Origin of the sequence: Streptomyces daqingensis (assembly GCF_014645895.1) — a bacterium.
Classification (GTDB): Bacteria; Actinomycetota; Actinomycetes; order Streptomycetales; family Streptomycetaceae; genus Streptomyces; species Streptomyces daqingensis.
This window is the reverse complement of sequence record NZ_BMMP01000012.1, coordinates 57,672-173,014: the sequence shown is the minus strand read 5'-3', so window position 1 is coordinate 173,014 and position 115,343 is coordinate 57,672. Positions and strand designations below refer to the sequence as shown.

Sequence of the window (115,343 nt, the reverse complement as noted above, 5' to 3'; positions counted from 1 at the left end):
AAAGGACGGGCCGGCGGCTGACGGGCTGTGCCCGTGCCGCCGGCCCGCCACTGTTCCGTCTCTCGCCGTGAGCAAGGCGAGATCGTCAGACAGGCTTAGGAGCCCACCTTCCGCTTGTTCCACACGTCGAAGCCGACCGCGGCGAGCAGCACCAGCCCCTTGATGACCTGCTGGTAGTCGGTGCCGATGCCTACCAGCGACATGCCGTTGTTCAGCACGCCCAGCACGAGACCGCCGATCACCGCGCCCAGCACGGTCCCGACGCCGCCGCTCATCGACGCACCCCCGATGAACGCCGCGGCGATCGCTTCCAGCTCGAAGTTGATGCCCGCCTGCGGGGTGCCCGCGTTGAGCCGGGCCGCGTACACGCACCCCGCGAGCGCCGCCAGCACGCCCATGTTGACGAAGACCAGGAACGTGACGCGCTTGTCCTTCACACCGGAGAGCTTCGCCGCCGCCTTGTTGCCGCCCAGCGCGTACACGTGGCGTCCGACGACGGCGTTGCGCATCACGAAGCCCAGTCCGATGAGCAGGACGCACATGATGAGCAGCACCACCGGCACACCGTGGTAGCTGGCCAGGGTCAGGGTGAAGGCCACCACCGCGGCGACGATCGCAACGCACTTGAGCAGCCAGAGGTTGAAGGGCAGCACCTCCAGCTCGTACGCGAGCTGGCGCCTGCGGTCGCGCCACTCCTGGAAGAGCACGAAGGCGATGACCACGAGACCGATGAGCAGCGTCGGGTTGTGGTACTGCGTGTACGGGCCCATCTCCGGGATGAAGCCCTGCGCGATCTCCTGGAACCCCCGGGGGAACGGTGCGATGGACTGCCCCTCAAGGAGGATCTGCGTCCCGCCCCGGAAGAGCAGCATCCCGGCGAGCGTCACGATGAAGGACGGAATCCCCACGTACGCGATCCAGAACCCCTGCCAGGCGCCGGCGGCGGCTCCGATCAGCAGCGACAGGACGAGCGCCAGCACCCACGGCATGTCGTGCCTGACCATCATGACCGCCGCCGCGGCACCGACGAACGCGGCCAGCGAACCCACGGACAGATCGATGTGGCCGGCGATGATCACCATCATCATGCCCATGGCCAGGATCAGGATGTAACTGTTCTGCTGGACGATGTTGGAGACGTTGTTGGGCAGCAGCAGCGACCCGTCGGTCCATATCTGGAACAGCACGACGATGAGCGCCAGTGCGACGAGCATCCCGTACTGGCGCATGTTGTTGCGGACGGTCTCCAGCAGCAGGGCGCCGGCCCGGGACCTGCCGGGCTCCTGCTGTTCGTTCGGCCGTCCGGGCCCGTCGCCGGAGCGGTCACGGGTCTGCGTTGGTGTCGTCATGGCTCGGCCCCTCAGCTCTTGTCACTCGTGCCGCTGGTGCTGCTGTCAAAAGTGCTCGTGCTGCCCGGCGAGGTGCCGGCGCGGTCCTCGCTGCTTGTGTCGCTCGAACTGGTGCTGGACGCGCCGGTGTCACCGCTCGTCGTACCGGGACTCGTATCGGTGCCGGTGGCAGTGCCGGTACCGGCCCCCGTGTCCAGCGTCTCGGTCATGTGCCGCATCAGGACTTCCTGCGTGGCGTCCTCGCGGGAGACCTCGCCGGTGAGCCGGCCGGCGGCCATGGTGTAGATGCGGTCGCACATCCCCAGCAGCTCCGGCAGTTCGGAGGAGATGAAGACGACCGCCTTGCCCTGCGCGGCGAGCTTGTCGATGACCGTGTAGATCTCGTACTTCGCGCCGACGTCGATGCCCCGCGTCGGCTCGTCCAGGATGAGCACCTCGGGATCCGCGTGGATCCACTTGCTGAGGACGACTTTCTGCTGGTTGCCGCCGCTCAGCCGCTGCACCTGCTCGTGGACGTTGGGCGCCTTGATGTTCATCGAGCGCAGGTATCCCTCGGCGACCCGGCGTTCGGCATGCTCGTCGACCACGCCGCGCCGTGCGAGCCCTGACAGAGAGGCCAGGGAGATGTTGCGGTTGATGTCCTCGATCAGGTTGAGCCCGTACGTCTTGCGGTCCTCGGTGACGTACGCGATTCCGTGGCCGATGGCTTCCGGGACGGTCCGGGTCTGCACTGCCCGGCCGTCGACGCGCACAGTGCCTCGCTCGTACAGCCCGTACGAGCGCCCGAAGAGGTTCATCGCCAGCTCGGTGCGTCCGGCTCCCATCAGCCCGGCGATGCCGACGATCTCACCGCGCCGCACCTGCAGTGAGACGCCGTCCACGACCTTGCGCTGATGGTCGATGGGGTGGCGCACTGTCCAGTCGCTCACGGACAGTGCGACGGTGCCGGCGTCCTCCCCCTCGTAACCGGTGCGGGGAGGGAAGCGCTGATCCAGATCGCGGCCCACCATGCCGCGGATGATGCGGTCCTCGGAGATCTCCGGTTCGTCGCCGGGGCGTTCGCGGACGCTGAGCGTCTCGATCGTCCGGCCGTCGCGCAGGATCGTCACGGAGTCCGCGATCTGGCGGATCTCGTTCAGCTTGTGCGAGATGACGATGCAGGCGATGCCCTGTGCGCGCAGCTCCCCGATCAGTTCGAGGAGTTTGCGGCTGTCCTCGTCGTTGAGCGCGGCGGTCGGCTCGTCGAGGATCAGCAGCTCGACCTCCTTCGAGAGCGCCTTGGCGATCTCCACGAGCTGCTGCTTGCCGACGCCGATGTCCGCGATGCGCGTCTGCGGCTTGTCCGGCAGGCCGACGCGTTTGAGGAGCGTGTCGGCACGGCGCAGCGTCTCGCTCCAGCTGATGATGCCCCGCTTGGAGTGCTCGTTGCCGAGGAAGATGTTCTCCGCGAGGGAGAGGTAGGGGATCAGGGCGAGCTCCTGGTGGATGATGACGATGCCGCGCTGCTCGCTCGCGCGGATGTCCTTGAACGCGCAGGGCTCGCCCCCGAAGAGGATCTCGCCCTCGTAACTCCCGTGCGGGTGCACGCCGCTGAGCACCTTCACCAGCGTGGACTTGCCCGCGCCGTTCTCACCGCAGATCGCATGGATCTCGCCCGCGTGCACAGTGAGATTGACGTCGGAGAGCGCTCTCACGCCGGGGAAGGACTTGCTGATCCCCCGCATCTCCAGGACCGGGCGCCCGGCCGTCCCCGCCCCGTCCGCCCCGGGCCCCTTCTCGAACTGCTCCGCAGGGGCCGTCACTTGAGCTGTCCCGCCGTGTAGTAGCCGTCGTCGACCAGCCGCTGCGTGTTGGACTTGTCGATGCTCACGGGCTTCAGCAGGTACGCGGGAACGACCTTCTTGCCGTTGTCGTAGGTTTTGGTGTCGTTGACCTCCGGCTTCTTGCCGGTGAGCACCGCGTCGCCCATCTGCACCGCCTGCCGGGCGAGTTTGCGGGTGTCCTTGTAGACGGTCTGCGTCTGCTGGCCGCGCAGGATCGACTTCACCGACGCCAGCTCCGCGTCCTGCCCGGTGACGATCGGATAGGGCTTGTCGCCGGTGCCGTAGCCGGCGCTCTTGAGCGCCGAGAGGATGCCGATCGAGATGCCGTCGTAGGGGGAGAGCACCGCGTCGACCTCTTCGGAGCCGTAGTTCTTGCTCAGCAGGTCGTCCATGCGCTTCTGCGCCGTGCCGCCGTCCCACCGCAGCGTGGTCGTCTGGTTCAGCTTTGTCTGCTTGCTGCGGACGACGATCCGGCCCTTCTCGATGTACGGACGGAGCACCTTCATGGCGCCGTCCCAGAAGAACTTGGTGTTGTTGTCGTCCGGAGAGCCCGCGAAGAGCTCTACGTTGAACTTCTCGTCCTTCTTCTCGTCCAGCTTCAGCTTGTCGACGATGTAGCCGCCCTGCAGTTCGCCGACGCGCTCGTTGTCGAAGGACGCGTAGTAGTCGACGTTCTCGGTGCCGAGCAGCAGCCTGTCGTAGGAGATGACGGGGACGTCCGCCTCCTTGGCCCGCCGCAGCACGTCGGTCAGTGCGGAACCGTCGATCGCCGCGACGACGAGCAGCCTGTGCCCCTTGGCGATCATGTTCTCGATCTGGGCGACCTGGTTCTCCACCTTGTCGTCGCCGTACTGCAGGTCCGCCTTGTACCCGGCGGCCTTGAACTGCCGCGCCATGTTCTTGCCGTCGGCTATCCAGCGTTCGGACGACTTGGTCGGCATGGCCAGTCCAATGGTGCCGCCCTTGCCCTTCTCGGCCTTGTAGCGGCTGCCGCCTTTGGCCTCCTGGCCGCAAGCGGCGAGCGATCCGGCGAGCAGCGCGACGGCGGCCGCGGCCGCGAGCGGCGCCGTCCGCCGGCGTGGTCCGCGCCCGGACCGCGCTCGTCGCCGTACCGCGGATATGTGGACGGGAGTGCGGGTGCCCATAGTCAGTTCCTCTCCGGAAGGGGGAATCGCTGGAGTTCGCCGGGGTGCCGGGAGCCCGCCGGCGACATTCCGCCGTCGGCGCCGAGTCGCGCGAGCATGTCGAGTGCCAGCCGTCCCCGCCGGACCCGTTCGCGTGCCGAGTCGAGGGTCAGGCCGCGCAGATGTGCTCCGTAGGGATAGATGCCCGGAGCCTTGCTGAGGCCGAACTTGAGGTAGATGGGCGCGCCTCGCCGTATCAGCTCGGCCGCCTCGTACATCCGCACGTAGCCGCCGAGGTCGTCGGGCGCCTCCAGGTAGAAGTCCATCGGCGCGGCGCTCACCCGGCGTATCTCGGTGAGCTGCTGCAGCGTCAGGTCGGAGGGGACGTTGACCGAGTCGGCCCCGAGGCGCTCGAACACGCTGTACGACGCGGGGTTCACCGGCCCGATCAGCGCGGAGACCTTGAGGGTGGTGTCGGCGGGCAGCCTACCCTCCGCCCTCAGCCGGTGCAGCACCCACAGGACTCCCTCGTCGGCCACCAGCAGGCAGCGCACGCCGAGTTCGGCCGCACGCAGGGCGTCCTCGACGCAGCCGGCGACGGCGTCGTGCCCCCGGGCCCGCAGGCCGCCGCCCCCGGAGTCGGTGCGCGTGGACGCTCCGACGTCCCAGGTGCCGCGCGGCCCCGTGAACAGGCACAGTTCGATGTCGTGCTGCGCGCACGCGTCCACCATCTCCGTGATCTCCGCGTCGGTCAGCATCCATACGCCGCTGCCCTGGCTGATGCGGTGCACGGGCACGTCCAGCGCCGCGGACTCCCGCAGCACCGCGGCCAGCGCCTCGGGGCCTTCGCAGGAGGGGATCTCGGTCCGCCACGTGCCTCCGTCGGGGAAGGCGTGCGGCGACGCGTCGGCGGGTTCGGGTGCCGGGGCGCCCATGCCGAGGGTGCTCATGGCGTCGGCGCCGGGGCGTCGTGGGCTGAAGGATGCGGTGGGCACAGTGCTCCCGTGGTTCGCGGTCGTTCGGTTCGTCTCCGGTACGGACAGGGGGTCGGCTACTCGGACGGCCTACCGGGCGGTGGTCTCGTTCTTCGCAGTGGTCTGTCCGGCGGTCGGCATGGCCGGCCGGACGTCTAGGCTCTGTCTGACAAATCCCGCCTGGTTGGCGGTGTCCGGCACGCGTCCTCACTGCGTTGTCGATCGTCGGCGCAGCCCGCTGCGCTCTCCTCCCTCCGCCTTGCGATCACACGCACCGGACACCGCCAACCACGTCCTGACGGACGTACGACGCTATTTGTCAGACAGAACCTAGGGCAGCAGCAGCACCTTCCCGACAGATGGATCGCCGCTGCCGACAAGCCCGACGGCTTCGCCGAACGACGTCAGCGGCAGTTCGTGCGTGATCAACGGCGCGGGGTCGAGCAGTCCTTCTGCGAACGTCCGCACCGCGAAGGACCACGCGGCAGAGGACGCTCCGAAGACCGAGCGGATCGTCAGCTGACTCACGGACAGATGCACCGGGTCGATCCCCTGCGCGCCGGCCTCGAACATGCCGGTGAGCACGACGCGCCCGCCGCGCCGCGCGAGCAGGCACGCGTCGTGCGCGGTGCTCGGTGCGCCCGCCGTCTCGACGACCAGGTCGTAGCCGCCCTCCGGTGGCGGGAACCGGCTGTCCCCGCCGTCGGGCGTACGGGCGTCCGTCGCACCCATCGACAGGGCCTGCCCGGCCCGCTGCTCACGGGGATCCACGGCGGTCAGCCGGGCGGGCGTGTACGCGGCGAGCAGCTGCACCGCGAGCAGTCCCAGCGTCCCGGCACCGACGACGGCGATCCGCTCGCCCGGGCGGGGGCCGGCGGCGAGGACGGCCGCTGCCACCACCGCCGCGGGCTCCAGCAGGGCCGCTGCCCTCAAGTCGGCATCGTCCGGAAGGAGATGCAGGAGTCTCGCGGGCAGTACGACGGAGTCGGCGAACGCCCCGGGCCTGGTGAAACCCGTCTCGTCGTAGCCGTCGGTGCACAGGCTCGTCGCTCCTTCGCGGCAGCGCGCGCACCGCATGCAGGTACGGAAGCCCTCCGCCACAGTCCTGCGGCCCGTCAGCTGCGGGTCGACGCCCTCTCCGACGGCCTCGACCGTTCCGGACCATTCGTGACCGGGGGTGACCGGGTAGCGCACGTACCCCTCGGCGCGGGTCCCGTCGTACACCTCGCGGTCGCTCGCGCAGATTCCTGCCGCGTGGACGGCGACGCGCACCTCGCCGGGGCCGGGAGACGGCCGGGGGAGGGTGACCAGGCGGTGCGCGCCGGGCTCGTCGACGACCACTGCCCTCATCTCCTGCGCAGCGGGCGTCATGCCTCCGCGCTCCGGTCACTCCGCGGGGCGCGCTTCTCCCAGCCTTCGGCCCACAGGTCGAACCGGGCCTGCTGCTGCGGGAACTCAGCTGCCGCGTCGGTATCCAGTTCGACGCCGAGGCCCGGTGCGTCGGGAAGGCTGAAGTAGCCGTCGACGACTTCCGGCGCACCCTTCACCACCTTCTTGATCTCGGCGTCCGCGAAGTCGTTGAAGTGCTCGAGGATCTTGAAGTTCGGTGTGCACCCCGCCACTTGGAGAGACGCCGAGGTGAGCACCGGGCCTCCGACGTTGTGCGGCGCGACGAGCGTGTAGTGCGTCTCCGCGGTGGCGGCGAGCTTGCGCGTCTCGAGGATGCCGCCGATATGCCCGACGTCCGGCTGGATGATGTCGGCGGCCTGCGACTCGAACAGTTCACGGAACTCGATGCGGTCGTGGATGCGCTCACCCGTCGCGACCGGCAACTCGACCTTCCCCGCCACCTTCGCCAGCGCCTTGAGGTTCTCCGGCGGCACCGGCTCCTCCAGCCACGCGGGGCGGAACGGCGCCATCTCGCGGGCGAGCCGCACGGCGGTGGCAGGGCTGAAGCGTCCGTGCATCTCCAGCATCAGCTCGGTCCCCGGCCCGATCGCGTCCCGCACGGCCTCGATCAGCGACACCGCGTACCGCGTGCCCTCGTCGTCCAGTTCGAGATGCCCCGTCCCGAACGGGTCGATCTTCAGGGCCCGGTAGCCCCGCTCGACGACCGCCTGCGCTGCCTTGTGGTACGCCTCCGGGGTGCGTTCCGTGGTGTACCAGCCGTTCGCGTAGGCCTTGACGCGGTCCGTGACCCTCCCGCCGAGCAGCTGCCAGACCGGGACGCCCAGCGCCTTGCCCTTGATGTCCCAGCAGGCCGTCTCCACGCAGGCGATGCCGGACATGACGATCTCGCCTGCCCGGCCGTAGTCGCCGTACTTCATCCGCCGGACGAGGTCCTCGACGGCGAACGGATCGGAGCCGCGGACGTGGTTGGCCTCCGCCTCGCGCAGGTATCCCACCAGTGCGTCGGTGCGGCCGAGCATCCGCGTCTCGCCGACCCCGGTGAGGCCCTCGTCGGTGTGGACCTGGACGTACGTGAGATTGCGCCAGGGCGTTCCGACGACGTGGGTGGTGATTCCGGTGATGCGCACGGCAGACGGCCCTTCACTTACGGTGTTCGAAATTTCGGACTACGTTCGAAATGCCGATGCGAATGTATTGACGCATGTGACCGGCGTCAATGGGTGCCGTCAGGACCGTTCCGTGTGACCCGTGAACGGACGGTGAAGGTCCGCAGCCTCTCCGGGCCGGGAAGCCGCGGTCAGCGCGACGTCCGATCAGCCTGCGGAGGGCGGCGTGCCGTGATGCCGCGGTAGGCGAGATCCGCGAGCTTGCGCTGTCCGGCCTTGCTGGGGTGGAACCAGTCCCAGCGGCTGAGTTCCGTCCTGGTGAACCGGTAGTCGAAGACAGCGCCGCCGTCGTAGCGGCAGCGCGCCATCTTCGCGCACTCGGCGCTCAGGGCCGCGTTGTACGCGATGACCCGCTCGTGGACCTCCTGTCGCCGCTGCTCGGCCGCCGCGGTCGTCGACCTCGGGTCGCGCAGCATGGACTGGCAGATGCCCAGCTTCCAGACCTGCTCGCCCCAGGCGTCCCCGCGCCCCTGGGACCACAGCCGCTTGAGGTTCGGCACGCTCGCCACGTAGACGTACGCCTTGGGGCGCGCCCGGCGCAGCGTGGCCAGCGCCTCGCGGAACCCGGCGCGGAAATCGGCGGTGGGCGTCATCTGCGCGGGGGTGGGACGGCAGGCGTCGTTCGCGCCCGCGAGCACGGTCACCAGATCGGGGTCCCGCCGCGCGGCTCGTTCCATCTGCGCGGGCAGGTCCGCCATCACCGAGCCGCTGACCGCGAAGTTCCAGGAGCGGCGCGAGGGTGCGTCGTCGATGAGCCGCTGGGCGACACTCTCCACTGCCGGATCGGTGCCGGTGACCCAGGACGCCTTCGCGCAGTCCGCCAGCAGGTTGCAGGCGTCGAACCCCTGGGTGATGGAGTCCCCGACGGCGGCGATCGACGAGGGGCTCCGGTCCCAGGGCGGAGGGGGCGGCGGAGAGGGGCGCGCGGAGCCGGGGGAGCGCTGCCCCGTATCGCTCCCGCTACCACTGCCGAACGAGACCGCCGCGACGAGCCCGCCGACGAGTACGAGGAGGGCTGCGGCGACCGCCGCGAGTCGCCCACGACGGGTTATCCGGGCGCCGGCCGCTCCCGCCGGGCCTTCCCCCGGGCGTCTGATCTGCATCTGCCCCTCGATTTCGGGCTGTTGGGCCCGTTCGTACGGCACCGGATGTCCCCGGTGCGCGGTAGCTTTACTCCCGTGCTCCACTGCCGGGTTCTCAGTGTGACGGAGGCCGGAGCGCGCGTTCAGCGACAGCCGAACATTACACCGCGTCACCTCCTGTCCCTTTCAGGGAGAATTGGCGCCTATGGTGTTTACTATTCGTAACCGCGGTGTGCTGGATCGACGAAGTGACCGTGGTGCAGGAAGTCAGGCGCTGACCCCGGCGCATGACCGGTAGGCAGTCGAGGCACTCGGCGACGACGCCCGCCCCTCGAACCGCACTGGAGGTCCCGGTGACGACACGTGGAGTTCTGTACGTGCACTCCGCTCCCCGCGCGCTGTGCCCGCACGTCGAATGGGCCGTGGCAGGCGTCCTCGGCACCCGCGTCAACCTCGACTGGATCAGACAGCCGGCCTCTCCCGGTACCTGGCGCGCGGAGTTCTCCTGGCAGGGGGACCCGGGCACGGCGTCGAAGCTCGCGTCCGCGCTGCGCGGCTGGCACCTGCTGAGGTTCGAGGTCACCGCCGAGCCCTGCGCGGCGGCGGAGGGCGAGCGCTACAGCTCCACGCCCGAGCTCGGCATCTTCCACGCCGTCACCGGCATGCACGGAGACATCCTCGTTCCGGAGGACCGGCTGCGGGCGGCCATGAGCCGTGCCTCCCGCGGTGAGAGCGAACTCGAGGCGGAGGTCGCGAAGTTGCTGGGCAAGCCCTGGGACGACGAGCTGGAGCCCTTCCGCTACGCCGGTGAGGGTGCCCCCGTGCGCTGGCTCCACCAGGTCGTCTGACGCTCCGGAACGGCACCCTCCAGTTAGCGTGCCTCCATGGCCGACCTCCCTGACCTTCCTGATCTTCCCGACATCTCCGACCGGACGTCCGTGGCCGTGCTCGGCACCGGCATCATGGGCGCCGCGATGGCCCGCAACCTCTGCCGTGCCGGCCTGGCCGTGCGCGTGTGGAACCGCACCAGCGCGAAAGCGGAACCGCTCGCCGCGGAGGGCGCCCGCGTCGCCGCCGACCCCCGCGAGGCGGTCGAGAACGCCGACGTCGTGCTGACGATGCTCCACGACGGGCCCGTCACCGCAGAGATCGTCCGCGCCGCCGCCCCGGGACTCCGGGCCGGCCAGGTGTGGCTCCAGAGTACGACCGCGGGGGTGGACGGCCTGCCGGCCCTCGCCGAGCTCGCGCGGGAGTACCAGCTCACCTTCGTCGACGCGCCGGTCCTCGGTACGCGGCAGCCCGCGGAGGCGGGGGAGCTGGTGGTGCTGGCGGCCGGCCCCCGCGAGGCGAGGTCCGGCCTCGCGCCAGTGCTCGAGGCCGTGGGCGCACGTACCGTCTGGGTGGGGGAGGAGCCCGGCGCCGCGACCCGTCTGAAGCTCGTCTGCAACAGCTGGGTGCTGACCGTCACTCACGGCGTCGCCGAGGCGCTCGCGCTGGCGGACGGTCTGGGGGTGGATCCGCAGGGCTTCCTCGACGCGGTCGCGGGCGGCCCGCTGGACATGGGGTATCTGCGGCTGAAGGCCCAGGCGGTGCGGTCCGGCGACTTCGCACCCAGCTTCGCCGTCGACACCGCGGCGAAGGACGCCCGGCTCGTCGTCAGCGCCGGCGAACGGGCAGGGGTGCGGATGGACGTGGCGGTGGCGGGGGCGGAGAGGTTTCGCCGCGCCGCCGAACAGGGCCACGGTGGCGAGGACATGGCGGCCTCGTACTTCGCCAGCTTCGACGGCGAGCGGACCGGACGCTGACGCAGGTACGGACGTGAGCACGCGGTAAGGGGCAGCCCTCATGGGAGCTGCCCCTTACCGCGTGCCGGCTGGACGGAACGTCCGCCCTGCCCGTGTCAGACCGTGCGGAACGCCAGGACGACGTTGTGGCCGCCGAACCCGAAGGAGTTGTTCAGCGCGGCGATCGTGCCCTCGGGGAGGGAACGCGGCTCGCCGCCGACGATGTCGGCGTCGGCCTCCGGGTCGGGGTTGTTCAGGTTGATGGTCGGCGGAGCCGTCCGGTTCTTCAGCGCGAGGATCGAGGCCACGGTCTCGATACCGCCCGCACCGCCCAGCAGGTGACCCGTCATCGACTTGGTGGCGGAGATGGCCATGTGGTCCACGTCGTCGCCGAAGACCTTGCGCAGCGCCTTGAGTTCGGCGATGTCGCCCAGCGGGGTCGACGTCGCGTGCGCGTTGATGTGCATGATCTCGGCGGGCTTGAGGTCCGTCTGGTCCATCAGGTTCTGCAGGGCCAGCGCGATGCCGTTGCCGCTGGGCTCCGGCTGGGTGATGTGGTGGCTGTCGGCAGAGATGCCCTGGCCGATGGCCTCGGCGTAGATCCTGGCGCCGCGCTTCTTCGCGTGCTCGGCGGACTCCAGCACGACGACGCCCGCGCCCTCGCCCATCACGAAGCCGTTGCGGTCGGCGTCGTACGGGCGCGAGGCGCCCTCGGGGTTCTCGTTGTCCTTCGACATCGCCATCATGTTGCCGAAGGCGACGATCGGCAGGGGGTGTATGGCCGCCTCGGTGCCGCCGGCGACGACGACGTCGGCCCGGCCCGTGCGGATCATCTCCATGGCGTACCCGATCGCCTCGGAGCCGGAGGCACAGGCGCTGACCGGCGTGTGGACGCCCGCGCGTGCGTTGACCTCCAGACCGACGTTGGCGCTGGGGCTGTTCGGCATCAGCATCGGGACGGTGTGCGGCGAGACGCGGCGTACGCCCTTCTCCCGCAGCACGTCGTACTGGCCGAGCAGGGTGGTGACACCGCCGATGCCGGAGGCGACGACCGCTCCCAGCCGTTCCGGAGGGAGCTCCGCGTCCTCCCCGGCCCTGCCGGTGTAACCGGCGTCCGCCCAGGCCTCGCGGGCCGCGATCAGCGCGAACTGCGCCGAACGGTCCAGCTTGCGGGCCTGCGGACGCGGAATGGTCTCGGTGGGCTCCACCGCGATCTCGGCGGCGATACGGACGGGCAGGTCCGCCGCCCACTCATGGGTGAGAGGGCCGACCCCGGAACGTCCGGCGAGCAGACCTTCCCAGGTCGATGCGCTGTCGCCACCCAGCGGTGTGGTTGCGCCGATACCGGTGACGACCACGGAGTGATGGGTCGTATTCACTGGATTCTGTCTCCACTGGTAGAGGTGAGCCGTGCGGGCCACCCCACCCGCGCCCCGGAAAGGATCTGCCGGGGCGCGCGGCGGGCGGCGACAAACGCGTGAGCGGTTGTCTCAGCTCTGGTGCTTGAGGATGTAGTCGGTCGCGTCGCCGACGGTCTTGAGGTCCTTCACGTCGTCGTCCGGGATCTTGACGCCGAAACGCTCTTCAGCGGCGACGACCACCTCGACCATGGACAGCGAGTCGACGTCCAGGTCGTCGGTGAAGGACTTGTCCCGCTGGACGTCCTCGGTGGGGATGCCGGCGATCTCGTTCACGATCTCGGCGAGGCCCTCGACGATCTCTTCCTGCGTGGCGGCCATGTCGGCGCTCCTTCGGGTGCTTTCGACTTTCGGTCTTCTGCGTTTCCTCGCGGATGTCCCGCAAGGTGTGTCGTGCGCGGTCTCACACGGTGCGTACGGCGCTGTACGGATGTGTGGATCTTTGCCTAGGGGAGGGTAACGACCGTTGCTGCGTAGACGAGACCTGCCCCGAAGCCGATGACGAGCGCTGTGTCACCGCTCTTCGCTTGCCCGGTCGCCAGCAGCCGCTCCATAGCGAGCGGGATCGAGGCGGCCGAGGTGTTGCCTGTCGTCTCCACGTCACGTGCGACCGTGACGTGCTCCGGCAGTTTGAGGGTCTTCACCATCGAGTCGATGATCCGCATGTTGGCCTGGTGCGGGATGAAGACGTCCAGGTCCGCCGGTGCGATTCCGGCGGCGTCGAGGGCCTGCTGGGCGACCTTCGCCATCTCGTAGACGGCCCAGCGGAAGACGGCCTGACCCTCCTGGCGGATGGCGGGGAACTTCTCCACCCCGCCCTCGCGGTAGGCCTCCCAGGACACCGTCTGGCTGATGACGTCGGACTTGTCGCCCTCCGAACCCCAGATGCTCGGGCCGATGCCGGGTTCCGTGGCGGGGCCGACGACTACGGCTCCCGCGCCGTCCCCGAAGAGGAACGCCGTGGAGCGGTCCGTCAGGTCCGTCAGGTCCGAGAGGCGCTCGGCGCCGATCACGACGACGTAGCCGGCGCTGCCGTCGGCGATCAGGCCCTTCGCGAGGGTGAGGCCGTAACCGAAGCCGGCGCAGCCCGCGTTGATGTCGAACGCGGCCGCCTTGCCGGCGCCCATGCGGTCGGTGACCTCCGTCGCGATCGACGGGGTCTGCTTGAAGTGCGAGACGGTCGAGATGATCACGGCCCCGACCTGCTGAGGGTCTATCCCCGCGTCGGCCACGGCCTTGCCCGCGGCGTGGAGCGACATCTCGGCGACGGTCTCGTCCGGGCCGGCCCAGTGGCGGCTCGCGATGCCGGAGCGCGAGCGGATCCACTCGTCGGAGGAGTCGATGTGCTTGAGGATCTCATCGTTCGGCACCGTGCGGACGGGGCGGTAGCCGCCCACGCCGAGGATGCGTGAGTAGGGGGACCCCTTGGCGGGCTTGATCTTCGCGGTCATGCTCTCGAGCTCCTTGTGGCTCAGGCGGTCTGCGTGTGCTCGGCGATCAGCTCGCGCGCCGCGTCGAGATCATCGGGTGTCTTGAGTGCCAGGGTGCGGACGCCGGGGAGGCTGCGCTTGGCCAGTCCCGTGAGGGTGCCGCCCGGGCAGAGTTCGACGAGAGCGGTCACACCGAGCTGCTGGAAGGTCTCCGTGCACAGGTCCCACCGCACGGACGCGGAGATCTGGCCGACCAGCCGCTGCACGATCTTCCGGCCGTCCGTGACCGCGTTGCCGTCCAGGTTCGACACGTAGGGCAGTGCCGGGTCGTGGACCTCGGCGTCCTCGACGGCGCGGGCCAGCACGTCCACCGCCGGTGCCATGTGCTCAGTGTGGAAGGCGCCCGCGACCTTCAGCGGGATGACCCGCGCCTTCTCCGGCTTGTCCGCCGCGAGCTCCGCCAGCTGTTCCGCTGTTCCCGCCGCGACGATCTGACCTGCACCGTTCATGTTGGCGGGGGTCAGGCCGAGCTTCTCCAAGTGCGCCACGACCGCGTCCGGTTCGCCGCCGAGCACCGCGGACATGCCGGTGTCGGTGACCGCGGCGGCCTCCGCCATGGCGGTGCCCCGCGCCCGTACGAGCGTCATGGTGTCGGTCGGCGAGAGCACACCCGCGACGGAGGCCGCCGCGAGCTCTCCCACGCTGTGACCGGCGACGGCGCCGAACAGCCGGGCCGGATCGCGGCCCTCCAGCAGTTCGCCCGCCGAGATCAGACTGGCGGCGACGAGCAGCGGCTGGGCCACCGCGGTGTCGCGGATCTCCTCCGCGCCTGCCTCTGTTCCGTAGTGGACGAGGTCCATGCCGATGGCGGCCGACCACTCCGCGATCTTGTCGGTTACGCCGGGGAGTTCGAGCCAGGGAGCCAATAGGCCAGGCTTCTGGGCGCCTTGGCCGGGAGCGACGAGTACGAGCACCCTTTCACTCTCTCTTGTCGGACATGGTCCGCGCCGGTACGGAGCGGTACGAAGAACACGGAGGCAAATTGTCGAGCCCCCACAAAATCCGGCGCTGGGTGCTACGGCTGGCTCTCGAAGTCGGTGAGACGCCCGAGGATCAGGGCGATACGGAGCGTGAAGGCCGAGCGCACGTCGGAGGGTGACCAGCCGGTGACGTCCGTCACACGTCGTAGCCGGTAGCGGACGGTGTTGGGGTGCACGAAGAGCATTCTGGCGGCCCCCTCGAGGCTGCTCGCCTGCTCCAGATAGACGCTCAGAGTCTCCAGGAGCGCCGAGCCCGCCTCCTCGAGCGGTCTGTAGATCTCCTCCACCAAGAGCTCACGCGCGTTGGGGTCTCCGGCCATCGCGCGCTCCGGCAGCAGATCGTCCGCGAGGACGGGGCGGGGGGCGTCCTGCCAGGCCGCGCACGCCCGCAGGCCGGCCGCCGCCGCCTGGGCGGAGCGCGTCGCGGACAGCAGGTCGGCGACGACAGGGCCGGCCACCACCGGGCCCGGCGCGAAAGGCCCGATAAGGGACTTCGCCGCGCGCAGCGGGTCGTCCGAACCGCCTGCCACGACGACCAGACGGTTGCCCAGCACACCGGTGAGGACCTGCAACTTGGCGTGGCGCGCCGCCCGTCGTATGGCCTCGACCGTCAACTCGCTGTCCCCGTCGGGTGCCGTACCGAGGACGACCGCGACGTGCTCCGGGGCGTTCCAGCCCAGGGCGGCCGCACGGGAGACCGCGCCTTCGTCGACCTCGCCGGACAGCACGGCGTTGACCACGAGCGATTCGAGCCTGGCGTCCCAGGCGCCGCGTGCCTCGGCGGCCTGCGCGTAGACCTGCGCTGTCGCGAAGGCGATCTCGCGTGCGTAGACGAGAAGGGCCTCGCGCAGCACCGACTCGTCGCCCGGGGCCGCCACCTCGTCGATGGCCGCCTCGACGACCTCGATCGTCGTGCGGACCATCTCGACGGTCTGGCGGAGCGTGATGGCCCGGGTCAGCTCGCGCGGTGCCGTGCCGAACACGTCGGTGCTGATGGCCTGCGGGGTCTCCGGGTGCCGGAACCACTCGGTGAAGGCGGCGATGCCCGCCTGGGCGACGAGCCCGATCCAGGAGCGGTTCTCCGGCGGCATCGCGCGGTACCACGGCAGCTGCTCGTCCATGCGTGTGATCGCGTTGGCGGCGAGCTTGCCGGAGGACTGTTCGAGGCGCCGCAGCGTCGCGCTGTGCGGGTGCTCGGACGGTTCCGGACGGTCGTCGTTCGGCGGGTTCGCGGAGGGATCTGTCGATTCGGGCACGAAGCCAAGCCTGCCTCATCGGCCGGGGGGCGTGGGGCCGGGGGCGCTGGTGCGCAGCACGGAGGCGTCTACCGTGGGTCCATGCTTCACGTGTGGCGGGCGGAGGACCGGTATCGGGGCGGCGACGCGGAAGCGGGGATCGACACCCGGCACGCGTTCTCCTTCTCGGGCTTCTACGACCCGGACAACGTCGGCTTCGGGCAGCTGGTCGCCTGCAACGAGGAACGGCTCGCACCGGGGGCGGGGTTCGGCGAACACCCGCACAGGGACGTCGAGATCGTCACGTGGGTCGTCGAAGGGGAGCTGGAGCACCGGGACTCCACGGGCAGGACCTCGCTCGTGCGGGCCGGGGACGTCCAGCGGCTGGGCGCGGGCAGCGGCGTCCGGCACACCGAGCGCAACGCGGGGGAGGGGCCGCTGCGCTTCGTGCAGATGTGGCTCGTGCCCGGGACCGCCGGTCACGGCGGTGACTCCGAGGAGGACGGCGGCCGCGGGGTGTCCGGACGTGGGGAGTACGAGCCGGAGTACGAAGTGGTGCACGGCATCGCGGACGGGACTCCCTTCGCGGTGCCGCGTACGGAGGCGGTGCTGCATGTACGGCGGCTGGCGGAAGGCGAGCGCACGGCCGTCCCCGAGGCGGCCTGGGTGTACCTCCACGTCGTACGCGGGACAGCGGAGGTGACGGGCGCGGGTGCGGGGCCGTACAGGCTCGGCGAGAGTGACGCCGCGCGTATCACCGACGCCCGTGATCTGGAAGCGCGGGGCGCGGGCGGCCCCGTCGAACTGCTGATGTGGGAGATGCACGCGGAACCCGGCTACGGGTGACCGCGGAACGCACCCGCCTCGCGCAGTGCGACGTTCGCCTGACCTGACCTGACCTGACCTGACCTGACGCGCCGTGCCTCTGTCGTGGCCCTGCCGTGTCTCTGCCGTGCGCTCGCCTTCGAACGTGCCGGTCGTCAGCCGTCGCGCTGTTCGCGCAGTTCGGCGAGCACTGCGTCGGTGAACTGCGGCCAGGCGTCCACGGCCCACTGTCCGAAGTCCCGGTCGGTGAGTGCGACGCACGCCGCGTCCGCCTCAGGGTCGGCCCACAGGAACGTGCCCGACTGCCCGAAGTGGCCGAAAGTACGGGGCGAGGACGAAGACCCCGTCCAGTGGGGGGACTTGCCGTCCCTGATCTCGAACCCCAGCCCCCAGTCGTTGGGCGACTGGTTCCCGTAGCCCGGCAGTACGCCCTTGAGCCCGGGGAAGGCCACCGTGGTCGCGTCCTGGAGGGTCTGCGGCGAGAGCAGCCGGGGCGAGAGCAGTTCGGAGGCGAAGCGAGCGAGGTCGCCGACCGTGGAGACGGCGTCCTTGGCGGGGGAGCCGGGCAGCTCCGTCGAGGTCATGCCCAGCGGTTCCAGGACGGCCTCGTGCAGGTACTGCGGGAAGGGGATCTCGGTGACCTTGGCGAGGTGGTCGCCCAGCGCTTCGAAGCCCGCGTTGGAGTAGAGGCGGCGGGTGCCCGGTTCGGCCATCGGGCGGTCCTCGTCGAAGGCGAGGCCGGACGTGTGCGCGAGCAGGTGCCGGACGGTCGAACCGGTTGGGCCCGCCGAATCGTCGAGTTCCACCGCGCCTTCCTCGACGGCGATCAGAGCGGCGTAGGCGGCGAGCGGCTTGGTGACGGAAGCGAGCGCGAACCGGTGGTCCACCGGCCCGTGGCTGCCGGTGATCACCGGCTGAGCCGTGCCGCCGGCCGTTTCTCCGGCGCCTCCGGAGCCCGCCGCCCGGGCGACGACAGCGGCCGCAGCGGTCGGTACGGGCCAGTTCTCGATCATCCGCAGGCTGTTCATGGCTCCCGAGCGTAACGCGAGCGGGCTCGGCGGAAATTACCGCTTGCCTGGAGTGCGCTCGAAGTCCGTAGCGTTCAATGCATGACTGTGACGGAGACGGATGCAGCGGACGTAGCAGCCGAACCGGACGTGTGCGCTTCCGTGGAAGCGCCCCGCATCCGGCCCGGGGGACAGACGCACTACACCATCAGCGAGGTCGCGGCGGCCTGCGGCCTGAGCGCCCACACCCTGCGGTGGTACGAGCGGATCGGACTGATGCCGCACGTCGACCGGTCGCACACGGGGCAGCGCCGGTTCACCGACAGGGACCTCGAATGGCTCGGTCTGGTGGCCAAGCTGCGCCTCACGGGGATGCCCGTCGCGGACATGGTCAGGTACGCGGAGCTCGTCCGTGAGGGCGAGCACACCTTCCCGGACCGGCACGCGCTGCTCGTCGCCACACGTGAGGACGTGAGGCGCCGGATCGCGGAGCTCCGGGAGACCCTCGCGGTGCTGGACTACAAGATCGACATGTATGCGGCACTGCGCCCGCCGGAGAACACTGAGAGGACCGCATGACCACGGACTCGCAAGACAACGGCAGGATCGGCACGGTACGGCTCGGAGCCCAGGGCCCGGAGACCGGCGTCCAGGGCCTGGGATGCATGGGCATGAGCTTCGCGTACGGGCCCACGGACGCCGGCGAGGCACGGGCCACGCTGGAGCGCGCCCTGGAGCTGGGCGTCACCCTGTACGACACGGCGGACCTCTACGGAGCCGGTGAGAACGAGAAGTTCATCTCGCCGTTCGTACGCGCGCACCGCGACGAGATCACGCTGGCCACCAAGTTCGCCATCAGCCTGGACCCGTCCGACCCGGCGAAGCGTTCCATCCGCAACGACCGCCCGTACATCCGGCAGTGCGTGGAGGCGAGCCTGCGCCGGCTCGGTGTCGAGGAGATCGACCTCTACTACATGCACCGCCGCGACGTCGAGGTTCCCCTCGAGGAGAGCGTCGGCGCGATGGCCGAACTGGTGGCGGAGGGCAAGGTCCGGCACCTCGGGCTGAGCGAGGTGACCGCCGGCGAACTGCGGGAGGCCCAGACAGTCCACCCCATCGCGGCCGTCCAGTCGGAGTGGTCGTTGTTCAGCCGGGACGTCGAGAACGGTGTCGTCGACGCCGCGCGTGAACTGGGCGTCGCGTTCGTGCCGTACTCGCCTCTGGGCCGCGGATTCCTTACCGGCGCCTTCGCCGACGCCGAGAAGGATCTGACCGGCGACGACTTCAGGCGGCAGCAGCCCCGTTTCACCGGTGAGAACGCGACAGCCAACGCGGCGCTGCTCGATCCGGTGCGCCAGGTCGCCGACGCGCATGGTGCGACGCTCGGACAGATCGCCCTGGCGTGGGTGCACCAGCAGGCACGGTTGCGGGAGGGTCTGACGGTCGTACCGATCCCGGGGACCCGCAAGCGGCACCGGGTGGAGGAGAACGCTGCCGCCACGCGCATCGAACTGTCCGCGGACGATATGGCGCTGCTGGAGCCCATCGCGGGACAGGTGGCGGGCGACCGTTACGCAGACATGTCGTTCACCTCAGCCGGGCGGCAGTGACGGCTTTCGCACACTCCCGCGATCCGTCCGCACAGTGCACGCGGTCGTACGAACCGAGCGTGATCGCGGCGAAGTTGGCGCCCGAGTCGGTGCCGGGCTCCAGGTAGCCCGCGTGGCCCTCCGCCCGGTCGGAGGAGACCACGCGGGCGCCGAAGCCGTCGCCGGCCGGGTCGGTGCCGTGGCCGAGGCCGAACAGCCGGACGTTCGGGATCCGGGCGATCCAGTCGGCAGCGTCGCGGGCCGACCAGACAGGTACGCGGGTGCCGAGTCCCGCGGCCGACGCCGCGTGCATGCCGGGGGAGCCGAACGCGACCAGGTTCGAGGCGTCCTTCCTGGTCAGATGTGCCGCAGCCTTGCCGCACACGACGGATCCGTAACTGTGGCAGAACAGCGAGGGCGCGGGCGCGCCCGTGCGGGAGAGGCCGTGCAGGAAGCGTTCCAGACGGGGTGCGCCCGCCTCGGCCAGGCGCCCTGTAGCCGCATCCGGCCCCAGCCCGACAGGAGTCGTGTAGCCGACCCAGGCGATGACGGCCGTACGCGTGCCGGGGGCCGCTTCGTGCATCTGTGACCGCAGGGAGGCCGCCATGCCGGCGGGGGTGCCGTAGCGGTTGGCGCCCCTGCTGTCGAAGGTCCGCAGGTCGATGTCGGAGCCCGGCACGATCACGGCAGTGCGTTCGGCTGTCGCGAGGTCCCCGTAGACCTCGGCGACCTGACCCCGTCCCCGCGGATCGAAGGCGAGGATCTGCCTGTCGGAGGCGAGGAGCCGCGTGTAGCGCGCGGCCTTATGCCGGGCGTGCGCGTGAGCCTGCGGCGTGAGCGCCGGGTCGGTCGAACGGGCATGCTGGCGTACTGCTTCCTTCCGCAGCGCGCGGCGGTTGGCCGCGTAGCGCAGTGCGACCGGTGCGCCGTCGAGATTCCCCACGACGAGCGGGTGCCGCCGGGCGAGAGCCCGTCGCTCTACAGGGTCGATACCGGAGAAGAACGACGCGATCTGTCCGGGCCCCGCGCCGGCGGGGTCGGGCAGCGGACGGCCGAGCGTACCGACGTCCGCCCGCCAGCCGGCCGTCCCCGGCGGCGGCCCGGTGACAGCGCTCTGCTGCGACCCCGCTGCCCATCCGGCCGTGGCCGCCACGACGGTGCTCACGAGTGCGGCGGCGGTCAGGGCCCTCTTCAGGCGGCGCTTCATCGCGGTTCTCCCTCCGGCGGCGGCCGGAGGACCCGGCGGCTCGGTGGGAGCAGACTCGGGCGGCGGGCTGCGGCTCTGCGTCACACCCGGGAGCCAACTCGCGGGCAGTACCGGGGTATCGGGCAGCAGCACGAGCCCTCCCGGAGGAGGAGGGCGAACCCTTATGCCCCTGGACCCCGCAGAACGGTATGAAGATCAGCTCTCACCCGGGGAGACGAGCCCGGACTCGTAGGCGAAGATCACCGCCTGGGCGCGGTCCCGCAGACGCAGCTTGGTGAAGATGCGGCTCACGTGCGTCTTCACGGTCTGTTCGGCGAGGACGAGCGTGCCTGCGATCTCACTGTTGGAACGGCCCCGTGCGACCAGCTCCAGGACCTCCCTCTCCCGGTCGGTCAGTCCGTTCAACTGCAGGGACCGGGACGCGGCCTGGGGAGCCGGCCGCTGACGTGCGAAGTCGGCGATCAGCCTCCGGGTCACGGACGGCGCCAGCAGCGCCTCTCCGTCCGCCACGACCCGTACGGCGGCGATGAGATCGGCCGGCGGGGCGTCCTTGAGGAGGAACCCGCTGGCACCGGTGCGCAGTGCCTCGTAGACGTAGTCGTCGACGTCGAACGTGGTCAGCATCAGCACCTTCGGGCGGTGGTCCGTGCCGGCCTCCGTACCGGGGTTCAGCAGCCTCCTGGCCGCCTCGAGCCCGTCCATCTCCGGCATGCGGACGTCCATGAGCACCACGTCGGGGTGCGTACGGCCGCACAGTTCGACGCCCTGCGCACCGTCCGCGGCCTCGCCCACCACGTCGATGTCGGACTGCGCGGAGAGCAGGGCGGCGAAGCCCGCCCGCACCATGGCCTGGTCGTCGACGATGATCACGCGGGTGGTCATGAGGCTGGGGAGTCCTTCCCGGTCAGTGGCGTCGGCGGCACGGGGAGCCCGGCGGCCACGCGGAAGCCGCCGTCGGGGAGCGGACCGACGTCGAGGGTGCCGCCGACGAGCCGTACGCGCTCGCGCATGCCGACGAGCCCGTGGCCTGTGCCGGCCGCCTCCAGGGGCGGACCGGCGGGCCGGCGCGGCCGGCCGTTGACGACGAGCACGGTCAGCGTGGCCACAGGTCCGACGGCTTCGTCCCAGCCGCCCTCCCGGTCCCCGTCTCCGTGGAGGACCTCTCCCGCGTCCCCGCCCCGGTCGCTCTCCCCGCCCCCCGTCCCGTCCGCCGCGGCACCCCGTACGAAGACGTGCGCTGTCGCACCCGGCGCGTGGCGGACGACGTTGGCGAGCGCCTCCTGCACGATGCGGTACGCGGACAGTTGCACGGCCTGCGGCAGACCGGACAACCCCGGTGCCACCGACAGTTCGGTCGGCACACCCGCCCGTACTGTCGCCTCGACCAGCTGACCGAGGCGGTCGAGCCCCGGCTGGGGCGCGCGCTCGCCGTTGCTCTCCTCGCTGCGCAGCACGCCCAGCAGACGGCGCATCTCCGACAGCGATTCGCGTGCAGTGGCCGCTATCGAGTCGAACTCCTCCCGCGCTTCGGGTGGCAGACCGCTCAGCCTGTAGGGCGCGCTGTCCGCCTGCACGGTGATGACGGACATGTGGTGGGCGACGACGTCGTGCAGCTCGCGGGCGATGCGCGCCCGCTCCTCCAGCAGCGTGCGGCGGCCCCGTTCCGCTTCGCTGATCGTCTCCTGCTCGGCGAGGCGCCGCTGCGCGTCGGCCCGCTCACGAAAGGCGGCGCCCAGCAGCAGGATGACGCCGCTGAGGACGGTGAGCAGGACGTCGGTGCCGTCACCGCGGTCCGGCGCGAGGGATCCGAGAGTGAACGACAGCACGAGCGTGACTGCCCAGACGGCGATCAGGGTGTTGCGGCGCTCGCGCAGCGCCAGTGCCAGGCACAACACCAGATAGCCGACGATCACTGTGGCCGGCCAGGGCCAGGAGCTGCGGGCGGGCGGGGCGAACAGCAGGAGCAGTGCGCCGGCGGTGTCGGCGCTGATCACGATCCACCACGCCTGCAGGGGGCGGTGCACCGCCAGGAGCAGCGGTCCGGCCTGCGCGAAGGCCAGGGACGTCGCCACCGCGCCCGGCAGCCCGTAGTCCTGGGAGAGGACCGTCGTCGTGATCGGGACCAGCGCGACGACCAGCGCCGCGAGGAGCAGATGCACCAGGCGTCGTGTGCGCACGCCGGATCGGAGTGCGGGGGGCGAACCCCACGGGTGTGCGGGTGTCGTCAGTGCGGCGGTGAAGGCGCGCAGCCCGCGCAGCACCGTCTCCGCGGCCCGGGACGGCTGCCGGCCGGAGGCCTCGCGGAACGGTTCAGCGGCCGGCTCGGCGGCCGGCGGATCAGGCGGGATGGAGGACATCGCGGGCTCAGATTAGAGGCGGGAAGCCGCCGGTACGTCATACGGCAGTACCGGATGCGCCCCCTACGGCAGTAGGGGCGCCTCGTGCCCCCCGGGGGAGCGGGTGCTCGGTCAGTGGAGCGGCGGGCTCCGGTGGCCTGACGGGCGGGTCGCCGGGGAGTCCCGGCGGGTGACCGGCTGCGGGCTCAGAGCTCGGCCAGCAGGTCGGCCTTCTTCTGGGAGAACTCGTCGTCCGTCAGCAGTCCGGCCTCGTGGAGCTCACCGAGATGCCGGATGCGTTCGGCGATGTCCGCGGGGTCCGAGCGGCCCGGGTGGGCGCTGCGCGCGTTGTGGCCCGGCGCCGCCGAAGCCGGCGCGGAGACGGGAACCGGTGAGCTCTCCGGGGCCGCCGCCCGTACGGCCTCGAGCACCGACGCGGCGAACGGCAGCGACTCGTGCACGAGCCCGTAGCCGATGCCGAAGACCACCGAGGCAGGGTCCCTGTCGGGTTCGCCGGCGTCCGGCGCCCGCCCCTCACGCGGCAGCAGGCGCAGGTGGCCGCCCGCGATCTCGGGGGACCGCCACTCGACGCCCTCCAGGTCACCGACCGGGAAACTCTGGTCTCCCGCCTTCCACTTGGTGGACGACGCTCCCGTCCAGAACCAGCGGAAGAAGACCGTCTTCCCGTCGAAGGACGCCTTGCCGTCGAAGGCCTTGAAGCTCTGCGGCGGCATCGGAGCCGCGACCAGGTGGTGCTCGGCGGGCTTGCCCGCGTCCCCGTTCAGGACCGCGCGCAGCTCGGTCGCGTAGTAGTCCGCGAGCGTCTCGCGTTCGGCGGGCAGCACCAGCCGGTACGGGTCGCATCCGTCCTTGAGCTGTCCGGCCGCTGCCTCCAGCAGCGGATCGGCGCCTTCGCGGGGCTCGGCACGCAGCACGACCGTGCCGCGCTTGCCACCTGGCGTGAGCTCGACATGACTCAGCGCCTCGTACGGGATGCGGCGCTCCCCCAGCACATGGAAGAGCTTCGGCGTGCGGATCCCCCGTTCGAAGCGGATGAGCACGGAGTCCGAATCGAACTCCCAGGTGGAGTGTATTCCAGCCAGTACGTCACCCATGCGGCCCATCGTATGCGTGAGCTGCCGCCACGTCCCCCTCCTCAGCGCTACGCGCGTAATTCCCTGCTGCGGCAGGGATCAGGCGGTCACTCCGAGGCAGCCGGGGTCGCTCGTGGCGCAGCTGACCGCCTCGTACGAACCTGTCGCGATGTCGGCGAAGTTGTCCAGGCTGTCGGTGCCCGGCACGTAGTAGCCGGTGTGCCCGACCGCGTCGGCCGCGGAGAGCCTGCGCGCCCCGAACGAGGGGGCGACCGGGTCGGCGCCGTGACCGAGGCCGCCGACCTCCATGTGCGGTACGTCGGCGATCCAGTCGTCCTTGTCGCGTACGGCCCAGACGCGGGCACGGGTGCCGAGCTCGCCGGCGTGGTCGACGCGCATGCCGGGACTTCCCGACGCGGTGATGTCGGTGACCCGGGGCGGAAGGTCCCCGGCGGCCTCCCCGCACACCACCGAGCCGTAGCTGTGGCAGAACAGGGCGACCCGGGAGCCGGGCAGTCCGTCGACGAACCTGTCGAGCCTCTCCGCACCGTCCTCGGCCAGATGGCCGGAGGCGGCCTCTACGCCCAGACCGGTGGGCGCGGTGTAGTCGGCCCAGGCGATCGTCGCCGTCGGGACGTGCGGTGCGGCCGTCCGCTGCCGCTCCTGCAGCGCGCGGGCCATGCCGGCCGGCGCCGAGTACGGCTCGCCGGACTTCTCGAAGGACAGCAGGTCGGTGTCGACGCCCGGGACGACGACCGAGACCCGCCTCGCCCGCTCGAGATCGCCGAACACCTCGGCCGCCCGGCCGCTTCCGGTCGGGTCGAACGCGATGACCCGGCGTTCGGGACGCAGCAGGGACTCGAAGCGGTGCAGACGCCGCTTGGCCGTGAGGCGTCCCTGATCGGTGAGCCGCACGTCGGAGACGCGTTCACGCTCGACGTCGCGCGACTTCGCGAGCGCGTTGCGGTTCGCCTGATAGCGCAGTTTCACGGGGGCGCCCCCGAGGTTGCCCACCACGAGGGGGTAGCGGTCTGCGAGGCGGTCCTTCTGCGCGGTGCTGAGCGACCGGAAGAAGCGGTTCAAGGAGGTCGGCGCGGCGTCGGGATCCGGCAGCTGCCGCCCGGCGATGCTCCCCTTCTCCCAGGCCAACAGGGCTGCCGCGTACGGGCCGGGGGTGCCGTCGTGCTCGCGGATCGCCGTCCAGCCGGTGGTCGCGAGGAGGACGAGCACCACCATGAGTGCCAGTGCCCCGCGCCAGAAGTTGGCGCCCGGCGACCCTGCGGGCGGCAATCCGATGCCGTGCCCGGACAGGGGGTTGCTGAAGGCGGAGAAGGAAGTCACTGGGCGACAACCCTAGGAGACACTGCCGAGTCCTCGTGCGCGCCGTGAGTCATCTCACGTTTCGCCACGCCTGATCGGGTCAGTCCGAGACCGCCATGAGGCCGCGCTGCTCCGCGGCGGCGACGAGCTGCCGGATCGCGGCCGCGACGGGCTTCCCGTCAGTTGGAGGGCGCGGTCTCCGGAGGCGTACGAGGCGTGGAGGCGGAGGGCAGTTGGGAGTGCGCGCCGGCGCCCGAGGTGTGCGCTCCGGGCGTCCCCCAGTCCTGACCGAGAGCCGGGCCGAGCTGGTCCACGTACGTCTCGACCTTCTGCCGGGCGGCCCGCACAGTGGTGTCCCCTCCCGAGCCCCAGCAGCGGCTGGCCGCCCTCATCACACCGGAGAACGCCGCGACCAGGACGCGCGGCCGCGGGTCCCCCTCCAGATCCACGCCCTCGCGCCGGGCGATCTCCGCGGCGAGCCGCTCCTCCATCTCCATGGAATGGCGCAGGTGGACGGCGACGAGCGAGGGCGTCGTCTCGATGATCTGCCACATCTGCATGTGCAGCGGCAGGGGGACGATCTCCTCGATCGCCTCGCCGATGCTCTCCCACGTCTCGTCGAGCGTGCTGCGCAGCACCTGTACGGGCGAGCCGCCGGGCGGGCGGCGGCGCACCGCCTCCAGGTAGCGCTCCGAGACGAGCGTCTGCAGTGCGAACGCCACCTCTTCCTTGCTCGCGAAGTACCGGAAGAAGGTCCGCTGGGAGACGTCCACGGCGGCGACGATCTCGTCGACTGTCGTCGCCTCGTACCCCTGCTCGACGAAGAGCTCGTGGGCGGCGCGGATCAGGGAGTCCCGGGTTCGCTGCTTCTTGCGCTCGCGCAGTCCCGTCACGCTTGCCACCTCCCAGTGGTGTGCTGCGCACGAATCGTGTGAGCAGTCCGACATGTAGCGACGAATGTTTTCGTTTGTCAATTGTCAGCGACTGTCACTAACCTCGCGCCATGAGCTCACAGATCAGCATGGACAAGGGCCAGGCCGAGCCGCCCCGTCCTCAGGGCACGGCCATATCCGGCACCGGTCCGGGCCTTCGCGGCCATCCGTGGCTGACTCTCGTCACCGTGGCGATCGGGATCACCATGGTCGCCCTCGACGGGACGATCGTCGCGATCGCCAACCCTGCCATCCAGCAGGACCTCCAGGCATCACTCGCCGATGTCCAGTGGATCACCAACGGATATCTTCTCGCCCTCGCCGTCGCGCTGATCACGGCGGGCAAGCTCGGCGACCGGTTCGGTCACCGGCAGACCTTCCTCGTCGGCGTCGTCGGCTTCGCGGCCTCCTCCGGCGCCATCGGACTCGGCGGCAGCGTCTCCCTGGTCGTCGCCTTCCGGGTGCTCCAGGGGCTGTTCGGCGCGCTGCTGATGCCCGCCGCGCTCGGGCTGCTGCGCGCGACCTTCCCCGCGGAGAAGCTCAACGCGGCCATCGGCATCTGGGGAGCGGTCATCGGTGCCTCTACGGCGGCGGGGCCCATCGTGGGCGGTCTGCTGGTCGAGCACGTCAGCTGGGAGTCGGTGTTCTTCATCAACATCCCGGTCGGGCTCCTCGCCGTGGTGATGGGCGTGTTGATCCTCCGCGATCACCGCGCCGAGAACGCGCCGCGCTCCTTCGACTTCCCCGGCATCGTCCTGCTGTCCGTCGCGATGTTCTGCCTCATCTGGGCGCTCATCAAGGCCCCCGAGTGGGGCTGGGGCGACACCGCGACCCTCGGCTTCCTCGCGGGCGCCCTCGTCACGTTCCTCGTCTTCGGCGTCTGGGAGTCCAAGGCGAACGAGCCGCTGCTGCCGCTGAGCATGTTCCGCTCGGTCCCGCTGACGGCCGGCACCGTGCTGATGGTGCTCATGGCCTTCGGCTTCATGGGCGGCATCTTCTTCGTCACCTTCTACCTGCAGAACGTCCACGGCATGTCGCCGGTCGACAGCGGCGTCCGGCTGCTGCCCCTCACCGCGATGATGATCGTCGCCTCGCCGCTGGCCGGCACCGTGATCTCCAAGATCGGACCGCGAGGACCGCTGGTCACGGCCATGATCATCGCCGCGATCGCGATGTTCGGCCTCTCCTCGCTGGAGACGGACAGCAGCTTCGCGGTCACCTCGTTCTGGTTCGCCCTTCTGGGCCTCGGTTTGGCCCCGGTGATGGTCGGTGCGACGGAGGTCATCGTCGGCAACGCGCCGCTCGAGCACGCAGGTGTCGCCGGCGGACTCCAGCAGGCCGCCATGCAGGTCGGCGGCAGCCTCGGCACGGCGGTCCTCGGCGTCGTCATGGCCTCCCGCGTGGACACCGTGCTCCCCGAGAACTGGGCGGACGCCAAGCTGCCGCCGCTCGCGCCCGCGCAGGAGGACCAGCTCAAGAGCGCGGCCGAGGTCGGCGTCGTACCGCCGTCCCCGGAGGGGACGCCCGAGCAGATCGCCGCAGCGGTCAAGGGCGTCGTCCACGACTCCTTCATGTCCGGCATGGCGCTCGCCTTCACGTGCGCCGGCATCGTCGCCGTACTCGCCGCGGGCGTCGCCTTCTTCACCAAGCGGGGGTCGGCGGACGCGGGCCCCTCGGTGCACGTGTGAGGCGCGTGGCGGCTCGCTGACGTCCGGCGCGGCACCGCGGGGGCGGCCGACGACGCCGACGGAGAGCCCGGCGGAGACGGCAGCGGCCGTCCCGGCTGACAGGGCGGAACAGCCACGCTGTTCCGCCCTGTTGGCGTGTCGGCTCCGAAGCCGGCGGCCCTCCGACTGTGGCAGAAGCAGCCCGTTGCCGAAGCCACCTGTGGACGAACTCCCACTTGTGGACAACTTCGCCCCCTCTCCTGGTGAATCGGGACGATTCGCCTTGGCGGGGGTCCCGGTCGCGGAACATCCTGATCTCGATGCCGGGCGACCACGTCCGGCCGGAGACGGGGGAAGTGATCAGCATGTCCGCGAAGAGCACGCGCAATTCGAGGCCGAAGCCCGGGCGGGCTGCGCAGCCGGGCCGCACGGGTGCGGCCCGCAGCCTCGCCGCGACGCTCGCGTTCTCGGCCGCTCTCGGAGGCGGCTTGGCGGCCTCCCCAGGAGCGTCGGCGGCGCCGGTCGCGCGTTCAGCGGTGACGCACCAGGGCGCCTCGAAGCTGGGGGAGTGCTCAGCGGGGGAGATGTGCGTCTGGGAGAAGCAGGAGTTCCGAGGGAAACGCCGCGCCTATGAGCTGAGCAGCGTCTCGGTCGGGAGCTGCGAGCGTCTGCCCGAAGGCATGAGCGCCCGGTCTTTCGCGAACCGCACGGGCCGTCCTGTGACGGTCTACCAGAGCGAAGAGTGCGCCGAGACGGGGGAGTTCCACACCCACCCCTCCGGAGCCTGGACACCCGAGGCCGCGTACCGCGTGCGGGCTCTCAAGGTCTGGGAGCGCTGAGTGGCGCGTTCCCCGGTGCTCCGGCGGAGCACCGCCGTGGTCCGGCGTTCTCGCCGGACCACGCGCGGTGCCTCTGGCCGTGCTGCGTTCGTCCTACGCGTCGCCGCCCGCGGGGCCCGGGTCCGCCGCAGCGACGTCGAGCAGGTTGTAGCGGTCGACGGCCTGTTTCAGCGCGGAGCGGTCGATCTTCCCCTCCTTCGCCAGCTCGGTGAGCACGGCGAGGACGATCGTCTGCGCGTCGATGTGGAAGAAGCGCCGCGCCGCGCCGCGGGTGTCGGCGAACCCGAAACCGTCCGCACCCAGCGAGTGGTAGGTGCCGGGGATCCAGCGGGCGATCTGGTCCGGCACGGAGCGCATCCAGTCCGAGACGGCCACCTTCGGCCCCTCGGCGTTCTGGAGCTTGCGCGTCACGTAGGGCACGCGCTGCTCCTCCTCCGGGTGCAGCAGATTGTGCTCCTCTGCGTCCACCGCCTCGCGGCGCAGCTCGTTCCACGAAGTCGCCGACCAGACGTCCGTTTTGACGTTCCAGTCGTCGGCCAGGATCTGCTGCGCCTCCAGCGCCCAGGGCACCGCCACACCGGAGGCGAGGATCTGGGCGCCGAGGGTGCCCTTCGTGCCCTCCTTGTAGCGGTAGAGCCCCTGGAGGATCCCCTCGACGTCCACGTTCTCCGGCTCGGCCGGCTGCCGGATCGGCTCGTTGTAGACGGTGAGGTAGTAGAAGACGTCCTCTCCCTGCGGGTGCTCCTCGCTGGAGCCGTACATCCGCCGCAGGCCGTCCTTGACGATGTGGGCGATCTCGAAACCGAACGCCGGGTCGTAGGAGACGGCCGCGGGGTTCGTCGAGGCGAGCAGCTGGGAGTGGCCGTCCGCGTGCTGCAGGCCCTCACCCGTGAGGGTCGTACGTCCCGCGGTCGCGCCCAGGACGAAACCGCGGGCCAGCTGGTCCGCCATCTGCCAGAACTGGTCGCCGGTCCGCTGGAAGCCGAACATCGAGTAGAAGACGTAGATCGGGATCAGCGGCTCGCCGTGGGTGGCGTACGCGGAGCCGGCGGCGGTCGCCGCGGCGGTGCAGCCCGCCTCGGTGATGCCGTCGTGCAGCATCTGCCCGGTCGGCGACTCCTTGTAGGCGAGCAGCAGTTCGCGGTCCACGGACTCGTAGCTCTGGCCCAGCGGGTTGTAGATCTTCGCCGAGGGGAAGAACGAGTCCATTCCGAAGGTGCGGTACTCGTCGGGAGCGATCGGCACGAAGCGCTTGCCGATCTCCTTGTCCCGCATGAGGTCCTTCAGCAGCCGCACGAAGGCCATGGTGGTGGCGATCTGCTGCTGTCCGGAGCCCTTCTTGACCGCCGCGTACGCCTTGTCGCCGGGGAGCTTCAGCGGCTTCGCCCGGTTCAGCCGGGTCGGCACATAACCGCCGAGCTCGCGGCGGCGGTCGTGCATGTACTGGATCTCCTCGGAGTCCCGCCCGGGGTGGTAGTACGGCGGCGCGCCCGACTCCAGCTCCTTGTCGGGGATCGGCAGGCGCAGCCGGTCGCGGAAGCCCTTGAGGTCGTCGACCGTCAGCTTCTTCATCTGGTGCGTGGCGTTGCGGCCCTCGAAGTTCGGGCCGAGCGTCCAGCCCTTGATGGTCTGCGCGAGGATCACCGTCGGCTGGCCCTGGTGCTCCTTGGCCGCCTTGTACGCCGCGTACACCTTGCGGTGGTCGTGGCCGCCGCGTCCCAGGTGGAGCAGCTGGTCGTCGGTCATGTTCTCGGCCATCGCCCGCAGCCGCTGGTCGCCGCCGAAGAAGTGGTCGCGGATGTAGGCGCCGGTCTCCGTGGCGTAGGTCTGGAACTGGCCGTCGGGCGTGGTGTTGAGCTTGTTGACGAGCACGCCGTCGCGGTCCTGAGCCAGCAGCGGGTCCCAGGAGCGGTCCCAGACCAGTTTGATCACGTTCCAGCCGGCGCCGCGGAAGTACGACTCCAGTTCCTGGATGATCTTGCCGTTACCGCGCACGGGGCCGTCGAGGCGCTGCAGGTTGCAGTTGATCACGAAGGTGAGGTTGTCCAGCCCCTCGCGGGCGGCCAGCGAGAGCTGGCCCAGCGACTCGGGCTCGTCCATCTCGCCGTCGCCGAGGAACGCCCACACGTGGGACCGGGAGGTGTCCGCGATGCCGCGCGCCTCCATGTAGCGGTTCATGCGGGCCTGGTAGATCGCACCGATGGGCCCCAGGCCCATGGAGACCGTGGGGAACTCCCAGAAGTCGGGCATCGACCGCGGGTGGGGATAGCTGGAGAGGCCGTCCGGCGCCTTGCTCTTCTCCTGCCGGAACCCGTCGAGCTGCGGCTCGGAGAGGCGGTCCAGCAGGAAGGCGCGCGCGTAGATGCCGGGGGAGGCGTGGCCCTGGAAGAAGACCTGGTCCCCGCCGTCGCCCTCGTCCTTGCCGCGGAAGAAGTGGTTGAAGCCGACGTCGTAGAGCGAGGCAGACGAGGCGAAGGTGGCGATGTGGCCGCCCACGCCGATGCCCGGGCGCTGTGCGCGCGAGACCATGACCGCGGCGTTCCACCGGGTGGCGTTGAGGACCTTCCGCTCGATCTCCTCGTTGCCGGGGAAGAAAGGCTCGTCCTTCGTCGCGATCGTGTTGACGTAGTCCGTGCTGCGCATCTCCGGGACGGCGACGCGCTTTTCGCGTGCGCGCTCGATGAGGCGGAGCATGAGATAGCGGGCACGTCCCCGGCCCCGCTCGTCGACGGCCGCGTCGAGCGAGTCGAGCCACTCCTGGGTCTCCTCGGGATCGAAATCCGGGACCTGGCTGGGGAGGCCGCCAATGATGATCGGGTTGCGATCGGATCCGGAAGCCACGCTGTTCCTTCGCTGTTCGTTATTGCTCTGCATGGTGTCGCGCCGCCTCCATCGTGTACCGCCGGTGCGCTCACGTCATCTCTACTGAGAGGTAACCCGGTTCCGTCTCGCAGGCCCTCGGAGGGGCTCGGAGAGGGCGGCCGATCTGCAACCCTACGCCGGGACGGGCCGGGTCGTGCCTCGCCCGGAACAGGCATGACAACTACTGCCGAACCCGGCCGTAGTCACCGGAGCACTGTGGTGTGAATCACTGCTCATCGGGCATTGTGGGAGGACACGTCAACGTTTGGGCGGGATGGATGGTGGGGTACTTGCGCGATCCGCCCTGCCCGTGTGGACTACGGCCATTGCCTCGCGTGCGCGCGGGGCGCAAGGCACATTCCAGCAAGAGACAGGAGGCAATCCGTGAGCGCGACCGCGGACCACGCGGAGGAGCGGACCAACCCCGCCGCAAGGCTGGGTTTCCAGCCCGGACAGGTGGTCCAGGAGCTCGGCTACGACGACGACGTCGAGCAGGCACTCCGTGAGGGAATCGAGGCCATCACGGGTACGGAGCTCGTCGATGAAGATCATGACGACGTCGCCGACGCCGTGATGCTGTGGTTCCGCGAGGAGGACGGCGACCTGACGGACGCGCTGGTGGACGCCACCACGATGATCGACGCGGGTTCTCCGGTCTGGCTGCTGACGCCCAAGACGGGCCGCGAGGGCTATGTGGAGCCGAGTGAGATCGGCGAGGCGGCACAGACCGCCGGGCTCGCACAGACCAGCACCGTCAACGCGGGCAAGGACTGGAGCGGCAGTCGCCTTGTGACTCCCAAGGCCGCTCGCACAGGCAAGCGGTAACGGCGCTCCGGCGAGCATGCGGACTCCGAGGTACGGCCCCCGGCGGCAAGGCTGCCGGGGGCCGTCCTGTTCCGTCGCCGAGAGTGAAAGACTGGGGCGAGTCCCCTCGGGAACCGGTCGCGTGCCCATGGCGGCCCCCGTGCCGGGGCACAGGAACACGCCGTCTCCACAGAAGGGTCCCTTCTTCCTATGGCTATCGAGGCCGGAACCAAGGCACCGGACTTCACGCTGAAGAGCCAGCACGGCGAGGCCGTCTCGCTCTCGGACTTCAAGGGGAAGAAGAACGTCGTTCTGCTCTTCTACCCCTTCGCCTTCACTGGTGTCTGCACTGGCGAACTGTGCGCGCTGCGTGACGAGTTGCCGACGTTCGTCAACGACGACGTGCAGCTGCTCGCGGTCTCGAACGACTCTCCTTTCGCCCTGCGCGTCTTCGCGGACCAGGAAGGCCTGGAGTACCCCCTCCTCTCCGACTTCTGGCCGCACGGCGAGGTCTCCCGCGCCTTCGGCGTCTTCGACGAGGAGAAGGGCTGCGCGGTGCGCGGCACCTTCATCATCGACAAGGAGGGCGTCGTGCGCTGGACGGTCGTCAACGGCCTCCCGGACGCCCGGGACCTGACCGAGTACGCCAAGGCCCTTCAAAACCTCTGAGTGAAGGCTGGAGGTGGGGGAACCGCTCACCAGGATCCACTCGTTGATCAGTAGGCAACCGAAACAGCGGGGGCACGCAGTGCTCCGTGCGAACAGACACCTGGAGGACTCGTGGGAGTCAGCCTCAGCAAGGGCGGCAACGTCTCGCTGACCAAGGAAGCCCCGAACCTGACCGCCGTCATCGTCGGTCTCGGCTGGGACGCCCGTACCACCACAGGTTCGGACTTCGACCTCGACGCCAGCGCCCTGCTGGCGAACGCCGAGGGCAAGGTCGGCAATGACCAGAACTTCGTCTTCTTCAACAACCTCAAGAGCCCCGACGGCTCCGTCGAGCACACCGGCGACAACCTCACCGGTGAGGGCGAGGGCGACGACGAGGTCATCAAGGTGAACCTCGCCGGCGTGCCCGCCGACGTCGAGAAGATCGTCTTCCCGGTCTCCATCTACGAGGCCGAGACCCGCCAGCAGAGCTTCGGGCAGGTCCGCAACGCCTACATCCGCGTAGTGAACCAGGCCGACAACAACGAGCTGGCGCGTTACGACCTCAGCGAGGACGCCTCGACGGAGACCGCCATGGTCTTCGGCGAGCTCTACCGCAACGGCGCGGAGTGGAAGTTCCGCGCCATCGGCCAGGGCTACGCCTCGGGCCTGCGCGGAATCGCGCAGGACTTCGGGGTCAACGTCTGAGAGATCCCGGCAGCCACCGGCGCCGCAACCTTCCGTAACCGGGAGGTGTGCGGCGCCTGGTGATGTCGGCAGACTGGTCGCACAGCCATCGGGGAGAGGAACAGATCATGGGCGTCACGCTCGCCAAGGGGGGAAACGTCTCCCTCTCGAAGGCCGCACCCAATCTGAGGCAGGTCCAGGTCGGTCTGGGCTGGAGGGCCCGCTCCACCACCGGAGCGGCCTTCGACCTGGACGCCAGCGCGCTGCTCTGCGCGAACGGCAAGGTGCTGGGCGACGAGTACTTCATCTTCTACAACAACCTGAAGAGTCCCGAGGGATCGGTCGAGCACACCGGTGACGAGCTGGTGGGCGGCTCGGGCAGCGAGGACGACGAGACGGTTCTGGTGGACCTCGGCCTCGTTCCCGCGAACGTGGACAAGATCGTCTTTCCGGTCTCCATTTACGACGCAGACAACCGGCACCAGGCGTTCGGGCAGGTCACCGACGCCTACATCCGCGTCGTCAACCAGGAGGACGGCCAGGAACTCGCCCGCTACGACCTCACTGAAGACGCCTCGGGCGAGACCGCCATGATCTTCGGTGAGCTCTACCGGTACGGCGGCGAGTGGAAGTTCCGGGCCGTTGGACAGGGGTACGCCTCTGGGCTGCGAGGCATCGCTCTAGACTTCGGGGTCAATGTTTCGTAAGCCAAGGTCATTTGTTCGTAAAGCGGATTGGTAGCCCAGTGGTCCTGAAAACTTTCGGCTGGTCCTTCGGCATCACTGCCGTCGGCCTGGCTTTCGCGGCGCTGTTCTGGGGGTGGCAGGGCTTCGCCGTCGTGGCGATCCTGTCCGTCCTCGAGATCTCGCTGTCCTTCGACAACGCGGTAGTCAACGCCGGCGTGCTGAAGAAGATGAACGCCTTCTGGCAGAAGATCTTCCTCACCATCGGCATCCTGATCGCGGTCTTCGGGATGCGGCTGGTCTTTCCGGTCGTCATCGTGGCCATCAGTGCGAAGATCGGCCCCATCGACGCCGTCCAGCTCGCGCTGGACGACCCGACGAAGTACGAGCAGCTGGTCACGGACGCCCACCCGGCCATCGCGGCCTACGGCGGGATGTTCCTGCTGATGATCTTCCTCAACTTCATCTTCGAGGAGCGCGAGCACAAGTGGCTCGCCTGGCTGGAGCGTCCCCTCGCCAAGCTCGGCAAGGTCGACATGCTCTCCGTGTGCATCGCGCTCATCGTGCTGATGGTCTCGGCGATGACCTTCGCGGTCGAGGCGCACCAGCACGGCGGCACGCACGTGGACAAGTCCGCGACGGTGCTGCTCTCGGGTGTCGCCGGTCTCATCACGTACCTCCTCGTGGGAGGGCTCTCCGGCCACTTCGAGAACAAGCTCGAAGAGGAGGAGGAACGCGAGCACGAGGAGGAGGAGAAGGCCAAGAAGGAGGGCAAGGACCCGTCCCTTGTCGGGGTCGCCGGCAAGGCCGCGTTCTTCATGTTCCTCTACCTCGAGGTGCTGGACGCGTCCTTCTCCTTCGACGGCGTCATCGGTGCCTTCGCGATCACCAACCACATCTTCTGGATGGCGCTCGGCCTCGGCATCGGCGCGATGTACGTGAGGTCGCTGACGGTCTACCTCGTCCGCCAGGGCACCCTCGACGACTACGTCTACCTCGAGCACGGTGCGCACTACGCCATCGGTGCGCTCGCGGTCATCCTGCTCGTCACCATCAAGTTCCAGATCAACGAGGTCGTCACCGGTCTCGTCGGCGTCGCGCTCATCGCGGCCTCGTTCTGGTCCTCGGTACGCCGCAACAAGGCGGTCGAGGCCGGGGGCGGCGGAGGCGCGTCCGAGGACGAGGAAGTCGGCTCCAAGACGTGATGCGTCACTGACCGGGCATCACGGTCACCGGCCGGGCCGGCCGATCCGGGTGTCATAGAGGCTTGTTTGCGGAACGCTTCTTGCGGGGCGGCTCCGAGTCCCGACTCGGAGCCGCCCCGCGGCAGTTGAAGTGCGAGTGGGGGTGCGTGATGGTCTCCCTGTGGGAGAACTGGCGGAGTGGTGTGAGCAGGCGGCGGCGAGGGTCGGGTTTCGACTCGATGGCGGGCTCGTCGGCCTATTCGGTGGAGCTGACGAAACGTCAGTCCGCCGTCTCGCTGACGGAGCAGGGCGCGGACAGCGGCAGCCTCAGGGTCAACCTGTCCTGGCGGATGCGCACTTCCGACTTCGATGACAGAACGAGCAGGCGGGGTTCCCTCCGCAACCCCCTGCAGGCGCTGAAGCCGCAGGTCGTCCAGGCGCACACGCAGGGCATGGTCAACGTGGACCTCGACCTTGCCTGCATGTACGAACTGGCGGACGGCACCAAGGGCGTGGTGCAGCCTCTGGGGAACTTCCTCGGAGACTGGAACTCCCCTCCGTACGTGAAGCTCACGGGAGACGACCGCTTCGGTTCACCGTCCGGCGAGACGATCTACGTCAACCTCGACCACAAGGACGACATCAAGCGGCTGCTGTTCTTCGTCTACATCTACGACGGGACCCCGGCCTTCGACCGTACGCACGCCGTCCTCACGCTCTTCCCGAGCAGTGGACCGCGCGTCGAGGTCAGCCTCGACAGGCGGGCGCCCCAGGCGCGTTCGTGCGCGGTGCTGCTGATGCAGCACGAGAAGGGGGAGCTGACGGTCCGCCGCGAGGTGCGCTACGTCTACGGTTTCCAGGCGGAGTTGGACCGCCTGTACGGCTGGGGCCTGCAGTGGGGCCGCGGCTACAAGGCGGGGAAGGCGTGAGCGTCAGCGGTTCTGGAACTGCGGACCCTGGGGCGGCAGCGTGAAGTTGGGGTCCGGCTGCGGATAGCCGTAGGCGGGCTGCGGGTATCCGTAGGCGGGTTGCGTCGCGGGCGGCTGCTGCGGCGGCTGGGGGTGCCCGTAGTGGGGCGGCGCCGCGGGCCCCGGCCCGGCCGGGGCCATGGGGGCGGCGACGGGCTGTGTGGCGGCCGCGGCCGGTGCGGGCGCCACCAGCGGAAAGTCGGGCTCCGGGTCCTGCGACCGCTGCGGCAGCATGACGGCGGGGACGGTCGCCTCGTCCGGTGCCACGGGCTGTGCCGGCTGCGTGGGCGCGGGCTGCGTGGGTTGTGCGGGCTGTGTGGGCGACGGAACGGTGCTCGCCGGCGGCGGAGCGGTGTCCGGCGCCGTGTCACCTCCCGCCGTCCGGCCGACGCCGCTCGGCGGTCCGTCCGCGTCCGAGTCCTCCACGGTGACGCCGTACTCCGTCGTCAGAGCGGCGAGGCCGGTGTCGTAACCCTGGCCGAGGGCGCGGAACTTCCACCCGTCGCCGCGGCGGTAGATCTCTCCGCAGAGGAGCGCTGTCTCCGCGCCGGTCTCCGGTTCGATGTCGAAACGCAGCAGGGGCTCGCTGTCCGCGGACGCTCCGGCGGGCAGGAGCAGCAGCCGCAGCTGCTGGACCTCGGCGAAGGTGCCGCCGTCCGCGGAGGCCGCGATCAGAACGCGGTCCACCCCGGAACCGAGGGCGGGGAGGTCCGCCTCGATCGTGTCGCGCAGACCGCCGGATTCCTGGGACTTGGGGAGGTGGCGTACGACGCCGGAGGGGTGCTCAGGCTGGTTGTAGAAGACGAAGTCGTCGTCGCAGGTCACCTGGCCGCTTTCGTCGAGCAGCAGGGCGGAGGCGTCGACGTCGGGCACTCCCGGTCCGGAACTCCAGCACAGGACGGCGCGGACCGCGGCGGTCTCCAGCTGAACGTTCGAGCCCTTCACCATGGCGTGCGTCATAGAGGTCATCCTGCCCTCCGTTCCTGCTCCGGTACAACGCGAGGGCACATACCTGTACCTGGCGGTAACGTGATTTTCACCCTTCGGTGGAACTATCTGCCCCCTGCTGTACGTACGATGAGCGGCTGGTTCTCGCCGCGGGGCCGTTGTCTTCGTGGGCGCCTGGGACTCGGCGCGGGCCGTCGAGCCCAGAGGGAGGCACCATTCGCAACGGTCGTGTCGGTCATTCCGGTTGCCGCGCGGCGGAAAACGGGGGCATGTATGCGGCATTTCGGCCATCTTCCACAGGAAGTACGGCAGCGGCTTTTCCAGTACGAACCGGTGGAGTTCACCGCGGACGCCCCCGGCGGCACGCTCGCCGCCGCGCTGGGCGCGACGCTGTACTGCCCGGCGACCCGTCCCGGTCTCGCCGCGGACGTGGTCAAGCAGGCGCGGCTCGGAGTGGTCTCGATGGTCCTGTGCCTGGAGGACTCCATAGGCGACGCCGACGTGGCCGCCGGAGAGGCGAACCTCGTACGCCAGTTGGAGACGCTGGCCGCGCGGGACGAGCCGTCCCGGGACGGCCGTCCGGGGGACGGCGGTCTGCCGCTGCTGTTCGTGCGGGTGCGTGAGCCGGCGCAGATCCGGGACCTCGTGGCGCGTATGGGGCCCGCCGCCCGGCTGCTGTCCGGTTTCGTGCTGCCGAAGTTCACGGAGGAGCGCGGCATCCCCTTCCTGGAAGCCCTCACCGAGGCCGAATCGGCCGCGGGGCACCGGCTGTTCGCGATGCCGGTGCTGGAGTCGCCGGAACTGCTCCATCTCGAGACGCGTGCGGCAACGCTCTCCGGCATCGCCCGCGCCGTCGACAAGTACAGGGAGCGGGTGCTCGCGCTGCGGCTCGGCGTCACGGACTTCTGCTCGGCCTACGGCCTGCGGCGCACACCGGAGATGACGGCCTACGACGTGCAGCTCGTCGCGTCGGTCATCGGCGACGTGGTGAACCGGCTGGGCCGGGCGGACGGCACGGGCTACACCGTCACGGGCCCGGTGTGGGAGTACTTCCGGCTGCAGGAACGCATCTTCAAGCCGCAGCTGCGGCAGAGCATCTTCACCGGGCGGGCCGAGGAACTGCGTACGGTGCTCATCGACCACGACATCGACGGACTGCTGCGCGAGATCGAACTGGACCGGGCGAACGGCCTGCTGGGCAAGACCTGCATCCACCCCTCGCACGTCGCGCCCGTCCACGCGCTGTCCGTGGTGAGCCTGGAGGAGTACAGCGACGCGACGGACATCCTCAGGCCGGAACGCAGCGGCGGCGGCGTGCTGCGATCGGCCTACACGAACAAGATGAACGAGGTGAAGCCCCACCGGGCCTGGGCCGAGCGGACGTTGCTGCGCGCCGAGCTGTTCGGGGTGACCCGCGAGGGCGTGGGCTTCGTCGACGTACTGGCGGCCGGGGCGCGCGCGGCCGGCTACGCGGACGCCGTGCGGACGGAGGCGCCGTGAGACGGCAGGCGGGGCGGTACGCGCAGGACCGGGCGGACGGTGCGGCCGGGAGGGCCGCCGGCCCGCGGGCGGGAAGGCAGACGGAGGCGGCGAGGACGGACACGGGCACGAGTACGAGGACTTACGAGGGCTGCGGCATCGAGCGGAGTGCGGCGGCGAGTCGCGAAGAGGGGACAGGCGGCGGAATGAGCGACGTGGTGTGGTCCGGCGAGTGGGTCGCGGGACGGCTGGATCTGCGGCTGAGCGGCGAGGGCCTGCGTGACCTGATGGGCCTGGCGCTCCGCCGCAACCCGAAGCGGGCGCATCTCCTCGTCTCCCGGGTTCTCGGCAAGCACATACCCGAGAGCCCCGCGACGGTCTACGGCGTCGGCGTCCGGCTGGGCCGCCGCGTACGGGAGTTGCTGGGCGACGGTCTCGCCGCGCAGGCGGTGGTGCTGGGATACGCCGAGACGGCGACGGGGCTGGGCCACAGCGTCGCGGACGGCATCGGCGGCGTGAGCTGCCTGCACTCGACGCGGCGCCGGGTGGCGGGGGTGGCCACGGCCGGGGGCTTCGAGGAGGAGCACAGCCACGCCACGTCCCATCTGCTGCTCCCCGAGGACCCGGCGCTGCTGGAGGGCGACGGGCCGCTCGTCCTCGTCGACGACGAGTTCTCCACCGGCCGCACCGTGCGCAACACGATCGCGGCTCTGCACCGCCGTCACCCGCGGGGACGGTACGTGGTGGTGGCGCTCACGGACATGCGCTCGTCCGACGACGAGGCGGCGCTGGAGAAGTTCGCCGCCGAACTCGGCGCCCGCGTCGACGTGGTGGCGCTCGCGAGCGGCGGCGTGTCGCTGCCCGCGGACGTGCTGGAGCGCGGGCAGCGCCTCGTTGCCGAAGCGGAGGCGGCGGTGGAGCCGCCGCAGGAGCGGTCCGCCGCGGTTCCTGCCGCGAGGCCGCCGGAGCCCGAGCGTGTCGAACTCCGCTGGCCCCAGGGGCTTCCGGACGGCGCCCGCCACGGTTTCACCCCGGCGCACCGCGCACGGCTCGAGGACGCCCTGCCCGCCATGGCGGGCCGTCTCGCGGAAGCCCTCACCCGGGCGGGGACCGTGCCCGGGCCGGGCACAGAGCCCGGAGGTACGGCCGCGCCGCGCGTACTCGTCCTCGGCTGCGAGGAGTTGATGTACGCGCCGCTGCGGCTGGCCGCCGCCCTGGAGGAACGGCTCGTGAAGGCGGCCGAGGTGCGTTTCTCCACCACGACCCGATCGCCCGTGCTGGCGCTGGACGACCCGGCCTACGCCGTACGCACGGCCCTCGCCTTCCCCGCACACGAGGAAGCGGCCGGGACACCGGACGGGGACGCGGCCCAGGGCACGCGCTACGCCTACAACGTGGCACCGGGCGCCGACGGCCGCCGCCGCTTCGACGCGGTCGTCGTCGTCACCGACTCTGCGTCGGACACCCCCGCACTCCACGCTCCCGGCGGGCTGCTGAGCAGGCTCGCCGAGCACACGGACCGGGTGCTGCTCGCCGTGCTCCCCTCCTACGTACCGCTGCGACAGCCGTTGCGGGGGCCGGACTTCTCCTCCTACGCGCCGCAGGACGTCGGCTGGCTGCTGCAGGACATGTCCCACACGCAGCTCGAAGCACCCACGGAGGAACGGGAGGAGGCGATCCAGAGCGGCGGGGCGCACTACGCGGAGTCCCTCCCGGTGGAGTACCAGCCGAGCCCCGAGTACGAACGGCTCTTCCATAGCGCGCTGGAGGCCTCCGCCGCCCGCGTGGCCCGCGCGGTCGGCACGGTCACCGAGGCGGTGCTCGCGGAGCGCGGGGCCGCGACGAACGCTCGCCCCGGCGACGGCGGAAAGGGCGGGGACCGGGCGGCGCGCCGCCGTCCCGTGCTGGTCTCCCTCGCCCGCGCGGGAACCCCCGTGGGCGTACTGATGCGGCGCTGGGCCCGGCACGTCCACGGCCTCGAACTGCCGCACTACGCCGTCTCGATCGTGCGCGGGCGAGGCATCGACGCCAACGCGCTGCGCTGGATCGCCGCCCACCACGACCCCGCTGACGTCGTGTTCGTCGACGGCTGGACGGGCAAGGGCGCCATCACCCGCGAACTCGCCGACGCCCTCGAACCGTTCGAGGGTTTCGACCCCGGGCTCGCGGTGCTCGCCGACCCGGGCGGCTGCGTGCGCACCTACGGCACGCGGGAGGACTTCCTCATACCGTCGGCCTGCCTCAACTCCACGGTCTCCGGCCTGATCTCACGGACCGTGCTGCGCGCCGACCTCGTCGGCCCGCACGACTACCACGGCGGGAAGTACTACCGGGAGCTCGCGGACGCCGACGTCTCCCGCCACTTCCTCGACACGGTCGAGGCGCGCTTCGGCGAGGTGCGCACCGGCGTCGCCGACGACGTCGCGGCGCTGCTCGCCTCGGACCGTGCGCCCACGTGGGCGGGCTGGCGGGCAGTGGAACGGATCAGCGAGGAGTACGGCATCGGGGACGTCAATCTGGTAAAGCCGGGCGTGGGCGAGACCACTCGCGTACTGCTGCGCCGGGTGCCGTGGAAGGTGCTGGCGCGGCGCGGCGCGGGCTCCGACCTGGACCACGTGCGGCTGCTCGCGGAGCAGCGCGGGGTGCCGGTGGAAGAGGTGGGGGAACTGCCGTACAGCTGCGTCGGGTTGATCCATCCGCGCTACACGCGCGGAGCCACGGGGGCGGACGGGAGGGCCGCGCAGTGAACGTCCTGGTAGCGAGCGACCTCGACCGGACGCTGATCTACTCCGCCGCCGCGCTGAAGCTCGAGATGCCGGACGCCGAAGCGCCGCGCCTCCTGTGCGTCGAGACGTACGGGCACAAGCCGCTGTCGTACATGACGGAGACAGCCGCGCGACTGCTCGAGCGGTTGCAGGAACAGTGCGTCTTCGTACCGACCACCACGAGGACGCGTGAGCAGTACAAGCGCGTCAACCTGCCCGGCGGTCCCGCGCGGTACGCGGTGTGTGCCAACGGCGGGCACATTCTCCGCGACGGCGAGTCCGACCCGGACTGGCAGGCGCAGGTCCGCCGGGCCCTGGAGGACTGCGCGCCGCTGCGGCAGGTCTGCGAGCACCTGCGGCGGGCCGCGGGCGACGGCGAGTGGACGCTCAAGCAGCGCGTGGCCGACGACCTGTTCGCCTATCTCGTCGTCGACCGCGCGCGACTGCCCCTGACATGGGTGAAGGAGCTGTCGGAGTGGGCGGACACCTGCGGGTGGACCGTCTCACTGCAGGGACGGAAGATCTACGCGGTGCCGGGTCCCCTGACGAAGAGCGCGGCCGTCGCCGAGATCGCCCGGCGTACCGGGGCGGCACGCACCTGCGCCGCGGGCGACTCGCTGCTGGACGCCGACCTGCTGCTGGGAGCCGGGCGCGGCTGGATGCCGGGGCACGGTGAACTCGTGGACAGCGGCTGGTCGGCGCCGCACGTCGAGGTGCTGCCGGAGCGCGGAGTGGCGGCGGGGGAGCGGATCACACGCGAGATGCTGGCCGTCACGGAGCCCGCCGCCGGCTGACGCCACGGACACCTGGTGCGCGGCCGGCCCCAGCCCGTCGGCCCGCCAGCCCGGCCGCGCACCCGGCGGTGGCCGTTTCAGGCGCCTGCGGCTCCGCCCGTACGGCCGTCCGTCAGGATGCGCAGAGTCGCGTCCCAGCCCGTGCCGCCGCCGGCCCGCCGGTTGTGCGGGAGCTTGGAGAGCAGCACCGCCATTCCGCAGGTGTTGCTGAGCGCCGAGAAGACCAGCCCCGCACCGATCAGCAGTGAGAGGACGCGGGCGCCGGGTATGGCCAGGTCGAGCAGCACGCCCAGCACCACGAGCGATCCCGCGGTGAGACGCACCTGGCGCTCCATGGGCCACACGGCCCGGCTGCCGTCCGACGGGCGGTCCAGCCGGTGGCCGCCGCTCGCCCAGGCGTCCGTTCCGCCGTCGAGGGAGACGGCGGGGACGCCCGCCGCCGCGAGCCGTGCGCACGCCGCCCCGGACCGGCCGCCCGAGGCGCAGACAGCGACCAGGAGAGCGCGTGACGACGCGGTGCGCAGGGCGGGCAGCGCCTCGTCCAGACGGTCGAGGGGGACGTTGAGCGCGCCGGGAATGTGGCCGGAGCCGTACTCGGCGGGGGTGCGCACGTCGATGACGTCCGCATGGCCGAGCCTCGGCCGGAGTTCCTCGACGGTCAGAGCGGCGGGCTGGGCGGGGGGCGTGGTCACGGGCTTCCCTTCGGGGGGCGTTCGGTCGGCGCACGGGAGCGATCACAGGTGCTTGGGCCGGACAGGACAGCAGTGTGGCGGAGCGCGATATTCCGGCTTCCGGGGGCCTGCGGGGGCCTGCGCGCGCCGCAAAACGGCCTTTCCCGGCCTCCCGGGCGGTGACCGGACGAGGGCCGCAGGCGTCGGCGTACGGACCGGGGCGGGTGCCGGAGCACGTCCGGACAGCGAGACTCGACATGCGATCGCGGCTGGTCAGCAGGACGCTGGAGCCATGCTGACGTTGGGCCATCTGACTGCGGGCGAGCGGCCGCTTCTGCGGTGGGCCTGCAACGACGATGCGCCCGACGACCCGAGCCGCGTCATCGACAAGGTCATGCGGTGCGGTCCGGACGGACCGCCCATCGGTGAGCGCACCGCCCGTGCCCTGATGGTGCTTCCCGCCGGCCACAGCCTGGCCTGGGTGCGGCTGCGGGCCGAGGACGCCGCGGGAGTCGTCCTGTGCGGCGACGGCGAGGAGCCCGACCCGGGCGAGTGCGGCTTCGTGCCGGTGCTGAGGCCGACCTTCCCCGGGACTCCCGTACGCGTCGCGGAGGCCCTCTCCGGCGTGCACGTCGCGTCGCTCCAGAACCAGATACGGCAGGTCGAGGAGTACGTGCACCTGGCGGCGGAGGCCATGGCGGAGGGCGGCGGGCCCGACACCGTGCTCAAGTGGATCGAACGGGAGACGGGTGCCCGGGTGGCGGTGGTCGACGGCCACCGCGAGCAGACGTGGCCGGAAGAGGTGCGGCGGCAGTCGGCGCTGCTGCGGGAACTGGTCCACGGCCGGGAGCGCGGACCGGTGAGGGGTTCCGCCGACGGACGGTACGTCGAGGTGTGGCCGGTGGGCGTCGGGCCGCCGCACCGGCTGCTGATCGTCTCCCACACCAGGCCGTGGAGCGGGCGGGGAAGGGTCGGCCTGGAGGAGACGGCCGTGATGGTCGCCGGGCTCCTCCGCGAACAGGAGGTCACGGAGCGGGAGCACCGGCTGCGCGCCGCGGTGCTGGCCGCCCGGACGTCGGGCTTCCAGTACCTGATGGTGGGGGACGTGACGTCCGCCGGACGGGCCGTGGAACCCCTCGCTCCGGGGCTCACGGCAGCGGGTGTCGTGCAGCTCGCCGTCGTCGAGATCGCACCCGGCGAGGACCGCGAGGAGGTCGCCGCCGAAGTGGAGGAAGCTCTGCAGTGGGGGCGCTCGCTGACCGTGCTCTGCCCCGTCGACCAGGAGCAGATCATCGTCATCTGGGACGGCGCGCAGGCACCCGTCCAGACCGTCCTGGAACCCGTCGCGGAGGCGCAGGCCCAGCGGGCCGTGGGGGTGAGCGGCAGCGGACCGTTGGAGCATGCCGCACGTCTGTACGAAGCCGCCGCCGTCAGCGTGGAGGCCGCGCGGCGCACAGCGGGCGGCGTGGCCGTGCACGACGGGCGGCCCCCGCTCGCGGAGCTGCTGGACGCCTCGGCGCGCGCCTGGGCACGTGAGCTGCTCGCGCCGATCGAGGAGAACCTGGCCGAGGTCGAGCGGCGCCGGCTGCTCGAGGTCTGCCAGGCGGCGATCACGATGGGCACGGCGGGCGCCGGCCGGCTCCTGGGCCTGCACCCCGACACCGTCGAGGCCCGGCTCGACGAGCTGACGTTCCGGGCCGGCCTGGACCGCACGCGCCTGGGGGACCGCGCGACCCTCGACCTCGCGCTGCGGCTCGCCGGCCTCCCGCCGCCCGTGCCCGGGACGGTGCCCCCGGCGGGCGGGGTCCGTGCCGTCCTCGCCCAGGAGGGCGCGGCCCTGTGGGGCAGCGGCGTGCTGGCCGGACTGTCGCCGCGGCTGCTGTCCGCCGTCACGACCTGGGTGCACCACGGACTCGACGACCAGGAGGCCGCCCGGGAGCTGGGCATCAGCGGCGAGACGCTGTGGGGGTGGCTGCGCGAGGCGGGGACGCTGACACATCTGCCGCTCACCAAGGACAGACCGGCGGCGGTGCACGACCTTTTCTGGGCGCTGTACGTCACCGGCCGCGTCCGTCCCACCAGCCTGACGCGTGGAGAGGCCGGCGGCGACGGGGAGAGCCGCGCGCAGTCCGGCGCCGCCGCCGGCAGCGAACCGCGAACCGACCGGCTGCATCCCGCACGCGTGTACGACTACTTCCTCGGTGGCCGCACCAATTTCGCCGCCGACAGGACAGCGGCCCAGGAAGCCGTCGACGCCGCGCCGTCCGTCGCCATGATGGCCCGCGAGAACCGCGGCTTCATGCTCCGCGCCGCGCGGTACATCGCCGGCCACGCGGGCGTGACGCAGTTCCTCGACCTGGGCGCCGGCATTCCCACCGAGCCCAGCCTGCACCAGGTCGTCCAGTCCGTGGAGCCGTCCGCGAGGGTCGTCTACGTCGACAACGACCCCGTGGTGCACGCCCACGCCCAGGCACTGCTGAGCAGCAGCCCCCAGGGGCGCACCGCCTTCCTCCTGGCGGACGCGACGGACACGGACAAGATCGTCGACTCGCCGGAGGTCAGCGGCAACCTCGACCTGGAGGAGCCCGTCGCGCTCTCCGTCGTCGCGCTGCTCCCGTACATCGCCGACGACGAGATGGCGCACGAGATGATCCGCCGCTTCACCTCCGTGCTCGCCCCCGGCAGCTTCGTGACGCTCACCCAGCTCACCGCCGACCACAGCCCGGACGACATGGAAGCCGTCCGCGAGCAGTACCGCCGGCAGGCGGGCGTACCGCTGCGGCTGAGGACGTACGACGAGACGGCCTCGCTGCTCGACGGGCTGGAGCTGGTGGAGCCCGGAATCGTGCTCGTGCACCGGTGGGGCTCGGACCGTACGGAGCGGGACCTCGCCGACGACGACCCGCGGGCCGGCTCCTACGGGGCGGTGGCCAGGGTCCGCGGATAGGAGGGGATCTCCGTGCGGTTGGCGTGCCGTGCGACAACCGCCGTGCCCTGACTGTCCGTCCGTCCCGGCTCTGGTCCGGCTCCGTCCCGGACCGGGGAAGGCGCGCCCGGTGCGAGAATGGCGGACGACGCCGCGCCCGGCGCGCCCGGCGACCGGCGGCGATGCCGAGCAGGAGACCGATCCCCGTGACCCAGGACAGTCCCGCCCCCACCGCGCACCCGCAACGCACCGAACTGCGGGCCGACTGCGCCAACTGCGCCGGGCTGTGCTGCGTGGCCCTGCCGTTCGCGGCCTCGGCGGACTTCGCCGTCGACAAGGACGCCGGACAACCGTGCGAGAACCTGCGGCCGGACTTCGGCTGCGGCATCCACGCGCAGCTGCGTGACCGCGGCTTTCCCGGCTGCACCGTCTTCGACTGCTTCGGCGCGGGCCAGAAGGTCTCCCGCGTCACCTACGGCGCCCGCAACTGGCGCGACACCCCCGGCGCAGCACGCGAGATGTTCGAGGTGTTCGGCGTGATGCGCCACCTCCACGAGCTGCTCCTCCACCTCGCCGAGGCCGCGGACCTCCCCGTCGGTCAGCCGCTGCGGCGGGAGCTGCGCAGCGCGTACGAGCGCGTCGAGCGCCTGACGCGCGGCAGCGCCGAGGAGGTTCTGCGCGTGGACGTCCCCGCGCACCGCGAAAGGACGGGCGCTCTGCTGCTCAGGGCCAGTGAGACGGTGCGGTCGCGCGTACGGGGCAGGAAGAAGGACCACAGGGGTGCGGACCTGACCGGTGCGGCACTCGCGAACGCGAAGCTGCGGGGAGCGACACTGCGCGGCGCCGTCCTCATCGCGGCCCGGCTGAACGGCGCGGACCTCAGGCACGCCGACCTTCTCGGCGCCGACCTCCGCGACGCCGAACTGGGCGGCGCGGACCTCACCGGGAGCCTCTTCCTCACGCAGCCGCAGCTCGACTCGGCCAGGGGCGACGGTTCCACCAGGATTCCCGAACGGCTCGGCAGACCCGCGCACTGGGTACACGGCCAGAGCACGTAAACCCGGGCCCACGTAAGCCCGGAAACCACGTAAGGCGCAGCGCACGCGGCTACGACCGTGGTCAGCCGCCGCGGGGCGCTCTCGGTCAGCCGCAGCAGCCGCCGCCGCAGCACCCGCCTCCGCCGCCCGCCGGCGCCGCGCTCGCGGCGGGTGCGGACGTCGAGCCGCCGACCGCGACGGTCGAGAGCAGCTTCACGGTGTCCTCGTGCCCGTCCGGGCAGCTCGCGGGCGCACCGGACTCCGCCATCGGGCGGCTCAGTTCGAACTGCGTGTCGCACTGGCGGCAGCGGTACTCGTAACGAGGCATGGCGGAATGGTATCCGGCGGCCGGAACGGCCCGCGCGGCCGTACGGAGCGTTCCCACGCCGCCCGGGACCGGTCCCCGCGCGGGCCGCACCCCCGTCGGTGCGGCAGGACGGTTCACCGTCCGGCGGCCCGGTCCTCGCGGATCTTCTCGACGACCTGCTGCACCGTCTCCTTCACCGCGTCGAGCTCGGTGAGCAGATGCCAGTAGTCCGGGTGACGGCCCGACAGCGACGCGACGGCGCGGTCCACCCGCGCCACGGCGTCGTCCAGCGGCCCCGCGTGCCCCGGATCGGGCGTGCTGCGACCCGCCATCGCCAGCCGCTGCGCGTCACGGATCGCGAACCGCGTCCGCTCCACTTCCTTCGTCTGGTCGAAGGAGACCTCGTTGAGCCGCTGCAGCCTGTCCCCGGCGGCCTTGATCCCCTCGTCCGCCGTGTTGAGCAGCGCGCGCACCGTCGACAACTGCGCCGTGGCGTCCGCCCAGCGCTGGTCGTCCCGTGCCCTGCGCCCCTCGGCCAGCTTCTCCTCCGCCTGCCGCACCGAACGCGCGGCCTGCTCCGGCACCTGCTGCAGGTCCTGCCAGCACGAGGCGCTGAAACGCCTCCGCAGCTCGCTGAGGACCGGCTCGACCTGGCCCGCCCGCGTGTGCAGCGCCTGGGTACGGGTCCGCAGCGAGGCGAGCCGCTTGTCGATCTCCTTCACCCGCTCGGGCAGCCGCTGCGCCTCCTCGCGCACGGCCTCCGCTTCGCGCACCACGCGGTCCGCCCTGTGCAGGGTGTCCTGGACTCCGTGCCGGCCGGCGCCCTCGTTGAGCTTCGTCAGCTCCGGGGAGAGCGCCGCGAGCCGCGCGGCCAGGCCGTCGGCCTTCAGCCCCGCGTCGCGTACGGCGTCCAGCGCGTTCGACGCCGCGAGCAGCCCCTGCCGGGCCCGCTCGACAGCGGGCGCCAGGCGCGCCAGCTGCGTCTCCGCCTTCGACAGCAGCGGCCCCAGACTCTGCCCGAACCGCTCCAGCTCGCCCTTGACGCGCTCCAGGTCCTGCCGCGTCCTGTCCAGCTCGGCCCGGGCGCGGGCGGCGGTGGAGGCGTCCAGGTCGTCACGGTCCAGGTCGTGGGCGTCGACCGCCGTGATGTATTCGTGGCTGACCTGGTCGATACGCGCCCCGAACTGCTGGAAGTCGGAGACGGCCTTGCGGGCGGCAGGGGAGTCGTCGACGGCGGCGACGGTCTCTATCGAGATCCGCAGGTCACGCTGGGCGGTGTCCAGCTCGTAGAAGGCGGCCGCAGCCGCATCCTTGGCCTCCTGCGCTCCGGCTCGCTGATCCTCGGTACGGCCACTGCCCCAGCCCCAACGGCGTGTGCCGCCGCCGCTCATAGCCGCCACCGAACCTCTCCCCGTATCCCCATGCGCACCAGTGGATCACAGGCCATTCTCCCACTACGTGCCAACGAACACACGGGCCGGATCGTTCACGATCGCCGGGACGGGACTCAGGCGGGGCCTCCCCGGCGCGCGGGTGCCGGGGAGGCCCCGATGCGGCCGCCCGGGCGGCGGTCGCGGTTTGTACCCCGTGGGGCGGGACAGGGTAGTCTGTGGCCTCGATCCTCACGGGCGCATAGCTCAGCGGTAGAGCGCTTGCCTTACAAGCAAGATGTCACTGGTTCGATCCCAGTTGTGCCCACCGGGTAGATACTCCCTCTGACCAGCAGCCGAAGGGCCGTTCACGCAGCAGCGCGGAACGGCCCTTCGAGTGCTTGTCGCAGGCGGGGGAGCCAAACAGGGAGCCAGTGAGCTGTTTTCATCTTGACTTTGAGCAGGTCAGGTGCAGGGTGAGGACAGCTTGGACGAGGCTGGTGATGTGGGTGGTGGAGCATCGCAGTTTGCGCAGGAGCCGCCAAGTCTTGAGGGTGGCCATGGCCTGCTCGACGAGCGCGCGGATCTTCGCGTGCGAGCGGTTGACGGCTTGCTGACCTGCGGACAGCGTCTCCCAACTCCCCAATACGGCAGGCGTATGGTGCCGTCGGCACCGCGGTAGCCCTTGTCTGCCCAGCACTTCACACCGGTACCGGTCAGGGCGTCGATGATGCCGTGGGTGCGTGCGGCCCTGATGTCGTGGACCGCCCCGGGCAGCGCCGGCGACGCCCACAGCAGCCGTCCTTTCGCATCGGTGATGACCTGCACGTTCATGCCGTGCTTCTTGTGTTTCCCAGAGAAGAAGGGTCGGTCGGCGGCGGCGCGGTCGATGGGCAGCAGCGTGCCGTCCAGGATCACGAATGCCTTGGTGGAGGCGGTCTTCACCGCTTCGGCGAGAGTCGGTGCGAGGCCAGGGCCTCGACCGCTTCGGCGATGTACCGGTAGGCGGTGGTGGCGCCCACGCCGAACCCCGCGCGAGTTGGGCATAGGTGTGGCCGCACCGCAGATGAGCCAGTACCAGCAACGCCTGTCGTCCGGCGGGAAGCCGACGCCATCGGGTTCGCATTTCTCGTCGCCGAGCCCGAAGGCGGACGGAGAGGTAACGCAGGGTCGAGGCGGACACATCGACGCCGGACGGGTAAACAAGCACGCGGAAGCTCCTGGCTGGATAGCTGATCTCGACAATCACCCGTCTACCAGGAGCTTCTTCGTGTCCGGGCACCGCCCCCAGCCCAACTACCCGCTCACCGCGTCAGGTTGGAAACACCTCAGTGTCGAACTGTTCGGCTGGGTCCATGTTCGCCATGGCCGACACGAACCACACAAGCGTTGCAAAAGTTGACGGTATCGCACGACCTGATCACGCGCACAAGTCGGCGCGTTCACGATGCACGTACGATGTGAAGTCGTTCGCACGCGGTGCTCAGCAGCCGCTCACATGAAAAGGTTGAACCAAGCATTTTAGGGAGTCCACTGATGAGCGATCCCGATACCTTGCCGCCGACGCCGAATGGTGGGACGCAGCGGAATCGAAACCCTTGGAAGTTGGCTACCTATTGTCTAACGGTGGCGTTATTGGGGACATTCTGCGGACTCATTTACTCACTTACAACCAGCAACGATACTGAGGGCAAAAACTCCACCCCGGGCTCGAACCCGTCGATTTGGGAAGATCCGCGATCGTTAGATGAATCCTCCCCTATCTCGCCTGGCCCCTCAGGGGAAGCGCCTGACGGTTATGAGGTGGGGGAGAAGGCGCGAAGCGGTGGCGCTGTGGTCACAATCGTTAAGGTTTACGAGTCAGACACGATCCCCACGGTTGATGGAGATAAACAGAAAGCGGGAGGTGAGGCGAAGTACGTGATTCTGGAGGCGCTTGTGCTTAACGACGCTAAACAGAGCATGGATCTTACCTGTGGGCTTCCCATCGCCAATGCATTGCTGGACGACGATGGGAGGCGCTACGACACTATCGATGACCTGAGTGAAGTTGAGGGAAACCCAGAATGCAACGCTCAGCTCCAACCTGGCTTTAAGGACGAAATGCGATTCGTCTACCGGGTGCCCGCTGATGTGAAAGTCACAACTTGGGAGTTTGAAGAATACGATCTCGAAGAAGACAGGAAGCCGTCCGTTATTCGACTCAGCAAGGCGATTGCGGAAGGCGCCTGATTCAGTTGCGCAGACTGTCCACGCTTGTCACAGGATGAGAGCCATTCGGTGTGACGCCGCGGCCGCTCTGTGCTGCGTGAACTGGTGCACCGAATGGACTATCTCGGTCAGGCTCGCACTATCGGATCCTAGCCCCCGCGTAGGCGTCATAGGACGCCGTGCCGCCGCTTGTTAGCGGTGTCCTGACTCCTGCGGCGACGCGCTCCGAGCGCTCCGGCAGGGCCGCCGCGCCGGCACCCATTCGCTCGCTAAGGCAGTACGCATGGGAGCCAAGTGGGGAGCCAAACGCAGCGACAGCCGGCAGTACCGCACGGACGGCCACGGATCGAGGGGGTGCATCTGATGTCACTGGTTCGATCCCAGTTGTGCCCACCCAGCAGATTCTCCTTCTAAACAGCAGCCGAAGGGCCGTCAACGCCAGCGCGCGGACGGCCCTTCGAGCGTTCTGGCCGACACTCGCTCTCGGACGTACCGCCGAGGGCCGTCGCCAAGTTGCCGACGCCGGCGTGCGCGCAGTCGACGCGGAGCCCGCATCCGGCTCCGCGCGCCATCCGGCCGCCCGATCACTCGACGTCGAGGACGGCCTTGCCGTGCAACTGGCCCCCGAGCAGTGCCTCCACCGCCTCCGAGTGACGGGTCCAGGGGCCGCGCCAGCTGATGCCTGGGTCGAGCCGCCCTTCGGCGACCTCGTGCGCCAGCCAGGTCAGCTCCGCGGAGAAGTCGGGGGCGGGGTCACCGAAGAGGAAGAAGGTTCGGATCGACCGGTCGTGCCGTCCGCCGTCGCCCAGCAGGGCGTCCGGCGGCAGTACGGCGTCGGCCCCGGAGGAGCGGCCGACGCTGACGAGGGTGCCGCCGGCGCCCAGTGCGGCGAAGGCGTCGACGAGGTGTGGTCCGCCGACATTGTCGAGCACGGCCGCCACGGGCTTCCGCACGGCAGCGGGCTCCGGGTGCACCTCGGAGGCGCCCAGGGTCCGCAGCGCGGCGGCCTGGCCGGACGCCCGGCTGACGGCGACGACGTGCGCTCCCGCACGGGCGGCCAGCTGGACGGCGTAGCGGCCGACACCGCCGGAGGCGCCGGTGACCATGACGCGGCGGCCGAGCAGCGGGCCCATCCGGCGCAGCGCGTGCAGGGCGCTCAGTCCGGCCACCGGAAGGGTGCCCAGCGCACCGGGATCGGCTCCCTTCGGGGCGGTGCCGAGCAGTGTGGCGGGGACGGCCCGCAGCTCGGCCCAGCCCGTGTGGCCGACGGTCACGACCCGCTCCCCTTCGGCCGGGCCGGAACCGTCGGAGGCCGCCCGGACGACGACGCCGGCCGCGTCCCAGCCGAGCAGGGAGCCGTCCGGCGTCCCGGGCCGGGTCGCCGTGTGGATCTCGCCGGAGTTCAGCGAGAACGCCTCCACCCTGACGAGTGCTTCGTTGCCGGCGGGCCGCGGGTCGGGTACGTCCGCCAACGTCAGGTGCCCGGGTGAGGCGTGGTCGACGACGAGTGCGCGCACGAAGTCCCTTTCGGATGCGGAGCGCCCCCGGCAGGTTCAGCGGGGGCGACGAAAATGCCACAGTGTGGCGTTAGCCTCAGAAGAGCATATGCATATAGGAGGCGTATCCGCTACGGTGCGGTGATGGCACCGTCCCCTTCTTCGCCAGAGCAGCCCGTCACCCTGCGCGAACGCAAGAAGCTGCGGACGCGCAGGGCCCTGGCCGACACCGCCGTCACGCTCTTCGGCGAGCGCGGATTCGACGGCACTCCGCTGGACGCGCTGCTGGAGCAGGTGGAGGTCTCCCGGCGGACGTTCTTCCGGAACTTCCGCTCGAAGGAGGACGTGGCGCTCACGGCCGTCAAGGAGCTGTGGGGGACCTACCTGGAGGTCGTGGACGCCACCGAGAAGTCAGGACCGCTGGCCGACGTCCTCCTCGGCGCCATGCTGGGCACCCTGGAGCGCATGGACGAGGACTGGTACCGGCGCTTTCCTCCCACCCTGCGCCTGATCGCCGGCTCGCCCGCGCTCGACGGCCACGCGCTGCGCCACTGCGCCGAGACCCAGACCGAGCTCGTCCGCCGGCTGGGCGTACCGGACCGCCTCGAACTCCGGCTCCTGATCGAGTTCTTCGTGGCCGCGTGGCGCTGCGCTCTCGACGAGTGGCTGCCCGACTGCCCTCCGGGTGAACTCCCTGCGCTCCTGCGGCGCTCCTGCTCCTCGATGGCCTCGTCCCTGGCTCTGGAAGCGTGAGGGGGCCAGCGCCCGGTGCTGGGCCTGTGCGGGGCCTCGGCCGCTGTGCGCGAACGGGTCGGCGCCGGAGCCGAGCGGTCGAGGGGAGGGTCCCCGTCTCTCGGCCGGTCACCCCGGCCGAGTGCACGTGACCGCATGCGAGCGGAGCCGTGCGCCCTCGTCGACGGCCTCCGTGGACGAGGGGCTGCCGATCCTTGCCTGGTGCGGCTGTGATCGGGGTCCGGTGGTCCCCGCGGTCATCGGCCACGCGTTCGTGAGCGCGGTCAGCGTGGGCATGGTCAAGGAGTTCGCCGATCGGGACGCCGCCCTGGATCCCCTGCACATGGGGCTGCCGGGCCGGCCCGGCTGGATCGCCACGGGTGCGTTCGTCGCGGTCCTCGCTGTGCCAGGGCGACTTCGGGCACCACCCGACCTCGCGTACACGGCTCCTGTCGCGGCCAGTTCGCTGCAAGCGCCGTCATCGAGGCAAAAGGCCTGCTATCAGCGGCAATTGCCCGTGGCGCGGTCCAGTGGGCGAGGTGTCGGATAACCGCTTGTGGCCGTGTGATGGTTCGGTGACATCCTTGTTGCTGCATCTGACGATGCAACAGACTCCCGTTCGAGACATTCGTTCTGGATGCGACAACTACGGGGGAACAGACTGATGCCTGGAGCCGACGCGGACACCAGCAGGCGGTACGAGACGACACCGCATGTGGCGGGGATGCTGAACTCGCTGTTCAGGGAGTTCCGCAGGCGCAAGTCGATCGCCGTGCCCCAGTTCGTGCTGCATCCGGCGTCCGACGGCTCCGCGGCGGACGGGCAGGTGCTCGGCGTCGTCGAGGAACTCGGACATGAGCTGGCGGAACAGGGTATTCGCTGCGCGAGGGTCAAGCCGTGCGCGCGGTCCGAGAGTGAACTGCACCCGCGCGTACGCGCGTTGCACCTGCTCCAGGAACTCTGCGGCAAGAAGCCCGGGCCGGGGCGGGAGCCGTGCGTCGAGCCGGATCCCTGGGAAGGCGGCCGAGGGCAGTACAAGCCGTATGTGTTTCCGCGCAGCGACCTGCTGGCGACGATCGAGGACGCCGTCGCACGGGAGGCACGGGAGAACGGCCGCGCGAGCACGGAGGAGCTGCTGAAGCGCCTGAACGGCAAGGGGTGGCGTCCCGGCGGCACCCACTGGGCCACGCGGCTTCGGGGCCAGGCCATGGACGCCTCGAAGACGCTGCCCGCGCTGCTGATCGCCGTGATCGCCGTGGTGGTCGCGGACAAGCCGTGGTACGTCACCCTGGGGTTCGTCGCGGCCGCGTTCGCGCTGCTCATCGTGTTGAGCGTCCTTCCCGGCAGGGCTCCGGTGCTGCTCGTGCTGCGCCGGGAGATCCGCTGGTTCCTGGGGACCACCTACCTCAACCAGGGGCCGCGGGCTGAACGCGGAGAACGCGGGACGTGGCGGCTCCTCCGCCTGTGGCCGCCCGGCTCGGTCCGGCAGCGTGTCGAAGCGGTCGCACGCGACCTCCGGGACAGCGGGCTGCTCGTGGACGGCTGGCCGGACGAGGCCGCCGAGGACGCCCAGCGGCGCCATCTGCAGCTGCGCGTACACGCGTTACGTGAGGACCTTCGCGACGCCCATGCCGCCAGGTCGCTGGATCTGCGCGGTCGCAAGCGCCCCACGCCCCCGGTGCTCCTCCTGGCCCCGGCGGGCAGAGACGACGGCTCCATCGAGCTGATCAAAGCGATCAGCGACATCCGCAGCGTCCGCAGCGAACTCGATCCGCTTCTGCTGATCGCCGCGGTGGGGCGCGACGACGTCGGCGAGCTGCAGAGCAGCTTCGAAGCCCCTCTCCCCGCACAGCCCATGACAGGGCCGGTATCGGACATCCCCGAGTACGCCGACTGGAACCGCAGCCGGCGGGTCAACCAGTCGCCGAGCACGCGCGGCAGCACCCTGCCCTGGGTGCTGCGGATCCCCTTGTCCGACGAGTGGCTGCGCGAGGCCCGTACCGGCCGGCGGAGGATCACGCCCGCCGTCAGGCCGCGCTGGACGTGGCTCTGGTCCTCGCCGGCCCTGGTCCTCTTGTTGTCTGCCGCGGCGCTGGGCCTCTGGTTCTACGACGCCCACCTGGGCGAGCGTTACTGCGCGGGCGGTCTCAGCGGCGTCAACCGCGATTCGGAACGCGTGCGGATCGGTGGCAACGACCCCGAGTGCGTGGGTGTGGCCACGGGTTCCGTCTCGTTCCCCGAGGCCGGCAAGGTGCAGAAGCTCATCCGTACGGCCAACAAGCAGATCCGCCGTCAGGACCATGTGACGGTCGTCTACGCGGGCCCGCTGAGCGGCAGTACGCAGGGGCAGCTGACGAAGGGACTGCAGGAGCTGCGCGGCGTCCATCTCGCACAGAGGTCCATCAACGAGGAGTCCTCGGTCAAGCTGCGGGTGCTGGTGGCCAACGGCGGCCGGGACATGTACGCGCAGAAGACCATGGCCAGGCACATCATCCAACTGGCGGACAGGGACAAGTCGATCGTCGGCGTCGTCGGGATGGGCCGCGACATGACCGACAGCGACGACGTCCAGGAGATGTACCGGAAGGCCGATCTGCCGGTGGTCTCCAGCACCAACTCCGGTACACACATGGCCCGTTATCCCAACTTCTTCGGCCTCGCGGGGACCGACGAATGGCAGAACGACCAACTCAGGCTCATCGCGAACCAGTTGGTGCCCGCCCCGGAGAGGGGCAGGGCCGTCGTCCTCGCGCGCGACCACGGCAAGAACAGCCACGACCAGTACACCAAGGAGCAGAAGAGGTACGGCGGGGAGATGCTGGCCGACGCCGGCTACCAGGTGGACTCGCTGCCGGACTACAAGCTCAGTAACGGGCAGCCCGTCCTCGACAGGCAGATCGAAGCCGTCTGCGCGGAGGAAGAGGTGCCCCAGGCCCTGTACTTCGCGGGACGGTCCGAGGACGTGACCCCTCTGATGAAGGGCATCGCCTCCAACGACCGCTGCAACAGGGAGAAGATCGCCGTCCTCGCGGGCGACGACCTCTCGAAGGCCCGCTTCGGTGAGGGGACGCACGTGGCGAAGAACGTCACCATCTACCACCTGGTTCTGACCGCGCTGGAGCAGTCCCTGCCGGGCTCGATCTTCCTCGGGCGCCTCGACAAGCTGGAGGACGAAGGCAAGGCGGACGACCTGGGCCTCACCATGGACGAGGCCCTGCAGAAGGACGGAGTCTCCTCGAAGCTGGACGACGGCCAGACCGCGCTGTCGCACGACGCGACCGAGGTCCTGCACCGGGCGGCGGAGAGCGACGGGCAGGCCAGGAGCCGCGCCGAGACGTGGGCCGCTCTCCGGCAGACCGACTTCACCAGCCTCGCGACCGGACGGATCAACTTCACCGAGGGCGCCGACGACACCGGTCACAGGTTCGCCGTCTCGATAGTGAAGGTCACGAACCGGGACGGCCGTGACAACGACAGGAAGATCCTCTGCTCCCGGCAGGCGGGGCCGGGCAAGGCGCTGACGGAGGAGGAGTGCTCGGTCGAGTGAGCCGCCCAGCGGCTCTGCGACCGTGGCGGAGCCGGGTACCTCCTCCGCGGCCGCGCTCACTCCGAGAGGGCGGGATGCCCTGAAGTCCCGTACGGGCGACGGCGGTCGGGGCCTCTCTCCGTGTCGGCCGGGAGGTGCGGCGGGGCCCGCCCCGGACCGGTGCTCTCCCTGCCGGGCCGGGAACCGGGGGCGGGCGGGACGCGTCCTCCGCAGATGTCCGCGGTGAGGGGCAGGCGGTTCCGTTCCCCGTACGCCGTGGACGTGGGGCACCAGACCGACCGTCGAAGAGGGGAAGCGCACCGTGGAGATACGCAAGGCGCACAAGGCCGGGCTCGCCGTTCTGGCCGCACTGGGTCTGCTGGCAGCGGGCTACGGCACGGCGAGCGCCGGGACCGGTCCGCATCCGGCCGAGGCCGGCGGGCTGGGTGCGGGGGCCGGTCCGAAGGAAGAGAGGCCGGCCGCCGCGGACGACGACTTCCAGTCGACGCTCGAACTGAGCGACGGCCGGAAGGTGCACGTGCGTCTGGTCGAGGGGACGGGCGCGCAGGAGCGTCACACGACGGCCGGTTCGGAGAAGTGGAGCGAGTGGCAGACGCTCTACGAAACGGAGTCCGACCGCTGCCAGGGGGTCGATCTCCAGGAGAAGGACGGCACCGTCTCGCTGATCGCGGACTTCGGCCGGTTCTGCTACGACGGTGAGCCGCCGACGGAGTCCCTCGCCGGGGTCGGCACGGAAGACCTCACGGACTGGGACATCGAGCTCACCGAGGACTTCGACGGCTGGCAGGACTCCTCCATCACCGGCGAGGGGAGCAAGGTCCTGTTCGTCTACAACAGCGACTTCGGCCTCTACACGATGCGCTGGAACCGGGGCGAGGGCTTCTCGGAGATCGTCGAGACCGAGAAGGAGTGACGAGCACGGCCCCGCCCCGTCCCCGACCCTCCGTGTCAGTCGGAGCAGGGCGGACGGGGCGGGGCCGGGGGCGGCTGGGGGTGCGGTGCGGGCCGGGCGCGGGACACGCCCGGCGCGGGTGCGGGCGTCGAACGTCCGGTGTGATCACCATCTCGGTACAGGGGAGGGAAACCCAGCCGAGATGAGGGACCGGATGAGAACGCTGAATCTGACCGACCTTCGCTCCCACCGCCAGATCCCGGCCGCACCGCGGCGGCCCGACGGCGTGCGGCCCTCCCGGACGGGAGCCCTCACGTCGCGGAGAGGCACGAACAGACCCGGCCGGCTGGCCCGTACGGGAGCCGTCGCCGCGCTCGTGGCCGCCGCGCTCGGTTCGACCACGGCCGCCGCGACCTCGCACGCCGCCCCGCCGCGGCCGGAACTGCGGCAGCACCACCCGGCGGTGTGGTCGCAGCCCCAGCCGGTGCGGCAGCCCCAGCCCCTGCCGCCGCCGCGTACGGAAGCCCCCGATCTGCCGCCCGCGCCGATGGCGGTGGCGCCCTACCTCTCCCTCGGCTGGGGCAGCCCGCCGGACGTCGAGACCGTCATGGCGGCCACAGGGGTCCGCTGGTTCACGCTCGCGTTCGTCCTCAGCCAGGGGACCTGCACCCCGCGCTGGGACGGGTACCGGCCGCTCACCGGCGGCGTCGACGAACGCACCGTGAAGGCCGTGCGCAAGGCGGGCGGCGACGTGATGCCGTCCTTCGGCGGCGGTCTGGGAAAGAAGCTGGAGCAGAGCTGCGCGGACGCGGAGGCGCTGGCCGGGGCGTACCAGAAAGTGATCGACGCGTACGGGCTGAAGGCCGTCGACGTCGACATCGAGGCCGGCGCGTACCGCAGCGAGACCGCGCAGCGGAAGATGCTGGGAGCGCTCAGCATCGTCCAGCAGGCCAATCCGGGCCTCGTCGTGTACGTGACGCTGCCGAGCTACCGCTCCGGGCCCGACCGCTCCCTGATCGACCGCGCGGCCGCGATGAAGGTGGAGCCGGACGCATGGAGCATCATGCCGTTCTCCTTCGTCCCGTCAGCGAAGGGCGAGGACATGGGCCTCATCAGCACGCGGGCGGTGGACGGGCTGAAGGACCGGCTGCGCAGCGCCTACGGCTACACGGAGAAGGAGGCCTACGCGCACAGCGGTGTCTCCTCCATGAACGGGATCACCGGGGAGGGGGAGACGATCACGGCGGAGCACTTCCGCACGATCGCCTCGCACGCACGCAAGCACGGGCTGGGGCGGCTCACCTTCTGGTCCGTCAACAGGGACCGTCCGTGCGGGGCACGGCCGTACCCCGCCGAGGACGCGTGCTCCGGGATGATCCAGGAGCCGTGGCAGTACACCCGAGTCCTGGCCCAACACGGGCGCTGAACAGGTCGGTTCGGCCCTTCCGCCTGGCAGCCGTGGGGGTGTTCCCGGCGGCCGTCGTGCCGGGGACGCCCCTCCCAGAGCGAGTCGACGTGCCCCGAGCGGCCGGGGCGGTCAGAGCCCGAACGCCGGCGCGTAGTGGACCGTGCCGCGCGGCAGTTCGCCCCCGTCGAGGGAGAGCGCCAGGAACGCGTCATCGGGCCACTCCTGCCCGTGCGGGGGCACGATGCCGAATCCGGAGCAGGGGGAGAAGCCGAAGCGCGGATAGTACGCCGGGTGTCCGAGGACCACGACGGCGCGTTCGCCCGCTGCTCGTGCCGCGTCCAGGGCGGAGCGGATGGCCGCACTGCCCGCGCCCCGCCCCTGATGCTCCGGCAGGACGGCGCAGGGCGCGAGGGCGAGAGCGGGGGAGTCACCGATGCGGCACCGGGTCAGCAGCGCGGTGCCGACGGCCTCCTCGCCGGAGAGGGCCAGGTGCGACAGGTGCGGGAGCCAGGCGCCGGGGTCCTCGCGGAGCGCGTCGACGAGATCGGCTTCGTCCGGGGTCTCGAAGGCCGCGAGAGTGATGCGCCGCACTGCCGCGGTGTCCTCAGGGCGTTCGGCGCGGGTCGTCCAGGAAGGGCCCAGCGGGTCCGATGGTGAACTCATGCGGCTCATCGTCGTCGCTGGGGAGGCGCGGGGGCACGTGGTTTTCCCGTGGTGCCGTCAACGACCGGGCCGGGCGGGTCACCGGGAAGCCGTACCCCGGGCCGTAGAGGGGAGAGGGGGAGCCGCACGGAGGGCATGGCGTCCGGGGGCGCGGACGCGGCCGACTCCGGGACGCCGGGTCTCACACCGGCTGCACGGTCTCGAACTCCCCGTCCTCCGCCCCGGGTTCACCGCTTGCTTCCGGCTGTGCGGCGTCGCAGCGGGGCCTGCGGCGCAGCACGTACGCGGCCAGGGTGCCCGCCGCGAACAGCGCCAGCACCGACACGGCCGTCCCCAGCCACGAGGCTCCCAGCCAGCGGCCCCCGAAGTACCCCAGGCTCACGCTGTACGCGGCCCAGGTCAGCCCTGCCAGAGCGGACCAGGGCACGAAGTCCTTCGCGCGCCGGTGAGCGGCGCCCGCGGTGAGGCTCACCACCGAACGTCCCGCCGGGGCGAACCGGGCCAGTACGACCAGCGCGCCTCCGCCGCCCGCCAGGGCGTGTCCCAACTTCTCCTGGGCCGCCCGGAGATGGGGGGAGCGGGAGAGCACCCGGCCGAAGCGCCCTCCGTTCCGCCGGGCCAGGCGGTACGCCACGAGGTCCCCCACCACGGACGCGGTCGCGGCGCACAGCACGAGGGCCACGATCTCGGGGAGATGCGGGCTCTCAGCGGCACGGCGTGCATGACTCGGGAGGTCGGCGGCATCTGCGGCGGTGGTCCCGGCAACGGCGGTGGCCGCCGCGACGACCAGCACCCCGCTGGGCAGCACTGGAACGAAGACGTCCAGCAGGACGGATACTGCGATCACCCCGTATATCCATGGGGATCCGGTCACGGACCCCAGGATTTCCAGCACTGTCTCCCCCGTTCGTCCCCTTCGCGTCCGTCCCCCGAGCGTTCAACTGCGTCGGGACAGAGTACGCGTGAGCGGCACCGGTGTGGTGACCGGGGCGTGCGGGAACGATCTCGGCTCTGTCTCAGCAGTCACATGCCCCGCGGATCGTCCTCGGGGGTACCGGCGAGTGGCGTGCGGTACACGCAGTCCAGCCGCGAACTGCTGCCGCGGCCCTCACCGGGCACCCCGCCGGGGCTGTCGGCGCCTTCCGGCACGGCGCGCGCCTGCTCCAGGGAGAGTTCGGCGGAACGGCCCCTCAGCCGCAGCGTCATGAGCTGGTTCCCGAACCAGGGGCCACCCGTGCGCCGCCACTTGACGGGCGGGCGCCCGGCACGTCCGTGCCGCGCCAGCGCACGGCCGAGCCAGCGTCCGGCCCGGCTCCAGCCGAAGCGGAAGCCCCAGCGCATCACCGCGGGAATGCTGTTGTGCATGGGGGAGCAAGTCAGCTGCAGGACACGCGAGTTGACGGTGCCCGCGAAGCGGGGCTCGCTCGTGTAGGCGTGGTGCACGTCCCCGGAGAGGACGCTCAGCGTCGCCGGCGCCCCGCGTGCGGAGGCGACCTCGTGGAGCAGCTCCGTCAGGGCGTCGAAGGAGTTCGGGAAGGCGGCCCAGTGCTCCAAGTCCGCCTCACGGCGCAGCCGTTCACCCAACCGCGCCCAGCGCGGACCGCGGGACCCACGGCACAGGGCCGCGTTCCACGCTTCGGCGTCGTGGATCGCCGGAGGCAGCAGCCAGGGCAGCGACGTGCCGATCAGCAGGTGGTCGTACGCCCGACCGCCGCCTGACGCATGGCTGGCGGTGCCGCCCCGGGGGTGGGGCCCGGTGCCGCGCCCCGCGTCGTGGGCCGCATCGTGCCCGGGGGCGCCGCCGTCCAGCGCCGTCAGCATCTGCTCGCGCAGCCACGCCATCTCCCGCTCGTCGAGCATCGCGCGCTTCTGCTCGTCGAGGACGCGCCCGGCCCGGGTGTCGAGCATGATCATGCGGACCCGGCCCAGGTCCCGTCGGTAGCTCCAGCGGACGCTCTCGGGATACAGGTCCGCGCGGGCTGCGAACTCGCGCAGCACTGCCGTGCCGTCCTCGGCCTCCCGCACCGCGGTGAAGACCGGGTCCTCCGCCAGCTCACCCGGCGAGAGGTTGCCCAGGTGCTGGTACACCCAGTACGAGGCGAGCCCGCTCACTATGCGCTCGCGCCACCATCCGGTCTCCCGCATCTCGCGGCGCCAGGAGTCGCTGGTGTTCCAGTCGTCGATCACGTCGTGATCGTCGAAGATCATGCAGCTCGGCACCGTGGAGAGCAGCCAGCGCACCTCCGGGTCGAGCCAGGACTCGTCGTACAGCAGCGTGTACTCGGAGAAGTCGGCCACCTGCTCCCACGGGGGCTCCGACAGGTCGCGCCGCTCGGCGAGGCCGGCCCGCACGCGTTCCGAGGTCTCGTCCGCGTAGACCTGGTCGCCCAGCAGTAGCAGGACGTCCGGACGTTCGCCGCCCGCGAGGGCGCGCTGCGCGAGGGCGTCGAGAGCGTCGGGGCCGGCAGCATCGTGCGAACTCGCGGAGGGGCGCGCCGCCCAGCGGCAGGAACCGAAGGCGACGTCGAGGGCGCCGGTGCCCGGCGATGGCGTGCGGATAGTGCTCGGCGGGAGGGACGAGCCGGGTTCGGGCCAGACCTCGGCGCCGTCGAGGAGCACGCGGTAGGCCGTGACGGTGCCCGGTTCGAGACCCACGACGGTGATCAGGGCGTAGTGATGGCCCGAGATCTGCCAGGTGCGGGCGCTGCCGCCCGCACTGCCGTCCTCGCAGACGACCTCCGCCTCGCACGGGCCGTCGGTCTCGATCCAGATCGTCGCCGTGTCCTCGTCGAGGTAGCGCAGCAGCGGTCCCAGGCGGAGCCTGACCATGGAAGTTCTCCCTCCGTCGCTCGCAACGCTACGGAACGACCGAGGAGATCGGCGAGTTTCCTGCGCCGGGAACGTTCCTCTGTACTTTTTCGTGACTTTTGGCCGTGGGGTGTCGGCCTCGATCGGGGCGGGGCTGGGGGTCGGCAGCCGACGAGAGCGATGCTCTTGGTTTTGACTGGGGGTGCTGGATGAGAGCGGTGCTCTGGAGTGTGTGCGGTGAGTTCGGGGGAGCGGCGCTCTCGGATGTGCGCGCCGCTCTGCAGCATTCGCGCTGTCCGTGCCGAGAGCGTTGCTCTCTCGCCAGTGCCCGCTCTGCGGCCCGAGCAGTGCTCCACCAGCTTGCTGCGCCGCGCGTCGCCAGCACCACGTCTATCGCCGCGATCGCCGACCCACGAAAAGAGCACTGCTCCGGTCCGCGATCCGATCCCCTGGGGGAGCGGCGCAAACCCGGAGCAGTGCTCCACGCCCGCTGCTCAATCACCAGTGCTCTACGGCCACTGCTCTACGGCCGATGTCCTTGGAGCGGTGCTCTACGACAGGAGCGGGGCTCCCTGCGTCAGCAGGTGCCCAGGGCCTCCGAGAGGGCGCTCTTCTCGGCGGAGTCCGCGGTCAGGTCGTAGGTGTCCTTCACCCAGACCCACATCCGGGCGTAGGTGCAGTGATAGCCGGACTCCGGCGGCATCCACTCGGCGGGGTCGCGGTCGCTCTTCGACTGGTTCACGTTGTCCGTGACCGCGAGCAGCTGTGCGATGTCCAGGTCGTTGGCGAGCTTCTCGCGCTCGGAGTCCGTCCAGGAGCTGGCGCCCGAGGTCCAGGCCTCCGCGAGCGGCACCATGTGGTCGATGTCGACGTCGGAGGGGTCCGTCCAGCTGCCGCCGTCGTACGGGCTCTTCCAGGTGCCGCTCGTCGGACGGCAGTCGTCGCCCGTCTCCACGCCGGATCCGTCCCGCTTGAGGACGACCTCGCGGGTGTCGCATCCGTCGCCCTGGTTGCTCCAGTGCGGGAACTTCTCGCGGTCGTAGCCGTCCATCGAGCCCTCGGCCTTCTCCGTGAGGCCCTCGAGCATGGTCTTCGCCTCGGAAGCGCTCGGCGGTGCCGGCGGCTCGGCCTGGGCGGGGGCGCCGATGAACAGCAGCAGCCCGGCGCAGGGAGCAGCGAGAGCGGCCGTTATGACCGACTTGCGTCGACGCGCGTAGAGCTTTGTGCGTATGCCCTTTTGCATACGAACTCCTCCGGTGTGGGGGGCTATTTCGAGGTGTGCACCTCGTTGTCCGACGATGCCGACCTCTGGTTTCCGGAAGGCAGGCGCCAGGTAACAGCCTGACGACGTGTCCACGTCACATCAAGCCCTATGGCACTTTTGGCTGTTGCGTGCGCAGGCTCGCAACAGCTCGGCGCGCCCCCTAAGTTGCGATGCGCCCCTTCTGTGCCAGCTCGGTGTCTTACGAGCCGGCTGCCTGGGGAGCCGGCTGCCTCTGTGCCGGCCGCTGACAGGGCGGTGCGCCCGTTTCAGCACTCGCCCCCGGGGTCTTGGCGGTCCACGTCCTCCCGGCGGTTCCCTCGTCCGCCCGCGCCCGCTCGCTCCTGTCACTCGCCGCGCGGACGGCTGCCGCATGGCCGGTGCCGGGCTCGCCCATGCCGGGCCGCCGGGTCGCCAGGTCGCCGGGTCGCCGGGTGCCGGATCGACGGTGCGCGATCGCAGTCGAGCGGCGCGTCGTCTAGCCTGGGCGGCGGCAGAAGGGGAGTAGCTCTTCGCCGGACCGTCGACATACTGGGCGTTCCCTCTCCGCGCGGCGCAGCCTCACGGCAGCCGCGCCGGCGGGTGGCCCGCCCCGGCGCCCGGAGTGCGGCACTCGCGTCAGTCCGTGGGAAACGGGCTGTGCGCGGTCGCGGCACCAGCGAGACCTTCGGCAAGCAGCGTCCGTATTGCATCTGTCGACGCTGTCGTGCCGAGGTGTGCGCTGCGACGGCACGGCAGCACAGGCTCCGAGGAGCTCCCGTGATCAGCCTTTCCGTCGCCGCCCTCGTCTTCGGCGTCGTCTTTCTCGCCGAGCTGCCCGACAAGACCGCCCTCGCCGGGCTCATGCTGGGCACCCGATACCGCGCCTCGTACGTGTTCGCCGGTGTCGCCGCCGCTTTCGTGGTGCACGTCGTGCTGGCCGTCGCGGCGGGCAGCGTCCTCACCCTGCTGCCGCAGCGCCTTCTGCAGGCCGTCGTGGGCGTGCTGTTCCTCGCGGGGGCGCTGGTGCTGTGGCTGAAGAAGGACGACGAGGACGAGGAGCAGGTAAGGACGCCCGCCGATCAGTCCTTCTGGAAGGTCGCCTCCAGCGGCTTCATGCTCATCCTGGTCGCGGAGTTCGGCGATCTCACGCAGATCATGACGGCCAACCTCGCGGCACGCTACGACGATCCGCTCTCCGTGGGCCTGGGTGCGGTGCTCGCCCTGTGGGCGGTGGCCGCGCTGGGCATCCTCGGCGGGCGCACGCTGATGCGGTTCGTGCCGCTGCGTCTGATCACCAAGGTCGCGGCGCTTCTCATGGTCGGTCTGGCCGCGTTCAGCCTGTACGAGGCGGCTACGCCCTGACCCCGGGCGGGGAGCCGGGGCGGTACGCCGCGCGGAGTCGTGCCGCTCCCGCGCCCGTCGCGCTGTCGCGACGGGGGGCGGTGCCCTACGACGTCCCCTGGTCCCGGCAGACTCCGTGTGCCCTTCCGGCCCCAGCCCCGACCCCCGTCCCCCGGTGCTTCCCGCCCCAGAGCCTTCCCGTCGTCCCGTCGTCCCCCGCAGTGCCGTTCCCGCTGCGCCTCGTTCGTACCGTGCCCGGGAAGTGCCGCGGTGCGCTTACTCTGTTGCTCCTGCGATCCGGCGGCCATGAGCTGCGGCGCAGCGGCATCACGCGAAATTCGATACTGCAACAGGACGACGGGGTGGACTGATCCGATGAAGAGACCTGCAGGCATAGCAGCGGGCATGTGTGCGATCGCACTGTTCGCGACGGCTTGTAGCGGCGGCGAGTCGGGCGGGAAGCCCGCCGCGGAGGAGGCGCCGCAGAAGGATGTGGTTCAGGCCCGTCCGATCAAGGTGGACGGTGCGCAGCAGAAGATCACGTGGACGGACCTGAAGAAGGAGTCGCACCTTCTCGAGGCCGCCCCCAGCGAGTTGGCGCGGGGGTCCGCCGCGGACCTCAAGGACGTCCGGCTCGACGGCGACCTGAAGAAGATGGTGCCGTACTACCTGACCGTCTCCTTCGTGAACAAGGGCGAGAAGACGCTGGAACGCCCGTCCCCCGAGCGGGACTTCGCGCTCGCGGGAGCGGACGGGCAGGCGGGCAAGCGGATCACCGTCTTCGGGACCTCGCTGTCCGGGAAGTCGGGTCTGCCCGAGGCGTGCGCCAAGAGCGGTCCGGAGGAGCTGAAGCCGGGCGGCAAGGCCACCGCCTGCTCCATCGTGATGATGCCGAAGGACCGGGAGCCCGTGGTCGTCTCCTACACGGGCACGGACGGAGAGGGCCGGCAGACCGCCCCCGTCATCTGGAAGGCCGGGAAGGGCGAGGGCGAACCGCCCAGCGGGGTCCTGCCGTTCGGGAAGGCCGGGCAGACCGAGGTCGAGGACGCCGACGGCCGTACGGTGAAGGTGCGGGCGACTCCCAAGAGCGTCCGGAGCGGAAGCCTCTCGGACCTCAGCAGCTTCAAGCTGCGCGGCGAGCAGAAGAAGTCGGTCCCGTACTACGTGACGTTCGAGTACCGCAACGACGGTGCGCACAAGCTGCTTCCGCAGCTGAACCAGCAGATCGAACTGCGCGCGGTCAGCGGGAGGCCCGCCCAGCATCTGACGCTGATCGACCTCAGCGGACGGGCCTTCGCGCCGTGCCCGAAGGCGAAGCCCGACGGGTTCCTGAAGCCCAAGGGGTCGGTGACGGAGTGCTCGGTCTTCCTCGTCCCCAAGGGCGACTCGCCCATCGCGGTCGCCTTCACTCCGAAGGACGGCGGGGCGGAGACGCTCACTTGGCAGGCGCCGAAGAGCGCGCGCTGACCGGCCCTGTCCGCAAATCTGCTGAAGTAGCCGCATGTGTGACCTGGTTGAGCGATCGTGGAGTGGTGGTCGCACGGCGGTTTTCGGCCACCTGAGCCGTGGCGATTCCGGGCTCCCGGCGGGACGCGTTTCCCGACGGGGGCCCGGTCCGCTGTTCGGGGAGTTCCCGAATGTCCTGGCTACGGCGTCAGTTGGGGTGGTGCGGCGGAATGCCGCGCGGAATGACGATCGTCACCCTTGGGGTGTCATTCCGGACTCCGGTTGACCCGGGTGTCCTCGCCCCGCGTAAGGTGCACGGCTGGACAGTCACTGGCGATTCGGGTGGAGCGGCCGTGCACGGAGTGCGGTGGTGAGACCCAGGGAGGGGCCGGGATGACGGCGCACAGATGCTGCCCGGGGTGCGGGGCCGAACTCGCGGCGGACGGGGCGACGTCCTGCGGCTGCGTGGGCCCGTTCACGGCCGAGCACGTCGACCCGATGCACATACGCCCGTATGTGGATCTGCCGGAGCCCTGCGACCCGGACCGGTCGACGCCCGATCTGGAGCCGTTCGCCCGGTGCGGTACGGGTGAGACGGCGGAGCTGCCCGCCGTGAGCCCGGACGGCCTGAACGCCGCCGACGACCCGAACGGTCCGCGCGACCCGAACGGCCAGTACGAGGACGACCCCGCCGCGCCCGGCGACCACCCGGAGGCGGGCGCGGCATACGAGCCGTCCGTCTCGCTGCGGGCGGGTTCGGGCCGCAGGCGCGCGCCGGGGCGGGGCGGGAGGCGGCGAGCGGCCGCCCACGACGACGCCCCGAAGCGCCGCCGCGGTGCCGTGGCCATGGCGGCGGCCGGTGTGGTCGCCGCGCTCGGTGCGGGCCTGCTGACGACGCAGGCGTTCACCGGTGACGACGCCGGCGACGACCGGAGCCTCAGCGAGGAGGACCGCGCCCTCCCCGAGATCCCCAGCGGCGGACCGACCGATTCGCCGTCGCGCAGCAAGAAGGAGACGCGGGAGGCCGAGCCCAGCGCCGCTCCGTCCCGTACCGGCGACGACCCCTCGCGTGCCGACCGCGGCAACGAGGACCCCACCGGCCGCGACGCGGTCCCGCCCGCCCCCAGCACTGACCCAGGGGATCCCAGCAGTCCGGACGACGACGGCGACGACGAAGGCGGCGGCCAGGGGCGGCCGGACCGTCCGCCGCGTCCGCCGCAGGAGTCCACGCAGCCGGGCGGGGAGACGCTGCGGCCGGGCGACCGGGGCGAGGAGGTCGAGGAGCTGCAGCGCCGCCTCAAGCAGGTCAGGGCGCTGGACGACGACGAGCCGGAGGACGGGGTCTACTCCGAGGACGTGTTCCGCGCTGTCGCCCGTTTCCAGGGGCGCAACAACGTGCGGGGCGACCGCTTCGGCGAGTACGGACCGTCCACCCGCCAGGTGCTGGAGTCGCAGACGAGGGGCTGAGCCGGACGCGGCCGACGGAAGTGCGGGCGGGCCGCCCACTGGCGCGCCGCCCCCGCTCTTTGTATCGTGATGAAACAAAGTGGTTCCGCCCGAGCTCATACCTGACGGATGGGCGTCCTCGACCGGCGGGCGGAGCCACCTTGGCTTTCCGCATCACGCACGGCCCCGGCGACGCTCCCGGCCCCGGTTCAGGGGCGGCGCGGCTGCGCCCGGGACGTCACCCGACCAGGGAGCGCACCCCGCATGCCGAACCACCGATCGTCCCTCACGGCCCGCGGCCTGCTGCTCGACATGGACGGCACCCTGGTCGACTCCGACGCCGTCGTCGAACGCGTATGGAGCGACTGGGCGGTCTCGAAGGGCCTCGACCCCGCTGACGTGCTCCGCACCGCCCACGGGCGGCAGGGCCATCAGACGATGGCCGAGCTCTTTCCCGGCCGCCCTGCGGAGGTCAACCACGAGGAGAACCGCGCCCTGCTGGCCCGGGAGACGCGCGAGCTGGACGGGATCGTCCCGGTCGGGGGCGCGGTGGAGTTCATGACCGCGGTGCGGCAAGTGCCGCACGCCCTGGTCACGTCCGCCGACACGGGTCTGGCGACGGCTCGCATGGCCGCGGCCGGTGTGCGCATGCCGGACGTCCGCGTCACCGCGGAGCAGGTGAGCGTGAGCAAGCCGGACCCGGAGGGCTTCCTGAAGGGGGCCGCCGAACTGGGGCTCGCCCCGGAGGAGTGCGTGGCCTTCGAGGACTCGCGTCCGGGCATCACCGCGGCGCTGGCTGCAGGGATGCGGGTCGTCGGAGTGGGCGCGCGTGCGGCGGCGTACGGGCCGACGGTGCACGTCGGCGATCTGACGCGGGTCGCGGTGGAGCGGCTGCCGGACGGCGCGGTCCGCCTCCACTTCGCGAACTGACGCGCCACGCGGGCCCGTTCACGACGTTGCCGGCCCGCTCACGGCGTTCCGCGGTGCGCGGCCTCAGCCGGTGAAGGCCCCTGCGGCGTCGCGTCCGGTGTCGGCCCGCCGCCAGGGGCGTCCGCCGGCGGAAGTCGCGCGGGGCCCGGGGTCGCCCTGGCGGCAGGCTTCCGGCCCGGGCCCCGGCCGGGATCGGTGCTTCTCCGGGGCGCCCCTCCGAGGTCAGTCCGTCTTCGGGGAGGCCTGCTGGACGACCTCGAAGGACCACAGCGTCGAACCCGAAGCAGCCGGCTTGGGACGCTCGGAGCCGCCTTCGCCGCCCTGGTGGGCCTGCTTCATCGGGCCCTCCATCCACGCCTGGAACGACTCCTCGTCACGCCACCGCGTGTACACCAGGTAGTCGTCGGTGCCTTCGAGCGGGCGGAGGAGCTCGAACCATTCGAAGCCGTCCGAGCCCTCGACGGCTCCGGCACGGGACGCGAAACGCTTCTCAAGGACCTCCCGCTGCTCCGCCGGGACGTTCAGGACGTTGATCTTCACGATGCTCATGCGCCCCATCCTGCCCCAAGGCGTCCGGGGGCACGTGCCGTGGTGCGCCGGGGTGCGGGGCGGGACGGAAGCCGGCCGGCGCCTCGAACGCGGCGCGGCGCGTGGCACGGCGGAGCGCGCGCAGTACGGGCCCGCCGAGGGTGAGGATCAGTACGACGGTCAGCGTCGCCCGGGGCACGTCCCAGCCGAGGGAGGTGGCCAGCACGTACGTGGCGAACCGGGCGAGGTTCTCGGGCAGCGGGTCGCCCGGGACGAAGGAGATGCCGGAGCCGAGCCCCGCGATGTAGGGCCAGCCCTGGAGGTTCATCACGAGCCCGTAGGCCAGGGCCGCGGGGGCGCCGTACCCGGCGAGCATCAGCAGCTCCCAGCGTCCGCGGACGCGCCGGGGCCCGGGCAGGAGCCCGGCGCCCATGGCCACCCAGCCCATGCTGAGCATCTGGAAGGGCATCCAGGGTCCGGCGCCTCCCGTGAGCAGGGCGCTCGCGAACATCGACAGGGCGCCCAGCACGAAGCCGAACCCCGGCCCGAGCACGCGGCCGGAGAGCACGATGAGGAAGAACATCGGCTCCAGCCCCGCGGTTCCCGCACCGAGCGGTCGCAGAGCCGCGCCCGCCGCGGCGAGGACGCCGAGCATGGCGACGGCCTTCGCGTCCATGCCGGTGTCGGCGATCGTCGCGACGACCACGACCAGCAGCAGGGGGAGCAGGGCGGCGAACAGCCAGGGCGCGTCCCGTGAATGGGCGAGTCCCGACGCCGAGTCGGCGAGCAGCGGCCAGCCGAAGGCGGCGACGCCCGCGGCGCTGGTGAGGACCAGGGCCGCGACGGAGCGGGGGCCGAGGCGGACGGCTCGCGGGGCGCGGGGGGTCGGCGCAGGGCGCGAGGGTGCGGAGCCGTGCGGGCGGGGGGCGTGCCGTGCCGGTTTCGCGGGTGCCGCTTCCCGGGTGCGCAGGTTCATGAGGCGTCCCCGGCCCCGCTGCCCGGCACGTCGGCCCGGTCCGACCAGTCGGCTGCGTCCGGGCCTTCGGGGCTGTCAGGTCCGTCGGGGCCGCCCGGTGCGTCCGGCGGCCCCGTGCCCGCCAGGGCCGCCCTCACCTGGGGCACGGTCAACCAGCGCTGCGGTGCGAGGATCTTGGCCACCTGCGGGGCGAACGCGGGGGAGGAGGTGACCACTTCGGACGTCGGACCGTCGGCGACCGTCTCGCCCTGGGCGAGGATCACGACCCGGTGGGCGAGTTCGGCGGCCAGCTCCACGTCGTGGGTGGCGAGGACGACCGCGTGCCCTTCGGCGGCCAGCGCGCGGAGTATGCGCACGAGACGGGACTTGGCCGCGTAGTCGAGGCCGCGGGTGGGCTCGTCGAGCAGGATCAGCGGCGGACGGGCCGTGAGCACGACGGCGAGGGCCAGCACGAGCCGCTGCCCCTCCGAGAGGTCCCGCGGGTGGACGTCGCCGTCCACACCGGGGAGCAGTTCCGCCACCAGCCTCCGGCAGGTCCCCTCCGGGGCGTCCGCGTCGGCGTCGGCGGAGGCGCACTCGGCGGCCACCGTGTCCGCGTACAGCAGGTCCCGGGGCTCCTGCGGGACGAGGCCGACGTGCCGCAGGAGCCTGCGCGGCGCTGTACCGGCGGGAGCGAGCCGCTCGCCGCCCCCGACCGCGACCGTTCCCGAAGTGGGGGCGTGCAGGCCCACGAGAGCGCCCAGCAGCGTGGACTTGCCCGCCCCGTTGCGTCCCATCAGGGCGGCGACCTCTCCGGCGTGCAGCGTGAGGTCGACCTCGTGGAGCGCGGTGACGGCGCCCCGTACCAGCGTCAGCCCGGCCGCGCGGGCGAGCAACTCCGGTGCCGTGCCGCCGTCTGCCGGGGGCGCGCCGGAGCGGTGCGCGGCGCCCGCGCGGTCCGGGGCGGGGCGCAGCACCGCGCGGAGGCGGGAGCGGAGCCCGTCGCCGGAGCGGCGCAGTGAGTTGCCCGGACGGCCCGTTGTCGCGCCGGGGGTCTCGACGGTGCGCGGGGAGCGGCCGGCCGGGCGGTCGTCACGGGAGGGCGGTGTGACGGGCTCGGGCAGGGGGGCCAGCTCCTGCCGCAGCGGTCCCGCCCGGCGGCGGGCGTCCCGTACGGACATCGGCAGCGGCGACCAGCCCGCGAGCCGCCCGAGCGCGACCACCGGGGGGTGCACGGGGGAGAGGGCCATCATCTCGGCGGGCGTGCCGATACGGGTGCCGCCGCCCGAAGTGCGGCAGCCCGCGCTGTCGCCTGCCGTGCCGCCGGCCGCCGGGTCCGCCGCTCCGCCTGCCCTGCCGTGCGGGGCGTCGAGCAGGAGCACCCGGTCCGCGTACTGCACCACCCGCTCCAGCCGGTGCTCGGCCATGAGCACGGTGGTGCCGAGGTCGTGCACGAGCCGCTGCAGGACCGCGAGGACCTCCTCGGCCGCCGCCGGGTCGAGGGCGGAAGTGGGTTCGTCGAGGACGAGGACGCTCGGGTGCGGGGTGAGTACCGAGCCGATGGCCACGCGCTGCTGCTGCCCTCCGGAGAGCGTCGCGATGGGGCGGTCGCGCAACTCGTTGAGTCCCAGCAGGTCGAGGGTCTCCTCCACGCGGCGGCGCATCGTGCCGGGGGACAGGCCCAGCGACTCCATGCCGTAGGCGAGTTCGTCCTCGACCGTGTCCGTGACGAAGTGGGCCATCGGGTCCTGCCCGACGGTGCCGACGACGTCGGCGAGTTCGCGCGGCTTGTGCGTCCGGGTGTCGCGGCCCGCCACGGTGACGCGTCCGTGGAGGGTGCCGCCGGTGAAGTGCGGTACGAGGCCGGAGACCGTGCCGAGCAGAGTGGACTTGCCGGCGCCCGACGCACCGACCAGCAGGCAGAGTTCGCCTTCCGGGATCGCCGCGTCGACCGGGCCCACCGCGGGCTCCGCGGTGTCCTCGTAGCGGACCGAGACCTGCTCGAAGCGGATCACAGGGCGGGCTCCTCGGGTGCGGACGGGCGGAGTCGGGAGGCGGCGGACTCGGCGGACGGGACGGGCGGGCCGGAAGCGTCCGGGGTGCCGGCGGTGGCTGGGCGGCCGGAGACGCTCCCGGGAGTTGAACTCCCGCCGTGCGCGGGTCCGTCGGGAGAAGCGGGCCGGGACGGCGCCGGGACCGGCGCCACCAGCGCCGGCAGCAGTCCCACCAGGAGCCCCGCCGCCGGCCACAGCGGCAGCGGCGGCAACGCCAGGGGCACGGCGGGCGGTTGCAGGGCCTCCGGGAAGACGTCTCCCGCCGCCACCAGTACGGCGCCGGCCGCCGCGCCCGAACCGGCGACGAGCCACGCGCGGGTCCCCCAGCGCTCAGGCCGGTAACGCGTACGGAGGCTGCGCCGCCCGCCGAGCCGCAGTCCGGCCAGCGCGAGGACGGCCCCGGCCAGCAGCAACGGCAGCCCGTAGGCGCCCCCTTGGGCGGTGAGCAGCGCGAACGTGCCGGTGCAGACGCCCAGCAGGCCGCCGAGCGTGAGTGCCGCCGTGGCGCGGCGCACAGCGGGGGAGACGGGTGCGGAGCGTCCGTACCCCCGCGAGTCCATCGCGGCCGCCAGCGCGACGGAACGCTCCAACGCGCCTTCCAGCACGGGCAGTCCGACCCGCAGCAGCGCCCGTACTCCCTTGTCGGTCCGTCCCCGCAGCCGGCGGGCGGCCCGCAGCCGCTGTACGTCGGCGATCAGGTTCGGAGCGAACGTCATGGCGACGACTGCGGCCACTCCCGCCTCGTAGAGCGCCCCTGGCAGGGACTTCAGCATCCGTGCCGGATTGGCGAGGGCGTTGGCAGCGCCCACGCAGACGAGCAGGGTGGCCAGCCTCATGCCGTCGTAGAGCGCGAAGACGAGGCCCTCCGCGGTGACCCTGCCGCCGACGCGAACCCCCTGCGCCCAGCCGGGCAGGGGCACTTCGGGCAGGGTGACGATCACGACGCTGCCGGGGATGGGGGAGCCGAGGAAGAAGGCGAAGACGAGCCGGATCGCCAGCACCGCGAGCCCCAGCTTGAGGAAAGCACCGTAGGAGCGGGCCCAGGGGGCGTTCGTGCGGCGGGAGGCGACGACGTAGCCGGCCACCGCGCACAGGAGCATCAGCAGCAGCGGGTTGGTGGTGCGCGACGCCGCGGTGGCCAGGCCCAGCGCCCACAGCCACCACGCGCCGGGGTGCAGCGCCGTACCGCGCCGGGCGAGGGGCGCGCGCAGCCGGTGCGGCAGGGTGCCGGTGCGCGGCCCCGGCAGGCCGCTCGGGGCGTCCGGCCGTGGTGAGCGGACGCCGCGGGCGCGGGCGGTGTGCTGCCCGGTCATCGGCGTCACCCGCGGCGGCGCGACTGCCGTACCGCGGCCGCGGCGAGGACCGCGATCGCGGCGGCACCCGCCGCGATCCCCGCGACGGGACCGAGACCTACCGTCCCGTCGCCGTCCGCGCCGCTGCCCACGTCCCCGTCGCCGCCGGGGCGGCTGTCCTCACGGGACCCGCCCTCTCCGCGGACCTGCTCACCGCAGCCGCGCGCCGGGTAACCCTCGACGGCGCACAGCAGCGCGTCCGAGTTGTAGCGCAGCGGCTTCGCCACTCCGGCGAGAGCCTCGGCGGCGTTCGCGTCCGCGTCGACGCTGGCGCACGCGGTACGGGACTTCGGCGGGCGCTCGCCGTCCGGGGCGTCGGCGGCGGTGCCGAAGTCGAGGCGCAGGGCGACGCGTTTGCGGCCCTTCCGCTCGCGGGTGTCCGCGCACGCGGCGGCGAAGTCCGCGCTGCCGCGGGGCTTCGCGGCGTCCTGCGAGTTCTCGCTCAGCGCGAATCGGAAGCCGAGCACGGAGCCGTCCTCGGGGCGGAGGACGGACGGCCCCTGCGTGGCGTACTTCCAACTGCCGCTGCCGCCGCGCTCCCAGAACGACCAGTACCGGTAACTGCCGCCGTCCTGCTGGGGAGCCGCGACCGCCGCGGCGGCCGGCACGGCACCGGCGGACGCCGACACGGCCAGGACGACGCCGAGCCGGACTAGGTGCACGCCGCGTCCCGCACGCCGCGCCCTCACAGCCCCTGACGCTTCCGCCGCCCGCTCAGCAGGATGCCGACGCCCGCGCCGGCTGCGATGCCGGCACCGACGAGCGACCACTTCGTGAAGTCGCCGCCGTCCTCCTCGCCGTTCCCGCCGCCGTCCGCGTCGGGCATGCGGGCGGGGCGCGGGCCCGTGGCGTTGAGGCGTTCGAGCAGAGCGGTCTTCCCGAGCTTCGCGGCGTCGCCTCCCGTGGCGTGTACGGCCAGCATCACGCCGCCGATCGCCGCGGGGTCGTTGCGGGACTTGTCCCACTTGCCGAGCCCGCCGGCGAGCCAGTCCAGCGACTTCTCCGCCTCGGCCCGGTGGCCGCCCGCGGCGAGGGCGATCACCGCGTCGGCGGTGTTCCCGTAGTCGGGGCCTCCCTCGGCGCCCGGTGTCACGGCGCGCAGATGGCCGCCGCCCTTCTTCAGCACGGCGGCCAGGTACGCGGCGCCGGCCTCCGCCGCCTCGGTCCGTCCCCCGGGGAGCTTCCCGTCGCCGTCCTTGCCGTCCTTGCCGCACTTCGGCGGTTCGAGCGGACGCTGCTTCCGGGCCTTGCCCTTCGCCGTCCCGCCGCCGTCGCCTTCACGGGCGCCGACGAGCAGGCCGGAGCCGAACCCCGCGAGCGTGGCGGCCGCTGTGGCGTCGCCGTTCGCTTCGAGCTCGCCCTTCTTGCCCGGCTGGTAGGCGTAGGCGCCGCGGTCGGACTCGTCGGCGTCGCAGCCGAGTTGGAGCTTGCGCAGCGCGTCGTACGGGGAGTCGCCGTCCTTGCGTATGCGCTCCGCGTCGCGGCCGGCCGCCGAGTAGGCGCCTATGACGACCGACACCGAGTTGGCGTCGCTCGGGCTGCCGGGGTTGTAGCCCCAGCCGCCGTCCTCGTTCTGCACCGACTCCAGCCAGTCCAGCGAGTCGCGTACCGTCCCGCCCCGGCCGCCCACGGCGGAGAGCGCCTGCACGGCGAGCGCGGTGGCGTTGGTGTCGCTCGGGGTCTTCTTCGCGTCGCACTCGGCGCCGGGGTCCGCGCGGTAGGACGTGAACGAGCCGTCGTCGCACTGCTGCCGCGCCAGCCACTCCACGGCCTCGGCGGCCGGCTTCGCGCCGGCGGCCTTCTGGGCGAGGAGGGCGACGGACTGGCGCCACACGCCGTCGTACTTGGGGTCGGACTTCCCGTAGAGGCCGTCGGGCAGCTTGCCGGCCGGCGCGGCGGCGGATCCGGGGGCCGCTGCCGCGGATCCCGCGGCGCGGGCGGATGCCGCCGGTGCCGTGACGGCGCAGAGCGCTGACGCCGCTGCTATGACTGCGAAGCTCCGGCGCACGAACATGGGGGTGCCTTTCGGTGAGCGGTACGCAGCCGTGCTCGGCCGCCCCGCCCGCCGGGCGCGTGCACCTGCGCTCGGTCGTGCGGCACACCCGGCTCAGCTCCGTAAACCTCGACGGTGGGAGCCGCCGCCCCCCGCTTTCCGGCGGGATGCCGCGGCTCCGCGAGCCCTGCCGACGACCGGGTGCTCCGGCTCACGGGCCCGCACGGTCCTCCGTGCTCGCGGGCGCCGTTCACGGTTGCGGGTCAGCGCCGGATTCACACCGGCTTCCCTCGATCGGCGGCGATGTCTGCACCGATACTCTAACCGGCCGCCTCCCGGGACCCCTCAGCCCGCCGCCGGGGCCTCCGCGTCCGCTGCGGGGGCGGCTCGTCCCTCGACGAAGGCGAAGCGGTCGGGGAAGTGCAGGACGCCGCCGGGACGTACGGCCGCGCTCCCGGCCATCTCCTCCAGCCCGTCGGCGAGTTCGGCGTCGGAGAAGGTGGAGAGCACCGACATCCAGCGTCCCGCGACCAGACGCATCCAGTGGTCGCGTTCGACGGCGACGGGGAACTGCGCGTAGGTGGTGCGGGTTCCGAGGCCTGCGCGGCGCAGCGCCGCCTCGATGTGCTCCGGCTCGGGCTGGTGGGCGGCGAAGCGGTCAAGCGCCGCGCGGAAGAGGGGGTATTCGAGCTTCGGCGGCAGCGTCACGATGAGGATCCGCCCGCCCGGCGCGAGCCGCCGCGCCAGGCCGGACAGCGTCGACGGCAAATCCGGGAAGTGGTGCACCGCCTCCTTGATGAGGACGGCGTCGAACTCCGGGCACGGAAGCTCAAGGGGACCGCCCGGCCCGCGGGCCCCCTCCGCGAACTCCTCCGCCGTCGCCCGCAGGGGCAGGAGGCGCGGATCGTGCGGCAGCCGGTCGAGCATGGGCTGCGAGGGGTCGACGCAGACGACAGGTGTCTCCTCGTCGGCGTACTCCAGCAGACGCCGCAGGAAGAGCCCCGTACCGGCGCCGATGTCGGCCGTGCGCTCGCCGCGCCGCAGCCGGAGGCGGGAGACGATCTGCCGCTCCATCCAGTCGAGGTATTCGGGCCGGCCGGCCCACGTGGAGTCGTAGGCGGAGGCGAGACGCGAGTAGTGGCGTTCGAGGTCCGCGTCCACTGCCGGGCCACCTCCCTGCTCGTTCGCGCTGCCCGCGCTGCCCGCGCTGCCCGCGCTGCCCGCGCGGCGCGCCGCAGGCGCCCTCGCCGGTCGGCGGCTGCCAGACCGGGGCCCGGCGGCGGACCGGGGCCGCGCACCTTCCGGGTTCTCATCCGTCCGGGGGTCACACACGGGACGGGACGTGCCCCGCGGACGGCGGCTCCTTCCCGGGGTTGAAGCACGGCCGGGAGCCGCGCGACGTGAGGCCGCGCTACTCGGGCGGATCGTTCAACGAAGGCCGGAGCCGGAGCCGTGCGCCGGCTGCTCCGGGTAGGCCTCGATCACCTGCCGCCGCGAGTCCTCCAGGTAGTAGCCGAGCATGCGCTCGGCCGCGGCCGCGTCGCCGTTCTCCAGCGAGGTGAGGATCTCGCGGTTGCGGGCGAGGTAGGGCTCGTAGAAGCGGCGGGGATCGTCCATCACATGGAAGGCCAGGCGCAGTTCGGCCAGGACGCCGCGCATCAGGTCGTCGGTGCGCTCGCTGCCCGCGAGACCGGCGAGGGCCTGGTGGAAGTGGATGTTGGCGGTGCCGCAGTCGTTCCACTGGCTTCGGGCCGCGGCCTGCTCGCCGGCCTCGACCGCGGCGGCGACGTCCTTCAGCGGGTGGGGCGGCTCGCCCAGGCCCCGGACGGCCGCGCACTCCACGAGCTTCCGCACCCGGTAGATGTCCGCGATGTCCGCCGCCGAGAGGACCCGTACGAACGCGCCCTTGTTGAGCCGGTGGACGAGCAGCCGCTCGTGCGTCAGCAGCCGGAACGCCTCACGGAGAGTGTTGCGGGAGACACCGAGGGCGCTGCCGATGCGCTCCTCGGACAGCCGGACACCGGGGAGGAAGAAGCCCTGGGCGATGCGCTCGCGCAGGATGCCGGCGACGCGCTCGGCGGTGCTGGTGCGCCCCAACAGAGCCCGGTCGGCGGCGAGTTCGGTCAGCTCCAGGCCGGAGCCGGCGTCGGCGGTCATGGTGTTCTTCCTTCGTGCGGCTGGTCCGCCCCAGTGAATCCCACAAGTGCAGGCTAGACAACATCCCCCTTGCCGTATTGTTCAACAATCCCGTAGGTTGACAGGGATGATCGACCTCAACGCCGACCTCGGAGAGGGCTTCGGGCGGTGGCAGCTCACCGACGACGACGCCCTGCTCACCTCGGTCACCAGCGCCAACGTCGCCTGCGGATTCCACGCCGGGGACCCCGTGACCATGCGCCATGTCTGCGAGCGCGCCGTTGCCGCGGGCGTGAGCATCGGGGCCCAGGTCTCCTACCGCGACCTGGCGGGCTTCGGACGCCGCTCCATGGACGTACCCGCCGCCGACCTCGCAGCCGAGGTCGCGTACCAGATCGGCGCTCTGGAGATCTTCGCCCGCGCGGCGGGCTCCGCCGTCCGCTACGTCAAGCCGCACGGAGCGCTCTACAACCGCTGCGTGCGGGACGCCGGGCAGGCAGCGGCCGTCGTCGAGGGCATCCGCCTGGCGGGCGGGACCCTGCCCGTGCTGGGGCTCCCCGGTTCGGAACTGCACTCCGCCGCGGCGGCCGCCGGGCTGCCGGTCGTGAACGAGGCGTTCGCCGACCGCGGTTACCGTCCGGACGGCACGCTGGTGCCCCGCACCGAGCCCGGCGCGCTGCTCGACGACCCCGAGCGGATCATCGCGCGCTGCTTCGCCATCGCCCGCGGCGAGGAGGTCACGGCCGTCGACGGCACGCCCCTGCGGCTGCCCGCCCGCTCGCTGTGCCTCCACGGGGACACCCCCGGCGCCGCACAGCTGGCCCGCCGGATCCGGGCCGAGCTGGGCGGCGCGGACGTCACGCTGAAAGCCTTCGCATGACCGGCACGGACACGGGAGCGGAGAGCCGGGCCGCCGTCACGCGCGCGGGTGACGGACACAGGGCGGCGGACGCCGCACCCCGGCCGGTCGTGCTCCCCGTCGGCCGGGACGCCCTGCTCGTGGAGTTGCCCGACGGAGAGGTGGCCGAGGCGTTCCACGCCGAGCTGCTCCGCCGCCGCGACGCCGGCCGCCTGCCGGAGGTCACCGAGATCGTGCCGGGCGCACGCACCGTACTGCTGGACGGGCTGGCCGAGCCGCAGCGGCTCGCCGCGTCGCTGGCCGAGTGGGACGTCCCCCCGCTCGTGCGCAGCGCCGGGCCCGCTGTGGAGATCCCCGTCCGCTACGACGGGCCCGACCTGGACGACGTCGCCGCGATGTGGGGTGTCGCCCCCGAAGAGGTCGCCCGGATCCACGCCGCCACCGACTTCCGGGTGGCCTTCTGCGGCTTCGCCCCCGGATTCGGCTATCTGACGGGGCTGCCGGAGAAGTACCACGTACCGCGCCGCTCCGATCCGCGCACCCGCGTCCCGGCGGGCGCCGTGGGGCTCGCCGGGCCGTACACCGGCGTCTACCCGCGGTCCTCGCCCGGCGGCTGGCAGCTCATCGGCACAGCCGTGCGCACCGTGCTGTGGGACACCGAGCGCGAGCCGGCAGCTCTGCTCGCACCGGGCACGCGGGTCCGCTTCGTCCCGGAGGACGGCACCGGAGCGGCACCGCGGCCTGAGGAGGGGGACGACGCGTGAACGCCGTGGAGCTGCACGTCGTCCGCGCCGGGGCTCTGACCACCGTCCAGGACCTGGGCCGCCCCGGCCACGCGCACCTCGGCGTGCCCCGGTCGGGCGCGCTGGACGAGCCGGCCCATCTGCTCGCCAACAGGCTCCTCGGCAACCCCGACGGCGCCGCGACCCTGGAGACGACGGTGAACGGCTGCGCCGTGCGCGCCGTCGCCGGGGACGGTGCCGCTGTCCGCGCGGCGGTGACGGGCGCCTCCTGCACGGTGAGCGTCGACGGGCGGCCCGCGCCCTGGGGTGTGCCGTTCCGGCTACCGGCGGGCGCGGTGCTGGAAGTGGGCCCCGCCGGCTTCGGGGTGCGCTCCTACCTGGCCTTCTCGGGTGGAGTCGACGCGGAGCCCGTCCTGGGCAGCCGCTCCACCGACCTGCTCTCCGGGCTCGGCCCGGGCCCGCTGCGGGACGGAGACCGCCTCCCGCTCGGCGGGAGCACCGCGTCCGGCGGGCACGACGGCGCGGTCGCCGCCCACGCCGATGCCGCACCATGGGCCGCCCCGCCCCGGGAGCTGCTGCTGCCCGTCGTCCCGGGGCCCCGCGCGGACTGGTTCACACCCGAGGCGCTGCGCACCCTGCTCACCGGCGAGTACCGGGTCTCCGCCGACAGCAACCGCGTCGGCCTGCGGCTCGAAGGGCCCGTCCTCGAACGCGCGGAGCCGGCCGAACTGCCCAGCGAGGGCATGGTGGCGGGTGCCCTCCAGGTGCCGCCCGAGGGGCGTCCCGTCGTCTTCCTCGCCGACCACCCCGTCACCGGGGGCTACCCGGTGATCGGCGTCGCGCTGCGGGGGGCCCTCGCCGCGGCGGCGCAGGCGGTACCCGGTACGCCTGTCCGCTTCACGCCGGCGTCGGGGCAGCCGCCCGTCTGAGGCGTTCCCTGACCGAGTCTGCTCAGGATTCGCCCCGCTCAAAGGGTTTCGCCCGGCCGGAGGTACCGGTAGCCGGAGTCGGTCTCCCCGGCGAGCCAGCCGTTGACGCTGCTGAGCCCGCGTTCGTCGAGCTGCCCGTCGTGTACGGCGAACGCCCGCCGGGGCCCGACCGCGTCGACGAAGCCGATCGCCTCCGCGGTGCTCATCCACGATCCCTGTGCCGGAACCATGAGCGTGTCGACCGGCACTTCGGGCACGTGCAGCGAGTCCCCGGGGTGGTAGACCGTGTCCGGCCAGTCGGACTCGACGATGTAGCCGAGGTTCGCGCAGTCGGGCCTGCCGCCGTAAACGAAGGCGTGACGACCGCCGACCGCCCGTACGCGGAAGCCTGCGGCGGTGAACTCCCCACCGGAGGACACCCCGACCACCTCCAGGCCCGGGATGTCCGCCTCGGCGGGGGCGTAGACCGGCACGCCGAGCCCGGCGAGGCGGAGGACGTCGACGTGGTCCGCGTGCTCGTGCGTCACCAGTACGGCGTCGGCGCCGGTGAGGGCCGCGGGCTCGCTCCACGTCCCCGGATCGATGACGAGCACGCGGCCGTCGTGTTCGAGCCGTACACATGCATGGGTGTACTTGGTGATCCGCATGGGTGCGAACGTACCGACTCCGAACCTGGCCCATCCCCTCAATGCGCCCGGGTGCCAGGAGGCGTGCGGGGAGCGGGAGTTCGGCGGACGGGACGGCGGCGGGCCGTTCGCGGTCCCGGGGCGGGCGGCCGCGGCCGTTCGTCCTGCACGCAGAGCTCCGCGACGTCCGTGGTTCCGGCGGCGCGGCGGCGCGGCGGACCGTCGTGGGCGCCGGGTGGCGCGAATCACCCGCTCCCGGTGCTCGGAGAAAGTGACTGGCCGGTAAATTCTTGCCCCGAGGGTCGGAGCGGCCCGGCCGGCCCGGCCTTCCGTCAACGTGCGGGGCATCCGGCGGCTACGCTCCGGCGAAGCACAGCCATGAAGGGGGCCGTGAGTGACCGCAGAGGCCGTACGGGACGCCCGTACCGGTTCGACTGCCGGGGCCGGCCCCGGCGGGTCCGCCGCCCGGGTCCAGGAGCCGGAATCGCCTGCCGGAACGTCCGCGGTGGCGGGCGCCGAGCCGGCCTCCGTGTCCGGCCTGTACGGGAGCGGCGGCGAAAGACCTCTGCGCATCGCCATGTTGAGCTACAAGGGCAACCCGTTCTGCGGCGGCCAGGGCGTCTACGTGCGCCACCTGTCCCGCGAACTGGCCAGGCTGGGGCACAGCGTCGAGGTGCTCGGCGCCCAGCCCTACCCCGTGCTCGACGAGGGCGTCACCCTCACCGAACTCCCCAGCCTCGACCTGTACCGCCAGCCCGATCCCTTCCGGACGCCGGGCCGCGGCGAGTACCGGGACTGGGTGGACTGGCTGGAGGTGGCGACGATGTGGACCGGCGGCTTCCCGGAGCCCCTCACGTTCTCGCTGCGCGCCCGCCGTCATCTCGCCGCCCGGCGCGGCGAGTTCGACGTCGTCCACGACAACCAGACGCTCGGCTACGGCCTGTTGGGCGATCTCGGTGCCCCGCTGGTCACGACGATCCACCATCCCATCACCGTCGACCGGCAGTTGGAGCTGGACGCCGCCACGAGCCGCCGTGCCCGCGCGTCCGTGCGCCGCTGGTACGGCTTCACGCGGATGCAGCGGCGCGTGGCTCGGAGGCTGCCGTCGGTGCTCACCGTCTCCGGCACCTCCGGGCAGGAGATCACCGACCACCTCGGCGTGCGTCCGGAGCGCATCCACGTCGTCCACATCGGCGCCGACACGGAGCTGTTCGCGCCCGACCCGGCGGTCCCCGAGGTGCCCGGACGCATCGTCACCACCTCCAGCGCGGACGTGCCCCTCAAGGGCCTCGTGCATCTGGTGGAGGCACTCGCCAAGCTGCGTACGGAAGTCGAGGACGCGCACCTCGTCGTCGTCGGAAAGCGCCCTTCGGAGGGGCCCGTGGCGGACGCGATGCGGCGCTACGGACTCGAGCACGCCGTGGAGTTCGTCAAGGGCATCAGCGACGCCGAGCTCGCCGGCCTGGTCCGCACGGCCCAAGTCGCCTGCGTGCCCTCGCTGTACGAGGGTTTCTCGCTGCCCGCGGTGGAGGCGATGGCGACGGGCACTCCCCTGGTCGCCACCACGGGCGGGGCCCTGCCGGAGGTCGCCGGCGACGACGGCGACACGTGCCTGGCCGTGCCGCCCGGCGACGCGGGCGCTCTGGCCGCCGCGCTGGGCCGCCTGATGGGCGACCCCGAACTCCGCGTCCGGCTGGGAACCGCGGGGCGCGAACGGGTGCTGAGCCGCTTCACCTGGGAGCAGGCCGCCCGGGGCACTGCGGCGCACTACCGCGCCGCCCTCGCCGGACGCCCGCACGCCGCCGCACACCGGGACGGGCCGGTGCTGAGCGTGCCGCGCTGAGCCCTCCGTCACGGCAGGCGGCCGCCCGCCCGCCTGCCGTGCGACCGCCCGCCTGCCGTGCGACCGCCCCCGCCCTCTCCGCCAACTCGCCGAAAGCAGAGGCAGACACAGTGCTGACCGTCGACTTCTCCCGCTTCCCGCTCGCACCCGGAGACCGTGTACTCGACCTCGGCTGCGGTGCCGGGCGGCACGCTTTCGAGTGCTACCGGCGCGGAGCACGCGTCGTCGCTCTCGACCGCAACGCGGAGGAGATCCGCGAGGTCGCCTCCTGGTTCGCCGCCATGGCGGAGGCGGGGGAGGCGCCCGCGGGCGCGAGCGCCACCGCCATGGAGGGAGACGCGCTGGCGCTGCCGTTCCCGGACGACAGCTTCGACGTCGTGATCATCTCCGAGGTCATGGAGCACATCCCCGACGACAAGGGCGTGCTGGCGGAGATGGTCCGCGTGCTGCGGCCGGGCGGCCGGATCGCGGTGACCGTCCCGCGCTACGGGCCGGAGAAGGTCTGCTGGGCCCTCAGCGACGCGTACCACGAGGTCGAGGGTGGTCACATCCGCATCTACCGCGCCGACGAACTGCTGCGGAAGATGCGGGAGTCGGGGCTCCGCCCGTACGGGACGCACCACGCTCACGGGCTGCACTCGCCGTACTGGTGGCTCAAGTGCGCGTTCGGAGTGGAACGCGACGGGGACGAGGCGGCGCTGCCGGTGCGGGCCTACCACAAGCTGCTGGTCTGGGACATCATGAAGAAGCCGCTGGCCACGCGGCTGGCGGAGCGGGCGCTCGACCCGCTCATCGGCAAGAGCTTCGTGGCGTACGCGACGAAGCCGCACCTGCCCGCCGGCGTACCGGACCCCGCAGCCGCCGCCGACGGGACCGCCGCCGCCACCCCCGGGGCACAGGCAGCCGGCCGGGGGAAGGCGTGACGAGCCCGGAGCGCACCGAACGCCTCGTACTGGACGGCGTGCTGACCGCCGAGCAGGCCGGTCAGACCGTCAGAGGGCTGCTGGCGGTGCAGCGCGCGGACGGGGCGATCCCGTGGTTCCGCGGCGGCCACCTCGACCCCTGGGACCACGTCGAGGCGGCCATGGCCCTCGACACGGCAGGCGAACACGAAAGCGCCGGCGCCGCCTACCGCTGGCTCGCGGAACACCAGCTGCCCGACGGCTCCTGGTACGCCGCCTACGCCGACGGGGACGCCTCCCGGCCCACCGACCGGGCACGCGAGACCAACTTCTGCGCGTACATCGCCGTCGGCGTCTGGCATCACTACCTCTCCACCGGCGACGAGGCGTTCCTGGAGCGCATGTGGCCCGCCGTCGTGTCCGCGATGGAGTTCGTGCTGCGGCTGCAGCAGCCCGGCGGGCAGATCGGGTGGAAGCGGGAGCCCGACGGCACACCCGTCACCGATGCCCTCCTCACCGGATCCGCCTCCGTGCACCAGGCGCTGCGCTGCGCGCTCGCGCTCGCCGAGCACCGCGAGGAGAGCCAGCCCGGCTGGGAGCTGGCCCTGGGGCAGCTCGGGCATGCCGTGCGCTGCCACCCGGAGCGGTTCCTCGACAAGTCCCGCTACTCGATGGACTGGTACTACCCCGTCCTCGGCGGGGTGCTGCGGGGCGACGAGGCCAGGGCCCGCATCGACGAGGGGTGGGACCGGTTCGTCGTGCCCGGCCTGGGCGTGCGGTGCGTGCTGCCCAACCCCTGGGTCACGGGCGGTGAGAGCGCCGAACTCGCCCTGGCCCTCTGGGCGATGGGGGAGTCGGACCGGGCGCTGCAGATACTCAAGTGGGTGCAGCACCTGCGCGCCGAGGGCGGTCTCTACTGGACGGGCTACGTCTTCGAGGACGACGCCGTCTGGCCGGAGGAGCTCACGACGTGGACGGCCGGCTCGCTGCTGCTGGCCGTCGCCGCACTGGGCGGCGACGAGCCCACCGTCCAGGTCTTCGGCGGCGAACGCCTCCCCGACGGGCTGCCGCCGGACTGCTGCTGACGCGACAGCGGCGAGGGCCCTCTTCCCGGAGCTCCGGGAAGAGGGCCCTCGCCGTCCGTGGTTCGGGCGCGGCCGCGCGACTCAGCCGCGCTGGATGCCCGAGGTGTCCTGCAGGACGCCCCTGCGGCCGTCCTGCGTCTGCGCGACGAGCGCCGAACCGCGCTGGTCCACGGCCAAGTACCAGGTGCCCGGGGCGAGTTCCGCGACGGGCTGCTGTCCGCCGTCCTCGCCGAAGAGCGGGCGCGTGACGGGCACGGCGAACCAGAACGGCTGGAAGTTCGGGTCCGGGGCTCCTCCGCCTGCCGCCGGACCACCACCCTGCTGCGGCTGACCGGGCTGCCCCGGCTGCGGCCCGCCCGGCTGGGGCTGCCCCGGCTGGGGCCCGCCCGGGTAGCCGTAACCGCCCTGCGGCTGCCCGCCGTACGGACCCTGCTGGCCGGGCTGACCCGGGTACCCGTAGCCGCCCGGCTGCCCGCCGTACGGCGTGGGCTTCGGCTTGGGCGCCGGGAGCAACTGGGCCTTCATCGCCGGCACCAGCGAGCCGGCGACCGCCGCCGCGGCGAGGAGCAGCGAGAAGAGCAGCGTCAGGTACGCGCCGACGCCCAGCGCCCAGTTCTCGTTGGGGTCCGCCGCCCCGTCCGGCTGGTCCAGCACGGGCAGCATCACCGACACCAGCGACCACACGCCGGTCCACGCCACCACCAGGCTCAGCACCAGGCCCCACTGGTCCAGCGCGATCCCGAGGAGCTTGCGGCCCTCCGGCAGCAGCCGGGCCGCGACGAACAGCGCCGCGGCGACGAGCCCGAGCAGGTGCACGCTCGGCAGCATCGGCAGTGTGGCCCGGGACCAGGCGGAGACGCTGCAGGAGTCGATGGGGCAGTCACGATCGAGATCGAAGAACGGAAGGAAGGAAGCGATCAGCAGCAGCACCGCTGCCCCGATCACCGCGCCATCGCCTCGTGTGAGCGAGCGGATGTTCACGTGGGGTCCTTAGGAGGTTTCAAGAGGTCTTGTTCCGGGCCGGGTAGCACCCCATCGTACGGACGGGCCGGGCGCCCGGCAGGGCGGGTCGCCTTCCGGACGGGGACGCGCGAACGGCTCCGTACGGGACCGCTCGGAGGGTTCCGTACGAGACCGGTCGCGAGCCGGGTTCCGCGAGGTTTCGCGCCTCCCCGCGCGGGGCGGACGGGAGCACCGGGGCGGCGACTGCTGTGCGGGGTTCGCTGCCGGGCCGCTGGTCCGCCGGTCCGCCAGGAGAGGCCGGCACGCGTGCTTCAGGACTTGGGCCTTCCCTCCAGGAACTCCGCGACGCCCTCGGCGACTCCGCGTGCCGCACGGTCACGCCACTCGCTGTCGGTGAGGCGCTTCGCGTCCTCGGCGTTGCGCATGTTCCCGCACTCCAGGAAGACCTTCGGGACCCGGCTGAGGTTGAGTCCGCCCAGGTCGCCGCGGGTGTCCAGGCCCTTGCCGTCTCCGATGTAACGGGCGGGCCTCTCGTCGGTGGACTCGCGGAAGGCGGCGACCAGTTCACGTCCCAGGACGCGCGAGGGCCCGGCGATGGCGCGGGTGTCGGCGGCCCCCTCGTCCACGGACTCGGGAAGGATCACGTGGAAGCCCCGCTCACGCGCCGGCGCGCCGTCGGCGTGCAGCGAGACGGCCGCGTCGGCGCCGGCCTCGTTGCCGGCTTTCGCGCGGGCGTCGACGCACGGCCCCCACGCGCGGCCGCCGTCGTGCGTCAGCTTCACCGTGGCGCCTTGCCTCTCCAGGCCGTTGCGGACCCGGCGGGCGAGGTCGAGGGTGAACTCCGCCTCCGCGTAACCGGATTCGGTCGCGGTGCCGGTGGTGTCGCACGCCTTGCGGGAGGTGCCGATGCCGACGGTGCGGTTGATCTCCGCCGCGTGGTCGCGGTTGCGCGGGTTGTGGCCGGGGTCGATCACGACGGTCCTGCCCGCGAGGGGCTTCCGCTCCGGCCCGGGCGGACGCGTCGCCTCACCGCCGTCTCCGGACGGACGCCCGTCCGACGCCTGCGAGTCCTCCTCCGACGACCCGGGAGGCGGCAGCAGTGTGGGCGCCGCCTTTCCCTCCCCGGAGCCCCCGCCGGCGGCCTGCATGATCAGCCACGCCGCGAAGGAGGCCGGCAGCAGCACGGCCACGACCGCGGCGGCATGCCTGCCCCGCGCGGCTCCGGGCCGGGGAGCCCAACGGGTCCCCGGCGGCTGCTCGTTCGGTGGCGGACTTCCCTCATGCACGTCAGGGATGCTACGGGCTCCGTCAGATTCCCGGGCCGGTACGCCGCAGAACGCGCAACGAGCCCGTCACCGAGACCTCCTCGAAGGCACCGGAGGCCAGCGCACGGCGGTAGATCCGGTACGGCGCCCTGCCGCCGTCGGCGGGGTCGGGGAAGACGTCGTGGATGACAAGGAGGCCGTCCCGCGCGATGTGCGGTGCCCAGCCCTCGTAGTCGGCCGTGGCGTGCTCGTCGGTGTGGCCGCCGTCGACGAACACCATCCCCAACTCGCCTCCCCACACGGCCGCGACGCGCGGCGAGCGGCCCACCACGGCCACGACGTGCTCCTCGAGGCCCGCCTCGGCCAGCGTCCGGCGGAAGACGGGCAGCGTGTCCATCAGCCCGCTGTGCGGGTCGACGACCTCCGGGTCGTGGTACTCCCAGCCGGGCTGCTGCTCCTCGCTGCCCCGGTGGTGGTCGACGGTGACCGCCGTGACGCCCGCGGCGCGGGCGGCGTCCGCGAGCAGCACGGTGGAGCGTCCGCAGTACGTGCCGATCTCCAGCAGCGGCAGACCCAGACGTGCCGCCCGTACCGCCGCGGCGTACAGGGCGAGGCCCTCGTCGGCCGGCATGAAGCCCTTGGCGGCTTCGAAGGCGGCGAGTGAGGCGGCAGCGGGCCGTGCGGACTCAGCTGCTCCGGGCCCCGCTGCTTCCGGCCCGGGTGCGGCTTCCGGTGCTGCGGGCTCCGGCGCCCTGCTGGCCTGCGTCATCTGGATCCTCCGGCGGCGCGACGTCGCCGCCCATGCTGCCCCACCCGCTCCGCGGCCCGGCGGGCGGGCCGGAAGCCGCACGCCCGCCTGCCCTCCGGTGCCGGGAAGATGACGGAACTCTGACGCATGCGCAACAAAGCTGGCGCGTCCTGCCCGCGCGATGCTCGAATCACTCCCGTGGACACACCGACCCCGCACAACTCCCCAGCCGACGGCCAGGGTTCACCCGTGGGCCGGAGGGTGGTGTTCGGCATGCTCGGCCTCGGAGCGGCCGGGCTCGTGGCCGCCCCCCAACTGCAGCGCGGCATGGAGGGCGTCCTGGGCGCCGTCTCCGGCAAGGACCCGACGGGGGTGAGCGGGCTGCTGCCCAACGGCGGCGGATTCCGCTACTACTCGGTGGCCTCGTCCGTCCCCCGCAAGGGCAGCGGCGACTACGCCCTCACGGTCGGCGGGCTCGTCGAACGCCCCGGCCGGTACAGCCTCGCCGAACTGCGCGACCTCCCGCAGCGGCGCATGGTCCGCGACGTGCAGTGCGTGACGGGCTGGCGCGTGCCGCGGACGCCCTTCGAGGGGGTGCGCCTCTCACAGCTCCTCGAAGCGGCCGGCGTAAGCCCCGGCGCGGGAGCCGTCCGCTTCACATGCTTCGACGGCGTGTACAGCGAGAGCCTCACCCTGAAGCAGGCCATGCGCGACGACGTCCTCGTCGCGCTGCGCATGCGGGACAAGCCGCTCAGCCACGCGCACGGCGGCCCGGTGCGGCTCTACGTCGCGCCCATGTACTTCTACAAGTCGGCGAAGTGGCTCTCCGGCATCACCGTCACCCGCGATGTGCGGCCCGGCTACTGGGAGAAGCGCGGATACGACGTCGACGCCTGGGTGGGGAAGTCGAACGGACGTGACGATGCTCCGACAGCAGCCTGAACACCCGGACCCGGCCCGCGCGGAACCGGACGCGCCCGCCCCGCCTTCCGGCGGCCCGGGCAGCCCCCGGCCCTCCGGCACCGTGCTGCGCTTCGCCCGCGCCGTGCGCTGGTGCCACCACGCCACGGCGGTGCTCATGGCGCTGTGCGTCGGCTCGGCGCTGTGCCTGTACATGCCGGTGCTGGCCGAACTCGTGGGCCGCCGAGCCCTGGTGGTGACCGTCCACGAGTGGTCGGGGCTGGCTCTGCCCGTGCCGCTCCTGCTGGGGCTGGCCTCCCGCCCGCTCCGTGCCGACCTGCGCCGTCTCAACCGCTTCGGACCGCACGACGGGCGGTGGCTCAGGGCCGCGCTGCGCGCCCGCCGTCCGCATCCGGGCCGCTGGGAGCAGTGGGAGGCGGGCAAGTTCAACGCCGGGCAGAAGGTGTTCGCCGCCTGGATCGCCGGAGCCGTGCTGGTGATGACCGGCACCGGCCTCCTGATGTGGTTCACCGGGCTGGCGCCGCTGGTCTGGCGCACGAGCGCCACGTTCGTGCACGACTGGCTCGCGCTGGCCGTCGGCGTCGTCCTCGCGGCGCACGTCGCGATGGCCGCCGCGCGCCCTGAGGCCCGCAGGGCGATGCGCACGGGCTGGGCGGACCGCGCCTGGGCCCGGCGCGAGCATCCGCTGTGGGAGCCCGCTGACGGCACCGCCGGCTCTTCCACCGCCGGCTCCGATGACCAGGCCGTCAGCGGCTCCCTTTCCCGGCGGGAGAGCGGCAACGGGGGCGGCACGGGCATCCGGCCGGACGCCTGACCGGCCTCTCCCGTACGCCGGATACCCGATGGGCGGTCCGACGGCCGAGTGCGAGCATGGCCACTATGTCCTCCTCCGCCCAACCCCGGCCGGGCGACCGCTCCGGCGACCCCGACGACGGCTGCGCCCCGAGCGGCGGCGGGGCGGAGACACGGCCCGCCCGCATGTGGATCGTCGTGCTCGCGGCGTGCGTCGGCCAGTTCCTCGTGGTCCTGGACGTCTCGGTGGTCAACGTCGCTCTGCCGTCCATGGGCACCGGCCTCGGGATGGACGCGGCCGGCCTGCAGTGGGTCGTCAACGGCTACACGCTCACCTTCGCCGGCTTCATGCTGCTGGGCGGCCGGGCCGCGGACATCTTCGGCCGGAAGCGCGTCTTCCTGCTGGGTCTCGCGCTGTTCACCGTCGCCAGCCTCCTGGGCGGGCTCGCCCGGGAACCGTGGCAGCTCCTGGCCGCGCGCGGGCTGCAGGGCACGGGTGCGGCGGTGCTCGCCCCGGCGACGCTGACGATCCTCTCCACCTCCTTTCCGCAGGGCCGCGCCCGTACCCGCGCCATCGCCACCTGGGGCGCCGTCGGTGCCGGAGGCGGAGCGGCCGGCGGGTTCGTGGGCGGTGTGCTCACGGACATGCTGTCGTGGCGCTGGGTGCTGCTGATCAACGTGCCGGCCGGTGCCCTCGTGCTGGTCGCCGCCTCCCTGTGGCTGACGGAGGCCCGGGACCCCTCGGCTCCGCGGCGGCTCGACGTGCCGGGCGCCGTGCTCGCCACCGCGGGACTCGGCGCGCTGGCCTGGGGCATCGTGCGGACGGAGTCCGCGGGCTGGTCCTCGGCGGACGCCCTCGTTCCGCTCGCCGCCGGGCTGGTCCTCCTCGGGGCGTTCCTCGCGGTGGAGGCGCGCACCGCGGCGCCGCTCATGCCGCTGCGGCTCTTCCGCCGGCGTGCCGTATCGGCGGCGAACGCGGCGATGTTCGTCTGCGGCGGAGCGATGTTCTGCATGTGGTACTTCATGTCCCTGTACATGCAGAACGTGCTGCACTACTCGCCGCTGCAGGCCGGGTTCGGGTTCGTGCCGCAGTCGCTCAGCATCGTCGTCGGCGCCAAGACCGCCCCGTACCTGATGACGCGGATCGGCGCGCGCAACGTGGCGCTCGCGGGGGTGCTGCTCGCGGGGGCCGGAACGCTGTGGCAGAGCGGCATGCACGCCGGCGGCGGCTTCCTTGAGACGGTCACGGGGCCCGGCGTGATGATGGCCCTCGGCGCGGGCATGGCGACGACTCCGCTGGCCTCCGCGGCCATGTCCCAGGCGCCTCCCGGCGACGCCGGGCTGGTGTCCGGGCTCGCCAACACCTCGCGGACGGTGGGCGGTTCGCTCGGGCTCGCGGTGCTCTCGACGGTCGCTACAGCCCGCATCCAGGGAGCCGGAACCCCGGAGGCGCTGGCGTCCGGGTACGGCCTCGCCTTCCGCACCGCCACCGGCATCCTCGTGATCTGCGCGCTGCTGGTGCTCTTCGCGATGCCCCGGCCGGAGCGCGAGCCCGGAGAGTCCGGTTCGGAGGAGCCAGATCCGGGAGAGCCGGCCTCGGGGAAGCGCGGCCCCGGAAATCGCGAGCGGCGGCGGAAGGACGAGGAGCCCACGGCCGGGCACGCCGGAAAGAGCTGAGCGGCCGGGGGCGGCCACGGGGCCGGGCCGTACGCCGCCGGAGTGCGGAAGTGGCGTGCGCCGCGGCCCGGTTGGCCGGTTCCGAGCCGGCCGTTCGCCGGCTCCGAGAGCGAGCCGCGCGGGTACGGCGCCCGCCCTGTGCCCGGCGGTGCGGCCGTCCCGGCCGCCCGGGCCGTTGTTCCGGAAGCGCGCCGAATGCGGAATGCTGGTGCCGATCTCGCCCTCCGCGCGCGCTGCGGCTCCGAGCACGGCCCGTCCTTCCGGGGGCGGGCCGCATTCCGGCCGGGGCGGCAGCCGTACGCTTCCGGCGGGGTCGTGCGGGTGCCAGGAACGAGCCGCACTGGAACCGAGCCGTACAGCCGGTCCGCGAGGACGGCGGGTACGGACATGCCGAAGGAGCCGAGAAGCGATGCCCATCGACGTCGAACGGGCCGTGTCCGCAGGGCCGGGCAGCACCCGGATCAGCTGGGGACACAAGGACGTTCAGCTCTACCACCTGGGGCTCGGCGCGGGCGTACCGGCGACCGAGCCGGGCGAGCTGCGCTACACCCTGGAGAGCCGCCTGCACGTGCTGCCCAGTTTCGCCACCGTGGCCGGCGGCGGCCTCGGCGTCATGGCGGGGCTGTCGGCACCGGGCATCGACGTGGACGCGGCGTCGGTGCTGCACGGAGCCCAGACGGTGCGCACGCACCGGCCGATACCCGTCGAGGGCAGCGCGGAGCAGACGTCGTCGGTGGCCGCCGTGTACGACAAGGGCAAGGCCGCGGTCATCGTGCTGCGTTCCGAAACCGCGGACCAGGACGGCCCGTTGTGGACGTCGGAGTCCCAGCTGTTCGTCCGCGGGGAGGGCGGATTCGGGGGCGAACGCGGGCCGTCACCGCGTACCGAGGTGCCCGAACGCAGCCCCGACCGCGAGGTGCGCCGCGGCATCCGCGAGGAACAGGCCCTGCTCTACCGCCTGTCGGGGGACTGGAATCCGCTCCACGCCGATCCGGAGTTCGCCAGGCTCGCGGGCTTCGAGCGTCCCATCCTGCACGGGCTCTGCTCGTACGGAATGGTGCTCAAGGCCGTCGTCGACACGGTGCTCGACGGCGACGTGTCGCGCGTGAAGGGCTACAGCACTCGCTTCTCCGGGGTCGTCTACCCGGGCGAGACACTGCGCGTGAGCATGTGGACGCAGAGCGAGGGCGGCGCCGGACGAGGTGCCGGCAGCGTGCAGTTGGCCGTCACGGCCGTCGAGCGGAACGAGGCTCCCGTGCTGACGGACGCGGTGGTCGAGCACTCCTGAGACGTCTCCCGGCGACCGAACCTTCCAGCGACCGCACGCTCCTCACGCCGCACGCTCGGTACGTGGACTTCGTGCGGGGGCGGCCGCCGGCCACGCTCCTCCTGCCGGGCGAGAAGGCCGCTGACGCCGGACACTTGCCGTTCCTCGCGGTGCCGCATTCGCGCGGCCGGAATCGGCGGGCCGCCGGCCGCCGCGCACCGTCTGGCGCGCGGCGCGTACCGGTTCGGGCCCTGGCGCAGTGCCGGGACCTTCCGCTCACGCCGTATGCGTCGGGACCGACTCTCCCGGCAGGGGCAGGGACGTCGGCAGCGGCGCGTCCTGCAGCGGTACGGGCCGACGGGGGCGGCCGAGGGGCCTGCGCTGCCGGTCCGGCGGCCCGGAGGGCGCACTCGGAGCGGGTGAACGGCCCTCAAACGCGGGGGGATACTCCACGGCGGGCGGGCACGGAACGCCGGTGGAGCCCGGCGGGTTGGGCGCCGCCGCTTCCGGTGCCTCCTGCCGGACCGGCGGGCCCTGGCGGAACGGCGCGTTCTCCAGGGGGAGCCGCGGCGGGGGCGGGATTCCCGCCGGGCCGGCGGGGAGTTCCGCGCTCTCCGCGGCGGTCTCCTCGGGCGCGGGAGGGCCCGCATGCATTCCGGTGCCGGAGGGCGGCCCCTGTCCCGGGCCCCGTCGCGCGTCCGGCTGCGGCTCGGCAGCGGCCTCGGGCTGCTGAACGGCGTGGGGAGACACCGGCGTCGGGGCCGGCGGAGAGACCTGGGAAGGAGCCGGGGGAGGAACCGGCTGGACGCCACCGTCCGGGACGGCCACGGGCTGCGCCTCGGAGTCGGCGCCCGCGCCGGCCTCGGTTCCCGTTTCGGCACCGGAGTCCGCGCCGGCCCGGGAGCCCGCGGCAGCCCCGGCGTCGGCGGGAGGCTCTTCCCCGTAGCGAGGCCGTGAGGGCGACTCCCCCTCTCCGTCGCCGTGGAGGGCCCCGCCCCCGCCGTGGAGGGCTCGAGACTCGGCGCCCCGCTCGGAAGTCCCGCCCGGCCCATTACCGGGACCAGTCCCGGTTCCGGTGCCCGCGACGGTGGGCCGCGCCTCGTCCGCCGGGTTGCGGCCCCGCATCCGCAGCCGCGCGAGCCCGCACGGCACGTGCGCCGTGGCACAGGGAAGCCGCAGTTCGCCCTCGCGCGTCCACACGCCCTTGCCCGGCAGCCAGCCGCCGGGCGCCCGGAACCTGCGCAGCTCCTTCTGCATGGGGCGCCACACGCCGAGCCAGGCGCCGCCTGCCCGCGACCCGGTCGTCTGCCCGTGCAGCGCCACGGCGCAGCTCTCCGGCAGCAGCATCTGCCCCGGCTGGACGGCGAACGGGGTGAGCAGCGCGTCCTCGGGGTGCAGCGATTCGGGGAACCGCACGGGCCGGTGGCTGCCGAGCACTCCCCAGCCCAGCCGCGCCTCCCCGGGGGCGTTCGACCGCACGATCAGCAGCCCGCTGTCGATGTCGGCGAGCAGCAGGCGGTCGTCGCTGTCGTCCGTGATCTGCAGCAGCGGGGTGACCTCGCCGTGCCGGGCGAAGTCGACCGCGACGGTCTTCGTGCGCCCCGTGCCCGTGGTGTCCGTACGGTCCACCGCGAGGAGCCTCCCCTCGCGGTCCAGCCAGGCCCCGCCCGAGCAGCGCCCGGGCACCTCGGCGAGGAGCCGCGGAATTCCCTCGCCGCCTCCGGCCACGAGCCATACGCCGGTGCTGCGCTCGCCCGGGGTCAGCGCGTACGCGCGCCTCCCGCAGGGGGCGGGGGGCAGCAGCGCGAGGTGCTCGGACTCGACCGCTCCCAGGGGGAGTTCACCCGTGGCGGGACCGGTCGGATAGAGCAGCGCCAGCGAGTAGCGCCCCGTCTCCCGCCGGGCGATCAGGACCCTTCCGTCGGACAGGGGCAGCACCTGGCTGCCGGCCTCCTCCGGGCGGTCGCCCGGGAGCGGCACCGCGTAGGGCTCCGGGCCGTCCAGGGTCCAGCGCTCGGGATACCAGCCGCCCTCCGCCGACGCGTTGAGCCGTGCCGCGTAGGCGCCGTCAGCCGCGATCGTGAAAGTGGAGTGCCTTGCCGTCCGGCTGTCCGCCGCGATGCCCTCCGAGGCACAGGCAGTCATGGGTCGATCACCTCCAGTGAGGAAGCTAGGCGCCGTATCCCCGTCCGAACAATGCGAGTTCGCGCGCTTCACGCGGATGAGTGGCCGATGTGCGAATTGCCTGCGCGAGGCGCTCGGCATGTGCAAGCGGCACTCTGGATAAAGGGGTGCGAAGCGGGGCGCAGTGAGCGGTGCTTTCCGGGAGAGGGGAGCCGTGGAGGCCGCGACGTCCGCCTCGCGGGCACCTCCCGGGTGCCGTCGTACGGTGGCCGGATACCGGTCCTGCCTGGAAGGTAGCCTTTCCCCGTGCCCGAACTCTCCGAAGTCATCGCCGCGCTCGACGCCCTGTGGCCGCGCGAGCGAGCCGAGCAGTGGGACGCGGTCGGCACGGTCTGCGGCGACGTGGGCGCTCCCGGTGCACGGGTGGAGCGGGTCCTCTTCGCGGTCGACCCCGTGCAGGAGGTCGCCGACGAGGCCGTGGAGCTGGGTGCCCAACTCCTCGTCACGCACCACCCGCTGTACCTGCGGGGGACGACCACGGTCGCGGCGGACACCTTCAAGGGCCGCGTCGTCCACACGCTCATCCGCAACGGCGTCGCGCTGCACGTCGCCCACACCAACGCCGACACCGCGGACCCGGGCGTCTCCGACGCGCTCGCCGGGGCCCTGGATCTGCGGGTGCTGGGCCCTCTCGTGCCCGACCCGTCGGACAGCGCGGGCCGCCGCGGGCTGGGCCGCGTCTGCGAACTGCCGCGCCCCATGCGGCTGTCGGAGCTGACGGTATGGGCCGCCGAGCGGCTTCCCGTCACGGCGCAGGGCATCCGCTCCGCCGGCGAACCGGACCGCACGGTACGCACGATCGCCGTGTGCGGCGGATCGGGCGACGGCCTCTTCGCGGAGGTGCGGGCGGCCGGTGTCGACGCCTACCTGACGGCCGACCTGCGTCACCACCCCGCCTCCGAGGCGCGGGAGCACTCACCCCTCGCGCTGCTGGACGCCGCCCACTTCGCCACGGAGTGGCCCTGGTGCGAGCAGGCCGCCGCCCAGCTCGACGAGATCTCCGACCGGCACGGCTGGGGCCTGCGCACGCACGTCTCCCACACCGTGACCGACCCCTGGACAGCCCACGCGGCCTCCGGTGCCGCGCCCACCGAATCCGCAGCCGCCCCTGCCCGCCCTGGTGCGGGCCGGGGCGACTCCGACGAACTCACCCCGGGAGCCCCCAACTGAAAGCCGCGCCCGCCGACCAGATCCGGCTGCTCGATGTCCAGGCGCTGGACACGCGCCTCGCGCAGCTCGCGCACAAGCGCAAGAGCATGCCGGAGCACGAGGAGATCCAGACCCTGGAGGCCGACCTCGCCCAGCTCCGCGACCTGCTCGTCGCCTCCCGCACCGAGGAGAGCGACACCGCGCGTGAGCAGGCGAAGGCCGAAGGCGACGTCGACCAGGTGCGCCAGCGCGCCGCCCGCGACCAGAAGCGGCTCGACTCGGGCGCCGTCACCAACCCCAAGGACCTGGAGAGCCTGCAGAGCGAGATCGCGTCCCTGGCCAGGCGGCAGGGCGACCTGGAGGACGTCGTCCTCGAGGTGATGGAGCGCCACGAGGCCGCGCAGGAGCGCGCCGCGGAACTCGCGCAGCGCGTGGACGCGGTGCAGGCGAAGGTGGAGGACGCCGGCTCCCGGCGCGACGCGGCGGTGGAGGGCATCGACGCCGAGTCCGCGTCGGTGCGCAAGGAGCGCGACGTGGTCGCCGGCACCGTTCCCGAAGACCTGCTGAAGCTGTACGAGAAGATCCGCGAGCAGCAGGGGGGCGTCGGGGCGGCACGTCTCTTCCAGCGCCGCTGCGAGGGCTGCCGGCTGGAGCTGAACATCACGGAGCTCAACGACGTGCGCGGCGCCGCGGAGGACGAGGTCCTGCGGTGCGAGAACTGCCGCCGCGTGCTCGTCCGTACGCCCGAGTCCGGCCTGTGACGGCGGGACGGAGCGCCGGGGCCGGTCTCACCCTCGTCGTCGAGGCGGACGGCGGCTCGCGCGGCAACCCCGGCCCCGCGGGGTACGGCGCCGTCGTGCGGGACGCGGACAGCGGTCAAGTCCTGCGCGAGACGGCGGAGTACATCGGCGTCGCGACCAACAACGTCGCGGAGTACCGCGGGCTCATCGCGGGGCTGCGGGCGGCGCACGAACTGGCCCCGGCCGCCGAGGTGCTGGTGCGGATGGACTCCAAGCTGGTCGTCGAGCAGATGTCGGGCCGCTGGAAGATCAAGCACCCCGACATGCGGCCGCTGGCGGCGGAGGCGAAGGCGGTCTTCCCGCCGGGTTCCGTGATCCGCTACGAGTGGATCCCGCGGGCGAAGAACAAGCACGCCGACCGGCTCGCCAACGAGGCGATGGACGCGGGGAAGCGGGGCGAGCGGTGGTCGGCCGGCGAGTCCACCGCGGAGCTCGACGCCGCCGTTTCCGCCGTTCCCGACGCCGCCCCCGCAGCCGGCGTCCCCTCGGCCCGGGCGTCGGCGCCCGCGGAGGGGAGCGCCGCCGAGTCCGCGCCGTCCAGCGGCTGGGGCCCGGACCTCGGGCCGCCGACGACGCTCGTCCTGCTGCGTCACGGCGAGACCCCGCTGACGCCGAGCAAGCGCTTCTCCGGCAGCGGCGGCACGGACCCCGAACTCTCCGAGGCGGGGCGGCGCCAGGCCGACGCGGTCGCGGGGGCGCTCGCCGAACGCGGCACCCTGCAGGCCATCGTCAGCTCCCCGCTGCGCCGCTGCCGCGAGACGGCGGCCGCCGTCGCGAAGCGCACCGGGCTGGACGTCCGCATCGAAGAGGGCATCCGCGAGACGGACTTCGGCGCGTGGGAAGGTCTCAGCTTCGCCGAGGTGCGTGATCGCTACCCCGAGGACCTGGAGGCGTGGCTGGGTTCGACCGAGGTCCGTCCGACGGGGGGCGGTGAGAGCTTCGCCGAGGTCACGCGTCGCGTGGCGGTGGCGCGCGACAAGCTGCTGGCCCGGTACGCGGGCCGGAAGGTGCTGGTCGTCACGCACGTCACGCCGGTGAAGATCCTGGCGAGGCTCGCGCTGGGCGCCCCGCCGGAGTCGCTCTTCCGCATGGAGCTGTCGGCGGCGTCCCTGTCGTCCGTGGACTACTACGCGGACGGCACCGCGTCGCTGCGTCTGCTGAACGACACGGGGCATCTCCGCTGAGCTGAGGCCACCGCGATTCACACGCCGCCCCCGGCTTTTCCGTGCCCGCGTGCTCCGTTACCCGTCAGGCGACGTGTGCGCCGGGCCGGTTCCGGGGGCGCCACGCTTCTTCCCTGCGGGGTCTGTTGACCACCTACCGTCTGGTCGGTACGTTCACCGGACTGCGGCCGCCCCCCCTCACCGACGCCTCCCCACCGCATCCGACCCACCGGAGTGTGAAGCATGGATACGGCCTCATCCGGCTCCCCGGCGACCCCGCCCGGACCCCCGCAGCCCTCGCCTCAGAACAACCGCCGCAAGGTGGCCGCCGCGGCAGCGGCGGCCTCGGCGGTGGAGTGGTACGACTACTTCATCTTCGGCATCGCTGCCGCGCTCGTGCTCGGTGGCAAGTTCTTCCCCTCCAGCAGTCCCGTGGCCGAAGTCCTCTCCTCCTTCGCGACGTTCGCCGTCGGCTTCCTGGCCCGCCCCATCGGCGGCATCATCGCCGGTCAGCTCGGGGACAAGCGGGGCAGGAAGCCCATGCTCGTCATGGCGCTGACCGTCATGGGCGTCGCCACCACCGCCATCGCCCTGCTGCCCGGCTACGACCAGATCGGTGTCGCGGCTCCCATAGCGCTCGTGCTGCTGCGCGTCCTGCAGGGCGTGGCCGTGGGGGCGCAGTGGGGCGGTGCGATGCTCATGGCCACCGAGTACGCGCCCGAGGGGAAGCGCGGCCTGTACGGCAGCCTCGTCCAACTCGGTGTGCCCATCGGGGTGGTGACGGCCAACGTGGCGTTCCTGCTCACCGAGGCGCTCACCGACGATGCCGCGTTCGGCGCGTGGGGCTGGCGACTGCCCTTCGGGGTGGGCGTCCTCGTGCTGCTCCTCGCCTGGTACATCCACGCCCGTGTCGAGGAGACGCCGGAGTTCCGCGAGGCCGAGCGGGCGCTCGCCGAGCGTGAGCGTGCGGAGAGGGAGCGGAAGGAGGCGCTGAAGTCCGGCGGGGGGAAGGCCGAGGACCGTTCGCCTCTGCGTACCGTCCTCAGCGAGCACTTGGGGACCGTGCTGCTCGCGGGCGGCTCCTTCGCCGTCAACACGGCCACCTTCTACATCATCATCACCGGCGTCCTGGACTACACGACGCGCGACCTGCACATGGAGCGCGGCTCCGTACTGACGGTCTCCCTGCTGGTCAGCCTCACCCAGCTCGTGCTGATACCGGCTTCGGCGGCGGTCTCGGACCGTCTGGGACGGCTGCCCGTCTACACGGCGGGCGCGCTCGGGATCTTCCTGTGGGCCGTGCCGATGTTCCTGCTCATCGACACCAAGTCGCTGTGGCTGCTCGGCCTCGGCACCTTCGTCACCAGCTGCTTCCTCAGCATCATGTACGGGCCTCAGGCGGCCCTCTTCGCCGAGCTGTTCACGGCCGAGATGCGGTACACCGGCGCCTCGCTGGGATACCAGTTCGCGGCGGTGGTCGGCGGCGGGCTGGCGCCGTTCATGATGGTGCTGCTGCTGGAGGTCAGTGGCACGTCGATGGCGGTGTCCGGCTACATCATGCTGCTCGCGCTCGTCGCGCTGGCCTCGATCGCGGTACTGCACAAGCGGGCACGCGCCCGGCAGTCGGCCGCCGCGGCGGAACGGCCCGAGGCGGAACCCGCCTGACGCCACCGGATGTCCGAAAGCCGCTGAGGTGCTTGCGGGCGCCTCAGCGGCGCAGCCCGGCGGCTCCCTCGGCCAGGCGCTGCACGCGGGACCAGTCCCTGGCCGCCAGCGCCTCGGCGGGCAGCATCCACGTGCCGCCCACGCAGCCGACGTTGGGCAGCGCGAGGTACCGGGCGGCCTTCGCCTCGTCGATACCGCCCGTGGGGCAGAAACGCGCCGCGGGCAGCGGCGAGGCGAGCGACTTGAGGTAGCCGGTGCCGCCGGACGCCTCGGCCGGGAAGAACTTCATCTCCGTCACCCCGCGCTCCAGCAGCGCGAGCACTTCGGAGGCCGTGGAGACGCCCGGCAGGACGGGGACTCCGTGGCCGCGCATCGCCTCCAGCAGCCGGTCCGTCCAGCCCGGGCTGACGAGGAAGCGCGCACCCGCGGCCACCGCGAGGTCCGCCTGCTCCGGCGTGAGGACCGTCCCGGCGCCGACGACCGCCTCCGGCACCTGCTCCGCGATGGCGCGGATCGCCTCGGGCGCGGCGTCCGTGCGCAGCGTGACCTCGATGGCGGGCAGCCCGCCGGCGACCAGGGCGCGGGCGAGCGGCACCGCGTCCGCGGCGTCGTCCAGGACGACGACGGGGATGACGGGCGCGAGGTCGAGGACCGGGAGCGGCCCCGAGGACCCGGCGGGCCCGGCGGGAGAGGAGGACGCGGAGGACACCATGCGTGCATCCTCTCCCCGGCCGTCCTCTCTGTGCAACGCCCGTTGCGCTCCCCGCAACGGGATGGTCAGAGCTCCGAGACGACGACGTCCAGAGTGCGCGGTTTCCCCTTCCGCGGCTCCGCGGAGTGCTCCACCTCGTAGCCCAGATCGCGCAGCGCCTCCGCCAGCTCCTCCGGGGTGCCCGGGTCCGCGCCGTCCTCCAGGAGCGCGCGGACGATGCGGCCCTTGGTGGCCTTGTTGAAGTGGCTGACGACGGACCGCTTCTCGACGCCGTCCACGGTCTTCGACTGCAGCACCCGTACGGAGACCGTGCGTTCGGCCGGTTCGCCCGTCGGCTTCCACATCTGTGCGTAGGCCGTGGACCGCAGGTCCAGCACGAGTCCGTCGCCCGCGGCTTCGGGGAGCGCGGCTGAGAGGGGTTCGCGCCAGTAGGCGCCAAGGGGGCCGAGCCCGGGGAGCCGCACGTTCCCGGAGCAACGGTAGGAGGGGATGCGGTCACCGGGCCGCACGGCTCCCCACAGTCCGGAGAAGATCAGCAGCGAGCTCTCCGCGCGCCGGCGGGCGGCGGGGCTCAACGTCGCCTGGCCCAGGGCGTCGTAGAGCACGCCGGTGTAGATCTCGGCAGCCGGGCGGGCGGGCGCGCCGTGCAGCCGGGCGTTCTTGACGACCTCTCCGCGCAACCCCTCGCTCAGGCCCAGGACTTCGCGGGCCTTCTCCTCGTCCGCGCCGCACAGCGTGACCAGTTCGTCGAGTACGCGCCTCCGGGCGTCCTCCAGCCCGGGAAGCGAGAGTGAACCGATCCGCAGGGGGTCCCCGTCGCGTCCCTCGGCCTTCCCCTCGGACGGCGGCAGCAGCACGAGCACGGTGGATCTCCTTCGCGGGTACGACAGCGGCGCGCTCAGCAGCGTATGGGCCGCGGGGCCCCGGGTGCACACGGGGCCGGTGCGCCCCGCCGAGCGGGCCCACCCCGCGGGGCGCACCCTGGAAGGGAGAAGGAGAGGGAGGGAAGCGGAACGCAGGGCATGTCCGCAGCGCACAGGACTGCCCCGGTGTTGTGCGGGTATCCGGAACCCCGACGCCCGCGGTCGAAGGAGGGTGTGCCATGGCCGTGCCGCCCGCCCGAGCCCGGATGCTCGGGGGCATCGTCTCCGGCAGCCACTTCGTCACGCTCGCCGGGCTTCCGTCCCTCGTCAGCCGCCACGCCGCAGAGCGCGGCTGGCCCCACGTGCTGATCTACGTCGCGGACCTCCAGGAAGCCGTGCTCTCCCTGCTGACGGGCAGGGGCGCCGACGGCGGCCGGGTGACCGGGGACCTGCCGGCCGAGCTGCCGGTCGACGGTACGGCGCCGGGCCGCGCCTTCCAGCTGGGCGTGATCCTTCCGACGTCGGCGAAGCGGGACCAGTGGTGGGTGCCGGTGCTGAACGGCGCCGAACGGGTCGGGCTGATGCGGATCACCAGCCCGGAGCACGACGAGGCCGCCATGCAGGACATGCGGGAGCTGGCCTCACTCGTCGCCCTGCTGCTGGTCACGAAGCGCGCGGCCAGCGACGCGTACGCCCGGCTCGTGCGGCGCAGGCGCATGAACGTCTCCGCCGAGATGGAGTGGCGCCTGATGCCGCCGCGTACGTTCGCCAGCGACAGGGTCGTGATCAGCGCGCTGATGGAGCCGGCGTACGAGGTCAGCGGCGACGCCTTCGACTACGCGGTCTCGGACGAGGTCGCCCACCTGTGCATCTTCGACGCCATGGGCCACGACACGGCGGCCGGTCTGACCGCGAACCTCGCGGTGGCCGCCTGCCGCAACGCGCGGCGGCAGGGGAGCACGCTCGTCGAGACGGCCGAGGGGGTGGAGAAGGCGCTCGTCGAGCAGTTCGACTACGGCAGCTACGCCACCGGCATCCTGGCCGACCTCGACATCGGCACCGGCGTGCTCACCTGGCTCAGCCGCGGCCACTACCCGCCGGTCGTGATCAGGGGAGGGCGGTACACCGTCCCCCTGGAGTGCGTGCCGGGGCCGCCGATGGGCCAGGACCTGGGCGCCGCCGGGCTGTGCCGCGAGCAGCTGGAGCCGGGGGACCGTCTGCTGCTCTACACGGACGGGATCACGGAGGCACGCAACCCGGAGGGCGAGGAGTTCGGCCTCGACCGGTTCACCGACTTCCTCATCCGCCACCACGCCGACGGGCTGCCGGTACCGGAGACGCTGCGCCGCCTCACCCGGCACCACCTGGAGTACCACCGCGGGAGGCTCAGCGACGACGCGACGGTGATGGTGCTGGAGTGGCACGGTGCGTCGCCCTACGCGCCGGGTGAGGCGGAGGCGCTGATCGGCCTGCCCCTGGGCGGTCCGGCGTCGGTCAAGGACCGGCCGCTGAGGTGAGCGGCGAGGGCGCGCGCCCGCGGTCCGAGGCCTGGCGCGCGGGCGCCTGTGGCCCGGTTCGGGGGCACGCCGCTCGTCAGAGGCTGATGACCACCAGGGCGATGTCGTCGGCGGCTCCCTCGCTGACGTCGAGCCGGGCGAGCAGGCTGTCGGCCAGCCGCTCCGCGTCGAGCCCGGCGCAGGCGGCGAGGGCGGCGGTCAGACGGGCGATGCTGTCGTCGATGTCCTCGCCGCGGCGCTCGATGAGCCCGTCCGTGTAGAGCACGAGGCAGTCCCCGTGCCGGTATGCGACCTGCGCCTCGGGCCGGGCGTGATGCTCCGAGCGTGTCGCCAGGGGCGGGTCCGTGGCCTCGTCGAGAAGCTGGCTGTCGCCCCCGGGGTGGAGCAGCACCGGGGGGAGGTGCCCGGCGCTGCTGTAGGTGATGACCTGCTCGTTCGTGTCGATCCTGACCTTGACCGCCGTGGCGGACATGGCGCCTTCGACGGAGCTCGCGTACAGCCCCAGCACCTGCAGCGCCTGTGCCGGGCCGTTGGTGGCGCGCATGGCCGCGCTGAGCGCGCTGCGCAGCATGCCCATGACGGCGGCGGCTTCGAGGCCGTGGCCGACGACGTCCCCGACGGCCGCGCTGAAACCGCCCATGGGGGTGTCCGTCACGTCGTACCAGTCGCCGCACACGTTGAGCGTGCCCACGGCCGGCAGGTACCGGACGGCGACGCCGGGCCGGGGCAGGTCGGGCGAGTGGAGCATCGCCTCCTGAAGGGTGAGGGCGACGCGGCTCTCCCGCGCGTTGGCCTGCCGCAGCTCCTCGTTGAGCACCTGCAGTTCCTGGGCGCGTACGAAGAGTTCGGCCTCCGCGTTCTGCGTATGAAGGCTCTCCTCCGGCGATGGCAGGGGGCGACGGGCCTTCACGAACCCCGTCACGTCCTCGACGCGGTGGATGATCCACGCGACGTCGCCGTCCTTGCCGCGTACGGGCGTGTTGACGGGCGACCACCAGCGCTCCTCGAAGGTGCCAGGCCGCGAGACGACGGGGATGTCGTACTTCTGGAGCGCCATGGTGTCGGGGCGGCCCGACTCGCGGACCCGGCGGAGGGAGGCGCCCAGGTTCTCGACCCCGTTGGACTCCGGGTCCGCGGGATTGGCGGGGAACGCGTCGAAGATGTAGCGGCCGAGCAGGTCCTCGCGGGTGCGCCCCGTGGCGCGCAGGTAGGCCCGGTTCACGTCCACGATCACCAGGTCCGGCCGCAGGACGAGGTAAGGACTCGGCGTCGCTGCGAACAGGGCCGCGTAGTCGATGTCCGGTCTCGTCACTGGCTCCTGCCAATTCCCCGGTGTGCAGATGCCTCCATTTTCTCTCCCGTCCCCGCAGTCCGCCCGTCGTGGGCGCTCGCCCGGGCCCTGCGGAGCGCGACGACGGCCCGGCGGACGGGAGCGTCGTCCCGCGGTCCGCCGGACCGCGGGGGCGTTGTGCCGGTCTGCCCGTTTCCCGGGAGACCGGGCGGCGCTCCGCCCGGAGCGGGCGCAATTCTTCTCCGAATGCTTGCGGCGGTCATGGCGGTACGGGAGTATGCCCGCTCAGGGCGGGGGAGAGGCTTTCCGCTCACGCGCGAGCGAAAGGATCCCATGAGCAATCCATTCGACGACGAGGACGGCTCCTTTTACGTGCTCGTGAACGACGAGAAGCAGAATTCCCTGTGGCCGTCGTTCGCGGAGGTTCCGGAGGGCTGGACCATCGCCTTCGGAGAGGACTCCCGCCAGGCATGCCTCGACCACATCGAAGAGCATTGGACGGACATGCGGCCCGCCAGTCTCGTCGAGGAGTCACGCTAGCGGCCGGGCCTCCGGCCGGGTTGCGCGCCGGACCGCGCAGCCTCCGCCGCGCCTGCGGCGAGTGGCCCCGGAAACGTTCTACCAGGGACGTTTCCGGGGCCACTCGCCGTTCTGCTTGTGACCGGCCGGTAGTGGGAAGGAAAGTCCGTGGGTGCGCCACGGAGCCCGGGGGCCGGGCGCCGGTGTTACCGCGGGAAAGCGGAGTCATGTATTCCTCTTCGGCTCGCCGCGGGTGGATTCCGCCCCGTCGCGACCAGTCCGGCAAAAGGGTTCAAACGATCCGAACCCGTCTCCGCTTCCGGTCCGTATATAACGGCGGACACATGATAACTGTCATGTTTGCACGGCGCTTCGACGGCGTTTCGGTACGCCCATTCCAATCCCCTTCTCCCTTTACGTGAATGCGCTGTAGCATCCGGCGCACACCAGAAACGGGGGAGGGTTCGTGACGTCTCGAGTCGCGGAGAACGGCGCATTTCCCGTCGCGGTGAGGAGCGCCGCCTGGCACATGCCCGGACAGTCCGTCGCCGTGCCCGACCTGCCCGAGTTCGCCTCGATGGACGAGGCGGAGCGGGGCACGTGCCTCGCGCTGGGCGTCGAGTCCGTCCGCGCCGACGACGGCCTGAGCTCCTCGGACCTCGCCGAGCGCGCCGCGCGCGAAGCGCTGGGCAAGGAGGGGGTCGACGCCCGTGACCTGGGCGCCCTGATCGTCGTGGAGTCCCGGGCCCCCGAGACGCTGCTCAGCTCCGAGGCGACGAAGCTCCAGCACAGCCTGGGGGCGGACCGGGCGCTCACCTTCACGGTGGGCGGCCTCGGATGCGTCTCGATCACGCCGGCGCTGCTGGCCGCCCGCGGGCTGATGTGCGCCGACCCCGCCCTAGGGGACGTCCTCGTCGTGCACGGCAGCAAGCCCGCGGCGGCCGGACGCTACCGGCACCCCGTCACGGTCAACGGGGACGGCGGGCAGGCGCTCCTGCTCTCCCGCACCGGTCCGGTCCGGCTGCTCGGCATGGCGCAGGAGACCAACGGGGACTACTGGGACCTCTTCCACGTGAAGTACCGCGACCTGCCCACCGGGCAGTGGCGCGAGGAGTGCGGGGACCTGTCGGCCTACTCCTTCCGGCTCGCGATGGAGACCCGCAGCCGGGTCTCGGGGCTGATCGGCGGGCTGCTGGAGAGCCACGGCCTCAAGCCCGGGGACGTGCGGGGCTACGTCAGCCAGAACCTGTCCATGGCGGGCTTCACGTTCAGTGAGGAGTCGCTCGGGATCGAGCTGATGCCCGTGTGCAGGGACAACCTGCGACAGTACGGGCACCTGGGCCCCAACGACGTCTTCCTCAACCTGTACACGGCGATCGAGCGCAAGGAGCTCGTGGAGGGCGACCGCGCCGTGCTGATCAATGTGAGCCCGGTGGCGGCGTGGAGCGTGCTGCTGGCAGAGATAGGACCCCAGGAGACGGCATCGTGAGCGACGGCGACATCAGGGAAGCGGCCCAGGGCGGGACCGGGGACGCGGCGGCCGGAGGTGCGGCCGCCGAGGAGATCACGCGGCAGGTGACGGAGTTCCTCACCGCCGCGCTCCGCAAGCCCGTGCAGCCCGACGACGACTACTTCGCACTCGGCCTCGCTGACTCGCTCTTCGCGCTGGAGCTGGTGACGTTCGTCGAGAGCCGCTTCTCCCTCACCGTCGAGGTCGAGGACCTCGACCTCGACAGCTTCCGTACGGCGAACCGCATCACCCGCTTCGTGCTGCGCAAGACGGGGTCGCCAGAGTTCACCGAGACCCAGTGAACGGGGGACGGAGCGCGCCGGGCGGCAGGGAGGCCGGCAGAGGGACCACGGGAGCAGCCGGAGCCGCCGGCTCGGCGGCCGCCTCGTCGCCGGTGGCCGCCGCGGCGCGGCTCGCCGCGGAACTGGTCCCGCACGCCGCGCGGTGGGACCGGGAAGGGGCGCTGCCCGCCGAGGCCCGCAAGGAGGTGGCCGCCGCCGGGCTGCTGGCACCGGACCTGCCCGGGCGCTACGGCGGCCTGGGAGCGTCGCCCGCCGAACTCGGCGAGATCTGCGCGCACTTGGGCGGTGTCTGCAGCGCGCTGCGCGGCCTGGTCACCGTGCAGAGCATGGTCGCCGCCGCGCTGAACCGGTGGGGCACGCGAGAACAACGCGCGCGCTGGCTGCCGCAGTTGGCGAGCGGCGAGCTGATCGCGGGCTTCGCGGCCACCGAGGACGCCGCGGGCAGCGCGCTCGCCGAAGTGGGCACACGCGTCGAGGACGCGGGAGACGGTGGGCACGTCACCGTCACGGGCCGCAAGAAGTGGATCACCTTCGGGCAGGACGCCCACGTGCTTCTGGTGCTCGGCAAGGACCGGGGCAGGCCGTCCGCCGTGCTCGTCGAGACGGACCGCGAAGGGGTGAGCCGGGAGCCGGTCGGCGGCCAACTCGGCATGCGGGCCGCGCAGATCGCGCACGTCGGCATGGACGCGGTGCGCGTGCCGCGCGCCAACCTCGTCGCGCCTGCCGGGCTGGGACTCTCCCACGTCGCCGCCGCCGCGCTCGACCACGGGCGCTTCACCGTGGCGTGGGGCTGCGTCGGCATGGCGGAGGCCTGCGTGGCGGACGCCGCCGCGCACGCCGCCGCCCGGGTGCAGGGCGATGAGGCCCTCGCGGGCCATCAGGCCGTCCGCTCCCTCCTCGCACGGGCCGCGGTCGAGACGGCCGGTGCGCGTGAACTTGCCCTGCGCGCCGCACGGTTCCGAGCCGAAGCGGCGCCGGGAGCGGTGACGGAGACCATCGTCGCCAAGTACGCCGCGGCCGCGGCGGCCGCTTCCGCGAGCAGGGACGCGGTGCAGGTCCTCGGCTCGGCCGGATGCGAGCCGGACAGCCGGGCCGGACGTCACTTCCGGGACGCGAAGGTCATGGAGATCATCGAAGGAGCTCAGCAGGTGGCCGAACAGCACATCGCGGAGCAGCTGCTGCGCCGCTCCGGGACACCGCGTCCCGAGGCGGGCGCCCGTCAGGCGGAGGCGTCGTGACGGGCGGGCGGGACGCAATCCCGGAAGGAGCCGGCAGCGGGACGAGCGCTGACGCGGGGCAGGTCGCGGCGCCTGCCCCCGTGGTCAAGTGCCTGGTGTGGGACCTGGACGACACGGTATGGGACGGGGTCGTGCTGGAGAACGACGACCCCGAGCCGTTCCCCGCGGTCCTCAAGACGCTGCGTGCGCTCGACGAAAGGGGGATCCTGCACGCCGCCGCCAGCCGGGGCGAGTACGCGATCACCTCGCGCCACCTCGACGAGCGGGGCCTGGAGGAGTGGTTCTGCGACGTCCAGGTCGGCTGGGGCTCCAAGTCCGCGGCGGTGCGCAGGATCGCCGAGGGGCTCAACATCGGCATCGACACCGTCGCCTTCATCGACAACGACCCTGTGGAGCGGGCGGAGGTCGCGTCCGTACTGCCCATGGTGCGCTGCTACGCGGCCGGACAGGCGGGCTCGCTGCCCGATCTCCCCGAGTTCCAGCCGGAGTTCGTCACCGAGGAGGCGGGACGGCGCAGGCACCTCTACCGCACCGAGCGCAGGCGGCAGGTCGCGGAAGAGGAGTTCGGGGACGACCGGCAGGGCTTCCTCGCGTCGCTGGACCTCGTCATGACGGTCCGGGACGCGACCGGGGACGACCTCGTCAGGGCCAGCGAACTGACCGTCCGCACACACCAGCTGAACACCTCCGGGCTCACTTACGACGCCGCGGAGCTGCGCGAGCTGGCGGCCTCGCCCAGCCACAGGGTGCAAGTGGCCGCGCTGCGCGACCGGTTCGGGGACTACGGGATCATCGGACTGGCCGTCACCGAGCTCACGCCGGACGAGTCGGTGCTGCGGCTGATGCTGATGTCCTGCCGGGTCGCCTCCCGCGGTGCGGGCACCGTGCTCCTCGGCCACCTCGTGAGGGAGTCCCTCGCAGGCGGACGGCGGCCCGTGGCGCACTTCGTGCCCACCGAGGCCAACAGGAACATGCTGGTCACACTCCGGTTCGCCGGCTACGTGCCGGTACCCGGCACCGAGGACCCGCTCGTGCTCGCCTTCGGTCCCGACAGGCCGGCCCCCGCGAAGCAGGGCCACGTCCGCGTCGTCACCGGAACGGACTGAGGAGGCCGGGAGCAGCGTGGCGCACGAGACTGCGGACAAGGCGGCGGAGAGAGCCGCGGGGCAGAGCCGTCAGGCGGAACGGCCGTCCGTCTGGGAGCTGTTCCGGAGGCAGGCCGCCCGGACCCCGGACACGACGGCCCTGGCCGTCGGCGGTACGGAGCTGACGTACGCCGAACTCGACGCGGCGTCCGCCGCGTTCGCGCGGAGGCTGCGTGAACGCGGCGCGAGCGCGGGCCGCGTGGTGTGCGTCAGGCTCGAACAGAACGCGCTCGCCGTCACGGCGATGCTCGCGGCGCTGCGCATCGGTGCGGCGTGGGCGGTGGTCGAACCGGACCAGCCGCCGAGCCGGCTCCGCGCCCTGCTGGCGGACACCGACTGCGCGGTGGTGGTGGTCTCGGGCCCGGACTCCGCGCTGGAGGGGCTGCCCGACGTCCCGGAACGCCTCGACGTCGCGGGGCTGGACGTACGCGGACTCCTCGCACCCGGTGGCGCTGACAAAGCCGCCGGACCGGCGGAGGAGGCGGGACGGGCCGGCGGGCACGCCGAACCGTCCCCCGAGACCCCGGCCTACGTCGTCTGCACCTCCGGCTCGACCGGAACCCCCAAGGGCGTGATGGTCAGCCGGGGTTCGCTCGCCGCCTCCATCGAGCCGAGGACGGAGGTCTACGGCGAGGACCACGCCGTCTGCCTGATGGCCATGCGGGCGTCCTTCGACGGGATGCTCGGCGGCATGTTCTGGTCGTTCTGCAACGGCCACACGCTCGTGCTCCCCGACGAGAAGCAGCTCAAGCAGGTCCACGGACTGGCCGGGCTGGCAGAGGAGTACGGCGCGACGCACCTCATCGTCGTGCCGTCCTACTACCGCGCCCTGCTGAAGGAGAGCCGGCTGCTGCCGGAGTCCCTGCGGCTGGTCGTCGTCGCGGGTGAGGCGTGCACTCCCGACCTCGTACGGGACCACACGGAACGCCTTCCCCGGGCGGTGCTGGTCAACGAGTACGGCCCCACGGAGACGACGATCTCCTGCACCGTCGAGCCCGGGCTGGACCCGTCGTGGTCCCGCATCCCCATCGGCCGGCCCTGGCGGGGCGCCGAGGCGCGGGTGCTGGACGGCCGGCTCCGCGAAGTGGCGCCCGGCGTGCGGGGCGAGCTGTACATCGGCGGCCCGTTCGTGGCGCTCGGCTACGCGGGGCAGCCCGGCAGGACGGCGGAGAGGTTCGTCGCGGACCCCTTCGGGCCGCCCGGGTCACGCATGTACAGGACCGGCGACATCGCACACGTGGGGGAGTCGGGGTCGTTGCATTACCACGGCAGGAGCGACCAGCAGGTCAAGATCCGCGGCGCGCGGATCGAACTGGGCGAGGTGGAGGCGGCGTTGGAGCGCCACCCGGCCGTCGGCCAGGCCGTCGTGGTCTGCGGGAACGCGTCGGGCGAGCCACGGCTGACCGCCTTCCTCACCCCTGTCTCACCCGGCGGCGACATGCCCTCGTGGTCCGATCTGCGGGCGCACTGCTGGGAGTTCCTGGTGGAGCAGGCCGTTCCCGTCCACTTCCGCACGCTCCGGAGCATGCCGCTCAACTCCAGCGGCAAGGCCGACCGGACGGCGCTGCGGGAGCTGCTGCCGTCCGACGCCGGAGAGACGGGTGCGAGCGGCCCCTTGGACGGCGGCGGTGCCGCGGGGAAGAGCGGCGCGGACGGGCCGGGCGCTGCCGCCGGCACCACGGGCCGTGTCGCGGAGATCTGGGCCGCCGTACTCGGCCACGGTGAGGCCGGACCGAACGACAACTTCTTCGCGGTGGGCGGCAGTTCGCTGCGGGTCATCGATCTGCACAAGCAACTCGACGCCGCCTGGCCCGGGGTGCTGCGCGTGGGCGAGCTGTTCGACCTGACGACCGTTCACGCGCAGGCGGAAGCGATCACCGGCCGGCTGGGTCACCGCCCGGACGGCGAGGACGACGGGCCGGGTGAAGACCTCCCCGCGGCCTACGAGTTGTGAGGCGACGGCAGCCGGTGAGGGCGGAGCGCATGGACGGGAAGGCGATATGAGCAGCATCGGTGGGGCCGGTCTCGGCGGGACGGACGCGTCACGGGAGCCCGCGGGCATCGCGGTGATCGGGATATCCACCCGGTTCCCGCAGGCGGACAGCCTGGACGAGTTCCGCGACAACCTGCGCGCCGGACGGGACTCGGTGCGTCCGATACCTCGTGAGCGCGTCGAGTCCACGTGCCTCGACCCGGACGCGGAGTACCCGCACCAGGGCTACCTGGACCGGATCGACCTGTTCGACCACGAGTTCTTCGGCCTCTCGCGGCGCGAAGCAGAGGTGACGGACCCGCAGCACCGGCTGGCCCTCCAACTCACCCGCGAGGCACTGGAGAACGCGGGCTTCGCGGCCTCCGCGATGCGGGACTCCCGTACGGCCGTGGTCTTCAGCTCACCCAGCAACGGCTACCAGCCGCTGGTCCGCGAGTACGGCACGCTCAGCATGATCGGGAACATCCCGTGCGGGCTGCCCGCCCGCGTCTCGCACCTGTTCGGGCTCACCGGCCCCTGCTACGGGGTCGACACCGGCTGCAACGGGTCCCTCGTCGCCGTCCACCAGGCGTCACGTGAACTGCGCGACGGGGACGCCGACTTCGCCGTCGCCGGCGGGGTGAGCCTGAAGCACGTCGTCCCGCCCGCGGCGACCGTCGGCGCCTTCCCCGGCATCGCCTCCCCGACCGCCAAATGCCGCGCCTTCGACGAAGCGGCGGACGGCGCGGCAGGCGGCGAGGGCGGGGCCGTGCTGCTGCTCACCACGCTGGAGAGGGCCCTGGCCGAGGGTGCGTTCGTCCACGCCGTCATCCGCGGCAGCGCGGTCGTGCACAACGGCCGGCACTCGGCGACGATCGCCACCCCCAGCGCCACGTCACAGGCCGAGGTGATCCGCAAGGCGTGGCGGCGCGCCGGTGCGGACATCGCCACGGCCGGATACATCGAGGCGCACGGCTCCGGCACGAAGCTCGGCGACGCGGTGGAGGTGGAAGGGCTGGCACTGGCCCGCGGCGGCAGCGGAGACGTCCTGCCCATCGGCTCGGTGAAGACCAACCTCGGCCACCTGGACCACGCAGCCGGCATCGCGGGGCTCGTCAAGACGATCCTCAGCGTGCGGGACGCGGAGCTCTACCCGACCCTGCACTTCACCCGTCCCGGCGAGGACGTCGACCTGGAGGCGGCGCGGCTCGACGTGGTCACCTCCGCCCGATCCTGGCAGTCCGGGCTGCGCCGGGCCGGCGTCAGCTCCTTCAGCCTGGGCGGCATCAACGCGCACTGCGTCGTCGAGCAGCCGCCCGTCCCCGCCGCGCCGGAGGATTCGGGGGACGCGGAGTCCTCCGAGGGCGCGCGGCAGCGGCCGCTGCTCGTCGGTCTCTCGGCGCGCAGCGAGAGCGGCCTCGTCGCCCTCTGCGAACGTCTCTCCCTCGAACTGCGGGACGGGACGAAGCAGTTGGCGGACGTCGCGATGACGCTCAACGAGGGAAGGGACCACTACCGGCACCGCATGGGCCTGGTGGCCCGCACGTCCTCCGAGCTGGCGCTGAAGCTCGCCGCCCAGGTCACGTGGAAGAGGCTCGGAGCGCAGCAGGCGGGAACCGGCGGGCAGCTCTCCGGCGGGGGTTCCGCTCCCGCCGTGCCCCGCGTCGTCCTGCTGCTCTCGGGCGACGCCGAGGGCGCACCGGCGGGCGAGGGCGCCGAGCTGCCCGCCCGGCTGCCGCTGCCGGACGGCCTGTCGTCCCGTGTACGTGCCCAACTCGCCGCCCACGCCTGGCTGAAGAGGGCCGGAGTGCCCGTCGGCGGCCTGATGAGCTCCGGTGTCTCCCGCTACGCCGTACGCCACCTGCAGGGCAAGCTCTCCGCCGAGGACACCCGGGCGCTGGAGCGGGCGAAGGACGCGGGGGCGGCGGGGGGAGCGAGCCAGGACGTCTTCGGCGGCCCCGTACGCGCCGACCGGCTGCACGCCGCCGTCGAGGAGCAACTGGCCGCCGGACCCGTGGTGTTCGTCGAGCTGGCGGCGCGCGGCGAGATCAGCGACCTGCTGTCCGGGCAGCTCGCCGGCCGTCCCGGCGCGCAGGTGCTCACCCTCGGGGGCTCCCACGGCAGCGCCCTGGAGGCGCTCGGCCGGCTCTACGAGGCGCAGCTGGACCTGGGCTGGCCGGCGCTCAGGGGAGGCGAGAGCCGCACGCCCCGCAGGCTGCCGCTGTCCGGGCACCCGTTCGACGGGGTGCGGTGCTGGGCGCGTCCGCTGGACGACATCATCCGCTTCGACACGCCCCCCGCGGCGCAGACCGCCGCCGCGCCCCCGCCCGCACCGGCCCAGGCTCCCGCACCGTCACCGGAACAGCCGCCCACCGCACCCCCGGCAGCCCCCGCGCCTGCTCCAGCGGCCCCAGCCCCAGCCCCCGCGCCCGACTCCGGCCCACCGGCCCCCGCTCAGGACGCCGGGCAGCCGCGTGAGGCGCCCGCCCGCCCGCTGCCCGGGCCCGACCGGACGGCGGCCGCTCCGGCTGCCGCCGCCACGCCCGCCACGCCTGACCCTCCCGTCGCCCCCGCCGCGGTGCCCCAGGACAAGCGGGACGGCAGCCCGGAGGCCGTGCTGCACTGGCTGCGCGGCACGCTGGCCGAACTGCTCTACGCCGACGAAGTGGCCGCCGACGCCGACTACTTCTCCATCGGCGGCAACTCCGTCATCGCCCTTCAGCTCATCGAGCGGGTGCTCACGGAGTTCGGCGCCTCGATCAAGCTGATCGACGTCTACGCGCACCCTCTGGTCTCGGACCTCGCCGCCGCCGTCACCGAGCGCATTCCCGCCCCCGCCTCCCCGGGGGAGCTCGCGCCGAACTCCGGCCCGCCGCACGAGGACACCGGGGACGGGCAGCGGGACGGCTCTCCGGGGACCTCCGACGGCGGGCAGCCGCGTCCGGCGTCCGGGGACGCGCACAGGCTGCCGCCCATCCGCCCCAACCAGGAGCCGACGCTCTCCTACGGGCAGGAGCGCATGTGGTTCCACCACCAGCTCGACCCGAGCACCACGCTGTACAACCTTCCCGGCGCCTCGCGGCTGCGCGGCGAACCCGATCTGGAGGCGCTGCGGCTGGCCTGGGAGGACCTGGCGCAGCGGCACCAGGCCCTGCGGTCGAACTTCGCGGAGGTCGACGGGCGTCCGAGGCTCGTCGTCCGTCCCGAACTGGGGGACTTCTTCCGGGTGCTGGACGTCTCGGACGAGCCGGACCCCGAGCAGGCGGCACGCGCGGCCGTCCAGGCCGAGACCCACTGGGTCTTCGACGTCGCCAACGACCCGCTGGTGCGCGTCACCGTCGTGCGCATCGGCCCCGGCGACTACCTGTTCTGCTGGACGATGCACCACGGCGTGAACGACGGCTGGGCGCCGCAGATCCTCATGGGCGAACTGCTCCAGTTCTACGAGGCCCGCTGCGAGGGCCGCGTGCACCTCCCCGAGCCGCTGCCCGTCCAGTACAGCGACTACGCCCGGTGGCAGCGCGACCTGCTGGAGGGCTCCCTGCTCGACGGCGAACTCGACTACTGGCGCCGGCAGCTGGCCGATCCGCCGGCGCTGGAGCTGCCCACCGACAGGCCGCGTCCGGCCCGCATGGACTATGCGGGGGCGACGTACGGCTTCACCGTTCCGGCGGAACTCGTCGCCCGCCTCCGCGCCCTGGGCAGCGAGGAGACGGCCACGCTGTTCATGGTGATCCTCACCGGGCTCAACGTGCTGCTCTCCCGCTGGTCGGGGCAGCGGGACATCGTCGTCGGCACGCCGACCATCGGCCGCAGCAGGCCCGAACTGTGGGGCCTGCTGGGCTTCTTCAACAACACCATCGCCCTGCGCACCGACCTGTCCGGGGAGGCCGGCTTCCGCGAACTGCTGCGCCGCGTCCGGGCCGTGGTGCTGGACGGCATGGAGCACCAGGAGATCCCGTTCGACAAGGTCGTGCGGGAGGTCGCGCCGGACCGCGACCCCGGCAGGAACCCCGTCTTCGACGTCATGTACGTCCACCAGACGCTGCCGCCGAACTTCTCCTTCGGCGAGACGACCTTCAACCCGGGACGCCCGGACGGCGACGCCGACGAGACGCCGCTCTTCCCCGGACTCCCGCCCGGCACCGCCAAGTTCGACATCACGATGGTCGTCGCGGAGCGGCCGGACCTCGAAGAGCTCGAAGTCGCCGTCGAGTACAGCACGCAGCTCTTCGACGCCGGGACCGTCTCGGCCATGACCGACTCCCTGCTGAAGCTGCTGTGGGCGGCCGTCGAGGACCCCGACGCCGACCACCGCGAGCTGCCCGCCGGTCCGCCCGCCTCCCGCACCGGCGCCGGGAGGGCCGCGGACGACGGCGCGCCGCGGACCCTCCCGGAGGCCGCCGGGCCCCCGGAGGCCGAGCCGGACGCCGCCCGCCCCGGCGCGGGTTCGCAGGCGCCGGCGGCTCCAGGACCGGCACGCGGCGTGGAGAGCGGCGGCGACTCCGTCACCGCCTGCCTGCGGCTGCGCGGCGCCGTCGACGCGGACGCGCTGCGCTCCGCGTTCGGCGACCTCGCGGACCGGCACGACGTGCTGCGGACCCGCTTCCCGCTGCCCCAGCGGCAGACGCTGTCACCCTTCGCCCGTGACAGCGGGACCGCCGGCGCCGGGTTCCTGCGGACAGCGGACGTCTCCGGCCGCGACGAACCCGCCGCAGCCGCCCGGGA

Annotated in this window: 94 protein-coding genes, 1 tRNA gene, 1 pseudogene and 1 riboswitch (1 of these 97 only partly in view); of the genes and pseudogenes, 50 read left to right on the top strand and 46 right to left on the bottom strand. The window is 72.2% G+C overall.

What is annotated here, in order from left to right; genetic code table 11:
• Positions 1 to 95: 95 nt before the first annotated feature.
• From mmsB to IEY56_RS18885, 7 genes are all read right to left on the bottom strand, one after another.
• Entirely contained in the window at positions 96 to 1,349 is a 1,254-nt protein-coding gene (gene mmsB, locus IEY56_RS18915; protein WP_229712016.1) for a multiple monosaccharide ABC transporter permease, read from the bottom strand.
• 11 nt (positions 1,350 to 1,360) lie between these two features.
• On the bottom strand, positions 1,361 to 3,073 hold the full coding sequence (gene mmsA, locus IEY56_RS18910; RefSeq protein ID WP_189038492.1) for a multiple monosaccharide ABC transporter ATP-binding protein: 1,713 nt from the start codon (positions 3,071 to 3,073) through the stop codon (positions 1,361 to 1,363).
• Between the two features lie 74 nt (positions 3,074 to 3,147).
• Positions 3,148 to 4,317 carry a multiple monosaccharide ABC transporter substrate-binding protein gene (gene chvE, locus IEY56_RS18905; protein ID WP_189038410.1) on the bottom strand — a complete coding sequence of 390 codons (1,170 nt, stop codon included), beginning with the start codon at positions 4,315 to 4,317 and terminating at the stop codon, positions 3,148 to 3,150.
• Between the two features lie 2 nt (positions 4,318 to 4,319).
• Entirely contained in the window at positions 4,320 to 5,246 is a 927-nt protein-coding gene (locus tag IEY56_RS18900; protein WP_189038491.1) for a hypothetical protein, read from the bottom strand.
• 354 nt (positions 5,247 to 5,600) lie between these two features.
• The gene (locus IEY56_RS18895) at positions 5,601 to 6,641 is read right to left on the bottom strand and encodes a zinc-dependent alcohol dehydrogenase (protein WP_189038409.1); all 1,041 of its coding nucleotides are present in this window, start codon (positions 6,639 to 6,641) and stop codon (positions 5,601 to 5,603) included.
• Positions 6,638 to 7,807 (bottom strand): mandelate racemase/muconate lactonizing enzyme family protein, encoded by a 1,170-nt coding sequence (locus IEY56_RS18890; RefSeq protein ID WP_189038408.1) that lies wholly within the window; start codon positions 7,805 to 7,807, stop codon positions 6,638 to 6,640. The genes IEY56_RS18895 and IEY56_RS18890 overlap by 4 nt, the downstream gene beginning before the upstream one ends.
• A gap of 170 nt (positions 7,808 to 7,977) precedes the next feature.
• Complete coding sequence (locus IEY56_RS18885) at positions 7,978 to 8,949, bottom strand: SGNH/GDSL hydrolase family protein (protein ID WP_189038407.1); 972 nt, start codon at positions 8,947 to 8,949, stop codon at positions 7,978 to 7,980.
• A 332-nt stretch (positions 8,950 to 9,281) separates the two neighbouring features.
• On the opposite strand from IEY56_RS18885, the gene IEY56_RS18880 reads away from it, so the two are divergent.
• Positions 9,282 to 9,776 carry a DUF3145 domain-containing protein gene (locus IEY56_RS18880; protein WP_189038406.1) on the top strand — a complete coding sequence of 165 codons (495 nt, stop codon included), beginning with the start codon at positions 9,282 to 9,284 and terminating at the stop codon, positions 9,774 to 9,776.
• A 72-nt stretch (positions 9,777 to 9,848) separates the two neighbouring features.
• The gene (locus tag IEY56_RS18875; RefSeq protein WP_189038490.1) at positions 9,849 to 10,733 is read left to right on the top strand and encodes an NAD(P)-dependent oxidoreductase; all 885 of its coding nucleotides are present in this window, start codon (positions 9,849 to 9,851) and stop codon (positions 10,731 to 10,733) included.
• A 95-nt stretch (positions 10,734 to 10,828) separates the two neighbouring features.
• On the opposite strand, the gene fabF is transcribed toward IEY56_RS18875, so the two are convergent.
• The 5 genes from fabF to IEY56_RS18850 all read right to left on the bottom strand — a co-directional run bounded on the left by fabF (position 10,829) and on the right by IEY56_RS18850 (position 15,856).
• Positions 10,829 to 12,091 carry a beta-ketoacyl-ACP synthase II gene (gene fabF / locus IEY56_RS18870; RefSeq protein WP_189038405.1) on the bottom strand — a complete coding sequence of 421 codons (1,263 nt, stop codon included), beginning with the start codon at positions 12,089 to 12,091 and terminating at the stop codon, positions 10,829 to 10,831.
• Between the two features lie 111 nt (positions 12,092 to 12,202).
• On the bottom strand, positions 12,203 to 12,451 hold the full coding sequence (locus IEY56_RS18865; RefSeq protein WP_045863239.1) for an acyl carrier protein: 249 nt from the start codon (positions 12,449 to 12,451) through the stop codon (positions 12,203 to 12,205).
• A 125-nt stretch (positions 12,452 to 12,576) separates the two neighbouring features.
• Complete coding sequence (locus IEY56_RS18860) at positions 12,577 to 13,581, bottom strand: ketoacyl-ACP synthase III (protein ID WP_189038404.1); 1,005 nt, start codon at positions 13,579 to 13,581, stop codon at positions 12,577 to 12,579.
• A gap of 20 nt (positions 13,582 to 13,601) precedes the next feature.
• Complete coding sequence (locus tag IEY56_RS18855; protein WP_189038403.1) at positions 13,602 to 14,534, bottom strand: ACP S-malonyltransferase; 933 nt, start codon at positions 14,532 to 14,534, stop codon at positions 13,602 to 13,604.
• A 101-nt stretch (positions 14,535 to 14,635) separates the two neighbouring features.
• Positions 14,636 to 15,856, bottom strand: a complete 1,221-nt coding sequence (locus IEY56_RS18850) for a PucR family transcriptional regulator (RefSeq protein WP_189038402.1) — start codon at positions 15,854 to 15,856, stop codon at positions 14,636 to 14,638.
• Between the two features lie 81 nt (positions 15,857 to 15,937).
• Here IEY56_RS18850 and IEY56_RS18845 point away from each other — a divergent pair, with 81 nt between their 5' ends.
• Entirely contained in the window at positions 15,938 to 16,681 is a 744-nt protein-coding gene (locus tag IEY56_RS18845) for a pirin family protein (protein WP_189038401.1), read from the top strand.
• Between the two features lie 134 nt (positions 16,682 to 16,815).
• Here IEY56_RS18845 and IEY56_RS18840 read toward each other — a convergent pair whose 3' ends face one another.
• Complete coding sequence (locus tag IEY56_RS18840; protein WP_189038400.1) at positions 16,816 to 17,688, bottom strand: serine hydrolase domain-containing protein; 873 nt, start codon at positions 17,686 to 17,688, stop codon at positions 16,816 to 16,818.
• An 81-nt stretch (positions 17,689 to 17,769) separates the two neighbouring features.
• Between IEY56_RS18840 and IEY56_RS18835 the strand changes: the two genes are divergently transcribed.
• Both IEY56_RS18835 and IEY56_RS18830 read left to right on the top strand, forming a co-directional pair.
• Positions 17,770 to 18,246 carry a MerR family transcriptional regulator gene (locus IEY56_RS18835; RefSeq protein WP_189038399.1) on the top strand — a complete coding sequence of 159 codons (477 nt, stop codon included), beginning with the start codon at positions 17,770 to 17,772 and terminating at the stop codon, positions 18,244 to 18,246.
• Positions 18,243 to 19,277 (top strand): aldo/keto reductase, encoded by a 1,035-nt coding sequence (locus IEY56_RS18830; RefSeq protein ID WP_189038398.1) that lies wholly within the window; start codon positions 18,243 to 18,245, stop codon positions 19,275 to 19,277. The genes IEY56_RS18835 and IEY56_RS18830 overlap by 4 nt, the downstream gene beginning before the upstream one ends.
• On the opposite strand, the gene IEY56_RS18825 is transcribed toward IEY56_RS18830, so the two are convergent.
• The 6 genes from IEY56_RS18825 to IEY56_RS18800 all read right to left on the bottom strand — a co-directional run bounded on the left by IEY56_RS18825 (position 19,255) and on the right by IEY56_RS18800 (position 26,106).
• Complete coding sequence (locus tag IEY56_RS18825) at positions 19,255 to 20,463, bottom strand: alpha/beta hydrolase (protein WP_189038397.1); 1,209 nt, start codon at positions 20,461 to 20,463, stop codon at positions 19,255 to 19,257. The two genes, IEY56_RS18830 and IEY56_RS18825, sit on opposite strands and share 23 nt — an antisense overlap.
• A gap of 195 nt (positions 20,464 to 20,658) precedes the next feature.
• Positions 20,659 to 21,345: a response regulator gene (locus IEY56_RS18820; RefSeq protein ID WP_189038396.1), complete on the bottom strand. Its 687-nt coding sequence runs from the start codon at positions 21,343 to 21,345 to the stop codon at positions 20,659 to 20,661.
• Positions 21,342 to 22,820, bottom strand: a complete 1,479-nt coding sequence (locus IEY56_RS18815) for a sensor histidine kinase (protein WP_189038395.1) — start codon at positions 22,818 to 22,820, stop codon at positions 21,342 to 21,344. Before IEY56_RS18815 ends, IEY56_RS18820 begins: the two co-directional genes overlap by 4 nt.
• Positions 22,821 to 23,005: 185 nt before the next feature.
• Positions 23,006 to 23,914, bottom strand: coding sequence for a DUF4429 domain-containing protein (locus tag IEY56_RS18810; protein WP_189038394.1), 909 nt, complete (start codon positions 23,912 to 23,914; stop codon positions 23,006 to 23,008).
• Positions 23,915 to 23,992: 78 nt separating this feature from the next.
• Positions 23,993 to 25,234, bottom strand: coding sequence for an alpha/beta hydrolase (locus IEY56_RS18805; protein ID WP_373292126.1), 1,242 nt, complete (start codon positions 25,232 to 25,234; stop codon positions 23,993 to 23,995).
• 158 nt (positions 25,235 to 25,392) lie between these two features.
• Positions 25,393 to 26,106, bottom strand: coding sequence for a TetR/AcrR family transcriptional regulator (locus IEY56_RS18800; RefSeq protein WP_229712015.1), 714 nt, complete (start codon positions 26,104 to 26,106; stop codon positions 25,393 to 25,395).
• 128 nt (positions 26,107 to 26,234) lie between these two features.
• On the opposite strand from IEY56_RS18800, the gene IEY56_RS18795 reads away from it, so the two are divergent.
• Positions 26,235 to 27,833 carry an MFS transporter gene (locus IEY56_RS18795; protein WP_373292131.1) on the top strand — a complete coding sequence of 533 codons (1,599 nt, stop codon included), beginning with the start codon at positions 26,235 to 26,237 and terminating at the stop codon, positions 27,831 to 27,833.
• Positions 27,834 to 28,132: 299 nt separating this feature from the next.
• Positions 28,133 to 28,651 carry a peptidase inhibitor family I36 protein gene (locus IEY56_RS18790; RefSeq protein WP_308424153.1) on the top strand — a complete coding sequence of 173 codons (519 nt, stop codon included), beginning with the start codon at positions 28,133 to 28,135 and terminating at the stop codon, positions 28,649 to 28,651.
• Between the two features lie 93 nt (positions 28,652 to 28,744).
• Here the strand turns inward: IEY56_RS18790 and aceE are convergent, their stop codons facing one another.
• Entirely contained in the window at positions 28,745 to 31,492 is a 2,748-nt protein-coding gene (gene aceE / locus IEY56_RS18785; RefSeq protein WP_189038391.1) for a pyruvate dehydrogenase (acetyl-transferring), homodimeric type, read from the bottom strand.
• Positions 31,493 to 31,897: 405 nt separating this feature from the next.
• Between aceE and IEY56_RS18780 the strand changes: the two genes are divergently transcribed.
• The 6 genes from IEY56_RS18780 to IEY56_RS18755 all read left to right on the top strand — a co-directional run bounded on the left by IEY56_RS18780 (position 31,898) and on the right by IEY56_RS18755 (position 36,448).
• Positions 31,898 to 32,338, top strand: coding sequence for a DUF3052 domain-containing protein (locus IEY56_RS18780; RefSeq protein WP_045863226.1), 441 nt, complete (start codon positions 31,898 to 31,900; stop codon positions 32,336 to 32,338).
• Positions 32,339 to 32,527: 189 nt separating this feature from the next.
• On the top strand, positions 32,528 to 32,986 hold the full coding sequence (locus tag IEY56_RS18775) for a peroxiredoxin (protein ID WP_045863225.1): 459 nt from the start codon (positions 32,528 to 32,530) through the stop codon (positions 32,984 to 32,986).
• Positions 32,987 to 33,097: 111 nt separating this feature from the next.
• Positions 33,098 to 33,673: a TerD family protein gene (locus IEY56_RS18770; protein ID WP_189038390.1), complete on the top strand. Its 576-nt coding sequence runs from the start codon at positions 33,098 to 33,100 to the stop codon at positions 33,671 to 33,673.
• Positions 33,674 to 33,780: 107 nt separating this feature from the next.
• A complete protein-coding gene (locus IEY56_RS18765) occupies positions 33,781 to 34,359 on the top strand; it encodes a TerD family protein (protein WP_189038389.1) in 579 nt (192 codons plus the stop codon).
• A 38-nt stretch (positions 34,360 to 34,397) separates the two neighbouring features.
• Complete coding sequence (locus IEY56_RS18760; RefSeq protein ID WP_189038388.1) at positions 34,398 to 35,540, top strand: DUF475 domain-containing protein; 1,143 nt, start codon at positions 34,398 to 34,400, stop codon at positions 35,538 to 35,540.
• Between the two features lie 149 nt (positions 35,541 to 35,689).
• Positions 35,690 to 36,448, top strand: a complete 759-nt coding sequence (locus tag IEY56_RS18755; RefSeq protein ID WP_189038487.1) for a TerD family protein — start codon at positions 35,690 to 35,692, stop codon at positions 36,446 to 36,448.
• Between the two features lie 3 nt (positions 36,449 to 36,451).
• Here the strand turns inward: IEY56_RS18755 and IEY56_RS18750 are convergent, their stop codons facing one another.
• Positions 36,452 to 37,447 carry a TerD family protein gene (locus IEY56_RS18750; protein ID WP_189038486.1) on the bottom strand — a complete coding sequence of 332 codons (996 nt, stop codon included), beginning with the start codon at positions 37,445 to 37,447 and terminating at the stop codon, positions 36,452 to 36,454.
• A gap of 261 nt (positions 37,448 to 37,708) precedes the next feature.
• Between IEY56_RS18750 and IEY56_RS18745 the strand changes: the two genes are divergently transcribed.
• The 3 genes from IEY56_RS18745 (at position 37,709) to IEY56_RS18735 (ending at position 42,473) form a co-directional block, all read left to right on the top strand.
• Positions 37,709 to 38,935, top strand: coding sequence for an HpcH/HpaI aldolase/citrate lyase family protein (locus tag IEY56_RS18745; protein ID WP_189038387.1), 1,227 nt, complete (start codon positions 37,709 to 37,711; stop codon positions 38,933 to 38,935).
• 185 nt (positions 38,936 to 39,120) lie between these two features.
• Positions 39,121 to 41,661, top strand: coding sequence for a phosphoribosyltransferase (locus tag IEY56_RS18740; protein WP_189038386.1), 2,541 nt, complete (start codon positions 39,121 to 39,123; stop codon positions 41,659 to 41,661).
• Entirely contained in the window at positions 41,658 to 42,473 is an 816-nt protein-coding gene (locus IEY56_RS18735; RefSeq protein WP_189038385.1) for an HAD family hydrolase, read from the top strand. Before IEY56_RS18740 ends, IEY56_RS18735 begins: the two co-directional genes overlap by 4 nt.
• A 77-nt stretch (positions 42,474 to 42,550) precedes the next feature.
• On the opposite strand, the gene IEY56_RS18730 is transcribed toward IEY56_RS18735, so the two are convergent.
• The gene (locus tag IEY56_RS18730; RefSeq protein ID WP_373292124.1) at positions 42,551 to 43,165 is read right to left on the bottom strand and encodes a rhodanese-like domain-containing protein; all 615 of its coding nucleotides are present in this window, start codon (positions 43,163 to 43,165) and stop codon (positions 42,551 to 42,553) included.
• Positions 43,166 to 43,436: 271 nt separating this feature from the next.
• On the opposite strand from IEY56_RS18730, the gene IEY56_RS28555 reads away from it, so the two are divergent.
• On the top strand, positions 43,437 to 46,091 hold the full coding sequence (locus IEY56_RS28555) for an SAM-dependent methyltransferase (RefSeq protein ID WP_229712014.1): 2,655 nt from the start codon (positions 43,437 to 43,439) through the stop codon (positions 46,089 to 46,091).
• 161 nt (positions 46,092 to 46,252) lie between these two features.
• On the top strand, positions 46,253 to 47,128 hold the full coding sequence (locus tag IEY56_RS18720) for a pentapeptide repeat-containing protein (protein ID WP_189038384.1): 876 nt from the start codon (positions 46,253 to 46,255) through the stop codon (positions 47,126 to 47,128).
• 85 nt (positions 47,129 to 47,213) lie between these two features.
• Here the strand turns inward: IEY56_RS18720 and IEY56_RS18715 are convergent, their stop codons facing one another.
• Both IEY56_RS18715 and IEY56_RS18710 read right to left on the bottom strand, forming a co-directional pair.
• Positions 47,214 to 47,435: an FmdB family zinc ribbon protein gene (locus IEY56_RS18715; protein WP_189038383.1), complete on the bottom strand. Its 222-nt coding sequence runs from the start codon at positions 47,433 to 47,435 to the stop codon at positions 47,214 to 47,216.
• Positions 47,436 to 47,548: 113 nt separating this feature from the next.
• Positions 47,549 to 48,805: a coiled-coil domain-containing protein gene (locus IEY56_RS18710; protein WP_373292130.1), complete on the bottom strand. Its 1,257-nt coding sequence runs from the start codon at positions 48,803 to 48,805 to the stop codon at positions 47,549 to 47,551.
• 235 nt (positions 48,806 to 49,040) lie between these two features.
• Here IEY56_RS18710 and IEY56_RS18705 point away from each other — a divergent pair.
• Positions 49,041 to 49,112, top strand: a tRNA-Val gene (locus IEY56_RS18705).
• A 117-nt stretch (positions 49,113 to 49,229) separates the two neighbouring features.
• On the opposite strand, the pseudogene IEY56_RS18700 reads toward IEY56_RS18705, so the two are convergent.
• Positions 49,230 to 49,994: pseudogene (locus IEY56_RS18700) on the bottom strand (transposase family protein).
• A gap of 326 nt (positions 49,995 to 50,320) precedes the next feature.
• Between IEY56_RS18700 and IEY56_RS18695 the strand changes: the two are divergent.
• Positions 50,321 to 51,016 carry a hypothetical protein gene (locus IEY56_RS18695; protein ID WP_189038381.1) on the top strand — a complete coding sequence of 232 codons (696 nt, stop codon included), beginning with the start codon at positions 50,321 to 50,323 and terminating at the stop codon, positions 51,014 to 51,016.
• A gap of 563 nt (positions 51,017 to 51,579) precedes the next feature.
• Here the strand turns inward: IEY56_RS18695 and IEY56_RS18690 are convergent.
• Positions 51,580 to 52,512: a zinc-binding dehydrogenase gene (locus IEY56_RS18690; protein ID WP_189038380.1), complete on the bottom strand. Its 933-nt coding sequence runs from the start codon at positions 52,510 to 52,512 to the stop codon at positions 51,580 to 51,582.
• Between the two features lie 123 nt (positions 52,513 to 52,635).
• Here IEY56_RS18690 and IEY56_RS18685 point away from each other — a divergent pair, with 123 nt between their 5' ends.
• From IEY56_RS18685 to IEY56_RS18670, 4 genes are all read left to right on the top strand, one after another.
• A complete protein-coding gene (locus tag IEY56_RS18685) occupies positions 52,636 to 53,244 on the top strand; it encodes a TetR/AcrR family transcriptional regulator (protein WP_189038379.1) in 609 nt (202 codons plus the stop codon).
• A 643-nt stretch (positions 53,245 to 53,887) separates the two neighbouring features.
• Positions 53,888 to 56,770, top strand: a complete 2,883-nt coding sequence (locus tag IEY56_RS18680; protein ID WP_189038378.1) for an ABC transporter substrate-binding protein — start codon at positions 53,888 to 53,890, stop codon at positions 56,768 to 56,770.
• A gap of 301 nt (positions 56,771 to 57,071) precedes the next feature.
• Positions 57,072 to 57,683 carry a hypothetical protein gene (locus IEY56_RS18675; protein ID WP_189038377.1) on the top strand — a complete coding sequence of 204 codons (612 nt, stop codon included), beginning with the start codon at positions 57,072 to 57,074 and terminating at the stop codon, positions 57,681 to 57,683.
• Positions 57,684 to 57,876: 193 nt separating this feature from the next.
• Complete coding sequence (locus IEY56_RS18670) at positions 57,877 to 59,088, top strand: chitinase (protein ID WP_189038376.1); 1,212 nt, start codon at positions 57,877 to 57,879, stop codon at positions 59,086 to 59,088.
• A gap of 111 nt (positions 59,089 to 59,199) precedes the next feature.
• Here IEY56_RS18670 and IEY56_RS18665 read toward each other — a convergent pair whose 3' ends face one another.
• From IEY56_RS18665 to IEY56_RS18650, 4 genes are all read right to left on the bottom strand, one after another.
• Positions 59,200 to 59,733 carry a GNAT family N-acetyltransferase gene (locus IEY56_RS18665; RefSeq protein WP_189038375.1) on the bottom strand — a complete coding sequence of 178 codons (534 nt, stop codon included), beginning with the start codon at positions 59,731 to 59,733 and terminating at the stop codon, positions 59,200 to 59,202.
• Between the two features lie 181 nt (positions 59,734 to 59,914).
• A complete protein-coding gene (locus IEY56_RS18660) occupies positions 59,915 to 60,628 on the bottom strand; it encodes a DedA family protein (protein WP_189038374.1) in 714 nt (237 codons plus the stop codon).
• A gap of 128 nt (positions 60,629 to 60,756) precedes the next feature.
• Positions 60,757 to 62,562 carry an alkaline phosphatase D family protein gene (locus tag IEY56_RS18655; protein WP_189038373.1) on the bottom strand — a complete coding sequence of 602 codons (1,806 nt, stop codon included), beginning with the start codon at positions 62,560 to 62,562 and terminating at the stop codon, positions 60,757 to 60,759.
• 556 nt (positions 62,563 to 63,118) lie between these two features.
• Entirely contained in the window at positions 63,119 to 63,784 is a 666-nt protein-coding gene (locus tag IEY56_RS18650; RefSeq protein WP_189038372.1) for an HNH endonuclease family protein, read from the bottom strand.
• 777 nt (positions 63,785 to 64,561) lie between these two features.
• Between IEY56_RS18650 and IEY56_RS18645 the strand changes: the two genes are divergently transcribed.
• The 4 genes from IEY56_RS18645 (at position 64,562) to IEY56_RS18630 (ending at position 68,947) form a co-directional block, all read left to right on the top strand.
• A complete protein-coding gene (locus IEY56_RS18645; RefSeq protein WP_189038371.1) occupies positions 64,562 to 65,146 on the top strand; it encodes a TMEM165/GDT1 family protein in 585 nt (194 codons plus the stop codon).
• A 354-nt stretch (positions 65,147 to 65,500) separates the two neighbouring features.
• Positions 65,501 to 66,592, top strand: a complete 1,092-nt coding sequence (locus IEY56_RS18640) for a hypothetical protein (protein ID WP_189038370.1) — start codon at positions 65,501 to 65,503, stop codon at positions 66,590 to 66,592.
• Between the two features lie 372 nt (positions 66,593 to 66,964).
• Positions 66,965 to 68,038 carry a peptidoglycan-binding protein gene (locus IEY56_RS18635; protein ID WP_189038369.1) on the top strand — a complete coding sequence of 358 codons (1,074 nt, stop codon included), beginning with the start codon at positions 66,965 to 66,967 and terminating at the stop codon, positions 68,036 to 68,038.
• Positions 68,039 to 68,281: 243 nt separating this feature from the next.
• Positions 68,282 to 68,947: an HAD-IA family hydrolase gene (locus tag IEY56_RS18630; protein ID WP_189038368.1), complete on the top strand. Its 666-nt coding sequence runs from the start codon at positions 68,282 to 68,284 to the stop codon at positions 68,945 to 68,947.
• 222 nt (positions 68,948 to 69,169) lie between these two features.
• Here the strand turns inward: IEY56_RS18630 and IEY56_RS18625 are convergent, their stop codons facing one another.
• The 8 genes from IEY56_RS18625 to IEY56_RS18590 form a co-directional block, all read right to left on the bottom strand.
• The gene (locus tag IEY56_RS18625; protein ID WP_189038367.1) at positions 69,170 to 69,496 is read right to left on the bottom strand and encodes an antibiotic biosynthesis monooxygenase family protein; all 327 of its coding nucleotides are present in this window, start codon (positions 69,494 to 69,496) and stop codon (positions 69,170 to 69,172) included.
• The gene (locus IEY56_RS18620) at positions 69,438 to 70,451 is read right to left on the bottom strand and encodes an ECF transporter S component (RefSeq protein WP_189038366.1); all 1,014 of its coding nucleotides are present in this window, start codon (positions 70,449 to 70,451) and stop codon (positions 69,438 to 69,440) included. The genes IEY56_RS18625 and IEY56_RS18620 overlap by 59 nt, the downstream gene beginning before the upstream one ends.
• Positions 70,448 to 72,445 carry an ABC transporter ATP-binding protein gene (locus IEY56_RS18615; RefSeq protein ID WP_189038365.1) on the bottom strand — a complete coding sequence of 666 codons (1,998 nt, stop codon included), beginning with the start codon at positions 72,443 to 72,445 and terminating at the stop codon, positions 70,448 to 70,450. Before IEY56_RS18615 ends, IEY56_RS18620 begins: the two co-directional genes overlap by 4 nt.
• On the bottom strand, positions 72,442 to 73,797 hold the full coding sequence (locus tag IEY56_RS18610) for an energy-coupling factor transporter transmembrane component T (RefSeq protein ID WP_189038364.1): 1,356 nt from the start codon (positions 73,795 to 73,797) through the stop codon (positions 72,442 to 72,444). The genes IEY56_RS18615 and IEY56_RS18610 overlap by 4 nt, the downstream gene beginning before the upstream one ends.
• Positions 73,798 to 73,802: 5 nt before the next feature.
• Positions 73,803 to 74,498 carry an SCO2322 family protein gene (locus IEY56_RS18605; RefSeq protein ID WP_373292123.1) on the bottom strand — a complete coding sequence of 232 codons (696 nt, stop codon included), beginning with the start codon at positions 74,496 to 74,498 and terminating at the stop codon, positions 73,803 to 73,805.
• A 23-nt stretch (positions 74,499 to 74,521) separates the two neighbouring features.
• On the bottom strand, positions 74,522 to 75,850 hold the full coding sequence (locus tag IEY56_RS18600; RefSeq protein ID WP_189038362.1) for an SCO2321 family membrane protein: 1,329 nt from the start codon (positions 75,848 to 75,850) through the stop codon (positions 74,522 to 74,524).
• Between the two features lie 204 nt (positions 75,851 to 76,054).
• Positions 76,055 to 76,119: riboswitch (cobalamin riboswitch) on the bottom strand.
• A 55-nt stretch (positions 76,120 to 76,174) separates the two neighbouring features.
• The gene (locus tag IEY56_RS18595) at positions 76,175 to 76,990 is read right to left on the bottom strand and encodes a class I SAM-dependent methyltransferase (RefSeq protein ID WP_229712012.1); all 816 of its coding nucleotides are present in this window, start codon (positions 76,988 to 76,990) and stop codon (positions 76,175 to 76,177) included.
• 267 nt (positions 76,991 to 77,257) lie between these two features.
• The gene (locus IEY56_RS18590; RefSeq protein WP_189038361.1) at positions 77,258 to 77,986 is read right to left on the bottom strand and encodes a GntR family transcriptional regulator; all 729 of its coding nucleotides are present in this window, start codon (positions 77,984 to 77,986) and stop codon (positions 77,258 to 77,260) included.
• 106 nt (positions 77,987 to 78,092) lie between these two features.
• On the opposite strand from IEY56_RS18590, the gene IEY56_RS18585 reads away from it, so the two are divergent.
• The 3 genes from IEY56_RS18585 to IEY56_RS18575 are packed head-to-tail and all read left to right on the top strand — an operon-like array spanning position 78,093 to position 80,496.
• Positions 78,093 to 78,845 (top strand): LamB/YcsF family protein, encoded by a 753-nt coding sequence (locus tag IEY56_RS18585; RefSeq protein ID WP_189038360.1) that lies wholly within the window; start codon positions 78,093 to 78,095, stop codon positions 78,843 to 78,845.
• Positions 78,842 to 79,588, top strand: a complete 747-nt coding sequence (pxpB, locus tag IEY56_RS18580) for a 5-oxoprolinase subunit PxpB (protein ID WP_189038359.1) — start codon at positions 78,842 to 78,844, stop codon at positions 79,586 to 79,588. The genes IEY56_RS18585 and pxpB overlap by 4 nt, the downstream gene beginning before the upstream one ends.
• Complete coding sequence (locus IEY56_RS18575; protein WP_189038358.1) at positions 79,585 to 80,496, top strand: 5-oxoprolinase subunit C family protein; 912 nt, start codon at positions 79,585 to 79,587, stop codon at positions 80,494 to 80,496. The genes pxpB and IEY56_RS18575 overlap by 4 nt, the downstream gene beginning before the upstream one ends.
• Before the next feature lie 38 nt (positions 80,497 to 80,534).
• Here IEY56_RS18575 and IEY56_RS18570 read toward each other — a convergent pair whose 3' ends face one another.
• Entirely contained in the window at positions 80,535 to 81,143 is a 609-nt protein-coding gene (locus IEY56_RS18570; protein ID WP_189038357.1) for an MBL fold metallo-hydrolase, read from the bottom strand.
• 484 nt (positions 81,144 to 81,627) lie between these two features.
• On the opposite strand from IEY56_RS18570, the gene IEY56_RS18565 reads away from it, so the two are divergent.
• From IEY56_RS18565 to IEY56_RS18555, 3 genes are all read left to right on the top strand, one after another.
• Positions 81,628 to 82,965, top strand: a complete 1,338-nt coding sequence (locus IEY56_RS18565; protein ID WP_229712030.1) for a glycosyltransferase family 4 protein — start codon at positions 81,628 to 81,630, stop codon at positions 82,963 to 82,965.
• A gap of 110 nt (positions 82,966 to 83,075) precedes the next feature.
• Positions 83,076 to 83,888 (top strand): class I SAM-dependent methyltransferase, encoded by an 813-nt coding sequence (locus IEY56_RS18560; RefSeq protein WP_189038356.1) that lies wholly within the window; start codon positions 83,076 to 83,078, stop codon positions 83,886 to 83,888.
• A complete protein-coding gene (locus tag IEY56_RS18555) occupies positions 83,885 to 84,952 on the top strand; it encodes a prenyltransferase/squalene oxidase repeat-containing protein (protein WP_189038355.1) in 1,068 nt (355 codons plus the stop codon). The genes IEY56_RS18560 and IEY56_RS18555 overlap by 4 nt, the downstream gene beginning before the upstream one ends.
• An 81-nt stretch (positions 84,953 to 85,033) precedes the next feature.
• Here IEY56_RS18555 and IEY56_RS18550 read toward each other — a convergent pair whose 3' ends face one another.
• The 3 genes from IEY56_RS18550 to IEY56_RS18540 all read right to left on the bottom strand — a co-directional run bounded on the left by IEY56_RS18550 (position 85,034) and on the right by IEY56_RS18540 (position 87,949).
• On the bottom strand, positions 85,034 to 85,933 hold the full coding sequence (locus tag IEY56_RS18550; protein ID WP_189038354.1) for a DUF5336 domain-containing protein: 900 nt from the start codon (positions 85,931 to 85,933) through the stop codon (positions 85,034 to 85,036).
• 293 nt (positions 85,934 to 86,226) lie between these two features.
• The gene (locus IEY56_RS18545) at positions 86,227 to 87,201 is read right to left on the bottom strand and encodes an N-acetylmuramoyl-L-alanine amidase (protein WP_229712011.1); all 975 of its coding nucleotides are present in this window, start codon (positions 87,199 to 87,201) and stop codon (positions 86,227 to 86,229) included.
• Between the two features lie 22 nt (positions 87,202 to 87,223).
• Positions 87,224 to 87,949 (bottom strand): class I SAM-dependent methyltransferase, encoded by a 726-nt coding sequence (locus tag IEY56_RS18540; RefSeq protein ID WP_189038353.1) that lies wholly within the window; start codon positions 87,947 to 87,949, stop codon positions 87,224 to 87,226.
• Positions 87,950 to 88,126: 177 nt separating this feature from the next.
• On the opposite strand from IEY56_RS18540, the gene IEY56_RS18535 reads away from it, so the two are divergent.
• The 4 genes from IEY56_RS18535 (at position 88,127) to IEY56_RS18520 (ending at position 92,606) form a co-directional block, all read left to right on the top strand.
• Entirely contained in the window at positions 88,127 to 88,870 is a 744-nt protein-coding gene (locus IEY56_RS18535; RefSeq protein ID WP_229712010.1) for a molybdopterin-dependent oxidoreductase, read from the top strand.
• Positions 88,871 to 88,952: 82 nt separating this feature from the next.
• Positions 88,953 to 89,663, top strand: a complete 711-nt coding sequence (locus tag IEY56_RS18530; protein WP_268241335.1) for a cytochrome b/b6 domain-containing protein — start codon at positions 88,953 to 88,955, stop codon at positions 89,661 to 89,663.
• A 65-nt stretch (positions 89,664 to 89,728) separates the two neighbouring features.
• Positions 89,729 to 91,318, top strand: a complete 1,590-nt coding sequence (locus IEY56_RS18525) for an MFS transporter (RefSeq protein WP_189038351.1) — start codon at positions 89,729 to 89,731, stop codon at positions 91,316 to 91,318.
• 409 nt (positions 91,319 to 91,727) lie between these two features.
• Positions 91,728 to 92,606 (top strand): MaoC/PaaZ C-terminal domain-containing protein, encoded by an 879-nt coding sequence (locus tag IEY56_RS18520; RefSeq protein ID WP_189038350.1) that lies wholly within the window; start codon positions 91,728 to 91,730, stop codon positions 92,604 to 92,606.
• A gap of 255 nt (positions 92,607 to 92,861) precedes the next feature.
• Here the strand turns inward: IEY56_RS18520 and IEY56_RS28945 are convergent, their stop codons facing one another.
• Positions 92,862 to 94,730 carry a hypothetical protein gene (locus IEY56_RS28945; protein ID WP_189038349.1) on the bottom strand — a complete coding sequence of 623 codons (1,869 nt, stop codon included), beginning with the start codon at positions 94,728 to 94,730 and terminating at the stop codon, positions 92,862 to 92,864.
• Positions 94,731 to 95,015: 285 nt separating this feature from the next.
• Here IEY56_RS28945 and IEY56_RS18510 point away from each other — a divergent pair, with 285 nt between their 5' ends.
• The 4 genes from IEY56_RS18510 to IEY56_RS18495 all read left to right on the top strand — a co-directional run bounded on the left by IEY56_RS18510 (position 95,016) and on the right by IEY56_RS18495 (position 99,546).
• Complete coding sequence (locus IEY56_RS18510) at positions 95,016 to 95,939, top strand: Nif3-like dinuclear metal center hexameric protein (RefSeq protein ID WP_189038348.1); 924 nt, start codon at positions 95,016 to 95,018, stop codon at positions 95,937 to 95,939.
• Complete coding sequence (locus IEY56_RS18505; protein ID WP_189038479.1) at positions 95,936 to 96,679, top strand: zinc ribbon domain-containing protein; 744 nt, start codon at positions 95,936 to 95,938, stop codon at positions 96,677 to 96,679. Before IEY56_RS18510 ends, IEY56_RS18505 begins: the two co-directional genes overlap by 4 nt.
• The gene (locus tag IEY56_RS18500; RefSeq protein ID WP_189038347.1) at positions 96,676 to 97,902 is read left to right on the top strand and encodes a bifunctional RNase H/acid phosphatase; all 1,227 of its coding nucleotides are present in this window, start codon (positions 96,676 to 96,678) and stop codon (positions 97,900 to 97,902) included. The genes IEY56_RS18505 and IEY56_RS18500 overlap by 4 nt, the downstream gene beginning before the upstream one ends.
• A 222-nt stretch (positions 97,903 to 98,124) precedes the next feature.
• Positions 98,125 to 99,546 (top strand): MFS transporter, encoded by a 1,422-nt coding sequence (locus IEY56_RS18495; RefSeq protein ID WP_189038346.1) that lies wholly within the window; start codon positions 98,125 to 98,127, stop codon positions 99,544 to 99,546.
• A 43-nt stretch (positions 99,547 to 99,589) separates the two neighbouring features.
• Here IEY56_RS18495 and eda read toward each other — a convergent pair whose 3' ends face one another.
• Positions 99,590 to 100,258 (bottom strand): bifunctional 4-hydroxy-2-oxoglutarate aldolase/2-dehydro-3-deoxy-phosphogluconate aldolase, encoded by a 669-nt coding sequence (eda, locus tag IEY56_RS18490; RefSeq protein WP_189038345.1) that lies wholly within the window; start codon positions 100,256 to 100,258, stop codon positions 99,590 to 99,592.
• 65 nt (positions 100,259 to 100,323) lie between these two features.
• On the bottom strand, positions 100,324 to 101,121 hold the full coding sequence (yaaA, locus tag IEY56_RS18485) for a peroxide stress protein YaaA (protein ID WP_189038344.1): 798 nt from the start codon (positions 101,119 to 101,121) through the stop codon (positions 100,324 to 100,326).
• Between the two features lie 239 nt (positions 101,122 to 101,360).
• Between yaaA and IEY56_RS18480 the strand changes: the two genes are divergently transcribed.
• A complete protein-coding gene (locus IEY56_RS18480; RefSeq protein WP_229712009.1) occupies positions 101,361 to 102,638 on the top strand; it encodes a PP2C family protein-serine/threonine phosphatase in 1,278 nt (425 codons plus the stop codon).
• Positions 102,639 to 102,714: 76 nt separating this feature from the next.
• On the opposite strand, the gene IEY56_RS18475 is transcribed toward IEY56_RS18480, so the two are convergent.
• Positions 102,715 to 103,950: a PP2C family protein-serine/threonine phosphatase gene (locus IEY56_RS18475; RefSeq protein WP_189038343.1), complete on the bottom strand. Its 1,236-nt coding sequence runs from the start codon at positions 103,948 to 103,950 to the stop codon at positions 102,715 to 102,717.
• A gap of 312 nt (positions 103,951 to 104,262) precedes the next feature.
• Between IEY56_RS18475 and IEY56_RS18470 the strand changes: the two genes are divergently transcribed.
• The 7 genes from IEY56_RS18470 to IEY56_RS18440 all read left to right on the top strand — a co-directional run.
• Positions 104,263 to 104,469, top strand: coding sequence for an MbtH family protein (locus tag IEY56_RS18470; protein ID WP_045863183.1), 207 nt, complete (start codon positions 104,263 to 104,265; stop codon positions 104,467 to 104,469).
• Between the two features lie 508 nt (positions 104,470 to 104,977).
• Positions 104,978 to 105,937: a 3-oxoacyl-ACP synthase gene (locus tag IEY56_RS18465; protein WP_189038342.1), complete on the top strand. Its 960-nt coding sequence runs from the start codon at positions 104,978 to 104,980 to the stop codon at positions 105,935 to 105,937.
• Positions 105,934 to 106,260: an acyl carrier protein gene (locus IEY56_RS18460; RefSeq protein ID WP_229712008.1), complete on the top strand. Its 327-nt coding sequence runs from the start codon at positions 105,934 to 105,936 to the stop codon at positions 106,258 to 106,260. Before IEY56_RS18465 ends, IEY56_RS18460 begins: the two co-directional genes overlap by 4 nt.
• Positions 106,257 to 107,498, top strand: coding sequence for an acyl-CoA dehydrogenase family protein (locus IEY56_RS18455; protein WP_229712007.1), 1,242 nt, complete (start codon positions 106,257 to 106,259; stop codon positions 107,496 to 107,498). Before IEY56_RS18460 ends, IEY56_RS18455 begins: the two co-directional genes overlap by 4 nt.
• Positions 107,495 to 108,604 (top strand): HAD-IIIC family phosphatase, encoded by a 1,110-nt coding sequence (locus IEY56_RS18450; protein ID WP_229712006.1) that lies wholly within the window; start codon positions 107,495 to 107,497, stop codon positions 108,602 to 108,604. Before IEY56_RS18455 ends, IEY56_RS18450 begins: the two co-directional genes overlap by 4 nt.
• A 16-nt stretch (positions 108,605 to 108,620) precedes the next feature.
• On the top strand, positions 108,621 to 110,597 hold the full coding sequence (locus tag IEY56_RS18445; protein WP_189038340.1) for a non-ribosomal peptide synthetase: 1,977 nt from the start codon (positions 108,621 to 108,623) through the stop codon (positions 110,595 to 110,597).
• A gap of 46 nt (positions 110,598 to 110,643) precedes the next feature.
• Positions 110,644 to 115,343 carry the 5' portion of a condensation domain-containing protein gene (locus tag IEY56_RS18440; protein WP_189038339.1) on the top strand. The gene runs 1,123 nt beyond the window's last position, so the window shows 4,700 of its 5,823 coding nt (coding positions 1-4,700); the start codon lies at positions 110,644 to 110,646; its stop codon lies beyond the right edge, outside the window.

Bases quoted from the DNA above. Each gene is read 5' to 3' on its own strand.
- IEY56_RS18665 (WP_189038375.1), bottom strand. From the start codon at position 59,733: ATGAGTTCACCATCGGACCCGCTGGGCCCTTCCTGGACGACCCGCGCC.
- IEY56_RS18860 (WP_189038404.1), bottom strand. From the start codon at position 13,581: ATGACCGCGAAGATCAAGCCCGCCAAGGGGTCCCCCTACTCACGCATC.
- IEY56_RS18825 (WP_189038397.1), bottom strand. From the start codon at position 20,463: ATGAAGCGCCGCCTGAAGAGGGCCCTGACCGCCGCCGCACTCGTGAGC.
- IEY56_RS18895 (WP_189038409.1), bottom strand. From the start codon at position 6,641: ATGACGCCCGCTGCGCAGGAGATGAGGGCAGTGGTCGTCGACGAGCCC.
- pxpB (WP_189038359.1), top strand. From the start codon at position 78,842: ATGACCGGCACGGACACGGGAGCGGAGAGCCGGGCCGCCGTCACGCGC.
- IEY56_RS18715 (WP_189038383.1), bottom strand. From the start codon at position 47,435: ATGCCTCGTTACGAGTACCGCTGCCGCCAGTGCGACACGCAGTTCGAA.
- IEY56_RS18765 (WP_189038389.1), top strand. From the start codon at position 33,781: ATGGGCGTCACGCTCGCCAAGGGGGGAAACGTCTCCCTCTCGAAGGCC.
- IEY56_RS18525 (WP_189038351.1), top strand. From the start codon at position 89,729: ATGTCCTCCTCCGCCCAACCCCGGCCGGGCGACCGCTCCGGCGACCCC.
- IEY56_RS18625 (WP_189038367.1), bottom strand. From the start codon at position 69,496: ATGAGCATCGTGAAGATCAACGTCCTGAACGTCCCGGCGGAGCAGCGG.
- IEY56_RS18635 (WP_189038369.1), top strand. From the start codon at position 66,965: ATGACGGCGCACAGATGCTGCCCGGGGTGCGGGGCCGAACTCGCGGCG.
- eda (WP_189038345.1), bottom strand. From the start codon at position 100,258: ATGGTGTCCTCCGCGTCCTCCTCTCCCGCCGGGCCCGCCGGGTCCTCG.
- IEY56_RS18685 (WP_189038379.1), top strand. From the start codon at position 52,636: ATGGCACCGTCCCCTTCTTCGCCAGAGCAGCCCGTCACCCTGCGCGAA.
- mmsA (WP_189038492.1), bottom strand. From the start codon at position 3,073: ATGCGGGGGATCAGCAAGTCCTTCCCCGGCGTGAGAGCGCTCTCCGAC.
- IEY56_RS18650 (WP_189038372.1), bottom strand. From the start codon at position 63,784: ATGCAAAAGGGCATACGCACAAAGCTCTACGCGCGTCGACGCAAGTCG.
- IEY56_RS18640 (WP_189038370.1), top strand. From the start codon at position 65,501: ATGAAGAGACCTGCAGGCATAGCAGCGGGCATGTGTGCGATCGCACTG.
- IEY56_RS18865 (WP_045863239.1), bottom strand. From the start codon at position 12,451: ATGGCCGCCACGCAGGAAGAGATCGTCGAGGGCCTCGCCGAGATCGTG.
- IEY56_RS18820 (WP_189038396.1), bottom strand. From the start codon at position 21,345: ATGACCACCCGCGTGATCATCGTCGACGACCAGGCCATGGTGCGGGCG.
- IEY56_RS18720 (WP_189038384.1), top strand. From the start codon at position 46,253: ATGCCGAGCAGGAGACCGATCCCCGTGACCCAGGACAGTCCCGCCCCC.
- IEY56_RS18790 (WP_308424153.1), top strand. From the start codon at position 28,133: ATGCCGGGCGACCACGTCCGGCCGGAGACGGGGGAAGTGATCAGCATG.
- IEY56_RS18900 (WP_189038491.1), bottom strand. From the start codon at position 5,246: ATGAGCACCCTCGGCATGGGCGCCCCGGCACCCGAACCCGCCGACGCG.
- IEY56_RS18740 (WP_189038386.1), top strand. From the start codon at position 39,121: ATGAGCGACGTGGTGTGGTCCGGCGAGTGGGTCGCGGGACGGCTGGAT.
- IEY56_RS18610 (WP_189038364.1), bottom strand. From the start codon at position 73,797: ATGACCGGGCAGCACACCGCCCGCGCCCGCGGCGTCCGCTCACCACGG.
- IEY56_RS18750 (WP_189038486.1), bottom strand. From the start codon at position 37,447: ATGACGCACGCCATGGTGAAGGGCTCGAACGTTCAGCTGGAGACCGCC.
- IEY56_RS18815 (WP_189038395.1), bottom strand. From the start codon at position 22,820: ATGTCCTCCATCCCGCCTGATCCGCCGGCCGCCGAGCCGGCCGCTGAA.
- IEY56_RS18810 (WP_189038394.1), bottom strand. From the start codon at position 23,914: ATGGGTGACGTACTGGCTGGAATACACTCCACCTGGGAGTTCGATTCG.
- IEY56_RS18680 (WP_189038378.1), top strand. From the start codon at position 53,888: ATGCCTGGAGCCGACGCGGACACCAGCAGGCGGTACGAGACGACACCG.
- IEY56_RS18775 (WP_045863225.1), top strand. From the start codon at position 32,528: ATGGCTATCGAGGCCGGAACCAAGGCACCGGACTTCACGCTGAAGAGC.
- IEY56_RS18745 (WP_189038387.1), top strand. From the start codon at position 37,709: ATGCGGCATTTCGGCCATCTTCCACAGGAAGTACGGCAGCGGCTTTTC.
- IEY56_RS28945 (WP_189038349.1), bottom strand. From the start codon at position 94,730: ATGACTGCCTGTGCCTCGGAGGGCATCGCGGCGGACAGCCGGACGGCA.
- IEY56_RS18600 (WP_189038362.1), bottom strand. From the start codon at position 75,850: ATGTTCGTGCGCCGGAGCTTCGCAGTCATAGCAGCGGCGTCAGCGCTC.
- IEY56_RS18470 (WP_045863183.1), top strand. From the start codon at position 104,263: ATGAGCAATCCATTCGACGACGAGGACGGCTCCTTTTACGTGCTCGTG.
- mmsB (WP_229712016.1), bottom strand. From the start codon at position 1,349: ATGACGACACCAACGCAGACCCGTGACCGCTCCGGCGACGGGCCCGGA.
- IEY56_RS18755 (WP_189038487.1), top strand. From the start codon at position 35,690: ATGGTCTCCCTGTGGGAGAACTGGCGGAGTGGTGTGAGCAGGCGGCGG.
- IEY56_RS18465 (WP_189038342.1), top strand. From the start codon at position 104,978: ATGCCCGGACAGTCCGTCGCCGTGCCCGACCTGCCCGAGTTCGCCTCG.
- IEY56_RS18710 (WP_373292130.1), bottom strand. From the start codon at position 48,805: ATGAGCGGCGGCGGCACACGCCGTTGGGGCTGGGGCAGTGGCCGTACC.
- IEY56_RS18840 (WP_189038400.1), bottom strand. From the start codon at position 17,688: ATGAACAGCCTGCGGATGATCGAGAACTGGCCCGTACCGACCGCTGCG.
- IEY56_RS18845 (WP_189038401.1), top strand. From the start codon at position 15,938: ATGCTTCACGTGTGGCGGGCGGAGGACCGGTATCGGGGCGGCGACGCG.
- IEY56_RS18630 (WP_189038368.1), top strand. From the start codon at position 68,282: ATGCCGAACCACCGATCGTCCCTCACGGCCCGCGGCCTGCTGCTCGAC.
- IEY56_RS18585 (WP_189038360.1), top strand. From the start codon at position 78,093: ATGATCGACCTCAACGCCGACCTCGGAGAGGGCTTCGGGCGGTGGCAG.
- IEY56_RS18655 (WP_189038373.1), bottom strand. From the start codon at position 62,562: ATGGTCAGGCTCCGCCTGGGACCGCTGCTGCGCTACCTCGACGAGGAC.
- IEY56_RS18670 (WP_189038376.1), top strand. From the start codon at position 57,877: ATGAGAACGCTGAATCTGACCGACCTTCGCTCCCACCGCCAGATCCCG.
- IEY56_RS18695 (WP_189038381.1), top strand. From the start codon at position 50,321: ATGAGCGATCCCGATACCTTGCCGCCGACGCCGAATGGTGGGACGCAG.
- IEY56_RS18480 (WP_229712009.1), top strand. From the start codon at position 101,361: ATGGCCGTGCCGCCCGCCCGAGCCCGGATGCTCGGGGGCATCGTCTCC.
- IEY56_RS28555 (WP_229712014.1), top strand. From the start codon at position 43,437: ATGCTGACGTTGGGCCATCTGACTGCGGGCGAGCGGCCGCTTCTGCGG.
- IEY56_RS18495 (WP_189038346.1), top strand. From the start codon at position 98,125: ATGGATACGGCCTCATCCGGCTCCCCGGCGACCCCGCCCGGACCCCCG.
- IEY56_RS18620 (WP_189038366.1), bottom strand. From the start codon at position 70,451: ATGAACCTGCGCACCCGGGAAGCGGCACCCGCGAAACCGGCACGGCAC.
- IEY56_RS18590 (WP_189038361.1), bottom strand. From the start codon at position 77,986: ATGACCGCCGACGCCGGCTCCGGCCTGGAGCTGACCGAACTCGCCGCC.
- IEY56_RS18570 (WP_189038357.1), bottom strand. From the start codon at position 81,143: ATGCGGATCACCAAGTACACCCATGCATGTGTACGGCTCGAACACGAC.
- IEY56_RS18540 (WP_189038353.1), bottom strand. From the start codon at position 87,949: ATGACGCAGGCCAGCAGGGCGCCGGAGCCCGCAGCACCGGAAGCCGCA.
- chvE (WP_189038410.1), bottom strand. From the start codon at position 4,317: ATGGGCACCCGCACTCCCGTCCACATATCCGCGGTACGGCGACGAGCG.
- IEY56_RS18885 (WP_189038407.1), bottom strand. From the start codon at position 8,949: ATGCAGATCAGACGCCCGGGGGAAGGCCCGGCGGGAGCGGCCGGCGCC.
- IEY56_RS18520 (WP_189038350.1), top strand. From the start codon at position 91,728: ATGCCCATCGACGTCGAACGGGCCGTGTCCGCAGGGCCGGGCAGCACC.
- IEY56_RS18795 (WP_373292131.1), top strand. From the start codon at position 26,235: ATGGACAAGGGCCAGGCCGAGCCGCCCCGTCCTCAGGGCACGGCCATA.
- IEY56_RS18830 (WP_189038398.1), top strand. From the start codon at position 18,243: ATGACCACGGACTCGCAAGACAACGGCAGGATCGGCACGGTACGGCTC.
- IEY56_RS18835 (WP_189038399.1), top strand. From the start codon at position 17,770: ATGACTGTGACGGAGACGGATGCAGCGGACGTAGCAGCCGAACCGGAC.